Annotated in this window: 111 protein-coding genes and 3 pseudogenes (1 of these 114 only partly in view); 69 read left to right on the forward strand and 45 right to left on the reverse strand. The window is 68.8% G+C overall.

Annotation, left to right across the window (positions count from 1 at the left end; all coding sequences use genetic code 11):
* The 3 genes from ACH46_RS08785 to ACH46_RS08795 form a co-directional block, all read left to right on the forward strand.
* Positions 1–260: the 3' portion of a VOC family protein gene (locus tag ACH46_RS08785; RefSeq protein WP_062392565.1), read on the forward strand. The gene continues 205 nt to the left of window position 1, outside the view; 260 of the gene's 465 nt are visible here — the last part of the coding sequence; the start codon falls outside the window, past its left edge; the stop codon is at positions 258–260.
* A gap of 313 nt (positions 261–573) precedes the next feature.
* A complete protein-coding gene (locus ACH46_RS08790) occupies positions 574–2,817 on the forward strand; it encodes a polyribonucleotide nucleotidyltransferase (protein ID WP_062392566.1) in 2,244 nt (747 codons plus the stop codon).
* 94 nt (positions 2,818–2,911) lie between these two features.
* Entirely contained in the window at positions 2,912–4,396 is a 1,485-nt protein-coding gene (locus ACH46_RS08795; RefSeq protein WP_062392567.1) for an amidase, read from the forward strand.
* Here ACH46_RS08795 and ACH46_RS08800 read toward each other — a convergent pair.
* Positions 4,393–5,121, reverse strand: coding sequence for a hypothetical protein (locus ACH46_RS08800; protein ID WP_062392568.1), 729 nt, complete (start codon positions 5,119–5,121; stop codon positions 4,393–4,395). The two genes, ACH46_RS08795 and ACH46_RS08800, sit on opposite strands and share 4 nt — an antisense overlap.
* Before the next feature lie 101 nt (positions 5,122–5,222).
* On the reverse strand, positions 5,223–7,277 hold the full coding sequence (locus tag ACH46_RS08805) for a neutral/alkaline non-lysosomal ceramidase N-terminal domain-containing protein (protein WP_062392569.1): 2,055 nt from the start codon (positions 7,275–7,277) through the stop codon (positions 5,223–5,225).
* 157 nt (positions 7,278–7,434) lie between these two features.
* Between ACH46_RS08805 and dapB the strand changes: the two genes are divergently transcribed.
* From dapB to ACH46_RS08835, 6 genes are all read left to right on the forward strand, one after another.
* Positions 7,435–8,187 (forward strand): 4-hydroxy-tetrahydrodipicolinate reductase, encoded by a 753-nt coding sequence (dapB, locus tag ACH46_RS08810; protein WP_062392570.1) that lies wholly within the window; start codon positions 7,435–7,437, stop codon positions 8,185–8,187.
* 5 nt (positions 8,188–8,192) lie between these two features.
* Entirely contained in the window at positions 8,193–8,672 is a 480-nt protein-coding gene (locus ACH46_RS08815; protein WP_062392571.1) for a hypothetical protein, read from the forward strand.
* 1 nt (position 8,673) lies between these two features.
* Entirely contained in the window at positions 8,674–9,273 is a 600-nt protein-coding gene (locus tag ACH46_RS08820) for a GNAT family N-acetyltransferase (RefSeq protein WP_062392572.1), read from the forward strand.
* 7 nt (positions 9,274–9,280) lie between these two features.
* The gene (locus tag ACH46_RS08825; RefSeq protein ID WP_062392573.1) at positions 9,281–9,733 is read left to right on the forward strand and encodes a flavodoxin family protein; all 453 of its coding nucleotides are present in this window, start codon (positions 9,281–9,283) and stop codon (positions 9,731–9,733) included.
* Positions 9,734–9,815: 82 nt separating this feature from the next.
* Positions 9,816–10,640, forward strand: a complete 825-nt coding sequence (locus tag ACH46_RS08830) for a LuxR C-terminal-related transcriptional regulator (RefSeq protein ID WP_062392574.1) — start codon at positions 9,816–9,818, stop codon at positions 10,638–10,640.
* A gap of 195 nt (positions 10,641–10,835) precedes the next feature.
* Complete coding sequence (locus ACH46_RS08835; protein ID WP_120298709.1) at positions 10,836–12,176, forward strand: MFS transporter; 1,341 nt, start codon at positions 10,836–10,838, stop codon at positions 12,174–12,176.
* 74 nt (positions 12,177–12,250) lie between these two features.
* On the opposite strand, the gene ACH46_RS08840 is transcribed toward ACH46_RS08835, so the two are convergent.
* The 6 genes from ACH46_RS08840 to ACH46_RS08865 form a co-directional block, all read right to left on the reverse strand.
* Positions 12,251–13,159: an alpha/beta fold hydrolase gene (locus tag ACH46_RS08840; protein WP_226995818.1), complete on the reverse strand. Its 909-nt coding sequence runs from the start codon at positions 13,157–13,159 to the stop codon at positions 12,251–12,253.
* Complete coding sequence (locus ACH46_RS08845) at positions 13,156–13,608, reverse strand: MaoC family dehydratase (protein WP_062392576.1); 453 nt, start codon at positions 13,606–13,608, stop codon at positions 13,156–13,158. Before ACH46_RS08845 ends, ACH46_RS08840 begins: the two co-directional genes overlap by 4 nt.
* 32 nt (positions 13,609–13,640) lie before the next feature.
* Positions 13,641–15,341, reverse strand: coding sequence for a PHA/PHB synthase family protein (locus ACH46_RS08850; RefSeq protein WP_062392577.1), 1,701 nt, complete (start codon positions 15,339–15,341; stop codon positions 13,641–13,643).
* A gap of 4 nt (positions 15,342–15,345) precedes the next feature.
* Entirely contained in the window at positions 15,346–16,848 is a 1,503-nt protein-coding gene (locus tag ACH46_RS08855) for a long-chain-fatty-acid--CoA ligase (RefSeq protein ID WP_062392578.1), read from the reverse strand.
* A gap of 143 nt (positions 16,849–16,991) precedes the next feature.
* On the reverse strand, positions 16,992–18,209 hold the full coding sequence (locus ACH46_RS08860) for a PucR family transcriptional regulator (RefSeq protein WP_120298710.1): 1,218 nt from the start codon (positions 18,207–18,209) through the stop codon (positions 16,992–16,994).
* Between the two features lie 61 nt (positions 18,210–18,270).
* Positions 18,271–18,882, reverse strand: a complete 612-nt coding sequence (locus tag ACH46_RS08865; protein WP_062392579.1) for a maleylpyruvate isomerase family mycothiol-dependent enzyme — start codon at positions 18,880–18,882, stop codon at positions 18,271–18,273.
* Between the two features lie 102 nt (positions 18,883–18,984).
* Here ACH46_RS08865 and ACH46_RS08870 point away from each other — a divergent pair, with 102 nt between their 5' ends.
* Both ACH46_RS08870 and ACH46_RS08880 read left to right on the forward strand, forming a co-directional pair.
* Entirely contained in the window at positions 18,985–19,389 is a 405-nt protein-coding gene (locus tag ACH46_RS08870; RefSeq protein WP_226995819.1) for a MarR family winged helix-turn-helix transcriptional regulator, read from the forward strand.
* A 561-nt stretch (positions 19,390–19,950) separates the two neighbouring features.
* Positions 19,951–20,691 (forward strand): glycosyltransferase, encoded by a 741-nt coding sequence (locus ACH46_RS08880; protein WP_157851029.1) that lies wholly within the window; start codon positions 19,951–19,953, stop codon positions 20,689–20,691.
* On the opposite strand, the gene ACH46_RS21270 is transcribed toward ACH46_RS08880, so the two are convergent.
* The gene (locus ACH46_RS21270; protein WP_157851030.1) at positions 20,669–20,956 is read right to left on the reverse strand and encodes a hypothetical protein; all 288 of its coding nucleotides are present in this window, start codon (positions 20,954–20,956) and stop codon (positions 20,669–20,671) included. The two genes, ACH46_RS08880 and ACH46_RS21270, sit on opposite strands and share 23 nt — an antisense overlap.
* 269 nt (positions 20,957–21,225) lie before the next feature.
* Between ACH46_RS21270 and ACH46_RS08890 the strand changes: the two genes are divergently transcribed.
* The 10 genes from ACH46_RS08890 to ACH46_RS08935 all read left to right on the forward strand — a co-directional run bounded on the left by ACH46_RS08890 (position 21,226) and on the right by ACH46_RS08935 (position 28,378).
* Positions 21,226–21,984: a thymidylate synthase gene (locus ACH46_RS08890; RefSeq protein WP_236995130.1), complete on the forward strand. Its 759-nt coding sequence runs from the start codon at positions 21,226–21,228 to the stop codon at positions 21,982–21,984.
* 2 nt (positions 21,985–21,986) lie between these two features.
* Positions 21,987–22,475 (forward strand): dihydrofolate reductase, encoded by a 489-nt coding sequence (locus ACH46_RS08895; protein ID WP_082399522.1) that lies wholly within the window; start codon positions 21,987–21,989, stop codon positions 22,473–22,475.
* A gap of 58 nt (positions 22,476–22,533) precedes the next feature.
* Positions 22,534–22,959, forward strand: coding sequence for a hypothetical protein (locus ACH46_RS08900; RefSeq protein ID WP_062392584.1), 426 nt, complete (start codon positions 22,534–22,536; stop codon positions 22,957–22,959).
* A gap of 26 nt (positions 22,960–22,985) precedes the next feature.
* Positions 22,986–23,711 (forward strand): class I SAM-dependent methyltransferase, encoded by a 726-nt coding sequence (locus ACH46_RS08905; protein WP_062395187.1) that lies wholly within the window; start codon positions 22,986–22,988, stop codon positions 23,709–23,711.
* Between the two features lie 53 nt (positions 23,712–23,764).
* Positions 23,765–24,112: a helix-turn-helix domain-containing protein gene (locus ACH46_RS08910; protein WP_062392585.1), complete on the forward strand. Its 348-nt coding sequence runs from the start codon at positions 23,765–23,767 to the stop codon at positions 24,110–24,112.
* A 71-nt stretch (positions 24,113–24,183) separates the two neighbouring features.
* Complete coding sequence (locus ACH46_RS08915) at positions 24,184–24,591, forward strand: VOC family protein (protein WP_062392586.1); 408 nt, start codon at positions 24,184–24,186, stop codon at positions 24,589–24,591.
* Between the two features lie 50 nt (positions 24,592–24,641).
* Positions 24,642–24,989, forward strand: coding sequence for a nitroreductase/quinone reductase family protein (locus ACH46_RS08920; protein WP_062392587.1), 348 nt, complete (start codon positions 24,642–24,644; stop codon positions 24,987–24,989).
* Positions 24,989–26,227, forward strand: coding sequence for a winged helix-turn-helix domain-containing protein (locus ACH46_RS08925; RefSeq protein ID WP_062392588.1), 1,239 nt, complete (start codon positions 24,989–24,991; stop codon positions 26,225–26,227). Before ACH46_RS08920 ends, ACH46_RS08925 begins: the two co-directional genes overlap by 1 nt.
* Positions 26,228–26,249: 22 nt before the next feature.
* A complete protein-coding gene (locus tag ACH46_RS08930; RefSeq protein ID WP_062392589.1) occupies positions 26,250–27,461 on the forward strand; it encodes a CaiB/BaiF CoA transferase family protein in 1,212 nt (403 codons plus the stop codon).
* Positions 27,458–28,378 (forward strand): beta/alpha barrel domain-containing protein, encoded by a 921-nt coding sequence (locus ACH46_RS08935; protein ID WP_062392590.1) that lies wholly within the window; start codon positions 27,458–27,460, stop codon positions 28,376–28,378. Before ACH46_RS08930 ends, ACH46_RS08935 begins: the two co-directional genes overlap by 4 nt.
* 10 nt (positions 28,379–28,388) lie before the next feature.
* Here ACH46_RS08935 and ACH46_RS08940 read toward each other — a convergent pair whose 3' ends face one another.
* The gene (locus ACH46_RS08940) at positions 28,389–29,903 is read right to left on the reverse strand and encodes a DUF222 domain-containing protein (protein ID WP_062392591.1); all 1,515 of its coding nucleotides are present in this window, start codon (positions 29,901–29,903) and stop codon (positions 28,389–28,391) included.
* 187 nt (positions 29,904–30,090) lie between these two features.
* On the opposite strand from ACH46_RS08940, the gene ACH46_RS08945 reads away from it, so the two are divergent.
* Positions 30,091–30,855, forward strand: coding sequence for an HAD-IIB family hydrolase (locus ACH46_RS08945; protein WP_062392592.1), 765 nt, complete (start codon positions 30,091–30,093; stop codon positions 30,853–30,855).
* 31 nt (positions 30,856–30,886) lie between these two features.
* A complete protein-coding gene (locus tag ACH46_RS08950; RefSeq protein WP_062392593.1) occupies positions 30,887–32,101 on the forward strand; it encodes a lipase family alpha/beta hydrolase in 1,215 nt (404 codons plus the stop codon).
* 19 nt (positions 32,102–32,120) lie between these two features.
* Here ACH46_RS08950 and ACH46_RS20785 read toward each other — a convergent pair whose 3' ends face one another.
* Positions 32,121–32,780, reverse strand: a complete 660-nt coding sequence (locus ACH46_RS20785) for a tyrosine-protein phosphatase (protein WP_082399526.1) — start codon at positions 32,778–32,780, stop codon at positions 32,121–32,123.
* 54 nt (positions 32,781–32,834) lie between these two features.
* On the opposite strand from ACH46_RS20785, the gene thyX reads away from it, so the two are divergent.
* The 6 genes from thyX to ACH46_RS08985 all read left to right on the forward strand — a co-directional run bounded on the left by thyX (position 32,835) and on the right by ACH46_RS08985 (position 41,059).
* Positions 32,835–33,584, forward strand: coding sequence for an FAD-dependent thymidylate synthase (gene thyX / locus ACH46_RS08960; protein ID WP_062392595.1), 750 nt, complete (start codon positions 32,835–32,837; stop codon positions 33,582–33,584).
* A gap of 38 nt (positions 33,585–33,622) precedes the next feature.
* Complete coding sequence (dapA, locus tag ACH46_RS08965; protein WP_062392596.1) at positions 33,623–34,528, forward strand: 4-hydroxy-tetrahydrodipicolinate synthase; 906 nt, start codon at positions 33,623–33,625, stop codon at positions 34,526–34,528.
* Positions 34,528–36,369, forward strand: coding sequence for a ribonuclease J (locus ACH46_RS08970; protein ID WP_062392597.1), 1,842 nt, complete (start codon positions 34,528–34,530; stop codon positions 36,367–36,369). Before dapA ends, ACH46_RS08970 begins: the two co-directional genes overlap by 1 nt.
* Complete coding sequence (locus tag ACH46_RS08975) at positions 36,366–36,998, forward strand: TIGR03085 family metal-binding protein (protein ID WP_062392598.1); 633 nt, start codon at positions 36,366–36,368, stop codon at positions 36,996–36,998. The genes ACH46_RS08970 and ACH46_RS08975 overlap by 4 nt, the downstream gene beginning before the upstream one ends.
* A gap of 269 nt (positions 36,999–37,267) precedes the next feature.
* On the forward strand, positions 37,268–39,853 hold the full coding sequence (locus ACH46_RS08980; protein ID WP_062395189.1) for an FtsK/SpoIIIE family DNA translocase: 2,586 nt from the start codon (positions 37,268–37,270) through the stop codon (positions 39,851–39,853).
* 198 nt (positions 39,854–40,051) lie between these two features.
* Positions 40,052–41,059, forward strand: coding sequence for a TerC family protein (locus ACH46_RS08985; RefSeq protein ID WP_062392599.1), 1,008 nt, complete (start codon positions 40,052–40,054; stop codon positions 41,057–41,059).
* A gap of 55 nt (positions 41,060–41,114) precedes the next feature.
* Here the strand turns inward: ACH46_RS08985 and ACH46_RS08990 are convergent, their stop codons facing one another.
* Together ACH46_RS08990 and ACH46_RS08995 are read right to left on the reverse strand one after the other, a co-directional pair.
* Positions 41,115–41,393, reverse strand: a complete 279-nt coding sequence (locus tag ACH46_RS08990) for a YciI family protein (protein WP_062392600.1) — start codon at positions 41,391–41,393, stop codon at positions 41,115–41,117.
* Between the two features lie 29 nt (positions 41,394–41,422).
* A complete protein-coding gene (locus ACH46_RS08995) occupies positions 41,423–41,956 on the reverse strand; it encodes an amino-acid N-acetyltransferase (protein WP_062392601.1) in 534 nt (177 codons plus the stop codon).
* A gap of 74 nt (positions 41,957–42,030) precedes the next feature.
* Here ACH46_RS08995 and pgsA point away from each other — a divergent pair, with 74 nt between their 5' ends.
* The 7 genes from pgsA (at position 42,031) to ACH46_RS09030 (ending at position 47,037) form a co-directional block, all read left to right on the forward strand.
* Entirely contained in the window at positions 42,031–42,627 is a 597-nt protein-coding gene (gene pgsA, locus ACH46_RS09000) for a CDP-diacylglycerol--glycerol-3-phosphate 3-phosphatidyltransferase (protein ID WP_062392602.1), read from the forward strand.
* A 112-nt stretch (positions 42,628–42,739) separates the two neighbouring features.
* Complete coding sequence (locus ACH46_RS09005) at positions 42,740–43,075, forward strand: helix-turn-helix domain-containing protein (protein ID WP_062392603.1); 336 nt, start codon at positions 42,740–42,742, stop codon at positions 43,073–43,075.
* 45 nt (positions 43,076–43,120) lie between these two features.
* Positions 43,121–43,936: a PspA/IM30 family protein gene (locus ACH46_RS09010; protein ID WP_062392604.1), complete on the forward strand. Its 816-nt coding sequence runs from the start codon at positions 43,121–43,123 to the stop codon at positions 43,934–43,936.
* A gap of 32 nt (positions 43,937–43,968) precedes the next feature.
* Positions 43,969–45,129 carry a glycosyltransferase gene (locus ACH46_RS09015; RefSeq protein WP_082399534.1) on the forward strand — a complete coding sequence of 387 codons (1,161 nt, stop codon included), beginning with the start codon at positions 43,969–43,971 and terminating at the stop codon, positions 45,127–45,129.
* Positions 45,120–45,314 (forward strand): DUF3046 domain-containing protein, encoded by a 195-nt coding sequence (locus tag ACH46_RS09020; protein WP_062392606.1) that lies wholly within the window; start codon positions 45,120–45,122, stop codon positions 45,312–45,314. Before ACH46_RS09015 ends, ACH46_RS09020 begins: the two co-directional genes overlap by 10 nt.
* 188 nt (positions 45,315–45,502) lie before the next feature.
* The gene (gene recA / locus ACH46_RS09025) at positions 45,503–46,543 is read left to right on the forward strand and encodes a recombinase RecA (RefSeq protein ID WP_062392607.1); all 1,041 of its coding nucleotides are present in this window, start codon (positions 45,503–45,505) and stop codon (positions 46,541–46,543) included.
* Positions 46,543–47,037, forward strand: a complete 495-nt coding sequence (locus ACH46_RS09030; protein ID WP_062392608.1) for a regulatory protein RecX — start codon at positions 46,543–46,545, stop codon at positions 47,035–47,037. Before recA ends, ACH46_RS09030 begins: the two co-directional genes overlap by 1 nt.
* On the opposite strand, the gene ACH46_RS09035 is transcribed toward ACH46_RS09030, so the two are convergent.
* From ACH46_RS09035 to ACH46_RS09050, 4 genes are all read right to left on the reverse strand, one after another.
* Positions 47,021–47,917 (reverse strand): amino acid ABC transporter permease, encoded by an 897-nt coding sequence (locus ACH46_RS09035; RefSeq protein ID WP_062392609.1) that lies wholly within the window; start codon positions 47,915–47,917, stop codon positions 47,021–47,023. The two genes, ACH46_RS09030 and ACH46_RS09035, sit on opposite strands and share 17 nt — an antisense overlap.
* Positions 47,914–48,597, reverse strand: coding sequence for an amino acid ABC transporter permease (locus ACH46_RS09040; protein ID WP_062392610.1), 684 nt, complete (start codon positions 48,595–48,597; stop codon positions 47,914–47,916). The genes ACH46_RS09035 and ACH46_RS09040 overlap by 4 nt, the downstream gene beginning before the upstream one ends.
* Positions 48,598–49,545 carry a glutamate ABC transporter substrate-binding protein gene (locus tag ACH46_RS09045; protein ID WP_062395190.1) on the reverse strand — a complete coding sequence of 316 codons (948 nt, stop codon included), beginning with the start codon at positions 49,543–49,545 and terminating at the stop codon, positions 48,598–48,600. It abuts the gene before it with no gap.
* A gap of 73 nt (positions 49,546–49,618) precedes the next feature.
* Entirely contained in the window at positions 49,619–50,347 is a 729-nt protein-coding gene (locus ACH46_RS09050; protein WP_193392978.1) for an amino acid ABC transporter ATP-binding protein, read from the reverse strand.
* Positions 50,348–50,474: 127 nt separating this feature from the next.
* Here ACH46_RS09050 and miaB point away from each other — a divergent pair, with 127 nt between their 5' ends.
* Both miaB and ACH46_RS09060 read left to right on the forward strand, forming a co-directional pair.
* A complete protein-coding gene (miaB, locus tag ACH46_RS09055) occupies positions 50,475–51,983 on the forward strand; it encodes a tRNA (N6-isopentenyl adenosine(37)-C2)-methylthiotransferase MiaB (RefSeq protein WP_120298711.1) in 1,509 nt (502 codons plus the stop codon).
* Positions 51,980–52,639: an Rv2732c family membrane protein gene (locus tag ACH46_RS09060; protein WP_062392613.1), complete on the forward strand. Its 660-nt coding sequence runs from the start codon at positions 51,980–51,982 to the stop codon at positions 52,637–52,639. Before miaB ends, ACH46_RS09060 begins: the two co-directional genes overlap by 4 nt.
* Positions 52,640–52,660: 21 nt before the next feature.
* Here the strand turns inward: ACH46_RS09060 and ACH46_RS21275 are convergent, their stop codons facing one another.
* From ACH46_RS21275 to ACH46_RS09075, 4 genes and pseudogenes are all read right to left on the reverse strand, one after another.
* Positions 52,661–52,810: a hypothetical protein gene (locus ACH46_RS21275; RefSeq protein ID WP_157851032.1), complete on the reverse strand. Its 150-nt coding sequence runs from the start codon at positions 52,808–52,810 to the stop codon at positions 52,661–52,663.
* A 142-nt stretch (positions 52,811–52,952) separates the two neighbouring features.
* Positions 52,953–53,530, reverse strand: a pseudogene (locus ACH46_RS21940) (carboxyl transferase domain-containing protein); the annotation flags it as partial.
* Positions 53,421–54,040, reverse strand: a pseudogene (locus ACH46_RS21945) (carboxyl transferase domain-containing protein); the annotation flags it as partial. The pseudogenes ACH46_RS21945 and ACH46_RS21940, both read right to left, overlap by 110 nt.
* A gap of 159 nt (positions 54,041–54,199) precedes the next feature.
* Positions 54,200–55,528 (reverse strand): DUF349 domain-containing protein, encoded by a 1,329-nt coding sequence (locus ACH46_RS09075; RefSeq protein WP_062392616.1) that lies wholly within the window; start codon positions 55,526–55,528, stop codon positions 54,200–54,202.
* Positions 55,529–55,678: 150 nt separating this feature from the next.
* On the opposite strand from ACH46_RS09075, the gene ACH46_RS09080 reads away from it, so the two are divergent.
* Genes ACH46_RS09080 through hflX form a run of 4 tightly spaced genes read left to right on the forward strand, consistent with a single transcriptional unit; the run spans position 55,679 to position 59,697 of the window.
* Complete coding sequence (locus ACH46_RS09080; protein ID WP_062392617.1) at positions 55,679–56,413, forward strand: class III extradiol ring-cleavage dioxygenase family protein; 735 nt, start codon at positions 55,679–55,681, stop codon at positions 56,411–56,413.
* On the forward strand, positions 56,407–57,315 hold the full coding sequence (gene miaA, locus ACH46_RS09085) for a tRNA (adenosine(37)-N6)-dimethylallyltransferase MiaA (protein WP_062395192.1): 909 nt from the start codon (positions 56,407–56,409) through the stop codon (positions 57,313–57,315). Before ACH46_RS09080 ends, miaA begins: the two co-directional genes overlap by 7 nt.
* Before the next feature lie 26 nt (positions 57,316–57,341).
* Positions 57,342–58,241, forward strand: coding sequence for a diaminopimelate epimerase (gene dapF, locus ACH46_RS09090; protein ID WP_062392618.1), 900 nt, complete (start codon positions 57,342–57,344; stop codon positions 58,239–58,241).
* Positions 58,242–58,296: 55 nt separating this feature from the next.
* Positions 58,297–59,697 (forward strand): GTPase HflX, encoded by a 1,401-nt coding sequence (hflX, locus tag ACH46_RS09095; protein ID WP_062392619.1) that lies wholly within the window; start codon positions 58,297–58,299, stop codon positions 59,695–59,697.
* Between the two features lie 38 nt (positions 59,698–59,735).
* On the opposite strand, the gene ACH46_RS09100 is transcribed toward hflX, so the two are convergent.
* Genes ACH46_RS09100 through ACH46_RS09115 form a run of 4 tightly spaced genes read right to left on the reverse strand, consistent with a single transcriptional unit; the run spans position 59,736 to position 63,791 of the window.
* A complete protein-coding gene (locus ACH46_RS09100) occupies positions 59,736–59,996 on the reverse strand; it encodes an HPr family phosphocarrier protein (RefSeq protein WP_062392620.1) in 261 nt (86 codons plus the stop codon).
* Positions 59,997–60,040: 44 nt separating this feature from the next.
* Positions 60,041–62,038: a PTS fructose transporter subunit IIABC gene (locus ACH46_RS09105; protein ID WP_062392621.1), complete on the reverse strand. Its 1,998-nt coding sequence runs from the start codon at positions 62,036–62,038 to the stop codon at positions 60,041–60,043.
* 38 nt (positions 62,039–62,076) lie between these two features.
* Positions 62,077–63,024: a 1-phosphofructokinase family hexose kinase gene (locus tag ACH46_RS09110; protein WP_062392622.1), complete on the reverse strand. Its 948-nt coding sequence runs from the start codon at positions 63,022–63,024 to the stop codon at positions 62,077–62,079.
* Complete coding sequence (locus ACH46_RS09115; RefSeq protein WP_062392623.1) at positions 63,021–63,791, reverse strand: DeoR/GlpR family DNA-binding transcription regulator; 771 nt, start codon at positions 63,789–63,791, stop codon at positions 63,021–63,023. The genes ACH46_RS09110 and ACH46_RS09115 overlap by 4 nt, the downstream gene beginning before the upstream one ends.
* A 135-nt stretch (positions 63,792–63,926) precedes the next feature.
* On the opposite strand from ACH46_RS09115, the gene ACH46_RS09120 reads away from it, so the two are divergent.
* Complete coding sequence (locus tag ACH46_RS09120; protein WP_062392624.1) at positions 63,927–65,639, forward strand: phosphoenolpyruvate--protein phosphotransferase; 1,713 nt, start codon at positions 63,927–63,929, stop codon at positions 65,637–65,639.
* Between the two features lie 7 nt (positions 65,640–65,646).
* On the opposite strand, the gene lexA is transcribed toward ACH46_RS09120, so the two are convergent.
* Entirely contained in the window at positions 65,647–66,306 is a 660-nt protein-coding gene (gene lexA / locus ACH46_RS09125; protein WP_226995863.1) for a transcriptional repressor LexA, read from the reverse strand.
* Between the two features lie 184 nt (positions 66,307–66,490).
* Between lexA and ACH46_RS21595 the strand changes: the two genes are divergently transcribed.
* Positions 66,491–66,991 carry a LysM peptidoglycan-binding domain-containing protein gene (locus ACH46_RS21595; RefSeq protein ID WP_226995820.1) on the forward strand — a complete coding sequence of 167 codons (501 nt, stop codon included), beginning with the start codon at positions 66,491–66,493 and terminating at the stop codon, positions 66,989–66,991.
* 45 nt (positions 66,992–67,036) lie between these two features.
* Positions 67,037–67,486, forward strand: coding sequence for a transcriptional regulator NrdR (gene nrdR / locus ACH46_RS09135; RefSeq protein WP_062392626.1), 450 nt, complete (start codon positions 67,037–67,039; stop codon positions 67,484–67,486).
* Positions 67,487–67,490: 4 nt separating this feature from the next.
* Here the strand turns inward: nrdR and hrpA are convergent, their stop codons facing one another.
* Positions 67,491–71,195: an ATP-dependent RNA helicase HrpA gene (gene hrpA / locus ACH46_RS09140; RefSeq protein WP_062392627.1), complete on the reverse strand. Its 3,705-nt coding sequence runs from the start codon at positions 71,193–71,195 to the stop codon at positions 67,491–67,493.
* A 37-nt stretch (positions 71,196–71,232) separates the two neighbouring features.
* Here hrpA and ACH46_RS21600 point away from each other — a divergent pair.
* The 3 genes and pseudogenes from ACH46_RS21600 to ACH46_RS09150 form a co-directional block, all read left to right on the forward strand.
* Positions 71,233–71,625 (forward strand): annotated as a pseudogene (locus tag ACH46_RS21600) (DUF1905 domain-containing protein); the annotation flags it as partial.
* A 36-nt stretch (positions 71,626–71,661) separates the two neighbouring features.
* Entirely contained in the window at positions 71,662–72,138 is a 477-nt protein-coding gene (locus ACH46_RS20795; protein WP_062395195.1) for an SRPBCC family protein, read from the forward strand.
* Entirely contained in the window at positions 72,135–73,394 is a 1,260-nt protein-coding gene (locus tag ACH46_RS09150; protein ID WP_062392628.1) for an alpha-hydroxy acid oxidase, read from the forward strand. Before ACH46_RS20795 ends, ACH46_RS09150 begins: the two co-directional genes overlap by 4 nt.
* Positions 73,395–73,959: 565 nt before the next feature.
* On the opposite strand, the gene ahpD is transcribed toward ACH46_RS09150, so the two are convergent.
* Together ahpD and ACH46_RS09165 are read right to left on the reverse strand one after the other, a co-directional pair.
* Positions 73,960–74,499 (reverse strand): alkylhydroperoxidase, AhpD family, encoded by a 540-nt coding sequence (gene ahpD / locus ACH46_RS09160; protein WP_062392630.1) that lies wholly within the window; start codon positions 74,497–74,499, stop codon positions 73,960–73,962.
* A gap of 3 nt (positions 74,500–74,502) precedes the next feature.
* Positions 74,503–75,090 carry a peroxiredoxin gene (locus tag ACH46_RS09165; RefSeq protein ID WP_062392631.1) on the reverse strand — a complete coding sequence of 196 codons (588 nt, stop codon included), beginning with the start codon at positions 75,088–75,090 and terminating at the stop codon, positions 74,503–74,505.
* A gap of 139 nt (positions 75,091–75,229) precedes the next feature.
* Here ACH46_RS09165 and ACH46_RS09170 point away from each other — a divergent pair, with 139 nt between their 5' ends.
* Positions 75,230–76,174 carry a hydrogen peroxide-inducible genes activator gene (locus ACH46_RS09170; protein ID WP_062392632.1) on the forward strand — a complete coding sequence of 315 codons (945 nt, stop codon included), beginning with the start codon at positions 75,230–75,232 and terminating at the stop codon, positions 76,172–76,174.
* Here ACH46_RS09170 and ACH46_RS09175 read toward each other — a convergent pair.
* Positions 76,162–78,324 (reverse strand): DEAD/DEAH box helicase, encoded by a 2,163-nt coding sequence (locus tag ACH46_RS09175; protein ID WP_193392980.1) that lies wholly within the window; start codon positions 78,322–78,324, stop codon positions 76,162–76,164. The two genes, ACH46_RS09170 and ACH46_RS09175, sit on opposite strands and share 13 nt — an antisense overlap.
* Entirely contained in the window at positions 78,321–79,331 is a 1,011-nt protein-coding gene (locus ACH46_RS09180) for a proteasome assembly chaperone family protein (protein WP_062392634.1), read from the reverse strand. The genes ACH46_RS09175 and ACH46_RS09180 overlap by 4 nt, the downstream gene beginning before the upstream one ends.
* A 113-nt stretch (positions 79,332–79,444) precedes the next feature.
* Between ACH46_RS09180 and ACH46_RS09185 the strand changes: the two genes are divergently transcribed.
* A complete protein-coding gene (locus ACH46_RS09185; protein ID WP_226995821.1) occupies positions 79,445–80,092 on the forward strand; it encodes a hypothetical protein in 648 nt (215 codons plus the stop codon).
* 91 nt (positions 80,093–80,183) lie between these two features.
* A complete protein-coding gene (locus tag ACH46_RS09190) occupies positions 80,184–81,296 on the forward strand; it encodes a DUF4192 domain-containing protein (protein WP_062392636.1) in 1,113 nt (370 codons plus the stop codon).
* A 21-nt stretch (positions 81,297–81,317) separates the two neighbouring features.
* On the opposite strand, the gene ACH46_RS09195 is transcribed toward ACH46_RS09190, so the two are convergent.
* Positions 81,318–81,998: an iron-dependent transcriptional repressor DtxR gene (locus ACH46_RS09195; protein ID WP_062392637.1), complete on the reverse strand. Its 681-nt coding sequence runs from the start codon at positions 81,996–81,998 to the stop codon at positions 81,318–81,320.
* Positions 81,999–82,127: 129 nt separating this feature from the next.
* Between ACH46_RS09195 and ACH46_RS09200 the strand changes: the two genes are divergently transcribed.
* Both ACH46_RS09200 and ACH46_RS09205 read left to right on the forward strand, forming a co-directional pair.
* The gene (locus ACH46_RS09200) at positions 82,128–83,372 is read left to right on the forward strand and encodes an acetoin utilization protein AcuC (protein WP_062392638.1); all 1,245 of its coding nucleotides are present in this window, start codon (positions 82,128–82,130) and stop codon (positions 83,370–83,372) included.
* Positions 83,365–86,172: a bifunctional acetate--CoA ligase family protein/GNAT family N-acetyltransferase gene (locus ACH46_RS09205; protein ID WP_062392639.1), complete on the forward strand. Its 2,808-nt coding sequence runs from the start codon at positions 83,365–83,367 to the stop codon at positions 86,170–86,172. Before ACH46_RS09200 ends, ACH46_RS09205 begins: the two co-directional genes overlap by 8 nt.
* 43 nt (positions 86,173–86,215) lie before the next feature.
* Here the strand turns inward: ACH46_RS09205 and ACH46_RS09210 are convergent, their stop codons facing one another.
* The 3 genes from ACH46_RS09210 to ACH46_RS09220 form a co-directional block, all read right to left on the reverse strand.
* The gene (locus ACH46_RS09210; RefSeq protein WP_062392640.1) at positions 86,216–87,214 is read right to left on the reverse strand and encodes a sigma-70 family RNA polymerase sigma factor; all 999 of its coding nucleotides are present in this window, start codon (positions 87,212–87,214) and stop codon (positions 86,216–86,218) included.
* A gap of 178 nt (positions 87,215–87,392) precedes the next feature.
* Positions 87,393–88,259 (reverse strand): type I methionyl aminopeptidase, encoded by an 867-nt coding sequence (map, locus tag ACH46_RS09215; RefSeq protein WP_082399544.1) that lies wholly within the window; start codon positions 88,257–88,259, stop codon positions 87,393–87,395.
* Positions 88,246–88,740, reverse strand: coding sequence for a DUF3099 domain-containing protein (locus ACH46_RS09220; RefSeq protein WP_062392641.1), 495 nt, complete (start codon positions 88,738–88,740; stop codon positions 88,246–88,248). The genes map and ACH46_RS09220 overlap by 14 nt, the downstream gene beginning before the upstream one ends.
* Positions 88,741–88,792: 52 nt before the next feature.
* Between ACH46_RS09220 and ACH46_RS09225 the strand changes: the two genes are divergently transcribed.
* Positions 88,793–89,023 (forward strand): DUF3039 domain-containing protein, encoded by a 231-nt coding sequence (locus tag ACH46_RS09225; RefSeq protein ID WP_062395198.1) that lies wholly within the window; start codon positions 88,793–88,795, stop codon positions 89,021–89,023.
* Positions 89,024–89,026: 3 nt separating this feature from the next.
* Here the strand turns inward: ACH46_RS09225 and ACH46_RS09230 are convergent, their stop codons facing one another.
* The gene (locus ACH46_RS09230) at positions 89,027–90,094 is read right to left on the reverse strand and encodes a YihY/virulence factor BrkB family protein (protein ID WP_082399546.1); all 1,068 of its coding nucleotides are present in this window, start codon (positions 90,092–90,094) and stop codon (positions 89,027–89,029) included.
* Between the two features lie 125 nt (positions 90,095–90,219).
* On the opposite strand from ACH46_RS09230, the gene ACH46_RS09235 reads away from it, so the two are divergent.
* Positions 90,220–91,968, forward strand: coding sequence for a DEAD/DEAH box helicase (locus tag ACH46_RS09235; RefSeq protein ID WP_062392642.1), 1,749 nt, complete (start codon positions 90,220–90,222; stop codon positions 91,966–91,968).
* A gap of 48 nt (positions 91,969–92,016) precedes the next feature.
* Here ACH46_RS09235 and ACH46_RS09240 read toward each other — a convergent pair whose 3' ends face one another.
* Both ACH46_RS09240 and ACH46_RS09245 read right to left on the reverse strand, forming a co-directional pair.
* Complete coding sequence (locus ACH46_RS09240; RefSeq protein WP_062392643.1) at positions 92,017–92,202, reverse strand: DUF7455 domain-containing protein; 186 nt, start codon at positions 92,200–92,202, stop codon at positions 92,017–92,019.
* A gap of 116 nt (positions 92,203–92,318) precedes the next feature.
* Entirely contained in the window at positions 92,319–92,945 is a 627-nt protein-coding gene (locus ACH46_RS09245; RefSeq protein WP_120298835.1) for a TetR/AcrR family transcriptional regulator, read from the reverse strand.
* Positions 92,946–93,085: 140 nt separating this feature from the next.
* On the opposite strand from ACH46_RS09245, the gene ACH46_RS09250 reads away from it, so the two are divergent.
* The 9 genes from ACH46_RS09250 (at position 93,086) to ACH46_RS09290 (ending at position 103,526) form a co-directional block, all read left to right on the forward strand.
* Positions 93,086–93,853 carry an SDR family oxidoreductase gene (locus ACH46_RS09250; protein WP_062392644.1) on the forward strand — a complete coding sequence of 256 codons (768 nt, stop codon included), beginning with the start codon at positions 93,086–93,088 and terminating at the stop codon, positions 93,851–93,853.
* Entirely contained in the window at positions 93,853–94,683 is an 831-nt protein-coding gene (locus ACH46_RS09255) for an SDR family oxidoreductase (RefSeq protein WP_062392645.1), read from the forward strand. Before ACH46_RS09250 ends, ACH46_RS09255 begins: the two co-directional genes overlap by 1 nt.
* Before the next feature lie 127 nt (positions 94,684–94,810).
* Complete coding sequence (gene fabG, locus ACH46_RS09260) at positions 94,811–95,566, forward strand: 3-oxoacyl-ACP reductase FabG (RefSeq protein WP_062392646.1); 756 nt, start codon at positions 94,811–94,813, stop codon at positions 95,564–95,566.
* A gap of 5 nt (positions 95,567–95,571) precedes the next feature.
* The gene (locus ACH46_RS09265) at positions 95,572–96,039 is read left to right on the forward strand and encodes a MaoC family dehydratase (protein ID WP_062392647.1); all 468 of its coding nucleotides are present in this window, start codon (positions 95,572–95,574) and stop codon (positions 96,037–96,039) included.
* The gene (locus ACH46_RS09270; RefSeq protein ID WP_062392648.1) at positions 96,039–97,064 is read left to right on the forward strand and encodes a phosphotransferase family protein; all 1,026 of its coding nucleotides are present in this window, start codon (positions 96,039–96,041) and stop codon (positions 97,062–97,064) included. The genes ACH46_RS09265 and ACH46_RS09270 overlap by 1 nt, the downstream gene beginning before the upstream one ends.
* A gap of 1 nt (position 97,065) precedes the next feature.
* Positions 97,066–98,280, forward strand: a complete 1,215-nt coding sequence (locus ACH46_RS09275) for an acyl-CoA dehydrogenase family protein (protein WP_062392649.1) — start codon at positions 97,066–97,068, stop codon at positions 98,278–98,280.
* Positions 98,277–101,351 (forward strand): acetyl-CoA carboxylase family protein, encoded by a 3,075-nt coding sequence (locus ACH46_RS09280; RefSeq protein ID WP_062392650.1) that lies wholly within the window; start codon positions 98,277–98,279, stop codon positions 101,349–101,351. The genes ACH46_RS09275 and ACH46_RS09280 overlap by 4 nt, the downstream gene beginning before the upstream one ends.
* Positions 101,352–101,486: 135 nt before the next feature.
* Positions 101,487–102,467: an alpha/beta hydrolase gene (locus ACH46_RS09285; protein WP_062392651.1), complete on the forward strand. Its 981-nt coding sequence runs from the start codon at positions 101,487–101,489 to the stop codon at positions 102,465–102,467.
* Between the two features lie 45 nt (positions 102,468–102,512).
* Positions 102,513–103,526 (forward strand): GlxA family transcriptional regulator, encoded by a 1,014-nt coding sequence (locus ACH46_RS09290; protein ID WP_062392652.1) that lies wholly within the window; start codon positions 102,513–102,515, stop codon positions 103,524–103,526.
* A gap of 26 nt (positions 103,527–103,552) precedes the next feature.
* On the opposite strand, the gene ACH46_RS09295 is transcribed toward ACH46_RS09290, so the two are convergent.
* Both ACH46_RS09295 and ppgK read right to left on the reverse strand, forming a co-directional pair.
* Positions 103,553–104,983, reverse strand: a complete 1,431-nt coding sequence (locus ACH46_RS09295) for an RNA polymerase sigma factor (protein WP_062392653.1) — start codon at positions 104,981–104,983, stop codon at positions 103,553–103,555.
* Positions 104,984–105,171: 188 nt separating this feature from the next.
* Positions 105,172–105,978: a polyphosphate--glucose phosphotransferase gene (gene ppgK / locus ACH46_RS09300; protein ID WP_062392654.1), complete on the reverse strand. Its 807-nt coding sequence runs from the start codon at positions 105,976–105,978 to the stop codon at positions 105,172–105,174.
* A gap of 71 nt (positions 105,979–106,049) precedes the next feature.
* On the opposite strand from ppgK, the gene ACH46_RS09305 reads away from it, so the two are divergent.
* Positions 106,050–106,931 (forward strand): inositol monophosphatase family protein, encoded by an 882-nt coding sequence (locus ACH46_RS09305; protein ID WP_062392655.1) that lies wholly within the window; start codon positions 106,050–106,052, stop codon positions 106,929–106,931.
* Positions 106,932–106,954: 23 nt separating this feature from the next.
* Here ACH46_RS09305 and cei read toward each other — a convergent pair whose 3' ends face one another.
* Positions 106,955–107,635, reverse strand: a complete 681-nt coding sequence (cei, locus tag ACH46_RS09310) for an envelope integrity protein Cei (RefSeq protein WP_062392656.1) — start codon at positions 107,633–107,635, stop codon at positions 106,955–106,957.
* Positions 107,636–107,926: 291 nt separating this feature from the next.
* Between cei and ACH46_RS09315 the strand changes: the two genes are divergently transcribed.
* Positions 107,927–108,226, forward strand: a complete 300-nt coding sequence (locus ACH46_RS09315; protein WP_062392657.1) for a DUF4193 domain-containing protein — start codon at positions 107,927–107,929, stop codon at positions 108,224–108,226.
* Between the two features lie 45 nt (positions 108,227–108,271).
* Here the strand turns inward: ACH46_RS09315 and ACH46_RS09320 are convergent, their stop codons facing one another.
* On the reverse strand, positions 108,272–108,799 hold the full coding sequence (locus ACH46_RS09320) for a DUF3093 domain-containing protein (RefSeq protein WP_062392658.1): 528 nt from the start codon (positions 108,797–108,799) through the stop codon (positions 108,272–108,274).
* Positions 108,800–108,840: 41 nt separating this feature from the next.
* On the opposite strand from ACH46_RS09320, the gene dut reads away from it, so the two are divergent.
* Together dut and ACH46_RS09330 are read left to right on the forward strand one after the other, a co-directional pair.
* Positions 108,841–109,320: a dUTP diphosphatase gene (gene dut, locus ACH46_RS09325; protein WP_062392659.1), complete on the forward strand. Its 480-nt coding sequence runs from the start codon at positions 108,841–108,843 to the stop codon at positions 109,318–109,320.
* A gap of 15 nt (positions 109,321–109,335) precedes the next feature.
* The gene (locus ACH46_RS09330; protein WP_062392660.1) at positions 109,336–110,214 is read left to right on the forward strand and encodes a DUF3710 domain-containing protein; all 879 of its coding nucleotides are present in this window, start codon (positions 109,336–109,338) and stop codon (positions 110,212–110,214) included.
* Here the strand turns inward: ACH46_RS09330 and ACH46_RS09335 are convergent.
* Positions 110,188–110,901 carry an alpha/beta hydrolase gene (locus ACH46_RS09335; RefSeq protein WP_062392661.1) on the reverse strand — a complete coding sequence of 238 codons (714 nt, stop codon included), beginning with the start codon at positions 110,899–110,901 and terminating at the stop codon, positions 110,188–110,190. The two genes, ACH46_RS09330 and ACH46_RS09335, sit on opposite strands and share 27 nt — an antisense overlap.
* Positions 110,902–110,972: 71 nt before the next feature.
* Here ACH46_RS09335 and ACH46_RS09340 point away from each other — a divergent pair, with 71 nt between their 5' ends.
* Positions 110,973–111,347, forward strand: coding sequence for an OB-fold nucleic acid binding domain-containing protein (locus ACH46_RS09340; RefSeq protein WP_062392662.1), 375 nt, complete (start codon positions 110,973–110,975; stop codon positions 111,345–111,347).
* A 15-nt stretch (positions 111,348–111,362) separates the two neighbouring features.
* On the opposite strand, the gene ACH46_RS09345 is transcribed toward ACH46_RS09340, so the two are convergent.
* Complete coding sequence (locus ACH46_RS09345) at positions 111,363–112,526, reverse strand: globin domain-containing protein (RefSeq protein WP_062392663.1); 1,164 nt, start codon at positions 112,524–112,526, stop codon at positions 111,363–111,365.
* A 23-nt stretch (positions 112,527–112,549) separates the two neighbouring features.
* On the reverse strand, positions 112,550–113,062 hold the full coding sequence (locus tag ACH46_RS09350) for an RrF2 family transcriptional regulator (protein ID WP_062392664.1): 513 nt from the start codon (positions 113,060–113,062) through the stop codon (positions 112,550–112,552).
* Positions 113,063–113,141: the final 79 nt, after the last annotated feature.

A 113,141-nucleotide genomic window follows, 5' to 3' on the forward strand; every position in this document is an offset into this window, starting at 1 on the left:
CCGCGGATGTGGACGGCGCCAACACCCAGGCCGTCCACGTCCGGCTCGCCGCGAACCTCGACGAGCACTGCGCGACGGCGCGAGCGGCGGGTGCGCAGATAGAGGCGGAACCCGCTGACCAGTTCTTCGGCGACCGCACCTACCGTGCCGCCGATCTGGAAGGGCACGTGTGGACGTTCGCGGTTCACGTCCGGGACGTGAGCCGCGCCGAGGCGGAGGAGATCATCGGGATCCGGATCGACTCTCCGGAGTGGGAGTGAGTACCCGGCGCTCAACTGGGAAAATGTTAGACTCGTCTACGGACGATCGCTGTCAGGCAGCGGATCGGGTGTGATTGTCGGATCGGTCCTCGGTAGTGGCCGCCGGAGTGTCGGTGAAACAGAGTTCATCGCGACGTTCCGGCCGCTTCGATCGAAGGCCGTCTGCTCACAGCGCAGGTGCGCTGTTCATGTCCGGCGCGAGTCTCGCGCCGATCGCCCGCCGGTTCTGCGCGTCTTGCGCGAGCCGGCTGCTGCATAAGGTCGCGGCCCCCGGACCGGGAGATGCTGCGACCGCAACGAAAGGGAATACCTCTTGACTGATGTCAACGCCGACTTCGATGATTCGGTCACCGAAGTCTCCGCCGTCATCGACAACGGATCGTTCGGCACCCGCACCATCACCTTCGAGACCGGCCGCCTGGCGCTGCAGGCCGCAGGCTCGGTCGTCGCGTACCTCGACGAGGGCACCATGCTCCTGTCGACCACCACGGCGTCCAAGTCGCCGAAGGAGCACTTCGACTTCTTCCCGCTGACCGTCGACGTCGAAGAGCGCATGTACGCCGCCGGCCGCATCCCGGGATCGTTCTTCCGCCGCGAGGGCCGTCCGTCCACCGACGCGATCCTGACCTGCCGCCTGATCGACCGCCCGCTGCGTCCGTCGTTCGTCACCGGACTGCGCAACGAGATCCAGATCGTCGAGACCGTGCTCTCGCTGGATCCGAAGGACCTGTACGACGTCGTCGCGATCAACGCGGCGTCGGCGTCCACCCAGATCTCCGGTCTGCCCTTCTCCGGTCCGATCGGCGGCGTCCGTGTCGCGCTGATCCCGACCGAGGAGAACAAGGCCGGACAGTGGGTCGCGTTCCCGACCGTCGAGCAGCTCGAGGGCGCCGTGTTCAACATGGTCGTCGCGGGCCGCATCGTCGAGGGCGACGTCGCGATCATGATGGTCGAGGCCGAGGCCACCCACAACGTGCTCGAGCACCTGGCGAACGGTGCGCAGGCACCGAACGAGGCCGTCGTCGCCGAGGGCCTGGAGGCCGCCAAGCCGTTCATCGCCACCCTCTGCGAGGCGCAGAAGCAGCTGGCCGACGCCGCCGCCAAGGAGACCCGCGAGTTCCCGCTGTTCCCGGCCTACCAGGACGACGCCTACGAGGCCGTCGCCGAGTTCGCCACCGCCCGCCTCGGCGAGGCCATGTCGATCGCCGACAAGCAGGAGCGAGACGCCGCCACCGACGCCCTCAAGGGCGACGTCCTGGAGGCGCTCGGCGAGCGCTTCGAGGGCCGCGAGGGCGAGCTGGGCGCCGCCTACCGCTCGGTCACCAAGCAGGTCGTGCGTCAGCGCATCCTGACCGACCACTTCCGCATCGACGGCCGCGGCATCACCGACATCCGCGCCCTGTCGGCCGAGATCGCGATCGTCCCGCGTGCTCACGGCAGCGCCCTGTTCGAGCGCGGCGAGACCCAGATCATGGGTGTCACCACGCTCGACATGGTCAAGATGGCCCAGCAGATCGATTCGCTCGGGCCCGAGACCAGCAAGCGCTACATGCACCACTACAACTTCCCGCCGTACTCGACCGGTGAGACCGGTCGCGTCGGTTCGCCGAAGCGTCGCGAGATCGGTCACGGCGCTCTCGCCGAGCGCGCTCTGGTGCCGGTGCTCCCGAGCGTCGAGGAGTTCCCGTACGCGATCCGCCAGGTGTCCGAGGCTCTCGGCTCCAACGGCTCCACCTCGATGGGCTCGGTCTGCGCGTCGACCATCTCGCTGCTGAACGCGGGTGTCCCGCTGAAGGCTCCGGTCGCCGGCATCGCCATGGGCCTGGTCTCCGACGAGGTCACCATCGACGGCAAGACCGAGACCCGCTACGTCGCCCTCACCGACATCCTCGGTGCCGAGGACGCGTTCGGCGACATGGACTTCAAGGTCGCCGGCACCAAGGACTTCGTGACGGCCCTGCAGCTCGACACCAAGCTCGACGGCATCCCCTCGAAGGTCCTCGCCGGCGCGCTGAGCCAGGCCAAGCAGGCCCGCCTCACAATCCTGGACGTCCTGGCCGAGGCCATCGACGAGCCGGACGAGATGAGCCCGTTCGCTCCGCGGATCACCACCGTCAAGATCCCGATGGACAAGATCGGCGAGCTGATCGGCCCCAAGGGCAAGACGATCAACGGCATCACCGAGGAGACCGGCGCCAACATCTCGATCGAGGACGACGGCACCGTGTTCATCGGCGCCGCCGACGGCGCGTCCGCGCAGGCCGCGATCGACAAGGTCAACGCCATCGCCAACCCGCAGCTCCCGAAGGTGGGCGAGCGTTTCCTGGGCACCGTCGTCAAGACGGCCGCCTTCGGCGCCTTCGTCTCGCTCCTCCCGGGCCGCGACGGCCTGGTCCACATCAGCAAGCTGGGCAACGGCAAGCGGATCGGCAAGGTCGAGGACGTCGTGAAGGTGGGCGACAAGCTCCAGGTGGAGATCGCCGACATCGACGAGCGCGGCAAGATCAGCCTCGTCCCGGTGCGCGACGACGCCGACGAGGCCAAGGCCGACGCCTGATCCTCTGAGCCACCACTTCGGCCCGCGACGGTTCTCCGTCGCGGGCCGAAGTGGTTCTTTGACAGCGGAACGGCCGATGTGCCACGTTGAGCTCATGAACCTCGACGAGTACATGGGCCACGACGCGACGGGTCTGGCGGAACTGGTCGCGGCGGGGGAGGTGACGTCGGCCGAACTCCTCGACCTCGCACGGCAACGGATGCGGCAGGTGAATCCGACGCTCAACGCCGTCGTCATCGAAACCGAGGCGGAGGCGGACGTCCGTGTGCAGCAGCCGCTGCCGGGCCCCTTCGCCGGCGTGCCGTTCCTGATCAAGGATCTGGCGCAGGAGTATCGCGGCTATCCCACCACGAGCGGGTGTCGGGCGCTGCGGTCCGCGGCGGAGACGCAGAACGCGGTGGTGACCGACCGCTTCCTGGAGGCGGGGCTGGTGATCTTCGGCAAGACGAACACTCCGGAGCTGGGCGCCAAGGGGATCACCGAATCGGACCTGTGGGGACCGTGTCGGAACCCGTGGGACACGACGCGGACGCCGGGCGGCTCGTCGGGCGGTTCGGCGGCTGCGGTGGCGGCGGGCATCGTTCCCGCTGCGGGCGCCAACGACGGCGGCGGCTCGATCCGCATCCCGGCGGCGACCACCGGTCTCGTCGGCCTCAAGCCGAGCCGCGGTCTGGCGCCGTACGGGCCGCAGACCGGCGAACCGATGTTCGGCATGGCGGTGCAGGGTGTGGTGGCGCGCACCGTGCGCGACAGCGCGGGCTTGATGGACGCGATCGTCGGACCGAACCAGTTCGCCGATTACCAGGCGGCACAACCGGATCGGCGTTTCGCGGAGGCGATCGCCGACCGACCGGAAGGGTTGCGGATCGGGTTCACCGGCCGATCCGCGATCCGCGGCGAGCCGACCGCCGAGGCGACGGCGGCGCTGGAGACCACCGCGCAACTGCTGACCGATCTCGGTCACCACGTTGAGGAGGTGGCGCCGCCGTACGACGACAAGGCGCTCGCCGAGACGTTCTTGACGATCTGGTTCGCTCAGGTCGCCGGCCAGGTCGACGAGATCAAGCAGCGGACCGGAGCCGGTGACCGCGATTTCGAAGCCGACACCCTGGCCATGGTCGAGGTGGGGCGCGCCAACGGTGCGGTGGGCCTGATCCGGGCGCTGGGCGAGATCACCACGTACACGCGGGCGATGGAGCAGTTCTACCAGTCGTACGACTTCTTCCTGACCCCGACGCTCGCGGAGGCGCCGATCCGGATCGGGGCACTCGACACGCCCAAGCCGATGCAGGCGGTCGCGCGGCTGGCACACCGGGTGCACGGTGGTGCAGCGATGCTGCGGACCGGGTTGATCGACCAGATGATCGAAGCCAATCTCGGTTGGGTGCCGTACACCCAGATGGCGAACCTGACCGGTCGGCCGGCGATCAGCGTGCCCGTGCACTGGACGCCGCAGGGGCTGCCGCTCGGCGTCTCGTTCAACGGCAGGCTCGGCGCGGACGCGGATCTCCTGCGGCTGGCCGCGCAGCTCGAAGAGGCTGCGCCGTGGATCCAGCGCTTCCCGGCGATGGGCGGTTAGGCGGGTTCCGCGATCGGCAACCCCATGATCTGGCGGAAGCAGTGGACCTGGACTAGGGCGGCCAGCGGGCCTGCGACGATCAGACCGACGAAGCAGATCAGATAGCCGATGACCATCAGCCCGATGCAGACGACGAGCGTCAGCAGCGAGGCGACGACACGCCTGGTGGTGATGCGGTACGACGCCTTCACCGAGTTGATCGGTCCGGTCTCGGTGCCGATGGTGATCAGGACCGAGAACTGCCAGAGGTAGAGGACCACCACCGCGGGCACCACGAACAGGACGAAGCCCAGGACCAGGGCGACACAGGCGATGGTCACCGTGCGAACCGTGTTCCGGAAGTGCATGGGCACCAGGAAGGCCTTGGGGCCGATCCGCTCGCCGCGCGCCACCCGGATCGCCCCGGAGACGGTGCTGTTCTGGAAGTACAGCGTGACGTTGACCGACAGCAGATACAGAATGATCGCGATGATGATGGTCCGCGCATCGAGCGTCGGTGGATCGAAGACGTCCGAGAACGTGAACTCCCGATTCAGATCGTTCACATGGATCTTCGGCTCGTCGACCGCGAGCGTCCGACTGATCGCGGTGACCACGAACGCGCCGAGCGCCGACATCACGCCGGGCACGATCATCGACAGCGGATGGGCTCGGAACTGCGCCCACGCCCACCGCAGTGCCGCCGCGATGCTGATCGGTTGATCAGGGATGGGGAAGTCGCCCACGAGGGGCGACGGTGCCGGATGCGGCAGAGGGGGCGTCGTACTACCGGATGTTATACGGTCATCACCGTCGTTCACGACCAAGGTCTCGTCTGCGACACGGGTCAGTCGACCTTGATCCGCCCGGTGGTCCCGATGATCTCCCGAAGTCTGCCGGACGGCGACTTCACGTCGCCGTAGTAGCGGACGCGGTAGTCGCCGGCGGGCGCGTTCCGCGGGACGCGCCAGGTGACGGTCACCTTCGACGCCGTCGCGCTGCCGCCGGGGCGGGTCCAGGTCATCTCGGTGGACTCGTGGTCGTCGTCGTAGGCCACGGTCCAGCCGGTGCCGGTGAATCGTTCGACGGCGAAGTAGCCCTTGGTGCCACGCCCGCGGCGGATCCGATTGGCGGGATGCGCGCCGGAGAACGAGACGGCGACGGTGGTCCCGGACGCGGCCGAGGCCGGAACGGTGGACACCACCTGGCCGAACCGTCGGCCGGGCATCGGCGTGTCGGCGGGCGGGGCGCCGAGGAGGTCCGGCTGCAGGGTGTCGCGGTCGGCGGGGCGGGGACCGGCGGCCTTGCGGGCGCCGCGCGCCATCGACTTCGCCATCGCGTGGAACTCCTGCATGTAGGCGCACAGGGTCCAGCGGCCGAAGAGGGTCTCGCCGCCCTCGTACTGTTGCGCCACGTACTCCTCCGGAGTCACCGTGTACTGGCTGTAGCCGTTCGCGTACCCCTGCAGCAGCACGTTCTCCAGCGGCATGCCGAGGGCGTCGGCGACGAGTCGTCGGATGCGCAGGCCTGCGACGATCGTCGTCTCCGACGGCATGGCGGCCAGCGCCAGATCGCCGATGCGGATCAGCTGGATCGGCAGGCGCTCCTCGATCCACGAGCGCGGCGGCAGCAGCCCCAGCGGGAACAGGTCGGCCTTGGGTGCCTGGACGGCGACCATCCAGGGCGCGGGCGTCGGCGTGGCTCCGGCGCCCAACGCCATGGTCAGCTCGTTCCGCATGCCCTCCTGCAGGATGGCCAGCTGGCTGCGCGTGTTGTCCTCCATACTGGTGGCCGCCGCGGCCATGCCCATCATCGCCGGAGCCGTCCGCGTCGCCTTGCCGTTGGGCGTGTACTCACCCGAGATGCGCACGTCGTTGAGGTTCAGGTAGCGGGTGGCGGTCGCCACCCCGGTGCGGCTCATCGGCCGCGCGCCGCGCAGGGCCCGCTGGCCCGCATCGTCCTGTCGTCGGCCGATCAGAATGCGGTTGGTGCGGTGGTCCGCCGTCGGGCCGCCGGGATTCATCTTGCGCAGCCAGAGGTTCGGCGTCATGTCGCCGGCGTTGGTCTGGGCGTGTGCGGCGATCAGGCCGTCGGTGCGCTGCTCGGCGAGGTACGACGCGTACCCCTTGTTGTCGGGGCCGATCTGGAAGTTCGCGTCGGTGAGCGACGTGCCGTGGGTGGCGAACCAGGTGATCTCGCCGATCGTCCGACCGCCCTGCCGCAGACGCAGGCCCGTGACCTGCGGGTCGATGTGCTCGGGGAAGTGGCGGCGGTCGTCCGTGGGATTGAGCCTGAAGGCGGGCATGGACCGGTTGGCGCTGGCGTCGTGGAGCTCGTCCATGCCGAGTTCGACGGTGCCGGGCGCCAGGCTGCGGTGCGCCTCGTCGACGGCGTCGAGCAGGCCGGCCAGCTCGGCCTCGAACGAGTTGTGGCGGTGGCCCATCGCGGCGAGCGTGTACGCGTAGTCCCACGACGTGCCGCCGCACGAGTTGTGGTTGTGCGTGGCGTTGATGTTGACGTTGTGCACGGTGTACGTGTTGCCGTACCGCTTCGCGAGCTCGGTGAGGAGCCGGTTGTGGTGCGAGGTGAACACGCACGCGATGTCGGCGGTGATGAACAGGACGCGCTGGCCGCTGCCGGCGTCCGCGATGATGAACGCGCGCGCCCACGTGCGCTGGATCAGGCCCTTGGCGACCTGCTCGGCGTCGGAGTAGCCCATCATGCCCTGCCCGGCGATGGCGCCGGTCATGTCGCCCTTGCCCGCGCCGACCAGGTAGCCGCCCGCGGCGTTCGCCTGACCGGGCCGGGCCGTCGACACCCCGCCGAACGCGGCGCCCGCCGCCGTGGCCGTGGCGCCGATGGCCGCGGCGTGCAGGAGGGAACGGCGTGAGATCTCGGACATGGAGCTCCTTGGGAGGTGAGGTGCGCGCTGACGATCGGTTCGATGTGACCCTAACCTCAGTTGATCGACTGATCAAGAATGACGGCTCGGCCGTCGTGCGACGTCGCTCGACGCGGCACTAGACTGTTGGCCGACTCTCCAGACGAAAGGTTCCCTCATGGGCAACGGCATCCGCGTGGGTGTGCTCGGCAGCAACGGCAAGGTCGGCAAGGCGATCGTGGAGGGCGTCGAAGCATCCGCCGACACCGACTTCACCGTCGGTGTCGACAAGGGCGACGCGCTCACCGACTTCGTCGACTCGAAGACCTCGGTGGTCGTGGACTTCACCCACCCCGACGTCGTGATGGACAACCTGAAGTTCTTGATCGAGAACGGGATCCACGCGGTCGTCGGCACCACCGGCTTCACGCAGGAGCGCCTCGACACCGTCCGCGGCTGGCTCGACGCCAACCCCGGTGTCGGCGTGCTGATCGCCCCGAACTTCGCCATCGGCGCGGTCCTGTCGATGCATTTCGCGCAGCAGGCGGCGCGCTTCTTCGAATCCGCCGAGGTGGTGGAGCTGCATCACCCGCACAAGGCCGACGCGCCGTCGGGCACCGCGGGCCGCACCGCGCAGCTGATCGCGGATGCGCGCGCCGAGGCCGGACTGGGCGCGAGTCCCGACGCGACGTCGACCGGACTGAAGGGAGCGCGCGGCGCCGACGTCGACGGCGTGCGCGTGCACTCGGTGCGCCTGGCCGGTCTGGTGGCCCACCAGGAGGTGCTGTTCGGCACGCAGGGCGAGACGCTGACCATCCGCCACGATTCGATGGACCGCAACTCGTTCGTCCCCGGCGTGCTGCTGGGCGTGCGCGAGATCGCCGGACGTCCGGGCCTCACGGTGGGGCTCGAGTCCTTCATGGACCTGTAGTCGAGGTGGCTGCTCAGAAGAAGGCGGACGCTCGGCCGATCATCGCGGTGATCGCCTTCCTGGTCGTCGCGCTGTGCGTGTACTTCGTGCTGCTGGGGCGCAGTGCCGTCCAGCTGATCGGGCAGGGGACCGCAGTCTCCGTCGGTCTCGGGATCGGGGTCTTCGTGCTGCCCCTGCTCGGCGTCTGGATGGTGGCCTCCACGCTGCGGTCCGGCATCGAACACCAGCGGATGGTCGCCGCGGCACAGGACCTCGGCCGCGACCTGGACGCCGACGCACTGCCGCGGCGACCGTCCGGGCGCATCGAGAAGGACGCGGCGATGGAGCTGTTCGAGGAGGTCAAGGTGGAGTGGGAGGCCGACCCGTCGGACTGGGTCAGCACCTACCGGATCGCCCGCGCCTACGACTACGCCGGCGACCGGGCGCGCGCCCGGCAGATGATGAAGCGGGCGAGCGAGCAGTACCGGGCCGCGCAGGAGAAGTAACGTGGCCGCTCCGATGCCCGAGACCATCACCACCGCGCGGCTCGTGCTGTCTCGGCCGTCCGCGGCCGACCTGCCGCGCATCACCGAGTGCTGCCGGGAGGCGCAGGTCCAGGAATGGACCACCGTGCCGTCGCCGTACACGGCGGAGTCGGCGGCCTACTTCCTCGGCGAGGTGATCGATCCGGGCTGGGCCGGCGGATCGGCGTACACGTGGGCGGTTCGACTGGCGGATCGCCTGATCGGCATGGTCGGCGTCGACGTGGAGGAGGCCGGGGGCGCCGAAGTCGGCTTTTGGCTGGCGCCCGAGGCACGCGGTCGGGGACTGATGACGGAGGCGACGACCGCCGCGGTCCACGCGGCCTTCGAAAGCCTCGACCTGCAGCGGATCTCCTGGTCGGCGTTCGCGGGCAATGTCGGCTCGGCGCGTGTCGCGCAGGCGTGCGGCTTCCGGTTCGAAGGCGTCCGGGCGCTGGGCGCCGTCCAGCGCGGCGTGCGCCGCGACGAGTGGCTCGGCGGATTGACCGTGGGGGACTCGGGTGTGGGGGACTCGGGCGCGGCATCCTCGTGGCCCGCCCACGTCGTCGGCGCCGCCGAGGCATGATGGCGACATGGCTCGTCTACTGATCGTCCACCACACGCCGTCGCCGCACTGCCAGGAGATGTTCGAGGCGGTCCTGGCCGGCGCCACCGATCCCGAGATCGAGGGTGTCGAGGTGGTGCGCCGCGCGGCGCTGTCCGTCTCGGCCGCCGAGATGCTCGACGCCGACGGCTATCTGCTCGGGACACCGGCGAATCTCGGGTACATGAGCGGTGCGCTGAAGCACGCCTTCGACACCTGCTACTACCCGATCCTCGACTCCACGACCGGCCGTCCCTACGGGCTGTTCATGCACGGCAACGTCGGGACCGAGGGCGCCGAGAAGAGCGTGCACTCCATCGCGGGCGGCCTCGGCTGGGTGCGGGCGGCCGCCGATGTGGTGGTCTCCGGAAAGCCGACCAAGCAGCAGTTGGAGGCCTGCTGGGAGCTGGGCGCGACGGTGGCCGCCGGCCTGATGGCGTAGGCCTGGGCTGTGATGTGACACGCTCCGCGTGCATCCCGGTATGATCGGTCACGTTTGCCGAAGGATGAACAGGCGGTGGCGAATGGGCGAGCGTTCTCTGGTGGTTCCGGTCACCGAGTCGCTGCGGCGGATTCGACGTTCCAGCGGGGTGCCGCTCGCGTTCGCCGGCATGGTCGAAGGCAACGCGCGGGTGAGCCTGGATCACTTCGTCGGTGACGTGACGGGCGCGTTGGACGGGCTCGCCGTGGAAGTGGGGCACGGGCTCGGCGGCAAGGTGCTCAACCACAACCGTCCGATGGCGGTCAACGACTACCTCGACACCCCGCACATCACCCATCGCTACAACGATGCGATCGCGACGGAAGGACTGCGTGCGGTGGCCGCGGCGCCGGTCATCGTCGACAGCCGCATGATCGCCGTCCTGTACGGTGCACTGCGCTGCGACACCCGGATCGACGGCCGCCTCCTCGACGTCCTCACCGCGCAGGCGCGGTCGCTGGAACAGGAGATCGCCGTCTCGCGGGCGCTGATCGCAGCCGATGCCCGGCTGACCCCGGAGGCGGATGTGCTGCGCGATCGCATGACGATCGCCTACGCCCGACTCCGGGCGTTGGCGCGCGAGCTCGACGACGGTGCGATGGCCGACGAGATCGCCCGCATCACCGACGTGCTGCTCGACGGCGCCGCCGGCGACGCGGAGCCGCCGCCCGTGCAGTTGACCGGCCGTGAACAGGACGTCCTGGCGCTGGCCGCGCTCGGATACAGCAATCCGCGGATCGCCGACGAACTCGGCGTCGCCGTCGACACCGTCAAGGGCTACATGAAGACGACGATGAGCAAGCTCGATGCGGGAACCCGACTCGAAGCCGTCGTCGTGGCGCGGCGCCTCGGGATCCTGCCGCACTGAGTCGGGACGGCCGTTTCGGCGCATCACCCACTTCGGGGGGTGCCACGTCTCACACCGCTCGTCCTACTGTGATCGAGCCCACGACACGGGTCGTCGGGCTGACACATCCATCGAGCCCGAGACGAGGACCGAACCGTGACAACGGACCCACCGCGCATCCCGCCCGCAGAACCCGCCCGCCGGAAGGCCACCAGCATGACGCGGGTGGCCGCGGCCAGCTCGATCGGCACCACCATCGAGTTCTACGACTTCTTCATCTACGGCACGGCGGCCGCGCTCGCCTTCCCGACGGTGTTCTTCCCCGAGGTCGACGCCACCACCGCAACGCTCGCGTCGTTCGCGACGTTCGCCGTCGCGTTCTTCGCCCGCCCCGTGGGCGCCATCGTCTTCGGACACTTCGGCGACCGCATCGGCCGTAAACGGACCCTGGTCTGGACCCTGCTGATCATGGGTGTCTCCACGGTGCTCATCGGCCTGCTGCCCGGCTACGAGGTCGGCGCGTTCGGACTGTTCCAGAACGGCATCGGCATCGCCGCGCCGATCATCCTGGTGATCCTGCGCTTCCTGCAGGGCTTCGCGGTCGGCGGTGAATGGGCGGGGGCCACGTTGCTCACCGCCGAATACGCACCCGCGGGCAAACGCGGTCTGTACGCGATGTTCCCGCAGCTGGGACCGGCGTTCGCGTTCTTCCTGTCGAGCCTGACCTTCCTCGTCGCGAGCATCACCGTCGGCACCGCCAGCGACGCCTTCCTCACCTACGGGTGGCGCGTCCCGTTCATCCTGTCGATGGTGCTGGTCCTGGTGGGACTGTGGGTGCGTCTCGCCGTCGCCGAGACCCCCGTCTTCCAGGAGACGCAGGCCAAGCGCGCCGTCGAACCCGTCGCGACCGAGAACAAGCTGCCCTTCCTGGACGCGGTGCGCCACCAGTGGAAGGAGATCATGATCGCCGGCGGTGCGCTGGCCAGCCTGTTCTCGCTGTTCTACATGGGCACGGCGTTCCTCACCAGCTACGCGACCAAGCCCACCCAGATGGGGCTGGACCGCAACTTCGTCCTCGTCGCCGGCATGATCGCCGCCGTCTTCTTCGGGCTGTCGACCGCGGTGTCGGCCGTCTACTCCGACCGGCTCGGTCGCCGTCGCGTGATCATGACGTCCGTGGTCGTGGCGGTGCCGTGGGTGCTGATCCTGTTCCCGATCCTGGAGGTCGGCGGTGAGTTCGCCTTCCTGATCGGACTGATCGGCACGCTGCTGATCTTCGGCATCGCCTACGGGCCGGCGGGCGCACTGCTGCCGGAGCTGTTCCAGGCGCGGTACCGCTACACCGGTGCGGGCATGGGCTACAACCTGGCGGGCATCCTCGGCGGCGCGATTCCGCCGCTGTTCGCCGCACCGCTCATCGCGGGGCCGGGCTCGATCTGGGTCGGCATCATGCTGGCGGTCCTCTCGTCGATCAGCGTGCTGTGCACCTACTTCATCGTCGAGACCAAGGACACCGCGATCAACGACGACGCGGCGGCGCTCGAAGGCGCCGCCTGATCCGACTGTTCGACCCCTGCCCGAGGCTGTCCTCGGGCAGGGGTCGAATGCTGGAGTGGGCCGCCGGCCCAGGGCTAACCGCCCGGCGTGAACTTCACGTCGGCCGTCTTGCTCCACTTGCGTCGGTACGGCTTGGTGGGGCCGAGGAAGTCGTCCACCACGGGACCGAAGGTCGCGGCGTCGACCAGCAGGTCGAGGTGACCGCCGCCGTGCGCATGCAGGGTGGCGCGCGGCATCAGGGCGTTCATGACGCGGGCGTTGATCATCGGGACGATCGGATCGTCCGTGCCGGCGATGATCAGCGTCTTCTGCCGGATGATCGGCAGGGCGAACAGCGACGTCCACACCGATCCGGCCATCAGCTGGTGCATGTAGCCCTTGAACGATCCCGCGTGCAGCTGCCGGATGAACAGGTCGGCGATCTGCTCGCTCTTCTCGCGGACCACGCCGCCGTACAGCTGCGCCGCGATGGTCGCACCGTACGACGGGTTGCTGAACCGCTTGGGCGTCACCATCTTCGACAGCACCTTGGGGTTGCCGGGCACCATGATCGCGCCGGTTCCGGTGCCGACGAGGATCAGGCGACGGCACCGACGGGGGTTCTGGAATGCGAACTGCTGCGCCAGGGCCCCACCCCACGAGAGGCCGAGGACGTCCACAACCTCGATCTCGAGCCGGTCCAGGATCCGCCCCAGCACCCATGCCAGGTACGGGAAGCCGTACGGAAGCGGGGAGGTCGGAGATTCGCCGGTGCCGGGGGCGTCGAACCGGAGGACGGGCCGAGTGGGATCGAGGTTCTCGACCAGGGGGTCGAGGACCTCCAGGCTCGCACCGATTCCGTTGCACAGGACCAGCGGGATCCCGACGCCCTCGCGGTACCGAACGCGAACGCGCTGGCCGCCGACGGCGAGGTAGTAGTCGTTGGTCTCGGATTCCACGTGCTCGATCTCCGGATTCTGTGTGGCGTCTGTCGGGGTGCTCACCGGTAGAGGACCACGCTTTCCGCGATGCATGCGGGGCGGTCGGAGCCCTCCACCTCGACGGCGACGGTGAACACGGTCTCGATTCCGGCCGGCTTGGCGGTCGCGCCCGACAGGGTGACGGTCGCGCGGACGCGGCTGCCGACCTTCACCGGGCTCGGGAAGCGGACCTTGTTGAGACCGTAGTTCAGGGCGGCGGTGACGTCCTGGACGTCGACCGTCTCCTCGAGGAACAGCGGGATGAGCGACAGGGTCAGGAAGCCGTGGGCGATGGTGCCGCCGAACGGTCCGGCCGCGGCCTTCTCGACGTCGACGTGGATCCACTGGTGGTCGCCGGTGGCGTCCGCGAACTGGTTGACGCGGTCCTGCTCGATCGCGATCCAGTCGGTGGTGCCGAGCGCCTGGCCGACGTGGTCGGGCAGGGCTGCGGGGCTGGCGATGGTGGTGGCCATGGGGTCACCCTTTCTGAAGAGGAGGGGAGCGGTCAGCTCTCGAGGACGTAGGTGCCGGGGGCGGGGGCGAGCGGCTCGAAGCCTGCGGCGCCGAGGTTGACGGGCGCGTCGATCTCGGTGTTGCCGTGCTCGGTCAGCCACTCGAGGTGGTCGGGCCACCAGGAGCCGGGCTTCTTCTCCGAGGTCTCGAGCCAGGTGTCGGCGTCGCCCTCGTGGGAGACCTGCGCGGTGCGGAACGAGGCCTTCGGGTTGCCCGGAGGGTTCACCAGCGAGGCGATGTGACCGCTGGTCGAGAGCACGTAGCGGTTGTTCTTGCTGCCGAGGAGGGCCGCGCTGCGGTAGGTGGCCTGCCAGGGGCAGATGTGGTCGGCGATGCCGCCGATCACGTAGGTGTCGCACTCGATGTTGCCGAGGTCGACGGGCGTGCCGAGCATGGTCGGCTTGCCGGGGGTGACGAGGTCGTTGCCGACGCCCATCATGACCATGTCCTTGTGCAGGGCGGCCGTCATCCGGGTGGTGTCGGCGTTCCAGAACAGGACGTCGAAGGCGGCGGGGCTGCGGCCCTGGATGTAGTTGTTGACCCAGTAGCGCCACACGAGGTCGGTGGGACGCAGCCAGGCGAACATCTCGGCCATCGCCCGACCGTCGAGGTAGCCCTTGCTGGACGACTCGCGGATCGCGGCGTGGGCGGCGCGCTCGCTGGTGAGCGACGACGCGAAGCCGGCCTGGTTCTGGTCGAGGACGGTGACGGCGAGCGTCATCGACTTCACCTTGTCGCCCTGACCGGTCGCCGACAGGTGCGACAGGACCATGGCGGCCAGGATGCCGCCGGAGCAGGTGCCGAAGATATTGGTCGCGTCGGCGCCGGTGATGGTGCGGGTGGCGTCGATGGCCTCGATGATGGCCTTGCCGTACTCGTCGAAGCCCCAGTCGCGGTGACGGGCCTTCGGGTTGCGCCAGGAGATCGCGAAAACCTGCTGGCCGCCCTTGACGTAGTTCTCCACCATGCTGCGGCCGGGCGCGATGTCCATGATGTAGTACTTGTTGATCACCGGCGGGATCATCAGCAGCGGCACGTCGCTGACCTGCTTGGTCTGCGGTGCATACTGGATGAGCTCGAACATCCGGGTCTTGAGGACCACGGTGCCCTTGGTGGTGGCGACGGTCTCGCCGACGCTGAACGCGTCGGGCTCCACCATGGCGGGGACGCGCGGCTTGGACGCCATGTCGCGGACGAAGGCCTTGAAGCCGCGGTACGCGGAGACGCCGCCGGTGTCGATGAGAGCCTTCCAGCCGAGGGGGTTCAGCAGGAGGTTGTTGGTGGGGGCCAGACCCTCGATGATGTTGTCGAGCGCGAAGCGGACCTTCTCGGCGTCCTTCCAGTTCAGGTCGGCGGCCGAGTACAGCTTCTCTGCGGTGTCCGACGCGGCCAGGTAGGCCTGCTCCACGCGGTGCAGCAGCGGGTTCTGGGTCCACGCCGGGTCCGAGAAGCGCTTGTCGGAGCGGGCCGGGGTGCGGTTGGAGCGCCCGACGGCGATGTCACCGAGCTCCTTGACCAGTCCGACGCCGTGCTCGGCGATGGTGATCGGCTGCTTGGCCAGGGAGAGCCCGAAGCGGGCCGTGGCGGCGTCCGGAGCCATCCGGCTGGCGAACGACTTGGTGGAGTTGACGAGGAGGAGGTCGAGCGGCGCGGCGATCTCGCCGGCGGCGGCCTGGTTCTGTGCGATGGTCATGCGATCAGTGCTCCGAGATGGTGGTGGGGACGACGATGTCGCGTTTCTGGATCTTGCCGGTGGCGCCGGTGGGCAGGGCCTCGACGAACCAGACCTGGCGGGGGTACTTGTAGGCGGCGACGCGCTCCTTGACGTAGGTGCGGATCTCGTCTTCGGTGCTCTCCGAGCCCGGCTTCAGCTGGACGGCGGCACCGACGTCCTCGCCGAGGGTCTCGTGGGGAACGCCCACGACGGCGGCTGCGGCGACGTCGGGGTGCTCGTACAGCACTTCCTCCACCTCGCGCGGGTAGATGTTCATGCCGCCGCGGATGATCATGTCCTTGGTGCGGTCGACGATGCGGTAGTAGCCGTCGGCGTCCTTGGTGCCCACGTCGCCCGTCGAGAACCAGCCGTCGGCGTCGATCGCCTCGGCGGTCTTCTCCGGGAGCTGCCAGTAGCCCTTCATGATGTTGTGGCCCTTGATCTGGATCTCACCGGGCTCACCTACAGCGGCTTCGTTGCCGTTGACGTCGACGGTGCGCATCTGCACGCCCTCGATCGGGGTGCCGATGGTGCCGGGGCGACGCTCCTTGTCCGGGTGGTTGAAGCAGGCGACCGGCGAGGTCTCGGACAGGCCGTAGCCCTCGAGGATGACGGCGTTGAAGTTCGCTTCGAAGTCGGTGATGACCTGGGCCGGGAGGGCCGCACCGCCGGAGACGCAGGTGCGCAGCGAGCTGGTGTCGTCGGTCGGGCGCTGGGCTGCGATGAGGGCCGAGTACATGGTCGGCACGCCGAGGAAGACGGTGACCTTGTCGGCGGCGATCGCGTCGAGGACGACGATCGGGTCGAAGCGCGGGATGAGGGTGAGGCTGGCCTGGGCGATGACCGCGGAGTTGAGGCCGCAGGTGAGGCCGAAGACGTGGAACAGCGGCAGGCAGCCCATGAGGACGTCGTCGGTGTTCGCGCCGATCAGGGTGCGGACGGTGATCTCGGCGTTGCGATGCAGACCGATGTGGGTGAGCTCGGCGCCCTTCGGCTTGCCGGTGGTGCCCGACGTGTGCAGGATGACGGCGGTGTCGAAGTCGTCCCGGGCGATCGGGGCGGCCTGCGGTGCGGCGGCGGCGATCGCGGCCTTGAGCTCCTCGTCGACGACCAGGCAGTCGGCGCCGGAGGCTTCGGCGCCGCCCTTGGCCTCATCGGCGAAGGTCGAGACCGCGAAGATCGCCTTGGCGGAGGTGTTGCCGAGGTAGAAGGCGATCTCACGCGACTTCAGCAGCGGGTTCATCGGGACGGCGATGGCACCGGCTCGGAGGATGCCGTAGAACAGGATCGCGAACTCCGGGACGTTCGGGAGCATCAGGCCCACGCGATCGCCGGGGGCGATGCCGCGCTCGGCGAGCAGGGTGGCGACCTTGGCGGCGGCCTGGTCGAACTCCGCGTACGAGTACGTCGCGTCGCCGCACTTGAGGGCGAGGTGGTCCGGGCGGGCTGCGGCCGCGTCGACGAGGTTCTGACTGAGGTTCGCCATGATGTCTGCTTTCGTGGGGGAGCAATTCCTATCACTCAAGAATGCGGTGCATCACCCTGGGATGCGATGGTTAAGCGGCTAACGTATTCACGGGTACAGTGTGCACGCGCACAATGGGCCGCCGACCAACGTGATCTGTGCCTCTAACTGCGGATATCCAAGCGCGCATCCACCTCGAATGCCAGGCACAGCTCGGCGGATTCCCTCGGCGACGTCGTGGATCGACCCGTCAGTTCCTCGATGCGACGCAGGCGATGCCGAACCGTGTTGCGGTGCACGAACAGTTCGTCGGCGGTGGCCGTGATGCTCCCGTCCGCGCGCACCCACGCGTGGAAGGTCTCGATCAGCGGCCCGCGGTCGTCGGCGGGGAGGTCGTAGAGGCGATGCAGCACCGATTGCGCGAGCCCGGTGCTGACCTCAGGAGTGGCCACGGCCGCGATGCCGAGGACGGAGTCGTCGAACTGGGTGACGCCGACACCGGGGCCGGCCAGGGAGACGCGGGCGTATTTCAGCGCGCGCCCGATGTGCGAGAGCTCGGTGAATGATGCGCTCACTCCGACGCGGCCGGTGGCGAGGCGGCCGATCAGATTGAGGGCGGCGTCGACGGACGTGGGGTTCGGGAGGTGGATGAGGCCGATCTGTTGGTCGGGGAGCAGGCGCCACACCGAGCGGAGGTCGAGCACGCGGAGTTTGTTCTCGACGCCGTGCAACGGCTGCTTGCCGACCACGTCGGTGGCGGCCGCCACTGCGATGTACGGCCCGGTCGTCGGCATGCGCAGCAGAGCAGCCGTCTCCCACAGGTTGGTCTTGGTGGTGATCCGACCTTCGAGAAGGTGCTCGGTGAGGGCGGCGCGTTCGGCGGCGTCGTCGAGGATCTGCTCGTTGGTCGCCTCCCGGTGAGCCTCGGCCACCTCGCTCGCGAAGATGTCGTACCCACTCCAGATCCGCTCGGTCGCGGCAAGCACCGCGCGTCGCGACAGGGAGCTGTCCGACTCGGCGATCGCCCGGAACTCGCGCCACACCATCTGAAAGGCGATCCGATAGGCGTGCATCAGGGCGGGCAGGGGGACGCCGAGAGCGGCTCGCGTGGCGCCGGTGTGACGGGCCGTCGCGGTCTGGAAGTCGGCGTCCGCCGTGATCGCTCCGACCATCTCGGTGAAGTTGGCGCGGACGACGGCGGTGGTCCGTTCGCGGGGGACCACGTCGGACGTCGCGTAGTAGCCGATGTCGCTGTGGATGGCATCGGTGACGCGTTCGGCGAGGTCGTCGACGCGCTCGGACAGCACGGCGCCGATCCGAACGAGCTCGGCGGCGATCTCGGGTGGTTCGGGCTGGGCGGGGGTGTTGGCAGCGGGCGTCACCGTGTCATTGTCGTGGGTGGCGGGCCGATGTGCGGAGGGTTGGTGCACATGTGGCGAGGGTCTAGGACGGACGGCGTCGTCCGGACAGGGTGAGGATCAGATCAGTCGTCGTCGCCTCGACGGTAGCGCCGGATCCCCACGACCAGCACAGGTCGTTCGCCACGAAGCGACTCCCGGAGACGTGGACGTCGTGGAACACCGCAGTCTTTCCGCGGCGGTGATAGTCGGCGAGTCGGTCGAGCACTGCGAGGGCGGTGCGTTCCGGCAGATCGACCGTGATGCCGAGCGGTTCGGTCGCGTCGAACGTGTGAACGACGGCGTCGACGAGGGTGTCGTCGACGGTGGTGAAGGGATTCGCCCGGTGGACCCCCACGAGGAGCCCGAGCCGATCGACGATCTCGCGGGTCGTCAGGCCTGCGGCCTCCGCCCGCGCACTGGCATCGATGACGTGGTTGATCGAGCCTGGATGGCGCAACGCGAGTCGTACGGTTCGGCCGAGTCCCATGCTCTGCAAGGTGAGGTGCGCGCCGACCTCTCGGACGCTCCAACCGTCGCACAGGGAGGTGACCGACCATTGGTCGTCGGTGAGCGATGCGAAGATCTCGGCGGCCGACGCCCGCTGAGTGTCGATCAGGCCCCACATCTCGGTGTGGTTCAAATCGGAGTGGTTCACGGCGATCCTTGATTTAGTTCGTTGTGCGAACTAGATTAGTTCGTACAACGAATCAGATCAAGGAGTTCTGACATGAGCCGGGCGTTGCCGACCAGCCTGTTGATGTCGATCGCGAGCAGGCATGCCGAGACGCGGATCATTGAGGCCGTGCGTGCTGCGGGGTTCGACGGCCTGACGGTGGCCCAGGCCCGTTTGATGGCGGGGATGGAGGAGGGCGGGTCGCGGATCTCGACGTTGGCAGACCGTGCCCAGATCACGAAGCAGACCGCGACGGTCCTGGTCGACCGGCTCGAAGACGCGGGGTATGTGGTGCGCGCCGCCGATCCGCAGGACGGCCGAGTGCGGTTGGTGAAGTTCACCGACAAGGCGCTTGTAATGATCCCAGCGGCACGAGCCGAGGAAGAGCGGATCGAGTGTGAATGGTCCGAGTGCTTGGGCGACGGAGAGTTCGCCGCGCTGAAAACGGCCCTCGAGAAACTGCGAACGATCACCGATCGTTCGGCGTGACCGTCCAGACGGAGGAATTCGACATGTCCACGCTATTGATGATCGCGAATGTGGCACCCGGCCGTGTGAATCCGATGCTCGCCGCGGCGGCAGGGCTTCGAGAACGGGGGCATCGGATCCGGTTCATCACCGGCCGACGTTTCGCGGACGCCGTCGAGCGCACGGGCGCCGAGTTCGTGCCGCTCCGTCCGGACGCCGACTTCGATCACGAGACCCTTGCAGCGGAACTGCGTGCCGAGGGGATCCCGCAGGCTGGGCCACGGGCCATGAGGGCGAGTGTCATGAAGGTGTTCATCGATCCATGTCCGGGGCAGTACGCGACCCTGCGGACGGCGCTCGCCGACGAACCCGCCGACGTGGTGCTGACCGAGTTCACGGTGACCGGAGCCGCGGCCCTCTGCATCCAGGACGACCCGCGACCGCCGGTCATCGCCTGCGGCATCATGCCGATGCCGTTCAGTGGGCCCGACGCACCGCCGTGGGGACCGGGTCTCGCGTTCCGGGGCGACGCTCGGGCGGCTCCGCAATCGGGTCCTCAACCAGGTGATTCAGAAGGTGGCCATGCGCCCGGCGCAGCGGGCCTTCGAAGAAACGCTTCGCCGAGAGACCGGTCACATCACCGGCGGCTTCTTCATGGACTGGGCCCGTCACGCCGACGGATTCGCCCAGTTCAGCGTCGCCGGATTCGAGTACCCGCGCAACGACCTGCCGGCGAACGTACAGTTCGTCGGGCCGATGTCGGGTCCGCCGGTGGCGACGGCACTGCCTGATTGGTGGTCGGACCTCGACGACCCGCGCCCGGTCATTCATGTCTCCCAGGGGACCGTCGGCAACGCAGACCTCGGTGAATTGGTCATCCCGACGATCCGTGCGTTGGCCGACTCCGATGTCCTGGTCGTCGCAACGACCGGCGGTCCGGATGTCGCGTCGCTCGGCCCGCTACCTGCCAATGCGCGCGCTGCCGAGTTCATTCCGCACGACGCGGTGCTGCCGCGGACCAGTGCGTTCGTCACCAACGGCGGGTGCGGCGGCCTCAATCGGGCACTGCGGCACGGGGTCCCCATCGTCGTCGCGGGCATGACCGAGGACAAGTTGGAGACCTCGCGTCGGGTCGGTTGGTCGGGTGTCGGCATCGACCTCCGAACGTCGAATCCAGCCGATGGCGCGTTGCGCGACGCGGTGCACGAGGTGCTCGCGGAGCCGCGCTATCGTCGCCGCGCGGAGGACTTGGCGCGCCAGGTGGCGGACTCGTCGGGCATCGACGGCCTCGATCGCATGATCAGTGCGGTAGCGCGGGGGTGAGTGCCGACTCGGAGTCGCGCTCCGGTCGCCCGTCGACGACGAGCCATGTGAGCCAGTGCGCGACGGTGACGAGGGTTGCCGAGGCCCCCATCCACACGCCGGCGAGCAGTGCACCCCAGACTTCGTCGCCCCAGTTCATGAGGCCGAGCGCCGACAGGACGGCATAGGCGCCGAGCGCGGCGAACGATGCGCGTCGGCGCAGGACGAGGCCGGCGACGACCGCAGGCGTCGCGAGGATCAGGTACGGATACACGGCAGGCCACATGCCGATCAGGTGATGAACGCTATCGTCACACGTGAGGGGACAGTAGAAACCGGTCGACGGTTCCGTCCGGCACCGCATCGAGACCGTGCTGATCGGCGCAACCGCACGGCGATACCCAGCGAACAGGGCGAGCCCTGCCAGCAGGAACCACGCGACGCGGACGAACCTCACGCGGTTCAGCCTAGCGGCAGTGCTCCTCGTGAATCGCTACACTCGTCGACGTGAGCGCGCCCATCCCGACCCCGTACGAGGACCTGCTGCGCCTGGTCATGGAGACCGGCACCCCGAAGTCCGACCGGACCGGCACCGGGACCCGCAGCGTCTTCGGTCATCAGCTGCGATTCGACCTGTCTGAGGGCTTCCCTCTGATCACCACGAAGAAGGTGCACCTGAAGTCGATCGTCTACGAGCTGCTGTGGTTCTTGCGCGGCGACTCGAACGTGCGCTGGCTCCAGGAGCGCGGCGTCACGATCTGGGACGAGTGGGCCTCGCCCGAGGGCGAGCTGGGTCCGGTCTACGGCGTCCAGTGGCGGAACTGGCCGACACCGTCCGGCGAGCACATCGATCAGATCGCCGCCGCGCTGACGACGCTCAAGGAGAACCCGGACTCGCGGCGGAACATCGTGTCCGCGTGGAACGTCGGCGAGATCCCGCAGATGGCGCTGCCGCCGTGCCACGCCCTCTTCCAGTTCTACGTCGCCGACGGAAAGCTCAGCTGCCAGCTGTACCAGCGCAGCGCGGACCTGTTCCTCGGCGTGCCGTTCAACATCGCGTCGTACGCGCTGCTGACGCACATGATGGCGCAGCAGGCCGGCCTCGAGGTCGGCGACTTTGTCTGGACCGGCGGCGACTGTCACGTCTACGACAACCACGTGGAGCAGGTGACCGAGCAGCTCTCGCGCGAGGCGCTCCCGTACCCGACGTTGAAACTGCGCAAGGCCGACTCGATCTTCGACTACGACTTCGACGACATCGAGATCGTCGGCTATCAGTCGCACCCGGCGATCAAGGCTCCGGTGGCGGTCTGAGCATGCGCATCGAACTCGTCTGGGCCCAGGACCGTGTCGGCGCCATCGGCAAGGCCGGCACCATCCCGTGGCGGGTGCCGGAGGACATGAAGCGGTTCAAGGAGCTCACCGGCACCGGTGTGGTCATCATGGGGCGCAAGACCTGGGAATCGCTGCCGACATCGTTCCGCCCGCTGCCGGGTCGTCGCAACATCGTCATCACCCGCGCCACCGACTACATGGCCGACGGAGCCGAGGTCACTGACGGGTTCGACGCCGCCCTCGCGCTCGCAGGCGGAACCGCGGTCGTGATCGGCGGCGGCGAGATCTACCTGCTGGCCATGGAGCGGGCGACCCATCTGCGGGTCACGGAGATCGACGTCCTGGTGGAGGGTGCCGACGCCTTCGCACCCGAGGTCGACCTCGAGCGCTGGGTCGCCGAATCCGAAGGGGAGTGGCGGTACTCGTCGACGGGAACCCTGTACCGGTTCGTCGACTACGTCCGTCGATAGTCCCCGCTGTCCGTTTCCTCGGCTATGGTCGGCTCTAAACGGCTGCAGTGGAGGCGACATGCTGAATTTGGAACTGGAGATGGGCGACTGGGCCACGTGGGTGGGTTCGATCGGAACGATCGGCGCGTTCGCGGTCGCCTTCTGGCAGATCCATCGCGAGCGGACCGCGCGGAGGACCAGGGACAAGCACGAGAGGTGGATGCGCCGGCGGGAGCACGTCGACCGGGTGTCGGCCTGGATTCACGACTCGGTGCTGCACATCAACAACGATTCCGGACATCCCATCCACGAGGTGCTCGTAAGCGACGGCGACCGCGAACTCATGAACTGGACGCAGATCCCACCCGGCACGCATCGTGACGAGACGATCGACGAAGTCGACCACGGCACAGTCCATCTGGAGTTCACCGACATCCGGGGAGACCGGTGGAGTCGAGCCCCGGGCAACGAACCGGAGTTGATCGACCAGACGACGCCGGCCTGACCGGTGACGTGTGTTTGGATGAGTCCGTGACCTGGTTCACCAGCGGCGGCGAGTACGCAGCCCACCGACCCACCTATCCGGCCGAGATCGTCGACGTGCTGCGCGCTGCCGCACCCGACGGGGAGGCAGCGGTCGACATCGGCTGCGGCACCGGGCAGTTGACAGTACTGCTGGCGCAGGAGTTCGAGCAGGTGATCGGCCTCGATCCGTCCGAGGACCAGATCGCCAACGCGACCGCCGCCGCGAAAGTCGCCTATCGCGTGTCCTCCGCCGAGGCGCTCGACGTTCCCGACGCGTCGGCGTCGCTCATCACCGTTGCGCAGGCCGCGCACTGGTTCGACCTCGCAGCGTTCTACCGCGAGGTCCGACGGATCGCCGTCCCCGGAGCGGCGCTGGCGCTGATCACGTACGGCGTCGTCGAACTCGACGACGACCTGTCCGAGCGCTTCGACGTCTTCTACCGCGACGAGATCGGACCGTACTGGCCCGCCGAGCGCCGTCACGTCGACAACCGCTACGCCGACCTGGACTTCCCGTTCGAGCCGATCGACGCGCCCGCCGTGACGATCGAGCGGTCGTGGACACTGCAGCAGTTCGCCGGGTACCTCGGAACGTGGTCGGCCGCGCGTCGTGCCCGCGAAGCCGGACAGGGGCGGATCCTGGAACAGATTGCCGACGACCTCGCACCGATGTGGGGCGACGGTCGCCGCACGGTCCGCTGGCCGGTCACCATCCTGCTCGGGCGGGTGTAGCCGTGCCGCAGTCGCCGGAGACGCTCGCACACCTGCGTCGGGCCCGAGACCTGATGGATCGTCGCTACGCCGAACCGCTCGACGTTCCCACGATGGCGCAACGTGCGCTGATGTCGACCGCGCACTTCAGCCGCGAGTTCAAGATCGCGTACGGGGAGACGCCCTACGGCTATCTCGTGACCCGTCGCGTGGAACGCGCGATGTCACTGCTGCGCGCAGGTACCAGCGTCACCGATGCCTGCGTCGAGGTGGGCTTCACGTCGCTCGGTTCGTTCAGCAGCACCTTCCGGCGTCTGACCGGCGAGACGCCGAGCGCGTACCGAGCGCGCTCGCACGAGAGCCTGGAGGGGTTGCCGTCGTGCATGACGAAGATCCTCGCGCGGCCCATGCCGTTCGGGTGATCGAGACGATCGGCTGAGACAGAGCAGTTTTGGAGAAGCATCCGGCCGTCGTCGCCTCTAGATTCAATGACATGACCAACATCGAGATCACGTACTGCCCGATCACCGTCGACGACATCGACGCCGCCCTCGGTTTCTACCGGGACGCCCTCGGACTGGAGGTGATCCGCGACGTCGCCAACGGCGATCATCACTGGGTCACCCTCGCCATGCCCGATCAGAGCGGCGTCGAGATCGTCCTCTCCGAGCCCGGCGGGGGTCGTTCGCCCGAAGACGCCGACGCGCTGCACCGGCTCGTCGCCAAGGGCATGATGCCGCCGATCGTCTTCCGCTCCACCGACCTCGACGCGATGTTCGAGAAGGTGTCGGCCGCCGGCGCCGAGGTGCTGCAGGAGCCGATCAAGCAGCCGTGGGGTCCGCGCGACTGCGCTTTCCGCGACCCGGCGGGCAACATGGTCCGCATCAACGACGCGAGCTGAAGGCGATCAGCAGGCGGCGGCTGTCGGAGGCCGCCGTTACGCTGGGGTCCGTGAATACCTTTCAGTCGAGCGCTCGCGTCGTGAACATGATCATGGAGCCGCTGCTGCGTCTTCCATTCTTGAAGGACACCGTGTTCAAGTCGATGACGGAGATCACCTACACGGGACGACGGAGCGGCAAGCAGGTCACCCTGCCGGTGGCTTTTCAACGCCGGGGCGACGACCAGGTGATCGTCGGCGTCGCCATGGCCGAGCGCAAGACGTGGTGGCGCAACTTCGATTCCGGACCCCACCCGATCGGCATTCGGCTCGACGGCGTGGACCGCGCCGGAACGGGTGTCGCGAAGACGGGCGACAAGGGCACCGCGGTGATCATCACGCTGGATCCGCTCACCTGATGGTCGCGCCGTCGAGCAGGCTCTCGGTCGCGCAGGCGCGGCGGATCGCCCTCGCGGCGCAGGGGTTCACCGATCGGATGCCGGCGGGTGCGCCGACGCGGGCGCACTTCACCCGGGTGATCGGCCGGACCAGACTGCTGCAGATGGACTCTGTGAACATCCTGGCCCGCGCGCACTACCTGCCGACCTTCAGCCGGATCGGCCCGTACGACGACGCGCTGCTCGACCGTGCTGCGTGGCGGCCGACCGGACGTGCGCCGCGCCTGCTGGCCGAGTACTGGGCGCACGAGGCGGCGCTGATTCCGGTCGACGACTGGCCGCTGTTCGGCTGGCGAATGGCCGAGTACCGGGACGGTCGCTACCGGCACACGCGGGAGGTCTTGAAGCGCAACAGGTCTCAGGCCGCGGATGTGCTCGCGGTGATCGCCGAGCGCGGCCCGGTGATTCCCCGCGAGATCGAGGAGGCCCTCGGCATCACCCGACAGCCGGGGGAGAAGGGCTCGTGGTGGATTCGCGGCGAGGTGAAGCACCTCTGCGAGGCGATGTTCGCCGCGGGCACCCTGTCCGCGGTCCGCAGCGAACACTTCCACCGGCACTACGACCTCGCCGAACGCGTCATCGGTGCGGATCGCGTCGGCGTGACGATCGGCCGCCGCGACGCACACCGCGAACTCGTCGCCCGCGCCGCGTCGGCGCACGGCATCGCGATCGTCGCTGACGTCGCCGACTACTACCGACTCAAGACCGCCGAGGTCCGGGACGTGCTGCCCGATCTCCTCGATGAAGGCGTGGTCAGCGCGGTCCAGGTCGACGGATGGAACGAGCCCGCCTACCTGCACCGGGACGCACGGCTGCCGCGACGCATCGATCGGTCGACGCTGCTGTCCCCGTTTGATCCGCTCGTGTTCTTCCGGCCGAGGACCGAGCGGCTCTTCGACTTCCACTACCGCATCGAGATCTACGTCCCCGAGCACAAACGCGTCCACGGCTACTACGTCCTTCCGTACCTGATGGGCGACGAGATCGTCGCGCGCGTCGACCTCAAGGCCGACCGGTCCGCGAGCGTGCTGCGGGTCGTGGCCTCCCATGTCGAACCGGGGCGTGATCACGGTGCGGTCGCGGAGTCGCTCGCCCGGGACCTGCGGCGGTTGGCGCAGTGGCGCGGTCTGGACGACGTGGAGATCGTGGCGCGGGGCGAGCTCGCTCCGACACTGAGAACGGCCTGCGCCGGAGCGTAGGGCCGGAGAATAGGGTGGAGGCGTGACCAACGCCTCATCATCGCGACGACTTCCGCTCGCCGGAGTCCGTGTCCTGGAACTCGGCAACTACATCGCCGCGCCGACTGCGGGACGCATGCTCGCCGACTTCGGCGCCGAGGTCATCAAGATCGAACGCGAGACCGGAGACGAACTTCGCAACTGGCGTCTGTACGACGGTGAGACGTCGATGTTGTTCCGCACCATCAACCGCAACAAGAAGTCGGTGGTGCTCGACCTGCGGACCGACGAGGGCCGCGACGATGTGGAGACCCTCGCGGCGCACTGCGACGTGGTGCTGGAGAACTTCCGACCGGGAACCCTGGAGAAGTGGGGGATCGGACCGGAGCAGCTCAGCGCAGTGAACCCGAACCTGATCTTCGTTCGCATCTCCGCGTTCGGTCAGACGGGCCCGTACTCGGAACGGCCGGGTTTCGCCGCCGTCGCCGAGGCCTACGGCGGCTTCCGCGAACTGGTGGGCGACCCCGACCGGCCGCCGGTGCGCGTCGGCGTCTCGATCGGCGACTCCATCGCAGGCCTGTACGGGGCGTTCGGGGCGGTGATGTCGCTGTACGAGGGCCTCCGTCGACGGGAAGAGAGCGATGAGCCGCTCCCGCTGTCGGACCGCATCGTCGACGTCGCCTTGAACGAGGCCATCTTCTCGATGATGGAGTCCCTGGTCCCCGACCTCGGCGCGTACGGCGTCACCCGGCAACGGACGGGCGGTCGGATGGAGGGCATCGCACCGTCGAACGGCTACCTGTGCGAGGACGGCAGTTCGGTGGTGATCTCCGGCAACGCCGACGCGATCTTCCCGCGGTACATGCGCGCGATCGGGCGCGACGACCTCGCCGACGACCCCGACCTCGCGAACAACGATGGCCGCTGGCAGCGTCGCGACGAGATCGACGCCGCCATCGGCGCCTGGACCGGCGCGCGGTCACGCGACGAGGTGCTCGCGGTGCTCGACGCCGCGCAGGTCCCCGCCGGCCCGATCTACACCGCCGCGGACATCGTCGCCGACGAGCAGTACCGGGCGCGGAACATGGTGCAGGAGTTCGATGTCGACGCGGGCGGGACCGAACCGCGACGTGTGGGCTTCCCCGGCATCGTGCCGGTCCTCGGCGAGGCGTCCCTGCCGATCCGCTCGGTGGGACCGGAACTCGGGGAGCACACCGCGGAGATCCGCGAACGATTCCTTGGAGGCGACCGATGACCGACTACTCACAGGTGGCACTGCGTGATGTCACCCTGCGTGACGGGCTCCAGCTGACCGGCAAGGTCCTCGACGTCGACGTCCGAGTGAAGCTTGTGCGCACGCTGCTCGCCGCGGGGATCCCCGAGTTGGAGATCGGTTCGATGGCGCGGCCCGACCTGGTTCCGCCGATGGCCGGTTCCCTCGACATCGTCGCGCAGCTGACCCCCGAGGAACTGGAACGGTGCTGGGTGTGGGTGGCGACACCCCGGCACGTCGTGAAGGCCGCGGCGGCGGGCGTGCGGAATTTCCAGTACTGCCTGTCGGCGTCCGACGCGCACAACAAAGCCAATATCGGCCGCCTCACCGAAGACAGCGTCGCCGCCATGCCCGAGGCGATCGCGGCGGCGAAGGACGTGGGCGGACGCATCCAGCTGTGTCTTGCGACCGCGTTCACCTGCCCGTTCGACGGCCCCGTCGATCCCGAGCGGGTGCGCGGGATCGTCGCCGACCCGCGGACGGCCGACGCCGACGACATCGTCTTGGCCGACACGCTCGGTCAGGCGCATCCCGGCGAGGTCCGCGACCTGTTCTCGTCGGTCGAGGCGCACGGTCGCCGCCTGGTGTTCCACGGGCACGACACCTGGGGGATGGGCGTCGCGAACTCCCTCGCCGCGGCAGACGGCGGTGCGACCCTGGTCGACGGCGCGCTCGGCGGACTGGGCGGCTGCCCGTTCGCACCGGGCGCCAGTGGGAACACCGCGAGCGAGGACCTCCTGTTCGCGACGCGGCCCGACTATCTGACGCCGACCGTCCTGGCGGATCTGGTGCGGGCAGGGGAGAGCGTCCTCGCCGACGTCGACGAGCAGTCGCGGTCGAGGACGGCGCAGGGCGCGAGGTCGAAGGCCGAGGCCTTCGCGTGGGTGATCGGCGACTGACGCCGACCGATCAGAAGGGCGGCTCGCCGTCGCTGTCCAGGACGGCGGTGTCGGCCTTCGCCGCGGCGGCGCACTCGCGTGCGTAACGCCGCTGCGACCGGAGTCGCATGCGGTAGTCGTGCTTCGCCTGAAGGCGCGTCCGACTCCGCTCCGGCTGGGCGGCCGAATCCGCAACACCGGGGGCGACGGGTTCGCCGTGCCGGCAGGGGATGAGCCCGAGTTCGGGCAGCAGCCAGTGGTTCCTCGCCTTGGCGCGGACCGTGTACCCGGAGGGAGTGGTGGTCTCCGTCCAGAAGACGCCGTTGGCGTCGACCACCTGGTCGTCGAGCCAGCCCTCGGCGAACGTCTTGATCAGGTGGTGGATTCGGCATTTCGGATTGAGGTTGCACGGGCAGGTGGCGCCGCCGGCGGCCGGCGAGTCGTGGTTGTACTCGGTGACGTGGTCGAGGTCGCACGACCACGCGGCTCGGTTGCAGCCCGGAGTGGAGCAGGTGCCGTGGACGGCGCGGACGGCGGTGTCGCAGGCTGCGGTGGGACGGTGGCCGTCGGCGGTCTGGGCGGTGCGGTCGGCGAGACCGGCGAGGTCGAGCGGGCGGACGAGGGCGTCTGCGCGGGAGGCGATCTCGCGCGCATGGTGGGCGTCGATGACGCCGAAGCCGTCGAGGTAGGCGGCCTTGTCGCTGCTGCCGTTCAGCGTGGAGGCGTCCGCCACCACGTGGACGACGATCTGCGCGAACTGCGCGTCGACCTCCTGCGCGGATGCGTCGGCGGGACAGTCGGGGCGTCCGCAGTCACATCCGAACGGGGTGCCGAGTTGGGCGGCGACGAACGCGTCGGCGCGACGCTTCCCGAACGCTCGCGAGTCGTGCTGGCAGACCTGGCCGGCGCGGGCCCGGTTGGCCTTGTCCATCAGGGCGACGTCCTCGGGGCTGGTCGCGATGGTGAGCGTCGACTGGTCGACGTCGTTGGCGATGCTGACGCCGGGCGTGTTGGCCTTGCGCTTCTCTCGAAGTCCGTCGGGGTCGTACTCGGCGATGAACCGACGGGCCGCGTCCTCGGCGACGCCCTGGCTGACGGCGCCGAACTCGCGGAGTTCCTGGGCGATCTCGGCGTCGATCGCCGCGATGAGATCCTCGTCGTCGACGGCGGCGCACTGGAACGCGATGGCGGCGAAGATCCGTTCGCTGATGACGCCGTCGCGGAGCAGGCGGGCGGTCTGGATCAGGCGCTCATTGGCGTCGATGGCGAGGCCGACCTTGCGCATGCCCGTCTCGCGGCAGACCGTGAGGACCACGGCCACCTCGGCGGCGACGACGCCGATCGTGTCGACCAGGAGCCGGTCGCGGTCGACGCCGTCTGCGGAGTCGGTGGCCAGTCGGCGCTGAACGAGCGAGTAGATGAGGCGGAACCGCTCCCAGGCGAGACGGGATTCGTCACGCGCGGTGGCGACGATCGCCCGAACCTCGGAGAGGTCGTCGGTGGGCGACGCGGGACGGTGGGTCAGAGTCGTCATCGTGGTGGTCATCGTGCCCCTCAGTTGATACTTGTGGTGTCGAACTGTTGTTCTAATGATACTTCCTGAAACGGGCATCCGCAATGCTCTATCGAAAGTTTGTTCGTGGTCGACGTCGGAGTGATGTCCGGCTGAAATCGTCGGACTCCGTTGACGCGGGCTAGACTTCGGGCCGCACAACTAACGGAAGGGTGGGCAATTGTCCGTCACGCACAATGGCAAGACCTATCAGCTCGTCATGTTCGACCTCGACGACACGCTGGCGCCGTCGAAGACCGCGATGAGCGACGAGATGGTCGCGCTGTTCCGTGAACTGCTGTCGGGCAGCCTCGGCTGCATCATCTCGGGCGGACAGTACGGCCAGTTCCAGTCGCAGGTCCTCGACCGGCTCGGCGACTTCCCCGACAAGGCCAACCTGCACCTCATGCCGACCAACGGCACCCGTTACATCCGCTGGGGTGGCGACTCGTGGGACACGGTGTACGCCGAAGACCTCTCCGGCGATCAGAAGTCGCGCGCGATGGCCGTCGTCGAAGAGGGTGCTCGTGAGCTCGGGCTCTGGGAGGAGAAGACCTGGGGGCCGATCCTCGAGGATCGCGGCAGTCAGGTCACGTTCTCCGCGCTGGGGCAGGCGGCTCCGGTCGACGCGAAGGCCGCCTGGGATCCCGACGGCCGCAAGAAGGAGTCGCTTCGTGCGTACGCCGCCGAGCGACTGACCGACCTCGAGGTCCGCAGTGGCGGCTCCACCTCGGTCGACATCACCGCGAAGGGCATCGACAAGGCGTACGGCGCTCGTCGACTGATGGAGATCCTCGGCCTCGGTATCGACGACATCCTCTTCTTCGGCGACCGCCTGGACGAGGGTGGCAACGACCGTCCCGTCGCCGATCTCGGGATCGATGCGATCGCCGTGCACGGGTGGGAGGACACCTACGCCAAGCTCGGGACCGTTGTCCGAGGCTGATTTTTAAGAGTACGGATGTACACTCAATTGCATGGAAGCAGCCGAACAACGTCGCGATGAGGTGCGTGAGCTGGTCGGGCTCGCGTTGCGGGAGACCAGCCGGGCAGCCGGCGGCATCCACCGCACACACCGCGGCATCTCCGATCGCGTCTTCAGGACGGTCGGGCTCTTCACCGGGCGCGCCGCGACGCCGGTGAAGGTGGTCCACGATGCGATCACCGACGGCGTCTATAGCACCGTCCAGGCCACGACGACCACCGCGGCCACCGTGGGGGAGGCGGTCGCCGACCTTCCGCTCGCAGCGCCGCCGTCACAGACGCGGTTCGGCTCCGAGGTCATCGCCGCGGTCACCGGACTCATCGGCGACGACCTCGTGAAGCAACGCTCACTCCTCGCCGAACAGGGCATGAGCCTGCGGGTAGACGGTGCACCGGTCGCCCCGGCCGACGTCGCCGACGCCTACCCCGATGCGACGGGGTCGATCGCGGTCTTCGTGCACGGGCTGATGGAGACCGAGCACGCCTTCCGGCTCGGCGAGGCGCCGCACTACGGCGATGTGGTCGCCGCGCAGGGATTCACTCCCGTTTACCTTCGCTACAACACCGGCCGCCACATCTCCGTGAACGGTCGCGCGCTGTCTGCGCTTCTCGAACGCCTGGTGGAGCGCTGGCCCGTGCCGGTGGATCGGATCGTCCTGATCGGACACTCGATGGGCGGGCTGGTTCTGCGGAGCGCCGCCGACTGGGCTCGGCGCAACGATCACTACTGGGTCGGCGGAGTCACCGCCACGGTCAGTCTCGGAACGCCGCATCTCGGCGCACCGCTGGAGACCCTGGCCCACTACGGCAGCGCCGCGCTCGCGCGCTTTCCGGAGACCGCAGCGTTCGGATCACTCCTCCGACGTCGCAGCGCGGGCATCCGCGACCTCCGCGGCGGCAGCCTGGTCGACGAGGACTGGTCGGGGCGCGACCCCGACGCCCTCGGTGCGGCCGTTGCGGCCGAGGTGCCGCTGCTCGACGGCGTCGACCACTACTTTGTCTCGGCGACGGTCACCCGCTCGCCGCGGAACCCCGTCGGCCGCGTGGTGGGCGACGGCCTCGTCCTGTACTCCAGCGCCCGCGGCGAGCAGCGAGCCCGCCGGATCGGCTTCGATCCGTCCAACGGACTGCATCTCGGGCGCGCACATCATTTCACCCTGCTGCACGATCCGGCGGTCGCCGAGAAGTTGGCCGCCTGGCTCGCGTGACCGAATCGGGCGGACGAATTCAGGACGTGAGCGCGGCGCGCAGACGCTGCTGCTTGGCGGGGGAGAAGCCCAGCCCCTTGGTGAGGTAGTTGTCGAAGCCGCCGTACAGCGCGGTCGCGTGAGCGAAGGCGCCGCGCAGCCAACGAACGTCGACGCCCATGTTCCCGGCCGTGAAGTCCGCCTCGATCACGGTCATGTCCACATCGAGCATCCGCAGGATCACCGCGGCGGCCCACCCGGTCCGATCGCGGCCCGCGCTGCAGTTGATCAGCGTGGTGTGACCGGCCTCTGCAGTGGTCAGGACGGCGTCGAGCATCTTCTTGTAGGCCTGACGGGCGCCCGGGTTGTCGACGAACGTCTCCGGTACATCCCGGGCAAGTCCGCCGAGCCGGCGAGCGGCGCCAACGCCATCACGTCGGCGACGACGGTGGTGGCACCGGGCACGGGACGGTCGGCCTTCAGCGTCCGCTCGACATTCGTGCCGGAACGGCCTGCCGAGTGGTGCCCGGCACGGCATCTGCGACGCCGGTCGTGGCGGGTACCACGGCAACGGTTCCCGCAGTGACGGCCGGCGCAGCGGCGAGGACGGCGACACGGCGACGTGCGCAAGTGCCAGCAGGCATTGGGGCTCTTCTCCTCGGTTCGACTCCCTGAGAGACAATGACCAGGGAGAATCCATTGGCTCGGCAGTCTACCGACTGAAACCGGGCAGATCGAAAGAAGCGGAGGACGAATGTCCGAACTGGTGCCCCTCAAGGTCCAACTCGTCGCGGCGACGCAGTTCACGGCCCCCGAGGTCGACTGGGACACCGATGCCGACGGTGGTGAGGCGCTCATCGAGTTCGCCGGTCGGGCCTGCTATGAGAGCTGGGACAAGCCGAATCCGCGGACCGCGACCAACGCCGGATATCTCCGCCACGTGCTCGAGGTGGGACACACTTCGCTGTTCGAACACGCGACGTGCACCTTCTACATCACCGGCATCTCGCGATCGTGCACGCACGAGCTGATCCGCCACCGTCACTTCTCGTACTCGCAGCTGTCGCAGCGGTTCGTCCCCGAACACGACTCCAACGTGGTCGCGCCGCCCGCGATCCGCGGGGACGCGCACCTGGAGGACCTCTTCATCAAGGCCACCGACGCCTCGCGTGAGGCGTACAGCGAACTCCTCACCGAACTCGAGGCCAAGTTCGCCGACGTGCCGAATGCGATCCTCCGACACAAGCAGGCACGACAGGCGGCTCGCTCGGTTCTGCCGAACGCCACCGAGACCCGCATCGTCGTCACCGGCAACTATCGCGCGTGGCGGCACTTCATCGGAATGCGTGCCACCGAGCACGCCGACGTCGAAATCCGGCAACTGGCCGTCGAATGCCTCCGTCACCTCCGAGATGCCGCACCAACGGCGTTCGGAGACTTCGAAATCGGCGTCCTCTCCGACGGAACCGAAGTCGCGACATCGCCTTTCGTATTCGAGGGCTGACCGCGTTGATCACGGCGTGAGGCGGTAGCCTGAGCGGCATGGACTCGGCTGACGCGACAAGTGTGGAACACCCGTTCGGGACGGTTTCGGTAGCAATGGTGACCCCCTTCACTAAGGAGGGCGCCATCGATCTCGACAAGGCCGCCGAACTCGCCGTCCACCTCGTCGACAAGGGGTGCGACGCCCTGGTCGTCAACGGAACCACCGGCGAGTCGCCGACCACCACCGTTCCCGAGAAGAACGACCTCCTGCGCGCCACGCTCGAGGCCGTCGGAGACCGCGCCAAGGTGATCCACGGGGCAGGCAGTTACGACACCGCCGAGTCCGCACGACGCGTCCGCGAAGCCGAGGAGATCGGTGCCGACGGCGTCCTCATCGTCAGCCCGTACTACAGTAAGCCCCCGCAGTCGGGCGTGCTCGCGCACTTCCGCACCATCGCCGACGCGTCGAGCCTCCCGGTGATGCTGTACGACATTCCGCCGCGCTCGGTGATCCAGGTGGAGACCGACACCATCCTGCGCCTCGCCGAGCACCCCAACATCAAGGCGGTCAAGGACGCGAAGGGCGACCTCCACGCGGCCGCCAAGATCATGGCCGCCACCGACCTGGAGTACCTGTCCGGCGAGGACGCCCTGAACCTGCCGTGGCTCGCAGTGGGTGCCACCGGGTTCGTCAGCGTCATCGGTCACGTCGCCGCCGACCGCCTGCGCGACATGCGCAACGCGGTCCTCGCCGGCGACCTGGAGACCGCTCGACGGATCTCCGACTCGATGTCGCCCCTGGTCGACGCCATGGGACGCCTCGGCGGCGTCTGCATGAGCAAGACCGCACTCCGCATTCTGGGCATCGAGGTCGGCGACCCTCGACTGCCCCAAGTCCCTGCCGAACCCGACCAGATCGAAGCGCTCATCGCCGACCTGCGCGCTGCCGAGGTGATCTCCTGATGACAGACAAGAACAGCCAGCAGAGCGGTAAGAGCAGCGGCCGCCGTCGCGCCTCGCGCAAGGCCGGCCCGCCCGAGAAGAGTCAGGCGGCGGCGAAGAAGAAGTCGAACACCGTCACCGCGGCCACCGGATCCTCGGTGACCGGCGACGTGATCGATCGCCTGGGTGCGCCGCCGAAGCTGCCCAAGGGCGGGCTGCGGGTGGTCGCGCTCGGTGGCATCAGCGAGATCGGCCGCAACATGACCGTCTTCGAGTACGACGGCAAGCTGCTGATCGTCGACTGCGGCGTGCTGTTCCCCGAAGACGCGCAGCCCGGCGTCGACCTGATCCTTCCCGACTTCGGCTACATCGAGGATCGCGTCAAGGACATCGAGGCCGTCGTCCTGACACACGGTCACGAGGACCACATCGGTGCGGTGCCGTTCCTCCTCAAACTCCGCAACGACATTCCGATCGTCGGCTCCCGCTTCACACTCGCGCTGGTGGCCGCCAAGTGCCGCGAGCACCGCCTGCGCCCCAAGCTGATCCAGGTGATGGAGGGCGACCGCCAGAACTACGGCGACTTCGACTGCGAGTTCTTCGCCGTCAACCACTCCATCCCCGACGCGCTCGCCGTCGCCATGCGCACCCCGGCGGGCCTGGTCCTGCACACCGGCGACATCAAGCTCGACCAGCTGCCGCTCGACAACCGCCTCACCGACCTCGCGGGCTTCAGCCGCCTCGGCGACGAGGGCGTCGACCTGTTTCTGGTGGACTCCACCAACGCCGAGGTCCCCGGCTTCGTGATGCCCGAACGTGAGATCGGCGGCGTCCTCGACACCGTCATCGGCAAGGCCAAACAGCGCGTCATCGTCGCGTCGTTCGCCAGCCACGTCCACCGCATCCAGCAGATCGTCGACGTGGCGTACCGCCACGGTCGCCGTGTGACGTTCGTGGGTCGCTCGATGGTCCGCAACATGCAGATCGCTCAGGAACTCGGCTACCTGACCGTTCCCGAGGGCGTCGTCGTCGACATGGACACCGCGGCAACCCTGCCCGATCATCGCCTCGTTCTGATCTCGACCGGATCCCAGGGTGAGCCGCTGTCGGCGCTCTCGCGCATGGCGCGCGGTGAGCATCGGCAGATCAACATCCGCGCCGACGACCTCGTCGTCCTGGCCTCATCGCTGATCCCGGGCAATGAGAACTCGGTCTTCGCGGTCGTGAACGGGCTCGCCAAGCGCGGTGCCACCGTCATCACCCAGGCCAACGCCAAGGTCCACGTCTCCGGACACGCCTCCGCCGGTGAGCTGCTCTACCTCTACAACGCAGTCCGTCCCTCCAACGCGATGCCGGTCCACGGCGAATGGCGCCACCTCCGTGCCAATGCCGCGCTCGCCGAGGCCACGGGTGTCCCGGCCGACCGCATCGTGCTGGCCGAGGACGGCGTGGTCGTCGACCTGGTCGACGGCCGCGCGCAGATCACCGGACGCGTCCCGGTCGGCCACGTGTACGTCGACGGACTGTCCGTCGGCGACGTCGGCGAGTCGACTCTGTCCGACCGCCTGGTCCTCGGCGAAGGCGGCTTCATCTCCATCAGCGTCGCCATCGACGCCGCCACCGGCGCCGCGGTCAGCAAGCCGACCGTCTCCGGACGTGGCTTCTCCGACGACCCGGGCGCGCTGTCCGAGGCTGCCGAACTGGTGAACAAGGCGCTCGTGGAACTCGCGAACGAGGGCGTCACCGACACCCACCGGATCGCGCAGGGTGTGCGCCGAGCCGTCGGTCGCTGGGTCGGCGAGAAGTACCGTCGTCGTCCGATGATCGTCCCGACGGTCATCGCAGTGGGGGACCGGGGGTGAACCTCGCCCGGTTGGAGCGTGCGGCGCTGGTCGCAACCATGCGGGAGACGGGCCCCGACGCTCCGACACTGTGCGCGGGGTGGAACAACCGCGACCTCGCGGTCCATCTGATTCTGCGGGAGCGTCGGCTCGACGCCACCGCGGGCATCTTCGTCGGCGCCCTCGCCGGCCACACCGCCGCCGTCTCCGAGAGCTACGCCGACCGACCGTGGGACGAACTCCTGGTCCTGCTGACCGAGGGACCGCCCTGGTATTCGCCGTTCCGGGCGGGCGACCGCTTCCTCAACCTCGCCGAGATGTTCGTCCACCACGAGGACGTCCTGCGCGGGGGAGCGGACCCCGAGCAGTCCTTCGACGCACGAGAGGTGTCGCCCGAACTGCTGCGCGCGCTCGAGACGCCGCTGCGCACCGTGGGCCGACGCATCATGTCGTCGTCGCCGGTCCGCGCGACCATGGTGGCTCTGGACGGTCGCGAGCTCATGCGGGCCGGACGCGGTGAGCCCGTCACCGTCACCGGTTCCGTCGGAGAACTGCTGCTGTTCGCGTTCGGCCGGGCACCGGTGAACGTCGAGTTCTCCGGCAGTCCGATCGCCATCGCGAGCCTGAGAAGTGCGAAACGCGCCCTCTAGAGGGTTACGAAATCGACACGACCGTGACCTTTCCGGTGTTGCCAGTGTGACTGCTGTGAATGGTGGGCACTAGGCTGGGAGCCATGGCTTCCCATGCATCTACGCGCAGCCGCACGTCCGCGACCTCTTCTCGGAAGTCGTCGGGCGGCGGTGGACGTTCTCGCAGCGGCAGCGCGCGACCACCCGCACGCCGTGCTGCGCCGCGCCGCGCGGCACAGTCTCAGGACCTGCGACGACCGCCCGCACAGCGCCCCTCTGCGGGGCGCGTGGTGGTCGCCACCTGGAACCTCGCGGCCCGGGGCCTCGGCAGCGTGGCCCGCGTCGGCGCTCCGCGTGAGGAGAAGCCCGCGCAGGGGCGCGACGGCATCGGCCTGGCACTGACCCTTCTCGCGGCGCTGATCGCGCTCGGCGTCTGGTTCCGGGCGTTCGGTCCGGTCGGTGCCGTGATCGACTCGCTGGTCCGCGCGGGATTCGGTTCACTGGCGTATGCGGTCCCGGTCCTCCTGCTCGGCATCGCGATCCTGGTGATGCGGTTTCCCGCCAATCCAAGTCGGCGACTCCGCAACATCGCGGGCGTCCTCCTCCTCTCCGTGCCGGTCCTCGGACTGGTGCACCTCGCGGCTGGGGCGCCCGCCGACTACGACTCGCGAGCACAGGCCGCGGGATTCCTCGGATACGCCCTGGCCTCGCCGCTGACGAACGCGGTGACCGTGTGGATCACCGTTCCGCTGTTCCTGGCCCTGGGCGCCTTCGGTCTGTTGGCGCTCAGCGGACGAACCGTCGGGGACGTCGCCGCCGCAGTCTCCGACTACCTGGGTCTCGGCGTCTATGACGACTACGACGAGTACGACGACGCCGACTACGAGGACTGGGACGACGACGCCGAGTACGACGACTACGAGCCGGAACCGGAGCCCGAGCCCGAACCTGAACCGGCTCCCGCCCCGCGTCGCCGGCGCAGCGCCGACCCGTACGACAACTACCCGCCGGACACCCGCAGGCGGCCCCGCCCGAGTTCGTCGTCGCGCCGCACTCGCGGCACGGCGGGGGAACGACGCGATGAGGGCATGCCGGATCTGGTCACGGAGCCGCTGATTCCGGACGCGCCCTTCGACGACGTCCCGGTCGACGACAATCCGACCGTCGCGCTCGAGAACACGGGCCTCGACGACGGCTACGACAGCTATCTGGACGAGAACCTCGACGACGACGGGTTCCCGGTCTACGAGCCGGAGTCCGAACCCGAGCCTGCTCCGGCACCGCGGGCACGGCGTCGTCCGGCACCGATCGTCAAGCCGGTGTCGGTTCCCGAGCAGCCGGTCGCCGCACCGCGCGGCGGAACGTTCGTCGACCCGTCCGGCGACTCGGACTACGTCCTCCCGCCCGCCGATCTGCTGATGCAGGGCGAGCCGGCCAAGAAGGGCACGTCGGCCAACGACGAGATGATCGACCGGATCAACAGCGTCCTCGAGCAGTTCAAGGTCGACGCCGCCGTCACCGGTTACACGCGCGGTCCGACGGTCACCCGCTACGAGGTGGAGCTCGGCCCCGCCGTGAAGGTCGAGAAGATCACGCACCTGCAGCGCAACATCGCGTACGCGGTGGCGACCGACAACGTCCGCCTGCTGGCACCGATCCCCGGCAAGTCGGCCGTCGGCATCGAGGTGCCGAACTCCGATCGCGAGATGGTGCGCCTGTCGGACGTTCTCGCGGCGCCGTCGACCCGCAAGGAGAGCCACCCGCTGGTCATCGGTCTGGGCAAGGACATCGAGGGCGACTTCGTGCACGCGAATCTCGCGAAGATGCCGCACCTGTTGGTCGCCGGCTCGACCGGTTCCGGTAAGTCGAGCTTCGTGAACTCGATGCTCGTCTCGCTGCTCACCCGGGCGACGCCGGACGAGGTCCGGATGATCCTGATCGACCCGAAGATGGTGGAGCTGACCCCCTACGAGGGGATTCCGCACCTGATCACGCCGATCATCACCGAGCCGAAGAAGGCGGCCGCCGCGTTGTCGTGGCTGGTGGATGAGATGGAGCAGCGCTACCAGGACATGAAGGCCTCCCGCGTGCGCCACATCAACGACTTCAACGCCAAGGTGCGGTCCGGCGAGATCACAGCGCCGCTGGGGTCCGAGCGCGTGTACAAGCCGTACCCGTACATCGTCGCCATCGTCGACGAGCTCGCCGACCTGATGATGACGGCGCCGAAGGACGTCGAGGGCGCCATCGTCCGCATCACGCAGAAGGCGCGTGCCGCAGGCATCCACCTGGTCCTCGCCACGCAGCGCCCGTCGGTCGACGTCGTCACCGGTCTCATCAAGACCAACGTGCCGAGCCGTCTGGCGTTCGCGACCAGCTCGCTGACCGACTCGCGCGTCATCCTGGACCAGCCGGGCGCCGAGAAGCTGATCGGCATGGGCGACGGGCTGTTCCTCCCGATGGGGGCCAACAAGCCCATCCGCATGCAGGGCGCCTTCATCACCGACGAGGAGATCGCGTCGGTCGTCGAGTTCACGCGCACCCAGTCCGAGCCGGAGTACGAGGAGGGCGTCACCACCGCGAAGGCCGGTGACAAGAAGGAGATCGACGGCGACATCGGCAACGACCTCGACGACCTGCTGCAGGCGATCGAACTGGTGGTGTCGAGTCAGTTCGGCTCCACGTCGATGCTGCAGCGCAAGCTGCGCGTCGGTTTCGCGAAGGCCGGGCGTCTGATGGACCTCATGGAGACCCGCGAGATCGTGGGACCCAGCGAGGGATCCAAGGCGCGTGACGTGCTGGTGAAGCCGGAGGATCTGGCCGGCGTGATCGCGTCGATCACCGGCGGTTCGGCTGGCGGCGAGGACGAGTTCTGAGGTAGAATCGGCGACGATCAACGAGGGGAGTATCCCCGACTCGTGGCGTCTCCGTCAGTACGGTGGCGGCCTGGATCACCGCCGATCGGTGGTCCAGCCGACCTCCCGGAGCGCCGCCGCCGGACGCACGACGGTTCCCGGCGGTGGGAGAGACCTCCGGCATCGCCATTCAGTGCTGCACGGAGGAATTGACTCATCATGCATGTCTCCTTGACGACCTGGCTGATCACCGGCGCGGTGATCCTGGGGTTGTTCGTCTTCGACTTCTTCGCTCACGTCCGGACTCCGCACGAGCCGACGCTCCGCGAGTCGGGATTCTGGTCGACGGTCTACATCGGCATCGCCGTGCTGTTCGGCGGTTTCGTCTGGTGGCAGTGGGGCAGTCAGTACGGCGGCGAGTACTTCGCCGGGTACGTGACCGAGAAGGCGCTGTCGGTCGACAACCTGTTCGTCTTCGTCGTCATCATGACGAAGTTCGCGGTCCCGCGGGTGTACCAGCAGAAGGTGCTCCTGTTGGGCATCGTGATGGCGCTCGTGATGCGCGGCGGCTTCATCGCCGTCGGTGCCGCTGCGATCAACGCCTACAGCTGGGTGTTCTACATCTTCGGTCTGTTCCTGCTGTTCACCGCGGTGAAGCTGCTGAACGAGAGCGATGAGCCCGCCGCCGAGGAGCGGGAGCGGCAGGGCCGCGTCGAGCGGATCGTGAAGAAGTGGTTCCGCGCCACCGACGTCTACGACGGCGACAAGCTGACGACGAGGATCGACGGCAAGCGGATGATCACCCCGCTGATGGTGGTGCTGATCGTCATCGGCTTCACCGACGTCCTGTTCGCCCTGGACTCGATCCCGGCGATCTACGGCCTCACTCAGGAGCCGTACCTGGTCTTCACCGCGAACGCGTTCGCGCTGATGGGTCTGCGCCAGCTGTACTTCCTGCTGGGCGGTCTGCTGAACAAGCTGATCTACCTGTCGTACGGCCTGTCGCTGATCCTGGCCTTCATCGGTGTGAAGCTGGTCCTGCACGCCCTGCACGAGAACACGCTGAGCTTCATCAACGGCGGCAACCACGTCCCCGTTCCGGAGATCAGCACCGCGCTGTCGCTGGGCGTCATCGGCGGCACCCTCGTGGTGACGACCGTCCTCAGCCTCATCGTCTCCAAGCGCCGTGCGAACAAGGCGCTGGCAGATTCGACCAGCAACGACTGACAGCCCGAACTCGATCACGCGCGGGCCGCGACGTCAGTTCAATACGGTCCGAAACTCAGTAAGGCCCGAACACCTGGACCAATTCCTTGATCGCAACGGCAGCGATCAATTTCTCGCGGGCGAACGGATCATTCGCCAGGAAATCCTTGGCCGCGTCGAGGTCGTCGGCGGTGATCATCAGGAGCGCTCCGCTGCCGTCGGTGTAGGGGCCGACGAACTGGAGGTCGCCCGCTTCGTGTCGGGCGCCGAGCCAGGCTCGGTGTTCGGGGCGGAACTGGTCTCGTGCGGCGGCGGCGTCGGGGGCGTAGGTGTAGTCGACGGCGAAGAGTGCCATGAGTGTGCAGTTCCTTTCGGGGATTGCGATCAGAGGTGGGCGAGCATGCGGGTGTTGCCCAGGGTGTTGGGTTTGACGGCCGACAGGTCGAGGAACTCGGCGACGCCGGTGTCGTAGGAGCGGCACATCTCGGCGTAGACCTCGCGGGACACGGGGGTGCCTGCGATCTCGGCGAAGCCGTGGCGGGAGAAGAAGGCGGTCTCGAAGGTGAGGACGAAGACGCGTTCGAGTTCCAGTTCGCGCGCCACGTCCATGAGTCGGCCGACGATCTGGTGTCCGATGCCGCGTCCGGCGTAGGCGGTGTCGACGGCGACGGTGCGGACTTCGCCCAGGTCCGACCAGAGGACGTGGAGGGCGCCGCAGCCGACTACGTGGCCGTCGACTTCGCCGACCCAGAACTCCTGGACGGCCTCGTAGAGGGTGACGAGGTTCTTCTCGAGGAGGATCTTGCCTGCGTAGATGTCGATGAGGGCTTTGATGCGGGGAACGTCCGACGTCCGGGCACGGCGCACGAGCACCGTGGAGGGCTCGTCGGGGTGCACTTCGGTGTGTTCGCTCAGCATGGGACTCAGAATAGTCGCAGGTCTGCGCGCGCCCTTCGAGAGTCCGTGATTCGGGTGACGTTAGTCTTGACGTCGTGACTGAGCCTGTGCGCCGAACGATCGGCGATGACGTGGCCGTCGTGCCGGTGGTGAACATCGCGAATGCATTGACGGTCTTCCGCATCGTGCTTGTTCCGGTGTTTGTGGTGCTGCTGTTCGTCGGTGGCGGCGACGAGACCGCGTGGCGGGTCTCGGCGTTCGTGGTGTTCGTGGTGGCGGCGTTGACCGACCAGCTGGACGGGAAGCTGGCGCGTCAGCTGAATCTGGTGACGGATTTCGGGAAGATGGCCGATCCGATCGCCGACAAGGCGTTGATCGGTGCGGCATTGATCGGGCTGTCGATTCTCGGGGACCTGCCGTGGTGGGTGACCGTGGTGATCCTGGCCCGCGAGGTCGGGGTGACGCTGCTGCGTTTCTGGGTGTTGCGGTACGGGGTGATTCCGGCGAGTCGCGGAGGCAAGCTGAAGACCCTGCTGCAGTCGATGGCGATCGGCCTGTTCGTGCTGCCGCTGTCGGGCGGCTGGCACACGGCCGCGTGGGTGCTGATGATCGCGGCGCTGGTGGCGACGGTGGCGACCGGCGTCGACTACGTGTGGCGGGCGTTGGCGTTGCGGCGCAGGAATGTCGTGTGAGCGGTATACGTTGCATGGATGCGAGCGGCGTTCGGTGGCGAATTCCGCTAGGGTCGACGGCACAGGCTTTGACGATGATTGGCTTGATGATGACAGGCAGGGAGGACCGCGCGTGACACTGCTCTTGCGTGAGGCGATCGGCGATGAACTGCGCCGAGTTCGGACCGGGCAGGGACGCACTCTCCGTGAGGTCTCGACCAACGCGAGGGTGTCGCTCGGCTATCTTTCGGAGGTCGAGCGCGGCCAGAAGGAGGCGTCGAGCGAGTTGTTGGCGTCGATCTGCGAGGCCCTTGACGTTCAGATCGGCGACATGCTGTTTCAGGTCGCGGGTGTGCTGCGCCCGGCCGACGTCGCCGCGAACGCTACCGACACTCTCGTCGAAGTCATTGCCCCCCAGGAAGATTCGGTGGACGGCGCGGGTGTTGCTACGGCACTGGCCGCCGCGTGATCACGAGACCGACGCGACCCGCGTAACGAGGAGTTTGGAAGACCGATGGCCAACCCATTTGTGAAGTTCTGGAATTACATGATGGCGCTGGGGAATGCGAAGATCGACGAGCACGCAGACCCCAAGGTGCAGATCCAGCAGGCGATCGAGGACGCGCAGCGTCAGCATCAGGCACTGTCGCAGCAGGCGGCCGCCGTCATCGGCAATCAGCGCCAGTTGGAGATGCGGCTGAACCGTCAGCTCGAGGAGATCGAGAAGCTGCAGGGCAACACCCGGCAGGCGCTGACGCTCGCCGATCAGGCCGCGGCCGCGGGCGACGCCGCGAAGTCGACCGAGTACACCAACGCCGCCGAGGCGTTCGCCGCGCAGCTGGTGACAGCGGAGCAGAACGTCGAAGACCTGAAGGTTCTGCACGACCAGTCGTTGCAGGCCGCAGCGCAGGCCAAGCAGGCGGTGGAGCGCAACGCGATGTCGCTGCAGCAGAAGCTGGCCGAGCGCTCCAAGCTGCTGAGCCAGCTGGAGCAGGCGAAGATGCAGGAGCAGGTCTCCAAGTCGCTGAACCAGATGAGCGAGCTGGCGGCTCCCGGCAACACGCCGAACCTGGAGCAGGTCCGCGACAAGATCGAACGCCGCTACGCCAATGCGCTCGGATCCGCCGAACTCGCGAAGGGCAGCGTCGCCGGCCGGATGGCCGAGGTCGAGGCAGCCGGTGTGCAGATGGCCGGTCACGCTCGGCTGGAGCAGATCCGCGCCAGCATGGGCGGCGGCGCCCTGAACCCGGGCCAGTCGGCGGGGGCCGCGGCCCCGGCGCCGCAGGTGCCGCAGGCTCCGACCCAGGCGCAGACGCCGGAGTCGAACTGACGCTGAGCGTCGCCACCCCGACCGTTGCGATCGTGGCCGGGTCCGACGCCGGGCATGCATTCCCGGCGCTGGGCCTGGCCACTGCGCTTCGCGAGGCCGGCGACCGGGTGATCGTCTACACCGGTGAACGGTGGACCGCGATCGCGCAGCAGCGCGGCCTCGACGTCCGCCCGTTGCCGGGGCTCGCCGCGCGTCCGGGGGAGGACGACGACGATGCCGGTGCCAAACTGAGTGTCCGCGCCGCGCGGATGGCTCTCGAGCTCGCACCCGAGCTGGCACTGCAGGATGTCGATCTGGTGATCAGCGACGTCATCACGATCGCCGGCGGCTGGGCCGCCGAACTGGCAGGGCTTCCGTGGATCGAGCTGTCGCCGCACCCGTTGTACGAGCAGTCGCGCGGACTCCCGCCGATCGGCGCGGGCATGGCGGCCGGAACCGGGCCGGTGGGCCGTTTGCGGGATGTGATGCTGCGCGCCGGGGCGGACCGCGCGGTCGCCAAGGGACGCCGCCAACGTCGTGCGGCGCGGTCGGGCATCGAACTGCACGACGACGCGCAGCCGATCGCTAGGCTCGTCGCGACCCTGCCCGGTCTGGAGGTGCCGCGCCCGGACTGGCCGGAGCGCACGCACATCGTCGGGCCGCTGCTGTTCGAACCGACGGATGCGATCTTCGATCGACCGGTCGGCGACGGCCCGCTGATCGTGGTGGCGCCGTCGACGGCGGCGACCGGAGCCGGCGACATGGGAGCGCTGACGTTGGCCGCCCTGGCCGACCTGCAACGGACCCGTCCGGTGCGGGTGGTGTACTCGGCCCTGGTGCCGCCGGTGGGCGACCGGGTGCCCGACGGGATGGTCGCGGCCACTGCACGGCAGGACGAGATCCTGGACGAGGCGGATCTGGTGGTCTGCGGTGCCGGCCACGGCATGCTCGCGAAGGCGCTGCGGGCGTCGGTTCCCGTGGTGACGGTGCCGGGCGGGGGGGACCAGTGGGAGCTCGCGAACCGCGTTCAGCGGATCGGCTGCGGGCGCCTGGTCCGGCCGGCCACCGTGGAATCGCTGTCCGAGGCGATCATCGCGGTCCTCGACGATCCCGCCTACGCGGCGGCGGCCCGGCGTGTCGCGAAAACCTCTTCATCGACGGTCGACCCGGTGACCGTCGTGCACCGATCGTGGAGAATGGCTGCATGCGTTTGACGGAGTTCACCGAGCTCACCGAGTTGGAGTTCGGCCGCCGCCGAGCCGACGGACTGCTGAAAGACCTGGTCCTGGTCGAATTGGGCAGTCGGACCGGCCTGGAGGCGATCGATGACGGCGTGGATCCGAAGCTCGTCTGGCGGGCTCTGTGCCGCGAACTCGACGTCCCCGCGGAACGCTGGTGACGCGCCGTTCCGCGTGTCGAATTGAACTCGAACATCTGTTCGCTATCCTGTGATGGAACCGGAGCGTGCTCTGGTGCGTCTAATCAATGACCGCGCGAAGCAGAATTGTCAGACCCTGCTCCTAATGTGTGGTCACGACAGCAGAGAACGTTCTGGCCCACGGCTAGAGACATCCGGAGGAGAGACCGATGGCAGGCACTGATCGGCAGAAGGCACTGGATCTTGCGCTCGCGCAGATCGACAAGAATTTCGGCAAGGGCTCGGTGATGCGCCTCGGTGAGGACGCCCGCGCGCCGATGGAGGTGATTCCGACCGGTTCGGTGGCACTCGACATCGCACTCGGCATCGGCGGACTGCCTCGCGGCCGCGTCGTCGAGATCTACGGTCCGGAGTCCTCGGGTAAGACCACCGTCGCACTCCACGCGGTCGCGAACGCTCAGGCAGCGGGCGGCATCGCCGCCTTCATCGACGCCGAGCACGCCCTCGACCCGGAGTACGCCGCCAAACTCGGCGTCGACATCGACGCCCTGCTGGTGTCGCAGCCCGACACCGGTGAGCAGGCGCTGGAGATCGCGGACATGCTGATCCGCTCGGGTGCTCTCGACATCCTGGTCGTCGACTCGGTGGCCGCACTGGTTCCGAAGGCCGAGATCGAGGGCGAGATGGGCGACAGTCACGTCGGCTTGCAGGCCCGCCTCATGAGCCAGGCGCTGCGCAAGATGACCTCGGGTCTCAACAACTCGAACACCACCGCCATCTTCATCAACCAGCTGCGTGAGAAGATCGGCGTCATGTTCGGCTCGCCGGAGACCACGACCGGCGGCAAGGCGCTGAAGTTCTACTCGTCGGTCCGCCTGGACGTTCGTCGCATCGAGACCCTGAAGGACGGCACCGAGGCCGTCGGCAACCGCACCCGCGTCAAGGTCGTCAAGAACAAGGTGGCCCCGCCCTTCAAGCAGGCCGAGTTCGACATCCTCTACGGCCACGGCATCAGCCGCGAGGGCTCGCTGATCGACCTCGGCGTGGCCGAGGGCTTCATCCGCAAGTCCGGTTCGTGGTTCACCTACGAGGGCGACCAGCTGGGACAGGGCAAGGAGAACGCCCGCAAGTTCCTGCTGGCCAACCCGGACATCGCCGACGAGATCGAAGGCAAGATCAAGGACAAGCTCGGCATCGGCCGTCCGAAGGACGACGCCGACGCCATCGCACCCGAGCCCGTCGACTTCTGATGACCGCCCCCGGACCGTCTCCCTGGGACGCCGCCTTGCGGCTCCTGGGGACCCGGGCCCGGAGTCGGGCCGAGATGCGCGAGCGCCTCGAGAAGCGTGAGTTCACCGCCGACGAGGTGGAGACCACGCTGACGCGCCTCGACAAGGCCGGCCTGCTCGACGACGCCGAGTTCGCCGACGAGTGGGTGCGGTCGCGTCACCTGTACTCCGGCCGGGGTCGCGTGGCGCTCAAACGTGAACTGCGGGTCAAGGGCATCGACGAGGAGGTCGCCGCGCAGGCGCTCGCCCAGATCGATCCGGAGGACGAGCGTGCCAACGCAGTCCGGCTCGCGGAGAAGAAGCTGCGGGTGTCTGGCGAGGAGCTCGCCGACCGCGAGGTCCGGGCCAAGGCCTATCGCAGGCTGGCCGGAGCTCTCGGTCGACGAGGCTTCCCGCCCGACATCGTCGGATCGGTCGTCAAGGAAGTGCTCGACAACGCTAGCCGATCTTGTTGAACCCCGGAACGTTCTCCATGGTCTCCAGCTCGGCGACGTCGGGGTCCGGCGCATTGGTCTTGCGTCGGCCTCGACGGAGCCGGCGTTCCAGGTAGTTGGCGAATCCGGTGAGGCAGAAGTTGATGACGATCATGATGATCGCCACGACCACCAGGGACGGTAGATAGTTGCCCCAGTACGACGCCGAGACGATGCCGGACCGGACCACCTCGATGTAGCCGAAGGCGTAGCCCAGTGCGCTGTCCTTCAAGGCGATGACCATCTGTGAGATCAACGCGGGCAGCATGGCGGTGACCGCCTGGGGGAGCAGGATCATCCGCATCATCTGCGACTTCCGCAGACCGATCGACTGAGCGGCTTCACTCTGTCCGCGCGGAACGGCTTGGATGCCTGCGCGGAGGATCTCCGCGATCACCGAACCGTTGTACAGGGTCAGACCGAAGACGACCGCGGCGAACGACAGCTGCGACGACGGCACCACCGCGTACTTGGCGAACAGGAAGTACGCGAAGAACATCAGGATCAGCACCGGGAGTGCGCGGAAGACCTCCACGATGAACCCGGAGACCATGCGAACCCACTTGTGGTCGGACATGCGCCCGATACCGAGGAACGCTCCGATGATCAATGCCAGGACGATCGAGACGAACGCGGCCTTCAGTGTTCCCCACAGTCCGGGAAGAATCCAGGTGGTCCAGGTGCCGCCGACGGTGAACGGGTCCCACTTCTCGGCGGCGAACTGACCGTTGTCGGCCAACACGGAGACCATGTACCCGAGCGCCGCCACCACGATGACGACGAAGACGACGGCGGTGATCCGATTGCGTGCCCGGGCCCGTGGGCCGGGAGCGTCGTACAGAACAGTCGACTGGTTGCTCATCGCTTGACCGCCCATCGCTTGGCCGCCCAGCCGAAGAAGGCTCCCTCGGAGAGCGTGATGATCATGAAGCCCACGGCGATGATCGCGAAGATCACCAGGATCTGGTCGCCGTTGGTCTCCAACTCCGACTTCATCAGCAACGCGGCCTCACTGACGCCGATCACCGAGGCGATCGTCGTGTTCTTGGTGAGGGCGATCAGGACCGAGCCGAGCGGTGCGATCACCGTGCGCAACGCCTGCGGCAGGACGATGAGTCCGAACACCTGCGGGAACGACAGCCCGAGTGAGCGGGCGGCCTCCGCCTGACCGATCGGCACGGTATTGAAACCGGCTCGGAGCGTCTCGCACACGAACGTCGAGGTGTAGAGGATGAAGCCGAGCACGGCGAGCCGGAAGTTGTTGCTCTCGATGAACGTCGCATTGTCCGGAGCCAAGGCCAGTCCGAGATTCTGATACAGGCCGATGGAGCAGAAGATGATGATCAGCGTGAGCGGGGTGTTGCGGACGACGTTGACGTAGACCGTCGCGAAGCCGCGCATCACCGGGACGGGGGACACCTTCATGCCGGCGAGGAGCACGCCCCAGATCAGGGAGCCGATCGCCGAGTAGAAGGTCAGTTTGATGGTGATCCAGAACGCGGGCCACAGTGCCGGGCCCATGCTCTCCCACAGTGTGGACATCTAGGAGTCTCCTTCGCAGGGGGTGCCGGGCGAGGTCAGGAAGTCCAGGTCGCCGACGGTCGGGAGGAGCTTGTATCCCGACTCGGGGGCGTCGGCCCGGGCGATCCATTCGTCGACGATGCTGTCGCCGAGGGACGAGCGGAGGGCGGTGCTCCACGGTGACTCGGTGGAACCGGCCTTCGGCTGAAGCATGGCGGTGACGGCCTCATTCGCCTCGGTGACGGCGGCCGGGTAGTCCTTCGCCATACCGATGCCGTAGCGCTCGGTGGAGAAGGGGGCGCCCTTCTTCTTCAGCTTGCCCTTGACGCAGGCGTTCTTCGGATACGTCATCGACACGAGCTTGAACTCGCCCGGGTACTTGTTCGCGTAGCCGGCCAGGATGGTCTCGTCGGTGGTGAGGGCGTCGACCTTGCCGCGCCGCAGTGCTTCCACGCACGACGAGTAGGAGTCGTACTCCTGCAACTGCACGCCCGAGAGCTGGGCCTTCACATTCTGCGCCGACGTGGAACCGCTCACCGAGCAGAGCTTCTTGCCCTTGTCCAGATCGGTCAGCGAGGTCAGCGACGTGTCGTCCGCGCGCACCAGCAGGCCCTGGTAGGTCACCAGGTACGGTCCGGCGAACGCCACCTTCTTCGAGCGAGCCTCGTTGATCGAGTAGGTCGCGGAGATCATGTCGACCTCGCCGTTGCCGATCAACGTCTCGCGCTGCGCGGACGGCGTCTCACGCCAGGTGATCTCCGGATGGGCGACACCGAGCTTGTCGGCGATGTGATTCACCACGAACTCCGACACCGTGGGGTCGAAGCCCACCACCGAGCCGTCGGGGTTCTGCTGTCCCATTCCCGGCTGGTCGTACTTGGTGCCGAGCACCACGTGTCCGCTCTTGATGGATTCGATCAGGTTGCGGGGATCGGAGCTGCCACACCCTGCGATCAGGGCCGCGATCATTGCGACGACCGCGCCGACGGCGATCAGCCGACGGCTTCGTGACAGTCGCGTGGTCCGTTGCACGTTCACGGCCTCAGCCTCCCAGGATCTTGGAGAGGAAGTCCTTGGCGCGGTCGGACTTCGGTGCCGTGAAGAAGCTCTCCGGATCGGTGTCCTCGACGATCTGACCGTCCGCCATGAAGATCACGCGGTCGGCGGCCTTCCGGGCGAAGCCCATCTCGTGGGTCACCACCACCATCGTCATGCCCTCCTTGGCGAGGGACACCATCACGTCGAGCACCTCGGAGACCATCTCGGGGTCCAGCGCCGAGGTCGGCTCGTCAAAGAGGAGGACCTTCGGCGACATGGCGAGCGACCGCGCGATCGCGACGCGCTGCTGCTGACCGCCGGACAGCTGGGCGGGGTACTTGTCGCGCTGGGTACCGACACCGACCCGGTCGAGCAGTTCGCCCGCACGCTTCTCCGCATCCGACTTGGCCGCCTTGCGGACCTTGATGGGGCCCAGCGTGACGTTCTCCAGGATCGTCTTGTGCGAGAACAGGTTGAACGACTGGAAGACCATGCCGACGTCGGCGCGGAGCTTCGCGAGGTCCTTGCCCTCGTCGGGCAGCAGCGACCCTTCGATGCGGATCTCGCCGCTGTCGATCGGCTCCAACCGGTTGATGGTGCGGCACAGTGTGGACTTGCCCGAGCCCGACGGGCCGAGGACGACCACCACCTGGCCCTTCGGTACCTCCAAGTCGATATCGCGAAGAACGTGCAGATCTCCGAAATGCTTCTGCACGTTCTTCATTGAGATCATGGGTGTGACATTCGAGTCGGCCATGGGTACAACGTAGTGTCCCGACAAGTGTGACGTGGGCGGATTTGCATCGGCACGTAATCTTAGAGGTGTGAGTGTTGAGGCCCCCCGCCATCAGGCGACCGACATGTCGGTTCCTGCCGTACGTTCCTACTCGGTCCGAACGTACGGATGTCAGATGAACGTCCATGACTCCGAACGGATCGCGGGTCTCCTGGAGGACGCCGGTTACGTCGCCGCGGCCGACGGCGACGACGCGGACCTCGTGGTCTTCAACACGTGCGCCGTGCGCGAGAACGCCGACAACAAGCTGTACGGCAACCTGTCGCACCTGGCGCCGGTGAAAGAGGCGCGGCCCGGCATGCAGATCGCCGTCGGCGGCTGCCTGGCGCAGAAGGACAAGGACGTCGTCCTCAAGCGAGCGCCCTGGGTCGACGTGGTGTTCGGCACCCACAACATCGGATCGCTTCCGGTGCTGCTGGAGCGCGCCCGCCACAATGAGGAGGCCCAGGTCGAAATCCTCGACTCCCTCGATCGCTTCCCGTCGACGCTGCCCGCGCGACGTGACTCGGCGTACTCGGGATGGGTGTCGATCTCCGTCGGCTGCAACAACACCTGCACCTTCTGCATCGTTCCGTCACTGCGCGGCAAAGAGGTGGACCGTCGCCCCGGCGACATCCTCGCCGAGGTTCAGGCGCTCGTCGACCAGGGCGTCCTGGAGGTGACCCTCCTCGGCCAGAACGTGAACGCCTACGGCATGTCGTTCGCCGACCCGGCCGTCCCACGTGATCGGGGCGCCTTCGCCGACCTGCTGCGCGCGTGCGGCACCATCGAGGGCCTGGAGCGCGTGCGTTTCACCTCGCCGCATCCCGCCGAGTTCACCGACGACGTGATCGAGGCGATGGCGCAGACCCCGAACATCTGCCCACAGCTGCACATGCCGCTCCAGTCCGGTTCCGACCGCGTGCTGCGCGCGATGCGCCGCAGCTACCGGCAGTCGAAGTACCTCGGCATCCTGGACCGGGTGCGGGAGGCGATGCCGCATGCGGCCATCACCACCGACATCATCGTCGGCTTCCCCGGCGAGACCGAGGAGGACTTCGCCGAGACCCTGTCCGTCGTCGAGAAGGCGCGCTTCTCCAGTGCGTTCACCTTCCAGTACTCGCCGCGACCGGGCACCCCGGCCGCCACCATGGCCGACCAGGTCCCGCCCGAGGTCGTCACCGAGCGCTACCAGCGGCTGATCGCCCTGCAGGAGCGGATCTGCCTGGAGGCCAACACGGAGCTCGTGGGCTCCGACGCCGAACTGCTGGTCTCGGCGGGCGAGGGCCGGAAGAACTCCGAGACCGGACGCATGACCGGTCGTGCCCGCGACGGCCGCCTGGTCCACTTCCGCGGCGCCCCCGACATCCGTCCCGGCGACGTCGTGACCGTGACGATCACGGACGCCGCACCCCATCACCTGATCGCCGACTCCGGAGTGCACAGTCACCGTCGCACCCGGGCGGGCGACGCACACGAAGCGGGCACCAAGCCCACCACGCCACCGGTCGGCGTGGGACTCGGCATGCCGACCATCGGAGCCACAGCAGTCGACGCGCCGGTCAGCGCCTGCGGAATGGGAGACCTGACATGAACAAGCAAGAAGCCGGAACCTTCAACGAGTACGAGAAGGAACTGCGCAAGGCCGAGAAGAAGGTCGCCGGCGAGATCGACCCGGGCGCCCGCGCGCTCGTCGTCGCCGTCGGCGTGCTCGTCGCGATGGTGTCCCTGGTGCTCCCGCACGCGGGCGAGGCCACCGGGCTCGACGTTCTGACGATGTCGAGCAAGGCGCAGGCCGAGGCCATCAAGCTCCCGTCGACGATCTTCGTGTACCTCCTGGTGATCTTCGCGATCGGCTTCTCCGGCCTCGCGCTGGTGACCCGCCGCTGGGTGCTCGCGCTGGTCGCCCTCGCGGGCACGTGTATCTCCTCGGTGGCCGGTCTGTTGGCGGTCTGGACGCGCAACACCGTCGGTGTCCACGACATCGACACCCCCACCGGGGCGGGCATCGGCCTGTACCTGGGCTGGTTCGTCGCGATGGCGCTCGTCTTCCACTGGGGTCGAGTCGTGTGGAACCGCAGCACCTACCACCTGCAGGTCGCCGAGGACCGTCGCGCCGAGGCCGCCCGCCGCGAGGCGTTCGGCATGTCGCTGCAGCACCCGGTGGCGCCGAAGAGCGCACCGGCGAGCGGTGCCGATGCCGAGAAGAGTGACGAGGACCAGACTCCCGGCGAGACGCCGGAGGCCTGACTCCTCGCCTGCGGCACCGGGTCAGATCGGCGAGATCGACCGCCGCTTGGTCGGCACGCGGGGCGGGCGGCGTTTCACCCGCCGCAGCGCCTCCGCCAGCATCGGCCGGGTGTCGGAGGGGAGCACCACGTCGTCGATGCCGAATCCGTCCGCCGCGAGCAGCGGGTCCACGTTGGCCTTGAACAGCGTGATCAGGTCGGCGCGCGCGCGGAGGCCGGGTCGGGCGCCGACTCGTACTGCGACCGGAAGGCCAGATCTCCGCTGTGGGCCACGCGAGCGACAGGTCGGCGTGGATGCTGCGTCCGCCGCCCATCGCGATGTAGGCGGCGCCGTACGCCTTGCGGGTGACGATCACGAACCTCGGCACCGTCGCGCTGCCCAGTTCGTAGCCGAGTCGGGCACTGCGTCGGACCAGGTTCGACTCCTCCGCGCCGGCCCCGACGAGGAAGCCGGGAAGGTCGATGAGGACCAGGATCGGCAGCCCGAACGCGTCACAGACCGCGACGAAGTGCGCCGCCTTCTCGCAGGCGTGGGCGTCGAGGGCGCCGGCGTGGACGCGCGGCTGATTCGCGACCACGCCCAGGGGCGGCCGTTCACACGCAACGGCGCGGTGACCACGTTCGGGGCGTGGGTGCGCTTGAGTTCGAAGACGGTGTCCACGTCGGCGATCGCCTCGATGACCTCGACGACGTCGTACGCCTGCCGCATGGATGCGGGAATCATGGTGTCGATCGCGTCGGCACCGTCGCCCGGCCGGTGCGGCCCGGGCGTGACCAGCGGTTCACCGCCGGCCGACGGCGGCAGATAACTGAGGTACGCGCGAATCGCGTCGAGCGCTTTCCTGCTCGTCGTCGGCGACCACGTCGACGACGCCTCGCTCCGCCTGCAGATCGGCGCCGCCGATCTCCTCGTTGGTCATGGTCTCGCCGGTCGCGGCCTGGACCAGGGGAGCGGACGAGAGGCCGATCGTCCCGGTACCGCGCACGATCGTCACGAAGTCACAGCTCGCGGAGATGTTGGCGGGCGCGCCGAAGCCGGGCCCCATCATCGCGGCGACCAACGGCACGTGTCCGGACAGGTCCGTCAAACGCAGGAGGAGCTGCGACCCGGGTGCCGCGAGGCGCAAGTCGAGCGCCTCCTGCATCCGGTGCCCGCCGCCGTCCATCAGCATGACGAGGGGATCTCGTCGAGCAGAGCGCGTTCGGCGCACCGGTCGAGTTTGGCCATCCCCGTCGCACCGTTGCTGCCGCCGAGCACGGTGAAGTCGAACGCGGCGATCGCCGCCGGACGTCCGTCGATGTAGCCGATGCCCGTCACGACCCCGTCGCCCGGCGCGACGAGGGGAGCGGCGCCCTGCTGTGCGGGGCCCGGCCCGGCCAGCGCGCCGAACTCGTGGAAGCCGCCGTTCGCGAGGAACGCGACGCGTCCCCGCGCCGTCTGCTTCCCTCGGCCGTGTTGCTTCGCGACCTTCTCGGCGCGTGCCTCATCGGAAACGGCGTGGTAGGCGGCCCGGACCCGGGCGTTGAGGGCGGCTTCGGGGAGACTCGTTCGACGGCCGCACTAGCGGTCCGACAGAGCCGAGTGCGCCGCGGTGGCCCACTCGCGCCACTGCGCGGCCTGCTTCCGCAGGTCCGCGGCGTCGCGGTCCTTACCGGAGTCCTGCGCCTTCTGCGCCTGCTCCTCCAGCTTGTCGGCGCGTTCGGTGAACTGAGCGGCCCGCGCCTGCGCTTCGGGGTCGGTGCGCGCCCAGTCGGCGTCCTCCTCGGCCCGCAGACGCTTCTCCAGCGCGCGGACGCGGCCCTCCAACTTGCTCATCTGCTCGCGGGGGACCTTCCCGATCTCGTCCCACTTCTCGCGGAAGGTGCGGAAGTCGCGGCGAGCGGCCTCGAGGTCCTTGGCAGGATCGATCTGCTTCTCGGCCTCGTCCAGGAGTGCGATCTTCGCTTTCGCGTTCTCCGCGAACTCGGCGTCGCGCTCGGAGTTGACGGCGTTGCGGGCCTGGAAGAACACGTCCTGCGCGGCCTTGAACCGGACCCACAGCGCCTCGTCGGAATCGCGCGGAGCGCGACCGGCGGCCTTCCACTCGGCCAGGAGTTCGCGGAACCTGCCCGCGGTGGCACCCCAGTCGGTGGAGTTCGACAGCGCTTCCGCTTCGGCGATCAACTCCTCCTTGCGGACCTTCGCGCCCGCCCGTTCACGATCGAGGTCGGCGAAGTGGGCGCCGCGTCGTCGGTTGAACGCGTCCCGGGCCTTCGAGTAGCGACGCCACAGGGCGTCGTCGGTCTTGCGGTCGATGCCGCGGATCGTCTTCCACTCCTCCAGGATGGCGCGCAGGCGGTCACCGCCGGCCTTCCACGAGGTGCCCTCCGCGCCGATCTTCTCGGCTTCGGCGGCGAGCTTCTCCTTGCGTGCGATGGCCGACGCGCGCGCGGACTCGCGTTCCTCGCGGACCTCCTGCGCCACATCGTCCGCGCCGGCGACGATCGCGGTCAGCCGGGCGGCGAGGCCGTCGACGTCGCCGATCACCTGCGCGTCGGGGAGTTCGGCGAGGAGGTGTGCCGCGGTGGCCTGAGTCTTCTTGGGGTCGCCGGATCGAGCGGTGAGACGTTCCTCGAGGATCTCGACCTCGGTGGCCATGTCGGCGAACTTGCGAGCGAAGTGCGCGAGCCCCTCCTCGACGGTGCCAGCCTGCCACGATCCGATCTGGCGCTCACCGTTCGCGGTCTTGAGCCACACGCCGCCGTTCTCATCGATGCGCCCGAAGACGTCGGGGGCGGAGACCGGGACGGGATGGACGGGAACCGCGGGTCGCGGTCCGGGACCCGGACGTGGGCCGGGCTTGGGGCCGGGCTTCGGGGTGGATGCGTTCGGGTCGGTCGGGTTAGTCATGCCTCATCCTCATACTCGTCTTCGCCGCGCGGCACGGCTGCCCATCACTACGTGCTTCATTCAAGCAGGGCGGGCGCGCGTCATGGGCCGTGGCCGCAACATTCACCCCGAGAGATTCGGATTCGCCTGCGCCCCGGTAGCGTCGGTGCCGTGCTTGCCCTGCTTGCGATTGTCCCCAGCGCGCCGCTGCTGGTTCCCGAACTGGCCGGTCCGGCCGCCGTCGACACCGCGCCCGTTCGCGACGCCGTCCGGGCGGTCGGCGATCGGCTCGGGCAGGCGGCGACGCGCTGGATCGCGGTCGGGGCCGCCGACGGCGCGAGCGCTCCGGCAGCTGCTGCCGACTATCGGCGCTTCGGCGACTTCGGCGCCTACGGCGTGCCGGTTCGCGTCGAGTTGGGCGGCGAGGCCGGCGCGGGCACCGTGCCGCTGCCGCTGTCCATGCTGATCGCCGGATGGGTCCGCGGGCAGTCGGGCGGTGACACGACGGTGACACCGGTCGTGGTCGACGCCGCGGCGACGGCGCAGGAGTGCCGGGCGATCGGGGCCCGACTGGCAGCCGAGATCGAGGCGTCGCCCGAACCGATCGGAGTTCTCGTGGTCGCGGACGGGGCCACCGCCCTCTCTCGGACCGCACCGGGCGGAGGGGAGCGCGCGAGCGCCGTGGCGCTCCAGGCTCGGATCGACGCGGCGCTGGGTGCTGCGGACTGTGCGGCCCTGACCGGTCTGGGTGCCGAGGAATGCGTCGCCGACGGCGTCGGCGGTCGTGCCGCATGGCAGGTCCTCGCTGCCCTGTGCGCAGACGTCGCCTGCGACTCGTCGGTCCGGTATTCGGGAGCGCCGTTCGGCGTCGGCTACTCCGTCGCACTGTGGGTGCCGCAATCGTGACCGCGCCGGTGGCGGTGATCGGTCCGACGGCGAGCGGCAAGTCCGACCTCGCCCTCGACCTCGCCGAACGACTCGACGGGGAGATCGTCAACGTCGACGCGATGCAGCAGTACCGCGGCATGGACATCGGCACCGCGAAACTCTCGATCGCCGAGCGGCGCGGCATCCCGCACCACCAGCTCGACGTCCTCGACGTGACCGAGACGGCGACCGTCGCCGGGTACAAGGCCGCCGCCACCGCCGACGTCGAACGACTGCTGGCCGCCGGGCGCACGCCGATCATCGTCGGCGGCTCGATGATGTACATCCAAGGCCTCCTCGACGACTGGGAGTTCCCGGCCACCGACCCCGACGTCCGCGCCCGCTACGAAGCGCAGCTCGCGGAGATCGGGCCCCTCGCGCTGCACACGCGACTGGCGGAGGTCGACGCCGCCGCGGCCGCCACGATCCTCGACTCGGACGGCCGCCGTATCGTGCGCGCCCTGGAGGTCGTCGAGATCACCGGGCGGCCGTTCGCGGCCTCCGCGCCGACGATCGGCGAACCGCGCTGGGGAACCAGGATCCTGACCCTCGACCGGGACCGGGACGCCCTCGACGAGCGGATTCGGCTGCGGACGGCCGCGATGTTCGAGGCCGGCCTGGTCGAGGAGGTGGAGGCGCTCTGCGCGTGCGGCCTCCGCGAGGGACGGACCGCGTCGCGCGCCATCGGCTACGCGCAGGTGCTGGCCTTCCTGGACGGCGAGTACGGACTCGACGAGGCGGAGGAGCGGACCTTCTTCGGCACCCGGCGCTACGTGCGCAGGCAACGGTCGTGGTTCCGTCGAGACCCCCGTGCCGTGTGGCTCGACGCCGCGGCGCCCGCGCTGCTCGGCGACGCGTTGCGGGCGCTCGACGCGGACTGACGTCGGGCCCCGCGTAACATGGCCTGGTGACTACACTTCCGGCGCTGACCTATGTGAAGGGTCACGGAACGCAGAACGACTTCGTGATTCTGCCCGACACGTACGCCCAGATCGAATTCACCGCGGAACTGACCGCGGCGCTCTGCGACCGGCAGCGGGGGATCGGCGCTGACGGCGTCCTCCGCGTGGCGACCGCGGGAGCACTCGTGGCCGAAGGCGTTCTGGACCGCCTCCCCGACGGGGTGTCCGGCGTCGACTGGTTCATGGACTACCGCAATGCCGACGGCTCCATCGCCGAGATGTGCGGCAACGGAGTGCGGGTGTTCGCCCACTTCTGCCGCAGCGCCGAACTCGTCGACAGCGACCACTTCACCGTCGGCTCACGCGCGGGCGGACGCCCGGTCACCATCCACCGCGCGGACGGCGTCGACGCCGAGGTCAGCGTCGCGATGGGCGACGTGGTCCTCGGCGGACCGTCGAAGACCGCCGTCGCCGGGCTGCACCTGGTGGGCGAGATGGTCGACGTCGGCAACCCGCATCTCGCGTGCGTCGTCGACGGACTGACCCCCGACGCGCTCCGCGCGCTCGACCTGACGGCGGCTCCCGACATCGACCGGACGGCGTTCCCGAACGGCGCCAACGTGGAACTCGTGACCCCGCTGCAGCCGTCCGACGTGGACGGAGTGGACTTCCACGCCTGGATGCGCGTCTACGAACGCGGTGTCGGAGAGACCCGATCGTGCGGCACCGGTCTCGTCGCGGCCGCCGCCGCTGCGCTGGCGAGCGTCGACCGCACCGAGGGCACCGTCGGACTGACGGTGCCGGGCGGTGACGTCACGGTGTCGCTCGCCGACGGCCGCGCGGTCCTCCGCGGTCCGTCGAAGCTCGTCGCCCGCGGCGAGCTCCTGGCCGGCTGGGCGGACTGACCGCGGAAAACTCGGGTGCGTTCGCTGCGTCCGGCGGGGCACAATGGTCGTACCTATGACTGAACTGACCAATGAGACACCGACCACGGGCGAACTCCAACTCGACGAGCGTGCGTCCCTCCAGCGCGTCGTCGGCCTGTCGACCGAACTGCAGGACATCACGGAGGTCGAACAACGACAACTCCGCCTGGAGCAGGTGGTCCTCGTCGGCGTGTGGCTCTCCGGCAGCGCGGCCGCGGCCGAGGCCAGCATGGCCGAGCTCGCAGCCCTCGCCGAGACCGCCGGATCCACCGTTCTCGACGCACTGATCCAACGACGGAGCAAACCCGACCCCGCCACGTACATCGGCTCCGGCAAGGCCGACGAACTGCGGCAGGTGGTGGTCGCGACCGGTGCCGACACCGTCATCTGCGACGGTGAACTGACCCCGGCACAGCTGACCGCGCTCGAGAAGGTCGTGAAGGTGAAGGTCGTCGACCGCACCGCGCTGATCCTCGACATCTTCGCCCAGCACGCCACCTCCAGGGAGGGCAAGGCGCAGGTGGCGCTCGCGCAGATGGAGTACATGATGCCGAGGCTGCGCGGCTGGGGCGAGTCCATGTCGCGCCAGGCCGGCGGTCGTGCGGGCAGCAACGGCGGTGTGGGCCTGCGCGGTCCCGGTGAGACCAAGATCGAGACCGACCGCCGCCGGATCCGTGAGCGGATGGCCAAGATCCGCAAGGAGATCCGGGGGATGAAGACCGCGCGCACGGTGAAGCGCGCCGCCCGGCGCCGCGGCGGCGTGCCCGGCCTCACGGTGGTCGGCTACACCAACGCGGGCAAGTCGAGCCTGGTCAACGCGATGACCGGCGCCGGTGTGCTGGTCCAGGACGCCCTGTTCGCGACCCTGGACCCCACCACACGCCGCGCCGAGCTCGCGGACGGCCACGAGGTGGTCTTCACCGACACCGTCGGCTTCGTGCGACACCTGCCGACCCAGCTCGTCGAGGCGTTCCGCTCGACGTTGGAGGAGGCGATGGAGGCCGACCTGCTGGTGCACGTCGTCGACGGCGCGGATCCCTTCCCGGGCAACCAGATCTCGGCCGTGCGGCAGGTCCTCAGCGACGTGCTCGCCGAGGAGAAGCTGCCCGCGCCGCCGGAGATGCTCGTCATCAACAAGATCGACGCCGTCGACGGGATCACCATGGCCGCGTTGCGTGCGGAGTACCCCGACGCGCAGTTCGTGTCCGCCCGCACCGGCGAGGGCCTCGACGACCTGTTCCGGGCCATCACCGAGTTCCTGCAGCGCGACGACGTCGACGCCGTCCTGCAGATTCCGTTCGCGCGCGGCGAGGTGATCGCCCGCCTGCATCAGCAGGCGCACGTGCTGGACACCGACCACAACGCCGAAGGCACCCGCGTTCATGTGCGGATGCCTTCGGCGTTGGCTGCGGAGCTGAGCGACCTGGTGGTCTGAGTGCTGAGCGACCTCGTGGTCTGAACTCAGCGACCCGACTACTCGGCGTCGAGGTCCTGAGCGACGAGGGCGGCGATCTGGTCGACGGCGGCCTGATCCTCGCTCTCGACGGTGATCGACGCGCCCTTCTCGGCGCCCAGGGTCATGATCATCAGAGCGCTGCCCGCGTCCACCGGCTCGCCGCCGTCGGCGGCGAGCGTGACCGGGACGCCGAGCGCGGTGGCCGCCTCGGAGATGACGGTGGCCGGACGGGCGTGCAGTCCGACTGCGGAGCCGACGGTGACGGTGGTGCTGGGCATGATGCGCCTTTCTCAGGGGTGGTGGGTGAAGCTCAGTCGAGAGACTACTTCGTGCTGGGTTTGATCTGCTTCGCGGCCAGGACGGCGATGGCGGAGACGATCACACCCGCCACGATAGCGATCAGGAACTTCCACCACGTGCCGTTCATCGCGAAGAGGACGAAGACGCCGCCGTGCGGGGCGCGGAGCTGAACGCTCATCGCCATCGACAGGGCGCCGGTCACGGCGCCGCCGAGCATCATCGACGGGATCACGCGGAGGGGATCGGCGGCCGCGAACGGGATCGCGCCCTCGGAGATGAACGACGCGCCGAGCAGCCAGGCGGCCTTGCCGTTCTCGCGTTCGGGCTCGGTGAACGTCGACGGCCGCAGCGCCGTCGCCAGGGCGAGGGCGAGCGGCGGGACCATGCCCGAGCCCATGACGGCCGCCATGATCTCCCACTGGGGCACGCCTGCGCCGGCGACGCCCAGACCCGCGACGCCGAAGGCGTACGCGGCCTTGTTGACCGGGCCTCCGAGGTCGAGGCACATCATCAGGCCGATGACGATGCCGAGGATGATCTTGGAACTGCCGGACATCGAGTTGAGCTGGTCCTCGAGGGCGGTGTTGACCCACGACAGCGGCCGAGCGAGCAGCGCGAACATCACGAAGCCGGTGACGAGCGTGGCGACGAGCGGGATGATGACGACCGGCTGAAGGCCGCGTGCCCACTGCGGCAACGGGAGCCGCGAGAGCCACAGGGCGACGACGCCGGCGAGCAGACCGCCGACCAGGCCGCCGATGAAGCCCGAACCGACCGCGACGGCGATCAGGCCGGCGGTGAAGCCGGGTGCGAGGCCGGGTCGGTCGGCGATCGCGTAGGCGATGTAACCGGCCAGGACCGCGACCATCAGGCCGATCGCGAGGTTGCCGACCGCGAAGCTCAGAGCGCCGAGGTACTGGAGGAGGCCCCCGGGCGGCAGTTCCCACAGACTGTTGTGCAGCGCGTAGTACGCGGCGTCGGACGTGCCGTCCTCGATGGTGCTCTTGGCGATCTCGTAGCCGCCGAGCAGGAAGCCCAGGGCCATCAGGAGGCCGCCCGCGGCGACGAACGGGATCATGTAGCTGACGCCGGTCAGCAGCGCCTGCTTCAACTGGCCGCCGATGCCGACGCTCGACGCCGCGGAGGACTCGGCGGCCGCATGCGCGTCGCCGGCGACCGTCGCGGCGTTCGGATCGCGGCCCGCGGCGACGGCCTCGGCGATCATCGTGTCGGGTTCGTTGATGGCGCGTTTGACGCCGGAGGCGACCACCGGCTTCCCGACGAAGCGGTCGCGGTTCTTGACGCCGACGTCGGTCGCGAAGATGACGGCGTCCGCGTCGGCGATGGTGGTCGGGGAGAAGGGCGTCGACCCGGTGGATCCCTGGGTCTCGACCTCGAAGTCGACGTCCGCGCGTTCGGCGGCGAGTTTCAGCGCGTCCGCCGCCATGTAGGTGTGAGCGATGCCGGTGGGGCAGGCGGTGATCGCGATGATCTTCGGGCGGGTGGTGGCGGTCGGTGCCGAGGCGGCGGCCGGAACGGCGGCGGGGGTCTTCGCGGGAGCCTTCTTGTCGGCGGTGACGTCGAGGACCAACTCGACGATCGCGTCGGCGTCCGGGGCGTCGCGCAGCGCCTGGACGAACTCGGGACGCACCAGGGCGCGGGCGAGAGAGCTGAGGACCTTCATGTGCTCGCTCGCGGCACCCGCGGGGGCCGCGATGAGGAAGACGATGTCGGCGGGGCCGTCCGGAGCGCCGAAGTCCGCCTTGCGGGCCAGGCGAGCCATCGCGAGCGAGGCGGCGGACACCGACTCGGCGCGCGCGTGGGGGATCGCGATGCCGCCCGGCAGGCCGGTGGGCGACTTCGTCTCGCGGGCGAGTGCGGCGGCGGCGAGCTCGGACGGGTCGGAGGAGCGTCCGGCCGTCGAGACGAGCTCGGCGAGGGTGCCGATGACGGACTCTGCGTCGGGGCCTGCATCGCCGTCGAGCAGGACCAGCTCGGGCGTGATGATCGGTTGGGACATGGTGGTGCCTTCGGGTCGTGGCGGGTGCGGGAGGGGATTCAGGAGAGACGGGTGACGGTGACGCCGTCCTCGTCGAGGACGTCGGGGGTCGGCGGCGTCGTTCCGGGCAGGGAGGCTGCGGCGGAACCGTGCGCGACGGCGCTGCGGAGCAGGTCGGCGGCGGATGCGAGACGGAGGTGGGCGATCAGGTAGCCGGCGAGCGAGGCGTCGCCGGCGCCGACCGTGCTGCGAACGGTGACGGCGGGCGCGGTGGCGAACCAGGTGCCCTCGGGCGTGGTGAGCAGCGCCCCCGACCCGCCGAGGGTGGTGAGGACCGATCCGCCGGTCCGGTCGGCGACGATCCGGGCGACGTCGGCGACCGAGCTCGGGTCGCCCTGCGCCGCGGCGGCCTCCATCGCGTCGCCGTCGCCGCCGGCGATCTCCGCGAGTTCGTGGGCGTTGGGCTTGAGCAGGTCGACGTCGGTCGTGGCGACCGCCGACAGGGGTGCGCCGGAGGTGTCGACGGCCACGCGGCAGCGACGGTCGCCGAGATCGCGGACCAGGTCGGCGTACCAGGTGTCGGGCAGACCCGGGGGCAGCGAGCCGCACAGCGACAGCCAGTCGGCGGTCTCGGCGCGCGCCAGGATCACCGACCGCAGCTCGGCGGCCGCGGCCTCGCCGAGCGCGGCGCCGGCCTCGTTGATCTTGGTGGTGGTGCCGTCGGCCTCGGCGATCGTGATGTTGGTGCGGACCGGAGCGTCGACGGCCACCGCCAGGTGCGGCAGCGACACCGCGGTCAGCGACGCCGGGTAGGGGTCGTCGGCGCGGGCGGGCAGCACCGCGAGCGTCGACGCACCCGCCGCCTGGACCACGCGGGAGACGTTGACGCCCTTGCCTCCCGGCTGATCGATGACGCGGACGGCGCGGTGGACGCCGCCGCGTTCAAGGGTGCCGGGCAGCTCGATGGTGCGGTCCGTGCTGGGGTTGGCGGTGACGGTGAGGATCATGCGATCACGACCTCGATCTGGTGGTCGCGTAGATCCTCCGCGAAGTCGGGGTCGATGCCGCTGTCGGTGACGAGGACGTCGAAGTCCTCCAGGGTTCCGAAGCTCACGAGTTCCTCTCGGTTGATCTTGGTGGAGTCGGCCACGACGACGGTGGTGGCGCAGGCGGCGATCATGGCGCGCTTGGTGGCGGCCTCGTCGGAGTCGGGTGTGGACAGCCCGTGGGCGATCGACAGCGCGTTGGTGCCGACGAAGCCGATCGACGCGCGGACGCGGGAGAGCATCGCGATCGCCTCCGCACCGACCGCAGCTCCGGTCTTCGGGCGCAGTCGACCGCCGGTCAGCAGGACCGTCGCCGAACTGAGCTCGGCGACGATGCCGCCGATCTGCACGCTGTTGGTGATGTACGTGAGGCGGGTGTCGCCGTGGATGGCGAGTGCGAGTTGAAGTGTGGTGGTGCCGGCGTCGATGAGGACTGATCCGCCGTCGGCCGGGAGGAGTCGGGCTGCGGCGGCACCGATCGCAGCCTTCTCCACGCGGCGGGTCTCCTCGCGGACGATCAGGTCGGGCTCGTCGATCACCGCGGCGACGTCGGGACGGACGGCGCCTCCGTGCACGCGGACCAGGTACCCGTTGCGCTGCAGAATCGCCAGGTCGCGGCGCACGGTCTCGCCGGTCACCGCGAACCGGGCGGCGAGGTCGGCGACCGAGACGCGACCGCGCGAACGCACTTCGTTCGCGATCGCGGACTGCCGTTCTTCGGCGTACATCGCGACTCCTTCGAGGCCCGGATCCGGAGGTGTGGATCACAGCGAATGTTGATTTCTGTTGATTTGTTTGGATCTACATCTTTGTTTACATGGGTCCGTGTTGCCACGTCAAGAGGTTCTTGTAATCTGTCTCACATGACCCAGGTGACTTCCGACTTGCAGGCCGACAACCCGTTCGCAGCGCAGACCATCGTCTCCGGCACTCCCGTCGTCGGGGGCCTCGCCTACGGACCCGTGATCCGACCGGGCGAGCGCCCGAGCTTCGACGGCATCGACGCCACGACGATCGCCGAGGACCTCCGCGAGGCGGAGATGGAACGCTTCACCGCCGCTGCCGCCGTCGTCGGTGACCGGCTCGCCGACCGGGCGTCGCACAGCACCGGTGTCGCCGCCGAAGTCCTCACGGCCACCGCGGGTCTGGCGCGCGACCGCGGATGGGCGAGCACGGCGGGCAAGTCCATCAAGGCGGGGGTTCCCGCGCCGCTGGCCGCCATCGCCGCGACCGATCAGTTCGCCGAGATGTTCACCAAGCTGGGCGGCCTGATGGCCGAGCGGGTGACCGACTTGAAGGACGTCCGCGACCGCGTCGTCGCGGAACTCCTCGGTCTTCCGGAGCCCGGCATCCCGAACCCGGAGGTCCCCTCGATCCTGCTCGCCGACGACCTCGCGCCCGCGGACACCGCGGGATTGGATCCGACGCGGGTGATCGGGCTCGGCATGCGGCTCGGCGGGCCGAGCAGCCACACCGCGATCATCGCTCGCCAGCTCGCCATTCCGTGCGTGGTCGCCGCCGCCGACCTCGATGAGATCCCCACGGGGGCACTGGGATACGTCGACGGCGACCGAGGAACAGTCGGAACCGAGCCCGACGCGGACGCCATCGCCGCCGCCGTCGAGCATGCGCGGGAGAAGGCCGAACAGATCGCGGCGTGGCGGGGGCCGGGCCGCACCGCCGACGGGCACGAGGTGCTGATTCTCGCGAACGTCGCCGACGGCGTCTCGGCGCGGGCCGGTGCCGAGGCCCCGGTGCAGGGCGTCGGACTGTTCCGCACCGAACTCGCCTTCCTCGACCGGTCGAACGAGCCGACCGTCGAGGAGCAGGTGGCGCTCTACCGCGAGGTGATCGACGCGTTCCCCGGCCAGAAGGTGGTGATCCGCACCCTGGACGCCGGCTCGGACAAGCCCCTGAAGTTCGTCGCCCACGCCGACGAGCCGAACCCCGCCATGGGTGTCCGTGGCAACCGGATCGTGCAGACCCATCCCGAGATCCGCGACAAGCAGCTCGACGCGCTCGCCGCCGCGGCGCAGGGCGATGGCCGCGCCACGCCGTGGGTCATGGCGCCGATGATCGCGACCGTCGACGAGGCGCGCGAGTTCGCCGGGCAGATCCGCGATCGCGGCCTGATCCCGGGAGTCATGGTGGAGGTGCCGTCGGCGGCCATCATGGCCGACGCGATCCTCGCGGAGGTCGACTTCGTCTCGATCGGCACCAACGACCTCACGCAGTACACGATGGCCGCCGACCGGATGTCGCCCGACCTCGCCACGCTGACCGATCCGTGGCAGCCCGCGGTCCTCGCGCTGATCGCGCGCGTCGGTGACGCCGGACAGCGTCAGGGGAAGCAGGTCGGCGTGTGCGGTGAAGCGGCCGCCGACCCGCTGCTGGCCTGCGTGCTGGTGGGGCTGGGCGTCACGTCGCTGTCGTCGGCACCCGCGGCGTCGGCCGCCGTCGGTCTCAAGCTGAGCGGGGTGACCCTGGAACAGTGCAGGGCCGCGGGTGCGGCGGCGGTTGCCGCCGCGAGTCCCGCGGCCGCTCGAGACGCCGCTCGCGCGGCGCTCGGGGAGTGATGCTCGGTTAGATTCGCCGCATCACGGTGACGACCTTGCCGAGAATGGCGGCGTCGTCACCGGGGATGGGGTCGAAGTGCTCGTTGTGCGGCATCAGCCACACGTGGCCGTCGGTCCGCTTGAACGTCTTGACGGTGGCTTCACCGTCGATCATGGCGGCGACGATGTCGCCGTTGTCGGCGACGTTCTGCTGACGCACCACCACCCAGTCGCCATCGCAGATCGCGGCATCGACCATCGACTCGCCGACGACGCGCAGCATGAACAGTGATCCCTCGCCGACCAGTTCGCGCGGCAGCGGGAAGACCTCCTCCACGGCCTGCTCGGCGAGGATCGGCCCGCCGGCGGCGATCCGACCGAGGACGGGGACGAAGGTCGGGGTGGGCAGGGCGTCACCGTCGACGGCCGCGCCGCCCGACGGGGGCGTGCGCGAGTCGTCGCGCACGTTGACCGCGCGGGGGCGGTGGGGATCGCGCTTGAGAAGGCCTCGGCGCTCCAGGGTGCGGAGTTGATGCGCCACCGACGATGTGGACGTGAGGCCCACCGCCTCGCCGATCTCGCGGATGCTCGGCGGGTAGCCGCGTTCGCGGACGGACTTGCGGATGACCTCCAGAACGTCGCGCTGACGCTGGGTGAGCGACGCCTCGAGCGTGGCGGTCGAGAGCATCGGATCGGGCGTGTCAGTCACCGGTGTGGCCTTTCGTCAGCTGTGTTCGATCGATGACCTGAAGGCTAGTTGAGTAGGTCACAAAACTCAAACAATTGTTCGATGCGTGTCGGCGATTGTCAGACCCATCGTGTTAACTATCGAACAAGAGTTCTTCGAACACTCGATCGAATGGAGACGAGCGATGAGTACCCCCACCGTCACGGCGCCCGCGCCGCGCCGTTTCGTCCGCGAGATGACCATGACCTGCGACCTTCCGGTCGTCGAGACCTCCCGGGTCTGCCGTCCCACCGGTCGTCCCGAACGCCGCGACATCGGCGTTCGTCGGTCATCGATCGCCCATTCGGGGGGCAGGGTCGTTCGAACGGAGGAACGGAGCCGAACGGTTGTTCGTCCGTTCGAACATCGGTGGGTCAGCGTCCTCCTCGTCGCCGGCGTGCTCGCCGCGATGGCCTGGCTGGTGCTCATGATCGACGGCGGGGCGCAGGACGGTGCCGCTCCGGTCACGCCGGCCGCCACGTCCGTGGTCTACGTGCGGTCCGGGGAGTCGCTCACATCGCTGGCCGAGCGGATCGCCCCCGACCTGCCCGTCGACGGGGTGATAGCTCAGGTGCGCGAGCTGAACGGACTCGAGACCTCCGGCCTGGTGGTCGGCCAGCCGTTGATCGTGCCGGACTACCGATAGTCCCTGGCTCCACGGCCGTGTCGGGCTGCCGGGTATTCTCGACCCATGCGCTGCCCGTTCTGCAAGAACGACGACACCAGAGTGGTCGATTCCCGAGTCACCGACGACGGTCAGGCGATTCGTCGCCGCCGGTCGTGCAGTGCGTGCGGGCGTCGCTTCAGTACCGTCGAGTCCGCCGTCCTGACCGTCGTGAAACGCAACGGCCTCACCGAGCCCTTCAGCCGGGAGAAGGTCATGAAGGGCGTGCGGCGTGCGAGCCAGGGGCGGCACGTCGACGAGGACTCGCTGGCGAAACTCGCCTCCCAGGTCGAGGACGCCGTGCGCTCGTCCGGGTCCGCCGAGATCTCCAGCAACGAGGTGGCGATGGCCATCCTCGGTCCGCTGCGCGACCTCGACGAGGTGGCCTACCTCCGGTTCGCGTCGGTGTACCGATCGTTCGAGTCGGCCGACGACTTCCAGCGCGAGATCGACGAACTGCGTCGCGACCGGCGCTGACCGCTCAGAACTTGTCGATCGCCTTGATGATGCGCTGTTCGGACACCGAACCGCTGGTGCCGAGCTGCTGAGCGAACAGGCTGACGCGCAGTTCTTCGAGGCGCCACTGGACCAGTTCGGCCAGATCCGCGTGTCGCGACGCGGGCAACTGGGCTTCGCGACGGTTCCACGCCGCGACCACGCGGTCGATGGAAGCGAGGGCTTCGTTGTCCCGAGCACCCGCGGTGGCCAGTCCTTCCAGACGCAGTCGGGCGGCGGTGAGGTAGCGGGGCAGCGACCGCAGGTGCACCAGCGCGGTGGCACCGATGAACCCGTCGAACACCAGATTCGATGTCTGGTCGGCCACGTCGTCTGCGGCGAGGGTGCCGCTGCGGGCGTCGATCGCCCTGCGCACGGGTGAGTACTCGGCGAGCGCGGCGACGGCGGCGACGAAGTACTCGGGGGCGCGCGACCGGATCACGGGGGAGACCCGGGCGGACAGTTCGGCGAAATCGGTGGGCGTTCGCAGATCGGCCAGGTGCTTCTCGGCGGCGAGCGTGTCGGTGATGGCGCGCGCCGTGCAGTCGGCCAGCAGGGCGTCGATGTCGCGGTACGGGTTCTGACTGAGGGCGAGCTTCGAGGCCGGCGGAAGAGAGTTGGCGAGTCGACGGCTCGGCGGCTGCACTGACCGGCGGAGCAGTTCCGCTGCGGCGGCACGGATTCCCGCGTCGCGCTCGGCGGTGGAGGCGGCCACCGCGGTGCGGACGCCCTGGCCCGGTACGGCGAGGAGCGTCGGGTAGCGGGTGATCTGCTGCCCGGCGACGGTCGCGGTCTCCGACTCGGCGAGGGTGCCGAGACCGTCGGCGGACCAGGTGCGGTGGATCGGGGTCGCCGGGGTGTTTCCGCTGCCGCCGTCGAGGTCGTCGCGGATGGCGGCGAGGCGGTCGCCGCGGGCGATGATCGCACCCTTCGCGTCCACGACTGCGAAATGCATGCGCAGGTGCGCAGGCAGATTGTCGGGTCGGAAGTCGCGCGGCGAGAGGGTGACGCCCGAGATCGTCGACAGTTCGCGCGCGAGACCGGTGAGCAGCGGTTCGGCGCGGGCGGTGAGGCGGCTGAGAGCGAGGTCGGCGTACCGCGCGGCCGGTGACATGGACTTGCGGAGTCCCTTGGGCAGCGATTTCACCAGGGCCGTCGCGAGCTCGGCGCGCATGCCAGGCACCAGCCAGTCGAAGCCGCTGTCGCGGACGTGCTGCAGGAGCGGTCGCGGGATCACGACGGTCACGCCGTCGTCGGGAGCGCCCGGCTCGAAGTGGTAGCGCAGTTCCAGTCGGGTCTCGCCCTGCTGCCAGGCGGCGGGGAAGTCGGCGGCGGAGGGGGCGTCGTCGTCGAGGAACTCCTCGGGTCGCAGATTCAGCAGGGTCGGGTCGGTGCGACCGGCCTTCTTCCACCAGGAGTCGAAGTGGCGGGTGGAGACGACGTTCGCGGGGATCCGCGCGGCGTAGAACTCGAACAGATCGTCGTCGGAGATCCGCAGGTTGCGGCGGCGTGCACGCTGTTCCGTCTCCTCGGCCTCGGCGATCAGCTCGGCGTTGTGCTTGGTGAAGGCGTGACGATTGCGCCATCGGCCCGCGACGAGTGCCTCCTGGATGAAGATCTCCCGCGAGGTCTTGGGATCGATCGGTCCGTAGTTCACGCGGCGCTGCGCGACGAGCGGCACGCCGTACAGGCTCACCTTCTCGTGTGCCATCACGGCGCCGCGGCGCGTCGACCAGTGCGGTTCGGAGTATGTGCGGGTGACGAGGTCGCCGGCGATCTCCTCCACCCACAGCGGATCCACCGAGGCGACGGTGTGCGCGAACAGGCGGGAGGTCTCCATCAACTCGGCGGCGACCACGAAGTTCGGCGGCTTGTTCGCGAGGAACGAGCCGGGGAAGATCGAGAACTTGGTGCCGCGGGTGCCGAGGAACTCGCGGGTGTCACCCTGCTTGACGCCGACATTGGTGAGCAGGCCGGACAGCACGCTGCGGTGGATGGCGGCGGGGTCCACCGCGGTCGTGGGTGTCTGCCAGCGGAGGTCGCGCACGGTGCGGGAGAGCTGTCGATGGAGGTCCAGCCACTCCCGGATACGCAGGTAGTGCAGGAACTCGCGACCGCACATCTTGCGGAACTGGTTGCCGGACAGGGCCTTCCGCTGCTCGGCGAGGTACTCCCAGAGCTTCACCTGGCCCAGGAACTCCGATCCGGGGACGGCGTGCCTGCGGTGGGCGGCGGTCGCGGCGTCGCGCTTGTCGGTGGGGAACTCGCGCACGTCCGGCAGGGCGAGCGCGGCGGCGATGACGAGCATGTGGTCCAGGCAGCCGTTGTCGTGCCCGGCCACCAGCATCCGGCCGAGCCGCGGCTCGACGGGCAGGCGCGCCAGTTCCTTGCCGACCTTCGTGAGCCTCGCCGTCGCGGAGTCGGTGTCGGTGACCGCACCCAGCTCGGACAGCAGCATCATGCCGTCGCGGATCGCGCGCGGGTCCGGCGGCTGGACGAACGGGAAGTCGGTCACGTCGCCCAGCCGCAGCGACAGCATCGACAGGATCACCGCGGCGAGGTTGCTGCGCAGGATCTCGGGATCGGTGTACTCGGGGCGGGCGTCGAAATCGTCCTCGGAGTACAGGCGGATGCAGATGCCGGGAGCGACGCGACCGCAGCGACCGGCGCGCTGGCGGGCACTGGCCTGCGACACCCGTTCCACCGGCAGGCGCGTGACCTTGGTGCGCGTGGAGTACCGGGAGATGCGCGCCGTGCCGGTGTCGATCACGTAGCGGATCCCGGGCACGGTCAGCGACGTCTCGGCGACGTTGGTCGCGAGGACGATCCGGCGGCCGTTCGAGGGCGAGAACACCTTCTGCTGCTCGGCGACCGACAGACGCGCGAACAGCGGCACGATGTCGGCGTCGGACCGGCGCTTCAGGGCGTCGGCGGTGTCGCGGATGTCGCGCTCGGTCGGCAGGAAGACCAGGATGTCGCCGCGACCGTGAGACCACAGCTCGCCGACGGCGGCGTCGATCGCCGCGATCTGATCGAGGTCGTCGTGGTCGGAGTCGTCGGTCTCCCGGGGACGGTAGCGGACCTCCACCGGATAGGTGCGTCCCGAGACCTCCAGGATCGGCACGGTCTCGTCGGCCTGGGCGAAGTGCTTCGCGAAGCGGTCGGGCTCGATCGTCGCAGACGTGATGATGAGTTTCAGGTCGGGTCGCCGGGGCAGCAGGCGCTTGAGGTAACCGAGCAGGAAGTCGATGTTGAGGCTGCGTTCGTGCGCCTCGTCGATGATGATCGTGTCGTAGCCGCGGAGCTGCGGATCCCGGCCGATCTCGCGGAGCAGGATGCCGTCGGTCATCACCTTGATCCGGGTGTCCTTGCCGACCTTGTCGGAGAAGCGGACCTGGTAGCCGACGGCGGCACCGAGTTCGGTGCCGAGCTCGTCGGCGATTCGCTTGGCGACCGACGTGGCCGCGATGCGGCGCGGCTGCGTGTGACCGATCGACGTGCGGCCCAGCTCCAGGCAGATCTTCGGCAGCTGGGTGGTCTTGCCCGAGCCCGTCTCACCCGCGATGACCACCACCTGATGTGCGGAGATCGCCGCCGCGATCTCGTCGCGACACTCGCTGACGGGAAGTTCTGGGGGATAGGTGATGGTCAGGGTCGAGATCGACTCGGCCGCGAGAATCGGTTCAGACATGATGACAGTGATTCTACGTCCGGGGAAGAATGGCCTCATGACACCCGAGCCCGAGAACCGTGCGCCCCTACGCCTGTCGACCGTGCTGGAGCCGGTCGGCCCGGCGACCGCCGTCGAACTGTCCGACGACCAGGTGGATCAGCTCGGCGGTGGTCGGCGCGCGGCAGTCGTGGTGACGATCGGGGACCGCAGTGCGCGACTGCGGTTGGCCCGGATGGGCGGAGCCAACCTGATCGGGTTGTCGAAGGCGGCGCGGGCGGAACTCGGTGTGCAGATCGGCGATCGGATCGACGCCGTGATCGCCCTCGACACCGCGGAGCGGTCCGTCGACGTTCCCGCGCAGCTCACGGCTGCGCTCGACGAGGCAGGCGTGCGTCCCGCGTTCGACGGGCTGTCGTACACGCGGCGTAAGGAGCTCGCGAAGGGCGTCGCCGATGCGAAGCGCGCGGACACGGTGGAGCGCCGCATCCGTGCGGCCGTCGAGGAGGCAGGGGCGGCGGCGCGCATCGTGTCGGCCGAGCGGGTGGTCGCGGCACCGCGGTCGACGATCTTCGAGTTGATCGCCGACCCGGCACGACAGCCCGAGTGGGACGGCAACGACAACCTGGCGTCCGCCGACGCCGGCCAGCGGGTGCACGCCGTCGGGGACGTCTTCACCATGCACCTCACCAAGACCGGGGCCGTGCGGGAGAACCGGATCGTCGAGTTCGACGAGGGACGGCTGATCGCCTGGAACCCTTCCGAGGTCGGCGGCGTGCCGCCCGGGCACCTCTGGCGGTGGGAGCTCGTCGACGACGCCGCAGGCACCCGCGTGGTCCACACCTACGACTGGTCCGAGCTGCACGATCCCAAACGCGAGGTCCGGGCGCGGGCGACGACCGCGGACAAGCTGCGGGCGTCGATCGACCGGCTCGCGGCGCTCGCCGAAGGAGGGGCGCGATGACCGCGGACGACGATCGCCCCGAACTGCGCCCGCGGGACCGGATCCGCCGACGGTTGCCGCGCCCCGCGGAGGTCGCGCCGCTGCTGAAGTTCCGCACCCCCGAACTGAACGCTCGGCGCCGTCGACTCGCGTCGGCGCACACGATCGACGATCTCCGGACGATCGCTCGTCGGCGCACCCCGCGAGCCGTGTTCGACTACGTCGACGGCGGCGCCGAGCAGGAGATCAGCATGGCGCGGGCGCGCCGAGCCTTCGACGACCTCGAATTCCATCCGCGCGTGCTCCGCGACGTGAAGGAGGTCGACACGTCGACGACCGTGCTCGACGGTCCGTCGGCGCTGCCGCTGGTCTTCGCGCCCACCGGTTTCACCCGCATGATGAATCACGAGGGCGAGGTGGCGGTGGCCCGCGCCGCGGCCCGCGCAGGCATCCCGTACACGCTGTCGACGATGGGCACCACCGACATGGAGGAGGTGCGCGCTGCTGCGCCGTCGGCACGACACTGGTTCCAGCTGTACCTGTGGAAGGACCGGGCCGCAGGGGAGCAGTTGATCGGCCGGGCGAGTGCGGCCGGCTACGAGGCCCTCATGCTGACCGTCGACACCCCGATCGGCGGCGCTCGCATGCGGGACGTGCGGAACGGTCTGACGATCCCGCCGACGCTCACGGCGAAGTCGTTCGCAGGCATGGTGATCCACCCCGCCTGGTGGATCAGCGTCCTGACCACCGAGCCCCTCGAGTTCGCGGCGCTCAGCACCTTCAGCGGCACCGTCGAGGAGCTCATCGGCAGGATGTTCGATCCGACGGTCACCGTCGACGACCTCGACTGGCTGCGCGACGAATGGCCCCGCAAGCTCGTCGTCAAGGGCATCCAGAGCGTCGAGGACGCGCGGATGGTCGTCGAGCACGGCGCCGACGCGATCGTCCTGTCGAACCACGGCGGACGTCAGCTCGACCGCGCACCGACGCCGCTGGAGCTGCTTCCGCGCGTCGTCGACGAAGTCGGCGATCGCTGCGAGGTCCTCATCGACACCGGTGTCCGCACCGGAGCCGACCTCGTCGCGGCGCGCGCCCTCGGTGCGACGGCCGCGATGGTCGGACGGCCGTACCTCTACGGCCTGATGGCCGCGGGGGAGCCCGGCGTCGACCGGACCCTGGAGATCCTCCGCGTCGAGTACGAGCGCACCCTGCGTCTGCTGGGCCTGCCGTCGACCGCCGCGATCGGCCGGGAACAGGCGTCGCTCCGGTCTCGCTGAATCCGTTCCCGTTAAATCCGTTGCAGGCCGCTGACGTGCGGCGTAGCGTTCGAGTCGTCAACGGGAAGGAGGTGGTCCGAGTAATGGTTTCATTCAGGACTGAGGAGGTGGCCGCCGGCTGACTGACAGATTCTGTCAGGCGACGGTCGCCCACCTGAAGTAGCGGCAGGCCCCGGAATCGGTGACGTTCACCGACCGGGGCCTGTTCGCGTTCTCAGCGAGGGGGAGACGTCTTGACGTCGGGAACCTCGCCGGGCCGGCATCGCCGTCGGACTGCGCAGCGACCTGGACTGCGGTGACCGAGGCGTCCGTCACCGGTAGGACGGAGCCGACAGCCAGTCGTACCGTCGGTGCCGCGTTCGCGTCGAGACGCCACAGCGCAGCCCGGCGAAATGCCGTATCCGCGTAACTCCCCGTCAGAAGCTGTATTCAGAACACCGCTTCTGACGGGGAGTTACGCGGATCCTGTACGAAGCGGCGAGCGCAGCCGAATGCAGAGTGCCCCACCGGAATACCGGTGGGGCACTTGACCTCTGGGCTGCAGAGCTCTCAGGCGCTGGAGCTGCTAGACGCCCGCGGTGGCGAGGGCCTCGGCGGCGGTGATCGCCTGGCCGACGCCGGCGACGATCGACGCGACCTTGAGGGCCTCGAAGACCACCTCGCGCGACTGGCCGCCCTCGCGGACGACGTTCTCGTGCGCGCCGACGCAGTGCTCACAACCGTTGATGGCGGAGACGGCGAGCGACCACAGCTCGAAGTCGACCTTGTCGACGCCGGGGTTGCCGATGATGTTCATCCGCAGGCCCGGACGCAGGTCGTCGTACTTGCCGTCGAGGAAGCCGCGACCGCGGTAGAACACGTTGTTCATGCCCATGATCGACGCGGCGCCGAGAGCGGCGTTGTAGGCCTCGGCCGACAGGGTGTCGGCGGCCTCGTCGGCGATCTCACGCAGCACCGTGGCGTTGCGGGTCGCTGCGGCGGTGGCCAGCAGGGTGCCCCACAGCTGCTGCTCGTTCAGCACGGTGGTGCGGCTGATCGAACCGAGGTTCAGCTTCAGGTCCTTGGCGTACTCGGGAAGAGCGTTCTTCAGGTTGTCGATGCTCATCGATCAGACACCCGCGCTCATGAGCTCGCCGGCGTTGATGGTCGGGTCGCCCTTCTTCCAGTTGCACGCGCACAGCTCATCCGACTGCAGGGCGTCGAGGACGCGCAGGACCTCGTCGACGTTGCGGCCGACCGAACCGGCGGTGACCGACACGAACTGGATCTCGTTGTTCGGGTCGATGATGAAGGTCGCGCGGTCGGCGACACCGTCGGCGTTGAGGACGCCGGTGGCCTCGACGAGCTCACGCTTGAGGTCCGAGAGCATCGGGAAGGGGAGGGCCTTGAGGTCCTCGTGCTGGGCGCGCCACTGGAAGTGGACGAACTCCGAGTCGATCGAGGCGCCCAGGACCTGGGTGTCGCGGTCGGCGAACTCGTCGTTCAGGTTGCCGAAGGCGGCGATCTCGGTGGGGCACACGAAGGTGAAGTCCTTCGGCCAGAAGAAGACGACGCGCCACTTGCCCGCGTAGTCGTCGCTGGTGACCGTGGTGAAGTAGTCCTCCGGCTGCTGCGCGTCGACCTTCGAGAGGTCGCCGCCGATGACAGCGGTGAGGTTGTACGCCGGGAACTGGTCGCCGATGGTCAGAAGAGCCATGGAATTACTCCTTCATAGCGGAATTGTGTTGCGGAAAAGGAAGTTTCGATGCGGAGACGGTCGGTCTCGCGCTGCACAAACCATTCTGCCTGAAACCCAGTGAAAAGCAAATGTGATAGCAGTCGCTATATTGATAGGCATGACCGATCAAAGTTATCAGCCGTCGATCACCGCGCTGCGTGCCTTCGTCGCCATCGCCAAGCACCTGCACTTCGGCTCGGCGGCCGCCGAGCTCGGGGTCAGTCAGCCGTCGCTGTCGCAGGCGCTGTCCGGGCTGGAGTCCGGACTGGGCCTGAAGCTGGTGGAACGCACCACGCGGCGGGTGATGCTCACCGCGGAGGGCCGGCGACTTCTGGGGTCGGCGATCGCCGCGTGCGACGCCGTCGACGACTTCCTGCTCGACGCCGCGGGCGATCTGGACCCGCTGTCGGGCACCGTGCGGCTCGGCTTCATCCCGACGGTCGCGCCGTACATCCTGCCGCGCGTGCTGCGGGGCCTGGGAGAGCAGCGGCCCGATTTGGAACTGCTCGTGGTGGAGGACCAGACCGACCGGCTGCTCGGCCAGCTCCGGGAGGGGACCATCGACGCGGCGATCCTGGCGTTGCCCGCGGGCGCCCCCGGCATCGGCGAGATCCCGATGTACTTCGTGGACTTCGTCCTCGCGGTGCCGACGGGTCACCCGCTCGCGGACAAGACCCGCCTGGCACCGAAGCTGCTCGAGGATCTGCCGCTGCTGCTCCTCGACGAGGGGCACTGCCTGCGCGATCAGGCGCTCGACGTCTGCCAGGCGGCGGGGGTCTCGCCCAATGTTCGACCCACCCGTGCGGCATCCCTGACGACCGCGGTGCAGTGCGTGGAGGGCGGGCTCGGCGTCACCCTGATCCCGCGGACGGCGGTCGCCGTCGAGACCGCGTCCGGGGGCCTCGCGACCGCCGAGTTCGCCCAGCCGCGACCGGGCCGACGGATCGGCCTGGTCTACCGCGAGTCGTCGGGTCGGGGCGAGGCCTACCGTCAGCTGGCGAGCGAGATCGCCGCCCTGGTCGCCGAGAGCGGCGACGTGGAACCGGTGATTCAGACCTCCTGAGAGGTCGCTTCCTGGGAGGTCAGGGCTTCCCACTCGTCGATCAGGCTGGAGTCCACGCCGCGGATCAGATCGCCGAGCTCATCGGTGATGTCCTCGATCTCGTCGGTGACGGCGGACATCGGCAGGCCGCTGTTCAGGGCGCGGTAGCAGTCGGTGAGGTAGCGGAGCACCACGCCCTCGCTGCGGGCCAGACCGAACTCGGAGATGAAGTCGGCGAAGGTCAACGACCGTTCGCGCATGTGCCGCAGCACCGACTTCGGGGACGGCGGGGTGTTGGCCAGCCACGGGTGGCCGCGACGGTAGGTCTCGTAGGCGAAGCCGATCTCCTCGGCCAGCGGCTGCGGCCAGGTGATCTCCTCGAGGCGCTCCATCCGCTCCTCGTACTCGATGCCGTCGGCCTTCATCTCGCCGATCGCCTTGTCGCGCGCCTGTTTCCGCTGCGCCATCAGCACCTGGCGGGGGTCGTCGAGGGTGCATTCGAGGATCGAGATGACGTCGAGCGCGTAGGTGCTCGAGTCGGTGTCGAGGAGCTCGAACGCCGCGACCGCGAACGCCGACAGCGGATTGGTGAGCGCGAAGTTCTCCGGCAGATCGATCGAGAGTTCGACGTGCTTGCCATCGGGGGCGGGTGCGTCGAGTTTGGTGACGATGCCCGTCTCGCGGAGGTCGCGGTACAGCGCGATGGTGTGCTTGATGTGCCGCAGCTGCCGTGACCGCGGTTCGTGGTTGCACTCGAGGAGGTGGCGGAGGGCCGCGAAGCAGTCGCCCGGCCGTTCCAGGACGCTCATCAGCATCGACGTCGTCATCCGGAAGTGCGACTTCAGCTCTTCGTCCGGGGCGTCGACCAGCGCCGTGAAGGTCTGCTCGCCCCAGCTGACGAAACCTTCGGGAGGCTTGCGGCGCACCAGCTTTCGCAGTTTCTTGGGATCGTCGCCCGCCTTGGCGACGGCACGCGCGTTCTCGACGTCGTGTTCGGGTGCCTGGGCCACGACGTAGCCGACGGTGTCGTAGCCCGCCCGGCCGGCGCGGCCGGCGATCTGGTGGAACTCGCGGGCCCGGAGCCTGCGGACGCGATGGCCGTCGTACTTGGTGAGGCCGGCGAACAGCACGGTGCGGATCGGCACGTTGATGCCGACGCCGAGGGTGTCGGTGCCCGCGACCACCTTCAGCAGGCCGGCCTGCGCCAGCCGTTCGACGAGGCGACGGTAGCGGGGGAGCATGCCCGCGTGGTGCACGCCGATCCCCGAGCGCAGGAGCTTCGAGAGGGTGCTGCCGAAACCGGCGCGGAACGTGAAGTCGCCGATCGCCTCGGCGATCGCGGCCTTCTCCTCCTTGGTGCAGATCTTCACCGACAGCAGCGACTGTGCGCGTTCGACGGCCGACTGCTGGGTGAAGTGCACCACGTACACCGGTGCCTGACCGGCGGCGATCAACTCGGCGATCGTCTCGTGGATCGGTGTCATCGCGTACCGGTGCTCCAGCGGCACCGGTCGCTCGGCGCCCGTCACCGGAACCGTGGCGCGTCCAGTGCGACGCGTGAGGTCGTCGACGAAGAAGTCCATGCTGCCGAGCGTCGCCGACATCAGCAGGAACTGCGGCTGGTCGTCGGGATCGGCGTCGGGCGACGGGTCGGGGAGCTCGATCAGCGGGACCTGCCACGCCCAGCCCCGGTCGGACTCGCCGTAGTAGTGGAACTCGTCGGCGACGAGGACCCCGACGTCGGACGACGAACCGTCGCGCAGAGCGATGTTCGCGACGATCTCGGCCGTCGCGCAGATGATCGGCGCCTGAGCGTTGACGGACGCGTCACCGGTCAGCAGGCCGACGTTCTCGGCGCCGAACTGCCTGCACAGGTCGAAGAACTTCTCGCTGACCAGCGCCTTGATCGGCGCCGTGTAATACGAGCGCTTGCCGCGGCACAGGGCGAAGTAGATGGCGCCGGACGCGACGAGTGACTTCCCGGATCCGGTCGGCGTCGCCAGGATGACGTTGCTGCCGGAGACCAGTTCGAGGAGTGCCTCCTCCTGATGCGGATAGAGGTCGATTCCGCGGGACGCCCACCACGTCGTGAAGTTCTCGAAGGCGAGGTCTTCGTCGGTGGTGGGCGTCAGCGGAGCGAGATCGGAGTCGGTCTCCTCGGCGGTGCTCAGTTCAGATCACGTCCTTGATCCTGGTTGGGGTTCTGCTCGTCGGGCTGCTGCTCGTCGGGGCCCGCGTCGAAGCCGCCGAGATCGGCCGCGTGCTCGGCGAGGAACTTCTCGAACTCGGCGCCCAGCTCGTCGCCGGAGGGGACCTCCTGGTCGGCGGCCAGCAGCGAGGCCTGCTCGTTCTTGGCCCGCATGTAGGCGTCGTACTGGTTCTCCAGCGAGTGGACCACCGAGGCGACCTCGGCGTTCGACTCCACTTCGCCGTCGATCTGGGCGCGGACCTGTTCGGCGGCGTTCTCCAACGCGGCCGTCGGCAGGTCGAGCCCGGTGACCTTCGCCATCGTCGTCAGCAGAGCGGCGGACGCGCCGGGGTAATTGGACTGCGACAGGTAATGCGGGACGTGCGCGGAGAGACCCACGGTCCGGTATCCGGCCTCGCCGAGGCGCAGTTCCAGCAGCATCGACGCGCTGGCCGGAAGCTTCATCGGGTTGCCCCAGCGGTTGAGGTCGCCGAGGGCGTCGGTGTCGTTGCCGTGTGCGGTGATCGACGCCGGACGGGTGTGCGGGACGGCCATCGGGATCGAGTTCAGTCCCACCACCTGCGAGACGTGGAAGTGCTCGGCGAGCGCGGTGATCGCCGTGGTGAACTGCTCCCAGCGCAGATCGGGTTCGGGTCCGTCCAGCAGCAGGAACGGCACGCCCGCGTTGTCGCGGACCGCGTGCACGGTGAGCTTGTGCATCTCGATGCCGTCGAAGGTCTCACCGCTGAACGAGATCGTCGGGCGGCGCGAACGGTAGTCGATCAACTCGTCCGAGTTGAACGTCGCGACCAGCTCCGAGTCCAGGGCCTCGCGCAGATGTGTCGCCGCCAGCGCCACCGCGTGGCCCGCATCGGCGTAACCCTCCAGAGCGTGCACCAGCACCGGACCGTCGCCGTCTTCGTTGTGCACGGCCGGGACCGGGAATTCGAGATCGTAGAGCTCGCGTGGGTTCGGGAACCGCTCGTCCATGCTCTCTCCCTTCACTGTGACTGCCTATTGTCCCGCATGGGACTCTCCGGCTACAACACGGTGGCCCGGCGGGTCATTCCCGCACCACCGGTCCCAGATGGCACAGTGGAGACGTGCGTGTCGGTACTGGTGTGAAGAGCGTGGTGACGGTTGCGGCGATGCTGACTGCGGTGACCGCGTGCTCGGTGTCCGGCGACCCGGTCCGCACTCCGGACCTGTCGGCTCGGATCGTCCCGAGCGACGCGTTCCCGTACGGTCCCGGTCTGCCCGTTCAGGATCCGGGGATCGTGTCGGACATCACCTTCCGGCCGGTGCGGCAGAACAACCGACCGGACGACTGCACGCCAGTCGCGGTCGACGCGGCGACGGCCCAGGTCCGCGTGGGCCCCGGCGGTCCGGCAGGCGGCTCGCTGACCGTGCTGGTGGTCCGGGCGGCCGACAGCTTCGACGACTTCGTGGCGCAGGCGACCCGATGCGAGAAGTTCGCACTCGGCGGCACCGTCGGGACCACGGTCGTCACGGCCGTCGGCGACGACGCACCGGACGGTGCTCTCCGCCTCGAGCGGCAGATCATCATGGGCCCGCAGACCGCCGAGTCGACGCCGCCCACGTCGTCGATCACCGAATACGTCGCACAGCGCGGCGACATCCGGGTCTACGTCCAGAACCGCAGGCGGGGGACCGAGGCGCTCAGCGACGCCGAGCTCGCCGCCACCCGAACCCTCTTCGTGACCGCTCGGAAGGCCGCCTTCCGCGCATAGGGCCAGGTGGATCTGTGGATGACGGAGTCCGTCATCCACATCGGCGTCGAGGGGCTTTCCGACCGCTCGCCACGGGTCGACCGTGGTGGCCATGACGAATTCACTGAGCATCCCAGCAGGCGGTCACACCCGAGGCCCCCGTGACCCCGACACCCTTCTCGCCGCCGTCCCGGGCCTCCTCGGCTTCGTGCCCGAACGATCCATCGTCCTCCTGGTCTTCCGGGACGACCGCGCGGTGGCGGCCACCATGCGCCACGACCTCGAACTCACCCGCGCCGGCCTTCCGACGAGCGGCATGAAGCAGCTCTTCGAACGACTCGGCTCGCTCGCCGCCACCTACGACGCCGTCGGCACCGTCGCCGTCATCATCGACGACCGATTCCCGGCCGACGATCCCCGTCATGCCAAGACGGCGGCCGCTGTGAACCGCGCCTTCACGCAGGCGGGTGGACTGTCGGCGGCGTTCGCGATGACGGAGGCGACGGTCGACGCCCGGTGGCACACGGTGTGGCGGCCGACGGGGAAGCGGACGCCCCCGCCGCCGTTCGTCGGCGACGTCCTGGACACCGGAGCGCTCAGCGATCCGAACACGTCGCCGACGGCGCTGGAACGTGCGGTGAGTTCCGGCCGCCGGATCCTGGCGCGCCGGTCGGAGATGGAGACGCTGCTGACGGCGGAGCCGCACTGCGCGGAGCCGGGATGCACGGGGGCGTCGCCGCAGCCGTACGTGCACTCGCCGGACGCCGCCGATGCACGCGGACTGCGACTGACGCTCGCCGTCGTGGATCGATTCGCGGTCGGCGACACGGAACTGACCTGTCAGGAACTGAACGACATCGCCGCGGCGTTGGTCTCGGTGCACGTCCGGGACGCGCTGCTCGGACTGTCGTTGACGGGGATCCGACCTGCCGTCGAAGACCTGTGGCGGATGCTGACGCGACGACTGCGCGGTCCGGCCCGTGCCGCGGCCGCCACTCTGCTCGGTCACCTGCACTACATGGCCGGGGAGGGTGCCTATGCGGGCGTCGCGTTCCGGGTGGCGCACGAGGCGGATCCGGACTACAACCTGGCGAATCTGCTCGACACCGCGCTGATCAACGGGATGCGACCCCGCGACCTGGGCGGGCTCGCCGAGCTGGCCTACGACGTCTCGCGGCGGCTGGGGGCGCAGTTGCCGCCCGCCGTCTACGAGGCCGCAGGCTGATGTCGGCGAGCCCGGTCGGAATCAGCTCTTGCGAACGAAGATCGCGTGCGAGATCTCCGACGAGAGGGTCAGGCCGTCGTGGCCCGGGGTGGTGATGATGACGGCGCGGGGCGCGACGTTCACCGAGATGCGGGCGTTGGGCACCACGCCGGCCTGGCGCAGTTCGGCGATCAGCTCGGGGTCGGACTGCGCGTGTTCGGACATGCGCACGACGACGACGGTGCTGTCGCCCTGGGGCAGGTCCACCAGGCGGACGGCCTCGTCCGAGCCGGCGACCAGGTCCAGACCGAGGAGATCCAGTCCCGGGATCGGGTTGCCGTACGGCGAGGTGGTCGGATTGTCGAGGACCTCGACGATCCGGCGCTCGACGTTCTCGCTCATCACGTGCTCCCACCGGCAGGCCTCATCGTGCACCTGATCCCAGGGCAGTCCGATGACGTCCACCAGCAGGCGCTCGGCGAGGCGGTGCTTGCGCATCACCGAGACGGCCAGCTCGCGGCCCTTCTCGGTGAGTTCGAGATGACGGTCGCCTGCCACCCTCAGCAGGCCGTCACGTTCCATGCGGGCGACGGTCTGCGAAACGGTCGGCCCACTCTGTTCGAGGCGCTCGGCGATGCGAGCACGCAGCGGAATGATCCCCTCCTCTTCGAGGTCGTAGATCGTCCGCAGATACATCTCTGTGGTGTCGACAAGATCGTTCACGGAAGCTTGTGTCCTTTCGTTGCCACCCAGGTTACCTGGAATCGATCCAAGTGGGGGCATGCGATGTCGCGCCCGAGCGGCGTGAAACCGTTAGCGTTGCAGGAAATAACGGCAGACGAAGGCGAGACGATGAGCGCGGCGATCATCTGGAGTGAGCACTTCATGGACTACAAGTGGGCTTACACCCACCCGATGAGTCCGGTTCGACTGGCGTTGACCATGTCGTTGGCGCGGAGTCTCGGCGTCCTCGACGACGTCGAGACGGCCGAACCACTGCCCGTCGACGACACCGTCCTGACCACCGTGCACTCGCAGGGCTACATCGACGCGGTCCGTGCCGTCAGTACCGGTGCCACGTCCATGAACGCACCGGTCCTGGAGCGACTGTTCGGGCTCGGCAGCGCCGACAACCCGATCTTCCAGGGCATGCACGACGCAGGCTCCATGCTCGTCGGCGGCTCCCTCGCCGCGGCACAGGCCATCGCGTCCGGCAGGGTCCGCCGAGCGGTGAACATCGGCGGCGGCATGCACCACGCCATGAAGGGGCACGCGGCCGGCTTCTGCATCTACAACGACTGCTCCATCGCCATCAAATGGCTGCTGGAGAACGGCTACGACCGGATCGCCTACATCGACGTCGACGCCCACCACGGCGACGGGGTGCAGGCCCAGTTCATCGGTGACCCGCGGGTCATGACGATCTCGCTGCACCAGCACCCGGCCACACTGTGGCCGGGAACCGGGTGGGCCACCGAGGTCGGGGAGGGCGATGCGGCGGGCACCGCGGTCAACGTCGGACTCATGCCGGGCCTGGCCGACGGCCTGTGGCTGCGGGCCTTCAACGCCGTGGTGCCGTCGATGATCGCCGCCTTCAAGCCGCAGATCCTGGTGACGCAGATCGGCGTCGACAGCCACCGCGACGACCCGCTGACCGACCTCGCCTTGACCGTCGACGGACACGCCGCAGCGATTCGAGCGCTGCGCGATCTCGCCGACCGCTACTGCGAAGGTCGCTGGCTGTCGGTCGGCGGCGGCGGATACGGCGTGGTCAACGTGGTACCGCGCAGTTGGACGCATCTGATCGCGGCGGCGCTCGACCGCGATGTGGATCCGACGACCGCCGTCGGCGCCGACTGGTTGGCGGGCGCGCAGGACCTGGCGGCCACGGTCCACCCCGACTATCGGCGACCGCCGGAGGCCACTATGGGCGACGGCGGCACCACCGACTTCGTGCCGTGGGACGGGAACAGCGGCGCCGAACCCCCGCCCGGCGTGTCGGAGGCCGCCCAGCGCCAGACGGACAAAGCCATCATCGCCACTCGTCGTGCGGTCTTCCCGCTGCACGGACTGGATCCGGAGGACCCGCGTGACTGAGAACCCCGAGAGCACCGTGAACCCCGAGAGCACCGTGAACCCCGAGAGCACCGAGCAGCAGGCACTGCCGCGCGAGTACCCGCGGCAGTGGACGGCCGACGTCCTGGCCTCCGACGGCGGCGTGGTGCACCTCCGGCCGATCGTGCCCGCCGACGCCGATCTGCTGGTGGCGTTCCACAACGGTCTGAGCGAACGCACCCGGTACATGCGGTACTTCGGTCCGACGCCCACCCTTCCGCCCCGCGAAGTGGTCCGGATGACCACCGTCGACTACCGCAATCGCGTTGCGCTGCTGGCCTTCCTGGGCGACGAGGTGATCGCGATGGGCCTGTACGAGGGTCTGGCCGCGGACGGCAAGCCGGATTCGGCGGAGGTCGCCTTCGTCGTCGCCGACGACCATCAGGGGCGCGGTCTGGGTCCGGTCCTCCTGGAGCACCTGGCCGGGGCCGCGGCGGAGAACGGGTTCACTCGGTTCGAGGCCGAGGTCCTCTCGGAGAACCCGAACATGGTCGCGGTGTTCCGTGACGCCGGCTATCAGATCAACCGTGCCTTCGACGGCAGCACCGTGCACGTGGAGTTCCTGATCGACCCGACCGAGGCGCTGACCTCGGTGCGCAACGCGCGCGAGCGCGCCTCCGAGGCGCGCAGCGTCGCCAACCTGCTGCGTCCGCAGGCGGTCGCAGTGATCGGTGCGTCGACCGACTCCAAGAAGGTCGGCAACGTGATCCTGGCGAACATCCTCGCCGCAGGCTTCACCGGGCCGGTGTTCCCGGTCAACGGTGCGGGCGTCGTTCCGGCGGAGGAGCCCGAACGGGCGGTTCCCGGCCGGAGCGCGCGGCAGCCGCGCAGCAAGAAGCGCGAGGCGCCGCCGTCGGTGCGCGGCATCCGGTCCTACCCGACGGTGCGTGACATCCCCGACCCCGTCGACCTCGCCGTGATCGCGGTGCCCGCCGCGGGGATCGACCAGGTGCTCGACGACTGTCTCGCCAAGGGCGTCCGCACCCTGGTGGTGGTGTCCGCGGGCTTCGGCGAACGCGGGACGGCCGGCCTGGAGAACGAGAAGAGGCTCGCCGAGCAGGTGCGTCAGCACGGGATGCGACTGGTGGGGCCGAACGCGCTCGGCGTGGTGAACAACCATCACGAGATCGCACTCAACGCATCCCTCGCCCCGCGGATCCCCGGCGCCGGACGCGTCGGCTTCTTCTGCCAGTCGGGCGCCCTCGGCATCGCGATCCTCGACACCGCCGCGCATCGCCAGCTCGGCCTCTCGACCTTCGTCTCGGCGGGCAACCGCGCCGACGTCTCCGGCAACGACGTGCTCCAGTACTGGGACACCGATGACGACACCGACGTGGTCCTCCTGTATCTGGAGAGCTTCGGCAACCCCCGCAAGTTCGGTCGCATCGCGCGCCGCGTGGCGTCGAAGAAGCCGATCGTGGCGATCAAGTCGGGCAGCGGCGCCATGTCGCCGACACACGTGCAGCGCACCGGTCCGGTCCGCGACGACCGGATCGCGCAGATGGTGCTGGAACAGGCCGGGGTGATCCAGGTCGAGACCATCGCCGAACTCTTCGACTGCGCGACCGTGCTGGCCTACCAGCCGCTGCCGACGGGTCCGCGCACCGCGATCGTCGGGAACTCGTCGGTGATCGCCTCCCTCGCCGCCAACACGGCGCGCACATCGGGCCTGACCGTCGTGTCGTCGGTGGACCTCGGTCCGGCGGTGAGCCGACAGGAGCTGACCGCGGCCGTCGCCGCGGTGATGACCGATGACGAGATCGACGCGGTGATCGTGGTCTTCGTTCCGCCGGTCGCCGTCGACTCCGCCGACTACGCCCTCGGCCTCATGGAGGCGACCCGCCCGGCCGCCGGCGGTGACGTCCCGGTGAAGCCCGTCGTCACGACCTTCCTCGCGGTGGAGGGCGTCCCCGACGGGCTGTCCAGGACGGGTGCCGACGGCCTACCGGTCCGCGGGTCGATCCCGTCGTACCCGACGCCGGAACGAGCGGCCAGCGCCCTGGCTCAGGCGTGGCGTTACGCGCAGTGGCGTGCGCGCCCGGACTCGCAGCCCGCAGCGATCCCGAACGTGCACCCCGAGGACGTCCGCAGCTTCGTCCGCGAAGTGATGGTGGAGGGGGAGAACCGGGTGCTCAGTGCTCGCGAGGGCGCGTACGTGCTCGAGCAGTACGGCATCGGCGTGGTGCCCTTCCGCGACGTCAACACCATGCACGAGGCGTCGGCCGCGGCCCGCGAGCTGGGGTTCCCGGTGGTCGTGAAGTCGACGTCGCCCGACTGGGTCGGCCGCGTGGACCGCGAGGGCGCCCGACTCGACCTGTCCGATGCGACGGCCGTGATCAACGCCTTCAACGAGTTGCAGGCGCTCACCGGCGAGTCCGCGCTGCAGGTGCAGCGGATGGCGGCGAAGGGCGTCGGGCTGTACATCGGCGTCACGGACACGCCGTCGTACGGTCCGCTGATCTCGTTCGGGCTGTCGGGCCGGTTGTTCGAGGCGCTCGGCGACCGCAGTCACCGCTCCATCCCGCTCACCGAGCACGATGCCCGTGAGCTCGTCGACGAACCCAGCGTGCAGGTGCTGCTCGGGGAGGACGGTACCGACCCGGCACGGCTGGTGGATCTGCTGCAGCGGGTGTCGGCGTTGATCGACGACGTCCCGGAGATCCGCGAACTGCGCCTGGACCCGATCCTGACCTCGCCGGAGGGAATCGCGGTGCTCGGGTCGCAGATAGAAGTGGGCCCGGTGCCTACTCTCGCAGACACCGGGCCCCGGCGGTTGGGCTGATCTGGAGGGGGATCGTTCAGCCCGACCGCCCAGCTCTCAGCGGTCAGCTGGCATAGGCGCGCAGCTTCTCGGCGCGATCACCCTGCCGCAGCTTGCCCATCACCTCGCGCTCGATCTGACGCACGCGCTCGCGCGACAGACCGAATGCCCGGCCGATCTGGTCGAGCGTCCGCGGCTGGCCGTCGTCGAGGCCGTAGCGCATCGTGATGACCTGCATCTCGCGCTCGTCGAGCGTCGAGAGCACCGTCCGGATGTCCGAGTGCAGCAGGTTCGCGATGACGACGGTCTCGGCCGAGGTGGCCTCGGCGTCCTCGATGAAGTCGCCGAGCGGCGCCTCCTCGTCGTTGCCGACCGGCATGTCCAGGCTCACCGGGTCGCGGCTATGATCCATCAGATCGGCGATCTTGGCGGCCGGGATGCCCGACTCCAGCGAGATCTCCTCGTCGGTGGCCTCGCGGCCCAACTGCTGGTGCAGCTCGCGGCGGATGCGGGCGATCTTGTTGACCTGCTCCACGAGGTGGACGGGGAGTCGGATGGTCCGGCTCTGGTCGGCCATGCCGCGGCTGATCGCCTGGCGGATCCACCAGGTGGCATAGGTCGAGAACTTGTATCCCTTGGCGTAGTCGAACTTCTCGACCGCGCGGATCAAGCCGAGGTTGCCCTCCTGGATCAGATCGAGCAGCGGCATGCCGCGGCCCGTGTACCGCTTCGCGAGCGACACGACCAGACGCAGGTTGGCCTCGAGGAGGTGAGCGCGGGCCTGCTCGCCCTGGCGGACCAGAATCGCGTAGTCGCGCTTCTTGGCAGGCGACAGACGCTTCTTGGTGGCCAGGAGGTGTTTCGCATAGAGCCCGGCCTCGATGGCCTTGGAGAGGTCCACCTCCTGCTCGGCGTTCAGCAGCGCGGTGCGGCCGATCCCGTTGAGATACACGCGAACGAGGTCGGCGGACGGCGACTGAGCATCAAGATCCGCCTCGGTCAGCGCGGGGCGAGTACGGGTGGATCGTGCTTCGGACGGGCGGGCAATCGTCGAGTGAGCCATGCGACCTCCTGGAGATGCGATTCATCGTGCGTTCACCAGGTCCAACGCCGTCGGTTCCGGAAAGGTTCCCGAAGTTGCTGAGAAGTCGCTAAGGATACCGGATCTTCGGCGTCAGGCCAGATGACTGTGACAACGTCACAGCGCGCGGATCTGTTCCCGACGGTCCCGGACGGTGCACTCAGGCGGTGGTCGGTCTCGGGGTCAGGACCACCGGGCCGTCGTCGGTGATCGCGATGGTGTGCTCCGAGTGCGCGGTGTTGCTGCCGTCGGCCGAGCGGATGGTCCAGCCGTCGGGGTCGTAGACGATCTCGTCGGTCCCGATGGCCCACCAGGGTTCCAACGCCAGCACCAGCCCGGGCTTCAGCACGAGCCCCTGACCGCGACGACCGAGGTTCGGCACGTGCGGATCCTCGTGCATGGTGCGCCCGAGTCCGTGGCCGCCGAAACCGGTGTTGACGCGGTAGCCGTCGGAGAGCGCGACGGCGCCGATCGCGAAGCCGATGTCGCCGAGCGTTCCGCCCGGGACGGCGGCGGCGATGCCGGCGTCGAGGGCTCGACGAGTCGAGTCGATGAGGCGGGCATCGGGATCGCCGGGACGGGAGGCGACGTCGTCGTCGAAGCCCACCTGCACGGTGGTCGCCGAGTCGGCGACCCAGCCGTCGATCGAGACCGCGAAGTCGAGCGTCAGGACGTCGCCCTTCGCGAGCGTGTGGGGACGCGGGAGTCCGTGCAGCACACCGTCGTTCACCGACAGGCAGATCACGTTCCGGAACGGTCCGTCGCCGAACGACGGGGCGTAGTCCCAGTAGCAGCTCTCGGCGCCGCGGGCCTTCACCATCGCGCGGGCCCGGTGCTCCAGATCCATCACGTTCACGCCCGGCTCCGCCATCGCCGAGAGTTCGGTGAGCACGTCGGCGACGAAGCGTCCGGTGACGGCGATCTGCTCGATCTGGGCGGGTGTCTTGAGTTCGATGGCGGATCCTCTGCGTCGTGGGCTTCCTGATCGACGGGCGAAGGCGCGGTCGAAGGCGCTACGCAGTCCCATCGTCGTCCTTCTGTTCGTCGTTCCTCGGGTCGGCGTCGTTCTTCGCGTCGGTGCGGGGCTCGGTGGGGATCTCCTCATCCGTGCTGTCCTCCACGTCCAGATCCAGGACGGGGTGGTCGGAGTCGTCGTCGAACCCCGGCGTCCGCGGCGTCTCGGGCTCGACGGTCAGCGACGGCTGCACCGGGTGGGCGCTGCCGTAGTGGTACAGCGGAACCTCGCCGCGCGGACGCGGGGCTCGGTCGTTGGCCTTCAGGACCGCGATCCACGGAATCGGAATGGAGGCGACGATGATGGCGACCGCGATCCATCCGTTCTGGGTGACCCCGTAGACGATCGACGCGATGATCAACGCGGGGATGCGAATGCTCATCATGATGAAGTAGCGGCGTTTTCGGGCGCGGAACGCGGCGTCACGGTCGGGTTCGGCGCTGGTGATCAGAAATTCGTCGGCGTCCCCGTCGTGTTCTCGTCGCTCGTCCATGCCTTCGATTCTGGCACGCTGGGTGGCGATGGCTTCTGTCACAATGGTCGTCATGGCTACACAGACGATCGAACGTCCGGACATCGACGAACGGACACAGAAGGACGACGACGCCCCGAAGTTCTTCCACTACGTGAAGAAGGACAAGATGGCCGAGAGCGCCGTCATGGGCACGCACGTCGTCGCGCTCTGCGGTGAGGTCTTCCCGGTCACCAAGGCGGCCAAGCCCGGTTCGCCGGTGTGCCCCAAGTGCAAGAAGATCTACGAGAAGCTGAAGAAGTAGTCGCTACGACCGCGGGTCGTCGCTGTGCGACGCCCCGTGGCCGTTCAGCGCCCGATTCCGGAGCGTGTCGGTGAGTTCGATGGTCTGCGTCGAGACCCAGTTCCGGACCACTCCGCCCTGCCCGTGCGACGGCCACAGCTCCTCGGCCGCGGCGTTGAACTCGGCGCCGAGGACGATCGCGAAGCCGAGGAAGTACGTGAACAGCAGGAACGCGATCGGGGTCGCCAGCGCGCCGTAGGTGTAGCCGGCGTTGGTGAGCGCCGTCAGATAGAACCGCAGGACGTACGTGGCGAGCCAGAAGAACACGCCCGCGAGCAGTGCTCCGGGCATCAGGCGGTGCCAGGGGAGCGGGTACGGCAGCGCGAACCGGTACAGGGCCACCAGGGCACCGATCAGCAGCACCCCGACGAATGGGAAGTATCCCCAGTCCACGAGGTCGGAGATCGCCGGATCCCAGGCGTCGGGCAGGACCCGCCGCAGGTAGGTGGGTCCCAGCGCCACCAGGGGCAGCACCAGCACGCACGCGATCAGGAAGAACAGGTAGATGATCAGCGCGAAGATGCGCTGCCAGACGGGGTTGCGGATCTGGTGCTGACCGTGTGCGTGGACGATCGACGACACGAAGCACGACATCGCCGACGAGCCCGCCCACAGCGACAGCACGAAGCCCAGGGAGATGACGGCGACGCGTCCGCGACCCAGCACGTTGTCGACCGTCGGGACGATCAGGTCGTCGACCACGTTCGGCGTGAACGCGCGCTCGGAGAACGAGATGATCCGGTGCGTGATGATGTCGACGGTGTCCGGCCCGAACCAGCCACCGATGTAGCCGAGGCTGCCGAGCACTCCGAGGAGCAGCGGCGGCAGTGACAGGGCCTGCCAGAACGCGGCCTGGGCCGCCCACCCGATGATCGAGTCGTCCCACGCCTTGACGATGGTGCGCCACGCGAGTCGCGGCACGCCGTGGATCACCTCACGCGGGCTCGGCCTGCCGTGCGGCAGGCCGTCCCGGTCATGGTCCGCGGCATCCTCGGGCGCGGTCGGCTCATCGGTGTCGATGGGTACCAGCATGGCCGATGAGCCGCCGAGGCCGTGCGCTGGGCCGTTGTCCGGCGTGGCGCAGGGGGTAGACTCGGGGAGGTTTTTCTTCAGGAGGGTGCACGTACGCGGTGACCAGCACGCAGATCGATAACGGGGTGGGAACGGTCGATGACGAGACCGCGAAGCGAGTCGGAACCGGTGCGCCGCTGCGCGCCTGGCAGCGCCGCGCACTCACCAAATACCTGACCCGCAGGCCCACCGACTTCCTCGCGGTGGCGACGCCGGGAGCAGGCAAGACGACGTTCGGGCTGCGGGTGGCCTCCGAACTGCTCTCCGATCGCACGGTGGAGCGCATCACCGTGGTCGCGCCGACCGAGCACCTCAAGCACCAGTGGGCGCAGGCGGCCGCACGCACCGGCATCGCGCTGGACTCCAACTTCTCGAATTCGACGGGCGCCACGAGCTCGGACTTCGACGGCGTCGTCCTGACCTACGCGCAGGTGGCGGCTCATCCGTCACGGCACCGCGTGCGCACCGAGAACTACCGCACGCTGGTGATCCTCGACGAGATCCATCACGGTGGCGACGCGAAGTCCTGGGGTGACGGCATCCGCGAGGCCTTCAGCGACGCCACGCGGCGCCTGTCCCTGACCGGTACGCCGTTCCGGTCCGACGACTCGCCGATTCCGTTCGTCACCTACGAGCCGGAGCCCGGCGGAGGTCAGCGGTCCAAGGCCGATCACTCCTACGGCTACGCCGACGCCCTGCGCGACGGCGTCGTCCGGCCGGTCGTGTTCCTGGCCTACTCGGGCGAGGCCAGCTGGCGCACCAGCGCCGGCGAGGAGTTCACCGCGCGGTTGGGCGAACCGCTGTCGGCGGAGCAGACCTCCCGAGCCTGGCGCACGGCCCTCGACCCGCACGGCGACTGGATCCCCGCGGTCCTCAGCGCCGCCCACCGGCGCCTGCTGAAGCTGCGGGACTCCGGCGTCCCGGACGCCGGCGGCCTGGTGATCGCCACCGATCAGCAGACCGCTCGCGACTACGCCGAGCTGTTGCAGGCGATGACCGGCAAGAAACCGACCCTGGTCCTGTCCGACGACCCCAAGTCGTCGTCGCGCATCGCGGAGTTCTCCGCGAGCGACGACGAGTGGATGGTGGCGGTCCGCATGGTGTCGGAGGGCGTCGACGTGCCGCGCCTGTCGGTCGGCGTGTACGCGACCAACGCATCGACCCCGCTGTACTTCGCGCAGGCGATCGGACGCTTCGTGCGATCGCGTCGCCCGGGGGAGACCGCCAGCGTCTTCCTCCCCTCGGTGCCGGTGCTCCTGGATCTGGCCAGCAAGCTGGAAGCGCAGCGCGACCACGTCCTGGGCAAGCCGCACCGCGAATCCGAGGGCTTGGAGGACGGTCTGCTGGCCGATGCGAACAAGCGCAAGGACGAGCCGGGTGAGGATGAGAAGGCCTTCGAGTCGCTGCACGCGGACGCCGAACTCGACCAGGTGATCTACGACGGCGCCTCGTTCGGCACCACCACCTTCGTGGGATCCGACGAGGAGTCCGACTACCTCGGGCTGCCCGGCCTGCTGGACGCCGACCAGGTTCGGACGCTCCTGCAGCAGCGTCAGGCCGATCAGGTGACGCGTCGGACGGCCGCGGCGAAGGCGCGTCCGGCCGACGATGAGCAGGCCAAGGCCGCGCCGAACGCCGCCGAACGGCAGACCGGCGAGGACCTGCACGCCCTCCGCAAGGAGCTCAACACCCTCGTCGCACTGCACCACCATCGGACGGGCAAGCCGCACGGTCAGGTCCACAACGAACTGCGCACCCGTCTCGGCGGTCCGCCGACCGCGATGGCGACCGCCGACCAGCTCCGCGAACGGATCAAAGCCCTGCGGACCTGGTGAGGTCGGCAGGGCTTCGGATCGCTCGTCGTGTGCGTGGGGGTCGGAGGATTACCCGATCACGGCACCGATCTCGGCGAGGCGCGCCTCGTGATCGTTGTAGTGGTGGCGGCAGAACAGTAGTTCTCCACCAGCCGGGAGTGTAGCTCGCACCTGTGCGGCAGCGCTGCAGCGGTCGCAACGATCAGCGGCGGTCAGCGGTGTCCGTTCGGGTGCGGTCGTGGCGGTGTTGCTCATGTCGTCCTCCGTCCCATTGCCGGCGAACCGTGAATCGGTTCGTCGTCCTTCACTCTGTCAGACGTTTATCGGCCCTGAAATGTTCCCGCGCCGATACCGTGTGTCGCAAATCAATTTCATTCGGACGGCCGAACGCGTGCTCCGACCACCCGCAATGCCAACATCGCGTAGAAGTCCGCGATCTCGTCGGGACTGAGCGGACCGCTGAGGGAGTACCAGCGGGCGATGTCGATGCCCATCGACAACAGTGCCGTGGTGGTGGTGTGCGGATCGTCGATGTCGAAGTCGCCGGAGGCGATGCCCGCGTCGACGACGGCGCGGACCCGACGGGTGATCTCGGTGCGCAGCAATCCGATCTCCCGGCGGTGCTCGGGCTCCAGGGCCGCCAGTTCGTAGTTCACGATCCGAGCGGTGGTGTGCCCACGGGCGTGCCATTCGGCGAAGCCGCGCATCACGGCGCTCAGTCGGTCGACGGGGGAGGCGTCCGGATCGTCGTTGACGTCGAGGTTGCCGATGGTCTTCAGGTGGCCGGCGCGGGAGAGCTCGAACAGGAGCTCCTCCTTCGACCGGTAGTGGACGTAGACGGCGGCGGGGCTCATCCCGGCGGCGCCCGCGATGTCGCGCGTCGTCGTGCCGTGGAAGCCGCGGTCGGCGAAGGCCTGCGCCGCGGCGTCGAGCAGGCGACGGCGGGTCTCCGCCGACCGCTCGGTGGCCGATCCGGTCTTCCGCGGCTCTATGCTCACAGTGACGCCCTTCTCATTCACCCCGAAGGGTTGACGTAGGTCTCGATGTCGTGCAATGTGGATCGTAACAGCTAAGCAAGCGCTTAGTCATCATAACGCTGGGTCATGTGCAGCGCCGAGTCACAGTACGAGGAGATTCCGTGGTAGAGATCGATCCCCGCCGTTTCCAGGGCCAGACGGCCATCGTCACGGGCGCCAGCCGCGGCATCGGCTTCGCCATCGCCGAACGCCTCGTCGCCGAGGGCGCCAAGGTCACCATCACCGCACGCAAGCAGGAGGCGCTCGACGACGCCGTCGAGAAGCTCGGCGGAAGCGATGTGGCGCTCGCCGTCGCGGGACGCGCCGACGATCCCGAGCACCAGGCCGACGCCGTCGCCAAGACGATCGAAGCGTTCGGCAGCGCCGACCTCCTGGTCAACAACACCGGCATCAACCCGGTGTACGGGCCGCTGATGGAGATGGACCCCGAGGCCGCGCGCAAGATCATGGACGTCAACGTGGTGTCCGCGCTGCGCTGGGCGCAGGCCGTCCACGCGGCGTGGCAGGCCGAGCACGGCGGCGCCATCGTCAACGTCGCGTCCATCGCAGGCCTGCGCCCCGCGCCGGGCATCGCGTTCTACGGCGTCTCGAAGGCCGCGGTCATTCACCTCACCGAGGAGCTCGCCTGGGAACTGGGGCCGAACATCCGGGTCAACGCCGTCGCCCCCGCCGTGGTGAAGACCCGCTTCGCGACCGCCCTCTATGAGGGCCGCGAAGAGCAGGTCTCGGCCGCCTACCCGCTCAAGCGCCTCGGCGAGCCCGACGACATCGGCTCGGTGGTGGCCTTCCTGCTGTCGCAGGACGCGGGCTGGATGACCGGACAGACCCTCGTAGTCGACGGCGGCGTCCTCCTGGGCGGTGGCGTCTAGTGGGCGCGCACCAGCCCGTCGCCTTCGATCCCGCGGGTAAGTTCGATCCCGCGGGCAAGACGGTCGTCGTCACCGGTGCAGGTAACGGCATCGGGGCCGGACTCGCCGCGGCGATGGCGGCCCGCGGCGCGCGCGTCGTCGTCGCCGACCTCGACGCCGAGGGAGTGACCCGCACCGTCGCGACCATCGTCGACGCGGGCGGAACCGCTCATCCGGCTCCCGGTGACGCCGCATCTCAGGAGGGCGTCGACGTCCTCATCGCCACCGCGCGTGAGGCCTATGGACCGATCGACGCCTGGTTCGCGAATGCGGGTGTCGATCGCGGTCGCGGCCTGGAGGCCACCGACGCCGACTGGGATCTGTCCTGGAACGTCAACGTCCTGGCTCACGTCCATGCGGCCCGACGTCTGATCCCCGAGTGGATCGAACGCGGCGGCGGCCGGTTCGTCGTCACCGCGTCGGCCGCGGGGCTGCTGACCATGCTCGGTGCTCCGGCCTATTCGGTCACCAAGCACGGTGCCGTCGCCTTCGCCGAATGGCTGTCGGCCACCTACCGGCACCGGGGGATCGTCGTGCAGGCCATCTGCCCGCAGGGCGTCCAGACGCGCATGCTGCAGCAGTCCGGGCCGCTCGAAGAACTCCTCAGTCACGACGTCGCCCTCACCGTCGAGGACGTCGCGGCCACCGTCGAGAAGGCGCTCGACGGCGACGACTTCCTGATCCTCCCGCATCCCGAGGTGGCCGGCTACTACCAGACGCGCGCCGCGCAGACCGACCGCTGGCTCGCGGGCATGAACAAGCTGCAGCAGCGGCTCGACGCCGCCGACTGACGACGCACCCCGGATATCCCAGACGGCCTGCAGTCGTCGCCGCCCCGCAATACGGTCGGAGGCGGACTGCGGCACACCGACCCCACCACCGAGAAGACCTCTCGAATCCCTTGAAGGAGAACACCTTATGACCACTCAGCGCGTTGCGATCGTCACCGGAGCCGCCCGCGGCATCGGCGCCCAGGTCGCCCACCGGCTCGCCGACGACGGCCACGCCGTCGCCGTCTTCGATCTCGACGAGGCGGCCTGCCAGGCCGTCGCCGACGACATCAACGCCAAGGGCGGCAAGGCGATCGGCGTCGGCGTCGACGTCTCCGACGAGGTGAAGGTGGAGGCCGGTGTCAGTCGCGTCGCCGCAGAACTGGGCGCCCCGACCATCCTGGTGAACAACGCGGGCATCATCCGCGACAACCTCATCTTCAAGATGACGGTCGCCGACTGGGACGCCGTCATGGCCGTCCACCTGCGCGGGGCCTTCCTGATGTCGCGCGAGGTGCAGCAGTACCAGACCAAGGAGAACTGGGGCCGCATCGTGAACCTGTCGAGCACCTCGGCGCTCGGCAACCGCGGCCAGGCCAACTACTCGGCCGCCAAGGCAGGCATGCAGGGCTTCACCAAGACCCTCGCGCTGGAGCTGGGCCGTTACGGCGTCACCGCCAACGCGATCGCCCCCGGGTTCATCGCCACCGACATGACGGCCGCCACCGCCGAGCGAATGGGCGTCACCTTCGACGACTTCAAGGCCGCCGTCGCCAAGGAGACCCCGGTCCGTCGTGTCGGCGAGCCCGCCGACATCGCCCACGCGGTCAGCTTCTTCGCCAGCGAGGGCGCGGGCTACGTGTCCGGCCAGGTCCTGTACGTCGCCGGCGGACCGAAGGACTAGCACCGATGAGCGAGGTCAACGGCAAGCAGCTCACGGGCGCCGACGAACTCATCGCGGCGGTCGGAACACATCTCGGCTACTCGGACTGGGTGGAGGTGACCCAGGAGAAGGTGAACCTCTTCGCCGACGCCACCGGCGACCACCAGTGGATCCACGTGGATCCCGAGCGGGCGGCGGCGGGACCGTACGGCGGCACCATCGCCCACGGCTACCTGACGCTCTCGCTGATCCCGGTCCTCCGGCACTCGGCGTGGACGCCGGGCCCGGTGCAGATGGGCATCAACTACGGCGCCAACAAGGTCCGCTTCCCGGCACCGGTGCCGGTCGGATCCAGGGTCCGGGCAGGCTTCGAACTCGCCGCGGTCAACGTCGGCGCGTCCGGCCACCAGGTGATCGAGACCGTGACGATCGAGGTGGAGGGCGGACAGAAGCCCGTCTGCATCGCCGAGACCGTGACCGTCCTGGTGTTCTGATGGCTGCCGAGAACTCACCGCGACAGCATCCCGGCCTCGACCTCGACGTGTTGACGCCGTGGTTCACCGAGCACGTCGGCCCGATCACGGGACAGTTGAACGCCGAACTGATCGCGGGCGGCAAGTCGAATCTGACGTATCGCCTGTCGGACGACGCGAATCGGTGGATCCTGCGTCGACCGCCGGTCGGGAAGCTGCTCGCGACCGCGCACGACATGGGTCGCGAGTACACGATGATGTCGGCGCTGGCCGACACCGACGTGCCGGTCCCGACCATGTACGCGAAGGGTGACGCCGATCTGCTCGGCGCTCCGTTCTACGTGATGGAGGCCGTCGAGGGCACGCCTTACCGGAAGGCCTCCGAGCTGGCCCCGCTCGGCGCCGACCGCACCCGCGTCATCGCGGAGCGACTGGTCGACACCCTCGCCGTGCTGCACAGCGTGGAGCCGACTGCGGTGGGTCTCGGCGACTTCGGACACCCCGAGGGCTTCCTCGCCCGCCAGGTGGCGCGGTGGCGCAAGCAGTTCGACGCTGCGCACACGCGCGACCTGCCCGCGATGGAACTCCTCCACGCCCAGCTCGCCGACAGCGTGCCGCCGGAGTCGGCGGCAGGCATCGTGCACGGCGATTACCGGCTCGACAACGTGCTCGTCGACGGTGACGGCCAGCCGCGAGCCGTCCTCGACTGGGAGCTCTCGACGATCGGCGACTCGCTCACCGACCTCGCCCTGATGTGCGTCTACCACCGCATGGGCGCGATGGGCGGCGGCGTCACCGACGTCGCTCTGGCCCCCGGCTTCCCGTCCGAGGACGAGGTCATCGCCCGCTACGCGAAGGCGTCCGGCCGCGACCTGTCGAACTTCGGCTTCTACGTCGGCTACAGCTGCTTCAAGCTGGCAGGCATCGTCGAGGGTATCCACTACCGCTACGTCAACGGGCAGACCGTCGGAGACGGCTTCGCCACCATCGGACAGGCCGTCGAGCCGCTGCTGCAGGCCGGACTCGCCGCTGTAAAGGAGAACTGAGATGGAATTCGAATTCGACGCCAAGACCCTCGAGCTCCGGGACAACCTGCTGGAGTTCATGGACCAGTACGTCTACCCGGCCGAGGCGGTCTTCGACGAGCAGCTCGCCGCACTCGACGACCCGTGGGACTGGGACTCCACCCCGGTGCTCGGCGAACTCCGTGCGGAGGCGCGTCGTCGCGGCCTGTGGAACCTGTTCCTGCCCGGTGAGCACGGCGCCGGCCTCACCAACCTCCAGTACGCGCCCCTCGCGGAGATCACCGGCCGCAGCGGCAACCTGGCGCCCGCCGCGCTCAACTGCTCGGCTCCGGACACCGGGAACATGGAGGTGCTCTCGGCCTTCGCGAACGCCGACCAGCAGGCGAAGTGGTTGACGCCGCTGCTGAACGGCGAGATCCGGTCGTCGTTCGCGATGACCGAACCCGATGTGGCGAGCTCGGACGCCACCAACATCGAACTGTCGATCGTCCGCGACGGCGACGACTACGTCATCAACGGGCGCAAGTGGTGGATCACCGGCGCGATGAGTCCCAACGCCAAGATCTTCATCGTGATGGGCAAGACTGATCCCTCGCAGGAACGGCACCGCCAGCAGTCGATGATCCTCGTCGAACGCGACACCCCCGGCCTCGAGGTGGTCCGCGGGATGCACGTCTTCGGCTACGACGACCACGAGCACGGCGGCCACGCCGAACTCCGGTTCACCGACGTCCGTGTCCCGGCCACCAACCTGATCGGCAACGAGGGCGACGGCTTCGCCATCGCGCAGGGTCGACTCGGCCCCGGTCGCATCCACCACTGCATGCGGTCCATCGGCATGGCCGAGCGCGCCCTGGAGCTGATGTGTGCGCGCGCCGCGAGCCGCGTGGCCTTCGGTAAGCCGCTGTCGGATCAGGGCGTCATCCGCGACTGGATCGCGGAGTCGCGCGTCCGAATCGAACAGCTCCGACTGCTGGTGCTCAAGACCGCGTGGCTGATGGACACCAAGGGCAACAGGGGAGCGCACACCGAGATCCAGGCCATCAAGATCGCGACCCCGGCGACCGTCGAATGGATCCTCGACAAGGCGATCCAGACGCACGGTGCGGGCGGTCTGTCGCAGGACTTCCCGCTCGCGCAGTTCCAGGCCGGCATCCGCACCCTGCGGTTCGCCGACGGTCCGGACGAGGTGCACAAGAACTCCCTCGCGCGCGCCGAACTGCGTCGCCGCGCGTGAAACTGCTGGTCGCGGGCCGCGGCGAGATCGCGCTGCGGATCATCCGAACCGCACGCGAGATCGGCGTCGCGACCGTCGCGGTCTACGCGTCCGATGACGCGGCGACGGCGCCGGTCCGCGCCGCTGACGAGACCGTCGCCCTCCCGGGCGACGGTCCAGCGGCGTATCTGGACATCGCAGCGGTGATCGACGCGGCCCGTCGCACCGGGGCCGACGCGATCCACCCCGGCTACGGCTTCCTGTCGGAGAACGCCGACTTCGCGGAGGCCTGCGCCGCCGCGGGCATCGTGTTCGCAGGGCCGTCGCCGGCGGTCCTGCGGCGGTTCGGCGACAAGCAGGCGGCCCGGTTCGCGGCGGTCGCCGGCGGACTCGACGTGCTCGCGTCGACCGACGGCCCCGCGGACCTCGCGTCGATCGAGACTTTCGCGTCCGAGTGCCCCGAGGGCGTGATGCTCAAGGCCGTCGCCGGGGGCGGCGGCCGGGGGATCCGCCCGGTGCGAGCCGGGGAGGACCTCGCGGCGGCCCATCGTTCCGCGGTCGCCGAGGCCGAGCTCGGATTCGGCGACGGCCGGGTGTTCGCCGAGGAGCTCTTCACCCGCGGGCGGCACATCGAAGTCCAGGTGATCGGCGACGGCGTCGACGCCGTCGCGATCGGCGATCGGGACTGCAGCGTGCAGCGGCGACGCCAGAAGATGATCGAGATCGCCCCGGCACCGGACCTCTCCGACGAGGTGCGATCCCGGCTCCGCGCCGGTGCCGCACGACTGTGCGCCGCCTCGGGATACCGCGGCCTCGCCACCGTCGAGTTCCTGGTGCGCGACGACCGCGCGGTGTTTCTGGAGGTGAACCCGCGGATCCAGGTGGAGCACACCGTCACCGAGGAGGTGACCGGCGTCGACCTGGTCGCGGTCTCGCTGATCCTCGCCGACGGTGGAAGCCTCGCCGACTGCGACCTGCCCGCGGCCGACGCGAACCCCGCGGGGTTCGCCGTCCAGGCGCGTGTGACCCTCCGGACGGCGGGCCGACTGACGGCCTTCGTTCCGCCGACCGGCCCCGGCGTCCGCGTCGACACGTTCGGGGAACCGGATCTGGAGACCTCGCTGCGGTACGACCCGCTGCTCGCGAAGGTGATCGTCCGTGCGCCGCGCCTGACCGCCGCGCTCGCGAAGGCGGATCGGGCGCTGAGCGACTTCGTGATCGAGGGCGTCGACACCGATGCTCCGCTGCTGCGGGCGATCCTCGCCGACGACGAGTTCCTCGCCGGCCCCGTCGACACCGGTTTCCTGGATCGGCGCGTCGGAGACCTGGAACCGGCGGCCGTCCTGAACGAAGCCGCCGCGGGCGACGTGCTCGCGCCGCTCACCGCGACGGTCGTGGAGATCGCCGCCGAGGGTGCGGTGATCCCGGCCGGTGCACCGCTGGCTGTCCTCGAGGCGATGAAGATGCAGCACGAGGTGCTCGCCGAGACCGCGATGCACGTCGACCGCGTCCTCGTCGCCGCCGGACGCACCGTGACCGCGGGCGGTCTGCTGATGACCTGTCGTCCGGCCGGTTCCGACGAGACCGTCGACGCAGCGCACACGGTCGACCTGGACCGCCTCCGCGACGACCTCGCCGAGGTCGACGAGCGGCACCGCCTCACCCGCGACGAAGCGCGCCCGGACGCCGTCGCCAAACGGCGCCGAATCGGTCGGCGGACGGCGCGGGAGAACATCGACGACCTCGTCGACGACGGCAGCTTCGTCGAATACGGGTCGCTGGTGATCGCCGCGCAGAAGGCCCGTCGCCCGCTGGACGACCTGATCGCGCGGACGCCAGCGGACGGCCTGGTCGGGGGAGTGGCAACGGTCCGCGGTGCAGCGGCGGTCGTGATGTCGTACGACTACACCGTCCTCGCCGGTACCCAGGGCTGGCGCAACCACGCCAAGACCGACCGGATGCTGGAGATCGCGCTCCGCAGGGAACTGCCGGTGGTCTTCTTCACCGAGGGCGGCGGCGGTCGTCCCGGCGACACCGACCTCGACATCATCGCCGGTCTCGACGTCCCGACCTTCCGTGCGATGGCCCGCATCCGCGACCACGCACCGTCGATCGCCGTCGTCTCCGGACGCTGCTTCGCCGGAAACGCCGCCCTCGCCGGCGCGTGCGACCTCATCGTCGCGACCCCCGACGCCAACATCGGCATGGGCGGCCCCGCGATGATCTCCGGCGGCGGCCTCGGCGAGTTCCCACCCGAGGCGATCGGTCCGATCGACGTCCAACGCGCCAACGGCGTCGTCGACCTGGTGGCCGACGACGAGGCGCACGCGGTCGACCTGGTGCGGAGGCTCCTCGGGTACTTCCAGGGCCCGGCGGCCGACTGGACGGCTCCGGACCCGCGCCTCGCACGGCACGCGGTGCCCGAGAACCGGCTGCGCGCTTACGATGTGCGCGCCGCGATCGACGCCGTCGCCGATGTCGACTCGGTGCTGGAACTCCGCCCGGACTACGCGCCGGGCATCGTCACCGGCTTCCTCCGCGTGGAGGGGCGGCCGTTCGGCTTCGTCGCCAACAGCGGCCTGCACCTCGGAGGCGCCATCGACGCCGCGGGCGCCGACAAGCTCGGTGACTTCCTGGAGCTCTGCCAGCTGCGCGGTGTGCCGGTCGTGTCCTTCTGCGACACCCCGGGTTTCATGGTGGGGCCGGACGCCGAGGAGCAGGCGACGGTGCGCCGGTTCTCCCGGCTGTTCTCGATCGGCGCTCGACTGACGGTCCCGCTGGGCGCGGTGGTCCTCCGCAAGGGCTACGGTCTCGGCGCGATGGCGATGACCGGCGGCAGCTTCCGGGCCCCGCAATTCACCGTCGCCTGGCCGACCGGCGAGATCGGCGGCATGGGTCTCGAAGGCGCCGTCCGGCTCGGGTTCTCCAAGGAACTGGCGGCCGCTCCGGACGACGACGCGCGCGCCGAGCTCTACGACCAGCTGGTCGCGTCGATGTACGAGCGCGGCCGCGGTCTGTCCGCAGCGATGACCTTCGAGCTCGACGACGTCATCGACCCCGCGGACACCCGGAGGTGGATCGCGACGCTGTGACCCCCGGGCCGAGCGGGTCGGCATCGATGGCGCGATCACCTCGAAAGGTGGCGGATACGCCTATTGTTCGTCGTGTCGGGCACTCAGACCGTTGGTCAGGTCAGAGCAACTGGCACAACCGACTTGGAGGATCCGATGTCCAATCAGTCCGCACCGATCACGCCCTATCTGGAACCCGCCGCACAGCAACTGGTCGAGGCCACCGACCCGCATCCACGCATCTACGAACTCCCGCCGGAGGAGGGACGAGCGCTCCTTCAGGATCTGCAGAGCGACGCGTCGGTCGCGCGGCCCGAGGTCGACGAGGAGTGGGTGGACGTCGACACCGGTGAGTGGGGCGTGGTCCGGACACGGATCGTCAAGCCGAAGGGTGCTACCGGGACGTTGCCCGTGGTCTTTTACATCCATGGCGCCGGGTGGGTCTTCGGCGACGAGAACACCCATGATCGGCTGTTCCGCGAACTGACCGTCGGGGCGGACGCTGCCGGCGTCTTTCCCGTGTACCACCTCGCTCCGGAGAACCGCTATCCGACGCAGGTCGAGCAGAACTACGCGGTCGGCCGGTGGCTGCTGGAGCACGGTGCCGAGTACGGCCTCGACACCTCGCGAGTCGCGGTCGTCGGCGAGTCGGTCGGCGGTTGCATGTCGACGGTGTTCGCGTTGATGAACGCCGAGCGCGGTGGTCTGGATCTCAAGGCCCAGATCCTGCTGTACCCCGTGACCGGCCCGGACTTCGACACCCCGTCGTACCAGCAGTTCGCCGAACACTACTACCTGACACGCGACGGCATGAAGTGGTTCTGGGACGCCTACACGACTGACGAGCGTGAGCGGGCCGAGCCCTATGCGTCACCGCTCCGTGCGACGCTCGACCAGCTGCGGCAGCTGCCGCCCGCGCTCGTCATCACCGCGGAGGCCGATGTGCTGCGGGACGGCGGCGAACTCTACGCCAACCGGCTCCGCGAAGCCGGTGTCGAGGTCACCGCTCTCCGCGTGAGCGGAACGGTCCACGATTTCCTTCTGCTCGACAGTCTCCGCGACACGCAGGCCGCGAACTTCGCCCGCGCGGTCTCGGTGGACGCGCTTCGTGCCGCCCTCCACGGCGATCAGCGGTAAGCGCAGCCGACGTACAGTCGGGGGACGGCGAGCGAAGGAGAACTGATGGCGCGCAACGGCTCAGCGCAGGATCGCGGCTCCGGCGCCGTCGTCCCTCGGACTGTCGGTGAGATCGGCCTCGTGCAGTACCGCGACTGCCAGGAGTCGGCGATCCACGGTCTCGCCGACATCTTCCGCGTGGCGTCCGACTATGCCTCAGCGATCGAGAACCCGGCCTCGATCCGCGTCAGCACCTGGAGCATCGCCGACGCGGCCTCGGGCCCCGCGGTGGTCTGCACCTCTGACACACAGCCGGAGAGCGAGCACCGGATCGATCACGTGATCCTGCCGCCGAGTCTGCGCGTCCCCGAGCTCATGGAAGCGGATGAGCGGCTCAGCGCCTGGATCCGCGACCAGCGAGCCGGGGGCACCGTGCCGTGCGCCGTCTGTGCCGGCGTCTTCGTCCTGGCCGAGACGGGCCTGCTGGACGGCAGATCGGCGACGACGCACTGGGCATTCGCCGACGAACTCGCCGCGAAGTTCCCCGCGATCTCCGTGGACGCCGACCGCATGGTGATCGACGACGTGGACATCGTCACCGCCGCGGGCATCCTCGCGTGGGTGGACCTGGGCCTGACGCTGGTGGAACGGTATCTGGGACCCGCCATCATGCTTCGGACCGCGCGGTTCATCCTTGCCGACCCTCCGCGTCGAACACAGGCGACGTACCGAGAGTTCAACCCGAACCTCCGCCACGGCGACACCGAGGTGCTCGTCGCGCAGCACCACGTCCACACCCACTACGCGGAACCGATGCCGCTCAACCGGCTCGCCGAGCTCGCCGGAATCGCTCCCAGGACCCTGCAGCGTCGATTCAAGAGCGCGACGACGATGGCACCGACCGAATACATTCAGGCGGTGCGCCTGGCGAAGGCACGCGAAGAACTCGAACTGACCACGCGATCCGTGGAGCAGATCGCCCGTGGCGTCGGCTACGAGGACGTGTCGACGTTCCGGCGGATCTTCAAGCGGACGACGAACCTCACACCCGGGCAGTATCGGGAGAAGTTCGGCGTCTGACGAAGGACCTGGTCCGAACCTCGTTCCTAGTCCAGGTAGTCGCGGAGCACCTGGGAGCGGCTCGGGTGGCGGAGCTTGCTCATCGTCTTCGACTCGATCTGCCGGATGCGCTCGCGCGTCACGCCGTAGACCTGACCGATCTCGTCCAGGGTGCGCGGCTGCCCGTCGGTGAGGCCGAAGCGCAGGCGCACGACGCCCGCCTCACGCTCGGAGAGCGTGTCGAGCACGTCCTGCAGCTGATCCTGCAGCAGCGTGAAGCTGACGGCGTCGACGGCCACGACGGCCTCGGAGTCCTCGATGAAGTCGCCGAGCTGGCTGTCGCCCTCGTCGCCGATGGTCTGGTCCAGGGAGATCGGCTCACGGGCGTACTGCTGGATCTCCAGTACCTTCTCCGGCGTGATGTCCATCTCCTTGGCGAGCTCTTCCGGAGTCGGCTCGCGGCCGAGGTCCTGGAGCAGTTCGCGCTGGATGCGGCCGAGCTTGTTGATGACCTCCACCATGTGCACCGGGATGCGGATGGTGCGAGCCTGGTCGGCCATCGCGCGGGTGATGGCCTGGCGGATCCACCACGTGGCGTAGGTCGAGAACTTGTAGCCCTTGGTGTAGTCGAACTTCTCGACGGCGCGGATCAGACCCAGGTTGCCCTCCTGGATCAGATCGAGGAACGCCATGCCGCGGCCGGTGTAGCGCTTGGCCAGCGAGACGACCAGTCGGAGGTTCGCTTCGAGGAGGTGGTTCTTGGCGCGGTTGCCGTCGCGGGAGATCCACGACAGATCGCGACGCTGAGCGACCGACAGCTTCTCGCCGGACTCCATCACGCGACGCAGGCGCTCAGTGGCGAACAGGCCGGCCTCGATGCGCTTGGCGAGCTCGACCTCCTCCTCGGCATTCAGGAGGGCGACCTTACCGATCTGCTTGAGGTAGGCGCGGACCGAGTCGGCCGAGGCCGTGAGCTCGGCGTCCTTGCGGGCCTGCCGGAGCGCCTCGGACTCCTCTTCGTCCCAGACGAAGTCGGGCTTGCTCTCGGCGTCCTTCTTCTTGGTGGTGCGCGTCGACTTGGTGGCCTTGCGTGCGGTCTTCTTGGCCGCAGGCTTCACATCGTCGTCATCATCGTCATCGTCTTCGATGACCAGATCCTCGTCGGCGAGATCGATCTGCGAATCGTCGACGTCGTCGAGGCCCTCGCCCTGCTCGTTCTCGTCGACGTCGACCGACGGATCGGCGGCCTTGGTTCCCGCACGCTTGGCCGCGGTCTTCTTCGCTGCCGTCTTCTTGGCCGCGGTCTTCTTCGCAGCGGTCTTCTTGGCTGCCGTCTTCTTGGCCGCGGTCTTCTTCGCTGCAGCCTTCTTAGCGGGTGCCTTCTTGGCCGGCGCCTTCTTGGCGGGGGCCTTCTTGGCTGCTACCGGCTCATCTCCGGTGGCTTCAACTGCTGCGTCGGTGGACTTGGTGGTTGCCACTTACAACCTTTCGACAGAATCACGGGCGGCACGGCGAGGCACGTCCCGAGGGGACGCGTCGGCGTGGGCGAAGGGGCTTGAGGGCTTCGGTGCGGGGACCGATAGGCACCATTGTAACGACAAGGTTGCCGAGAACACATGCACCTACCGCTTCTCGACGCGCAGAAGTGCCCCGAATCCAGCGGAAATCAGAACGACAGGCCCTCGTCGACCGCGATCGCCGCCCCCACGATTCCGGCGGTGTTGCGCAGTTTCGCGGCGACGACCGGCGTCTCGTTGGTCAAGAGCGGGATCCACTGATCGCCCTTGCGGCTGATGCCGCCGCCGACGATGAAGAGTGCGGGGGAGAAGATCGCCTCGTAGTGCGTCAGCACCTTCGAGACCTTCTTGGTCCACTTGGCAAGCGACCAGCCCTTGTCCTCCCGGACTTTCGCGGACGCCTGATGTTCGGCCTCCTTGCCGTCGACCTCCAGGTGGCCGAACTCCGTGTTCGGCACCAGGGTGCCGTTGTAGATCAGGGCCGAACCGATCCCGGTGCCGAAGGTGAGCAGGATGACGGTGCCCTCGGTGATCTCCGCGCCGCCGCCGAACCGCTGCTCGGCGATGCCTGCCGCGTCGGCGTCGTTCAGCACCGACACCCGGCGGCCGCCGAGACGCTCGCTGAACAACGTGTTCAGGTCGGTTCCCTTCCACGTGCCGTCGATGTTCGCTGCCGACCGCATGACGCCGTCGCGCACCACGCCGGGGACGGTGAGACCGACGGGACCGGTCCACCCGAAGTGGTCGACGATCTGGGCGGCGGTGTCGGCGACCGCGGCGGGTGTCGCCGGCTGCGGGGTGGGGATCCGGTGACGATCACCGACGAACTCGCCGGTGCGGAGGTCGACGATCGCGCCCTTGACTCCGGAACCGCCGATGTCGATGCCGAAGCCGAGATGTGATGAAGGACTGGGGGAATGGTCGGAGGCCAACACAGTGACCTGTGCGTTGGGCATCGGTCCGCCTTTCTCGGCAGGTGGAAGCGCTGACGACGATCCGGGGTGGACGGTCACACTAGACTCTAGGCGTGAGGTCTCCCGGATATTCTGTTGTGCCCACCGAACTCGCCGACATCGCCCGTCGCGTCGCCGAACGCGCCGCCGAGCACGTTCGCGGTCGACGCGGTGAACTGTTCGCCCCCACCGGCACCCGTGCGGTCGACGACGCGGTCTCGGCCAAATCGACGCCGACCGACCCGGTGACGGTCGCGGACACCGAGACCGAGGCCCTGGTCCGCGAACTGCTGCGTCAGGAGCGCCCGGACGACGAGATCCTCGGGGAGGAGGCCGGCGGCTCGGTCGCGGTGCCGAACGGGGTGCGCTGGGTGGTGGACCCGATCGACGGGACCGTCAACTTCCTGTACGGCATCCCCGCCTATGCGGTGTCCGTCGCCGCCCAGGTGGACGGCCGCTCGGTGGCCGGCGCGGTGGTCGACGTCGCGCGCGGGGTCACGTACTGGGCGGCGGTCGGCGAGGGCGCGTGGGCGGCGGGACTCGGTGCCGCGGACGCCGACCCCGTGCGGTTGTCGTGCAATCCGATCACCGATGTCGGTCTCGCGCTCGTCGCCACCGGCTTCGCGTACTCCCGCGAGCGTCGCGTCCGACAGGGCGCACTGATCGGTCGGCTGCTGCCGGAGGTCCGCGACATCCGGCGCGTCGGCGCCGCCGCCATCGACCTGTGCATGGTGGCCTCGGGCGCGGTGGACGCGCACGTGGAGCACGGGCTGAGCCCGTGGGACTGGGCGGCCGGCGGACTGATCGCGGCCGAGGCCGGTGCGCGCGTGGTCCTGCCCCCGGCCGACTCCCGGTCGGCGGACGGACACGCCACCATCGCGGCGGCTCCGGGCATCGCCGACCAGTTCATCGCGACGCTGGACCGGATCGGCGCCTGCGCGGCCCTGCCGGACTAGGCGGTAACGCGACCGATGCCCGGCTAGCAGGGCTGGTTGTGCACGGACTCGATCAGGGACCGGTCGATCGCGGTCTTCGGGTTCTTCGGGTCCACCGAGCGGAGTGCTTCGAGCGCGGCCTGCGTGTCCTGGCTCGGGCGGGTGCTGGTGTGGTACTCGCCGAGGACCAGGTCGACGTCGGTGCCCTTGCGGCCGTCGTTGACCAGCTGGGCGCAGGGAGCGGCGAGCCAGACGGCGGCCGCGGCGGCCTGCCCGGCCTGACCGAACCGGATCTGGGCGACGCAGTGCAGGTTGCGGTCGGTGTAGATCGTGTCGTCACCGTAGGCGGGTTCGCCGGGGACGAATCCCTCGGTCACCAGGTCGTCGCTGACGCTGCGGGCCGACCCGCGCTCGGCGGCGGCGTTCAACACGGAGACCCGGAAGGTCGTCAGGCCCGCGGGGGCCACGCTCAGCATGTCGGTCTCGCTGACCGGCTTCAGTTCGACGGGAGCCGGTGCACCGGGTTTCGCCGACGGCGATGCGACGGGCATGTTGCAGTCGGTCGGGCGGGCTTCGTCACCGCCGCCGGTCAGGACCACGGTCCAGGTGGTGATGGCGGCGACGGCCAAGACCGCGACGACGATCAGTGCGGGCACCATCCGGCGACGCCGGAACGGGCGGCCCTTCACATCGGTCGTGTAGCCGGTGGCGATCTTCGAGACCACGACGCGCAAGCACCTTCTTCCGGTTTCGGGAGTCTGAACCACGGGATCGGAACCACTGTAAACGTCGATCGACGACTGCGCCGGTAAGGTGCGCGGCGCGCCGACATAAGTCGAGTTCGGTGCCTCTGACCGGCGCAATCACGGTGGGGTTGACTTCTGGTATCGGTCCACCTAGAATTCGGGCGCCCAACATCATCACTTGGTGATGCGAGGGGTTGGAGACCTCCACCACAAGTGTGTTCTCCCATAGCAATCCGCAACGACACCTACAGAACCCAGGTTAGGCACATTATGGCAACCGATTACGACGCTCCGCGTCGCAGCAACGATGACGACATCGCCCCGGATTCGCTGGAGGAGCTGAAGGCTCGTCGCAATGAAGCGAAAGCCGCTGCGGTCGACGTCGACGAGGGCGATACCGCTGAATCGTTCGAGCTGCCGGGTGCGGATCTGTCGGGCGAAGAGCTCTCGGTCCGTGTGGTTCCGAAGCAGGACGACGAGTTCACGTGCTCGAGCTGCTTCCTCGTCTACCACCGCAATCGCCTGGCCGAACAGCACGGCAACCAGATGATCTGCGTCGACTGCGCTTAGGCCCGGTGTTCGCTGAGACTAGCCCTAAGGACGCCGCGCCGAGCCTCAGCTCTGCGCGGCGTTCTTCGTCTCCGCGTCACGGCCTGCGTCGCCCAGACCGAGGGCGGCGAGCACCTGTTCGGGGTGCCGAGTGGACAGCAGCCAGTACGGCGTCGGATCGTCGGGGTCGTCGAGGACCACCAGGACCATGGTCTTGACCCATGCGCGGTGGATGACATACGCCGCCGGGTCGAGCTGCCTGCCCATGGCCGCGCTGCGCTGACTGGCGGCGATGACGGCACCGCGCGAGATGACGTCCGCGGGGAGGGTGGCCTTGCCGGCGTGGAGATCGCCGTCGGCGTCGACGCGCAGGGGAGTGCGGCCCATCGAGTAGAGCAGCCACCCCAGGAGGAGTGCGAGAACCGGGTAGGCGCCGTAACTCCAGGTCTGACGGTAGGCGGCCAGGTTGACCTCGTAGCCGAGGAGTCCGACGACGACCAGGGAGGCGATCCACCACCACCACGGGACGGTGAGACGTTCATGGAAGCGGTCCGGTCGCGACGAGGACGAGGGCTGCGGGGCTGCTTGAGTCACGTCCTCAGCCTAGTGCGGACGCGGCCTAGTAGTCTGCGGGGGTGACCTCGCCTGTGACGCCTGATACGTATCCGCCGCTGCGGATTCGACGTTTGGATCCCGACCTGCCGCTCCCGGTGCGCGCGCACCCGGACGATGCCGGAATCGACCTGTACGCGGCCATCGATCTGGTCCTGGCCCCCGGCAGACGCCAGGTGGTCGGCACCGGAATCGCCATCGCGCTGCCGGTCGGCACCGTCGGCCTCATCCATCCGCGGTCCGGCCTCGCGGCGCGAGCGGGTCTGTCGATCGTCAACACACCCGGCACCATCGACGCCGGCTACCGCGGCGAGATCAAGATCTGTCTGATCAACCTGGATCCCGAGGCGCCGATCACCATCGCCCGCGGTGACCGGATCGCGCAGCTGCTGGTGCAGCGCGTGGAATTGTCACCGGTGGTGGAGGTGGACGAACTCGACGACACCGAGCGCGGCGCCGGCGGCTACGGGTCCAGCGGCGGCCATGCGAGCCTGAACTCTTAAAGGGGGACCACAGAGATGACTGCAGAGAAGTATTCGATCGGCGACAACGCCGGACCGTACGACATCGCCGATCTGGCGACGCCGCCCGCCGAACTCGCCAACTCGCACCTCGACCTCGGTTCCGTGCTGATGCCGGTCGTGGAGGGCGGACAGGTGACCGTCGAGATGTCGGCGACGCACGAGCCCGAGGCCGTCTACCTGGTGACACCGGTCGGCCGGATCGGCATGCACGCGTTCGCGGCTCCGCGGACCGGTGGCCAGTGGCGCGAGGTGGTTCGGGAACTGGCCGAGTCGCTCCGTGCGGACGGCGCGCAGACCTCCATCGAGGACGGCCACTGGGGGCGCGAGATCATCGCCCGGGTCCCCGGCGGCAGCCACCGCTTCATCGGCGTCGACGGACCCCGCTGGATGATCCGCTGCGTCGCCAGCGGCCCCGACGAGTCGGAGACGCAGTTGGCGCAGTTGGCGCGGGCCGTGCTGGCCGAGACCGTGGTGCGACGCGGCACCGAGCCGTTCCCGCCGCGGGACCTGCTGCCGATCGTGCTGCCGCAGGTGCTCGCCGAGCAGGTGTTGGCCGCCCAGCAGCAGATGGCGGCCGACACCGCCGCCGAGGCCGGGGTGGATGCCGAGACCGGTGCCTTCCCGTCCCAGCCGCTGTCGGAGGCTCCCGGCGCGGCCGCGGCGGACGAACCAGCGACCCCCGAGGACGTGATCCCGGGCGGTGCCGTCGCGCAGAGCGCGTCGGCCACCATCTACACCGATGACGTCGAACCGGAACCTGTTCCCGACGCCGAGGTCGAGCCGCACGTCGACGGCGCGCCGCAGGTGGAGGAGGAGAAGCCGGCCCCGTCGAAGGGATCGGCGATGTCACGCTTCCGCAGGCGTCGCCGCTGAGGCCTCGCGCCACGCGGTCAGGCAGGCCCCGCCGAGCAGGTGCTCGGCGGGGCCGAACTCGGTGAGCGGGACCTCGCGCAGGGCTCCGCGCGGAACGGCGGCGACCCACTCGCGGCCGACGTCGATCGGGTGCAGCGGATCGTCGGGTGCCGCGGCCACTCCGAGCGGAACCCGGAGTCCGGCGATGGCGTCGAGGGTCGGTGCCGTGTATGTCGAGGCAGTCCGCAACTGCGCCAGCAGTCCGTGATCGGCGAGCGAGCGCCACGAGCGGGACAGTTCCGCCGCCAACCACGGCGGACTGCTCGCGGTCATCTGTGCGATGGTCGGTTCCAGCCCGTCGCGCTCGACGGCGTCGGCGGTGATCCGGGCGGACAGGGCGGCCAGCGAGTCGCCCACCGGACCGCTCCACGGGGGGAGCGCGGCGAAGACGCCCGCGCACCGCGACGCGTACGCGGACCGCAGGGCCCAGTCCACGGCGATGGCCGCGCCGATCGAGACCCCGCCCACGAGGATCTCGTCCGCCTCGGCGGCGACGGCGTCGAGCCTGGTCCAGTAGCCGCTGACCAGGTCGGCGGTCGGCTCCAAGGCCACCAGCCGGGCGCCGTGTTCGGCGGCCGCAGGCCCGAAGGCGCGGGCCACGAAGTCGGCGTCGGAGCCTGTGCCGGGCATCACCACGAGGACGGTCATCCCTCGATCATGCCCCGGTAGTATGGTGGGCTTGCAAGTGAGTTCCTATAGCGATGCCCCGGAGGATTGGGATGGCTGACTCGGGTCTGCTCAAACGGCTCGGACGGATGCTGACCGAAGATCTCGATGAGATCGAAGACGATCGGATCCAACGGGAATGTCGTGCGCCCGGCGCACAACGTGCGGTCGACTGCGTCCGCGGTGACGAGGCGACGATGGTCGGCGAACTGCGCTCGGTTCAGACCTGTTCCCGCAGCACCAAGGCGGGCGTCTCCGCGGAGTTCTTCGACGGCACCGACACCGTCGTCCTGAAATGGATGGGACGCAATCGCATCCCGGGCATCGAGCCGGGCCGCCGGGTCACGGTCCGCGGCCGCGTCGCCGAAGTCGACGGCGCGAAGCTCATGTACAACCCGTACTACGAACTCCACGCCGCCGACGAGTGACCGCTGCCGGTCCCGCTACTTAGCGAGGACGCCGAACGTCTCGTAGTGGATGCGATCCTCGGGGACGTTCTTGTCGAGCAGCGCGCTGCGGATGGCGCCCAGGAATCCGGATGGTCCGCAGAGCAGCGCGACGGTGTCGGGAGCGATCTCCACCTGATCGATGTTCATCAACCCGATGTGGGTGGCGTCGTCGGTGGCCAGACCGCGCTCGTACCACTGCACCAGTTCCGCCGACGGCAGCTGGTCGACCAGGTCGGCCAGGTCACCGCGGTGCGGTTGACGGCTGCGCGAGCGATCGGCGTGCAGCACCGTGACCGGGCGGGTGTCACCCGTCGAGACCAGGTGGTTCAGCAGGCCGATGACCGGGGTGCAGCCGATGCCCGCCGAGGCGAGCAGCAGCGGGTCGTCGCCCTCGGGGAGCGTCAGGTCGCCGAACGGGGTGCTGACGCGGATCACGTCGCCCTCGAAGACGTTCTCGTGCAGGTGACTGGACACCTCGCCGTCGAGCTTCACGCTGATGTGCCATTCGGGATCCGCGGTGGAACCGGTGAGGCTGTACTGGCGGATCTGGTGGGCGCCGTCCTCCATCTCGGCCTGGATCGAGATGTACTGCCCCGGAACGAAGGCGCCGAGCGGTGCGCCGTCGACTCCGGTGAGGGTGAACGACACGGCATCCGGGGAGACCAGGGTCCGGGCGCTGACGCGGGCCTGCTGCCAGACGTCGCCGACATCGACGCCGGCGTCGGCGTACAGCTCGGCTTCGCGGTTGATCAGCACGTCGGCCATCTCCCAGTACAGTTCGTCCCAGGCGGCGGCGACCTCCGGGGTCACCGCCTCGCCGAGCACGTCGACGATCGCCGCGAACAGGTGCTCGTGCACGATCGGGTACTGGTCGGGGACGATGCCGAGCGAGGCGTGCTTGTGCGCGATCCGGTCGATGATGAAGCGCAACTGCTTCGGGTCGGCCTCCAACTGGAGTCGAGCGAACGCGGCGATCGCGCCCGCGAGCACCTGCGGCTGTCCGCCGGAGACCTGATTGGTCCGGTTGAACATGTCGCGGAGGAGTTCGGGCCGGGCGGTGAACATCCGGTCGTAGAACTTGGGTGTGATCTCCGGCAGCGCGCCTTCGACGACGGGAAGGGTGGCTGCGAGCACCTTCTTGGTGTCGGACGAGATCATCGACTTCTCCTCACTACTTCGTTTCACTGCTGATCATTACGGCCGCCGAAGGCGCACGACTGCGTCCGGCGGGGGATTGCGAGGTCGTCGTCTGCGGCGACCGGTGGGCCGGGCAGCAGCGTCAGGAGCTGCGCGCCCGTCGGATCGGCGATCAGGTCTTCGACCGTCAGCCGATCGAGGCTGGTGTAGAAGGCGTCCTGGGCGGCTGCCAGGGCGGTGCGCAGTCGGCACGCCGCACGCAGGGGGCACGGGGTGGCGCCCTCGCATTCGACGATCTCGTCGTCGCCCTCGAGGTGGCGGGCCAGCCAGCCGACACCGGCTTGCGGGCCCAGCTCGGTGATGACGAGGCCGCCGGAACGCCCGCGGCGGGAGTTGACCACACCGAGTTCGGCGAGCCTGCTGACGACCTTCGCCACGTGGGTGTAGCTCAGGTGGAGGTCGTCGGCGAGCTGCCGCGAGGTGTGGGTGTTCTCCGGGTCGGCCGCGAGTGCCATGACGATGCGGAGGCCGATGTCGGTGAACCGTGTCAACTGCATGAAACGATCACAGCATAATTGGAACTATGGATTCCAATTAATGTGTCAGACCTCTCATGACCTGCGAAAACAGGGAAAT

This window comes from Gordonia phthalatica (genome assembly GCF_001305675.1).
In the GTDB taxonomy this organism is placed as follows: Bacteria; Actinomycetota; Actinomycetes; order Mycobacteriales; family Mycobacteriaceae; genus Gordonia; species Gordonia phthalatica.

Excerpts from the sequence above, each read along its gene's own strand:
- ACH46_RS08795 (WP_062392567.1), top strand. The coding sequence starts at position 2,912 with ATGAACCTCGACGAGTACATGGGCCACGACGCGACGGGTCTGGCGGAA.
- ACH46_RS08805 (WP_062392569.1), bottom strand. The coding sequence starts at position 7,277 with ATGTCCGAGATCTCACGCCGTTCCCTCCTGCACGCCGCGGCCATCGGC.
- dapB (WP_062392570.1), top strand. The coding sequence starts at position 7,435 with ATGGGCAACGGCATCCGCGTGGGTGTGCTCGGCAGCAACGGCAAGGTC.
- ACH46_RS08825 (WP_062392573.1), top strand. The coding sequence starts at position 9,281 with ATGGCTCGTCTACTGATCGTCCACCACACGCCGTCGCCGCACTGCCAG.
- ACH46_RS08830 (WP_062392574.1), top strand. The coding sequence starts at position 9,816 with ATGGGCGAGCGTTCTCTGGTGGTTCCGGTCACCGAGTCGCTGCGGCGG.
- ACH46_RS08835 (WP_120298709.1), top strand. The coding sequence starts at position 10,836 with ATGACGCGGGTGGCCGCGGCCAGCTCGATCGGCACCACCATCGAGTTC.
- ACH46_RS08845 (WP_062392576.1), bottom strand. The coding sequence starts at position 13,608 with ATGGCCACCACCATCGCCAGCCCCGCAGCCCTGCCCGACCACGTCGGC.
- ACH46_RS08850 (WP_062392577.1), bottom strand. The coding sequence starts at position 15,341 with ATGACCATCGCACAGAACCAGGCCGCCGCCGGCGAGATCGCCGCGCCG.
- ACH46_RS08855 (WP_062392578.1), bottom strand. The coding sequence starts at position 16,848 with ATGGCGAACCTCAGTCAGAACCTCGTCGACGCGGCCGCAGCCCGCCCG.
- ACH46_RS08870 (WP_226995819.1), top strand. The coding sequence starts at position 18,985 with ATGTCGATCGCGAGCAGGCATGCCGAGACGCGGATCATTGAGGCCGTG.
- ACH46_RS08880 (WP_157851029.1), top strand. The coding sequence starts at position 19,951 with ATGCGCCCGGCGCAGCGGGCCTTCGAAGAAACGCTTCGCCGAGAGACC.
- ACH46_RS21270 (WP_157851030.1), bottom strand. The coding sequence starts at position 20,956 with ATGTGGCCTGCCGTGTATCCGTACCTGATCCTCGCGACGCCTGCGGTC.
- ACH46_RS08890 (WP_236995130.1), top strand. The coding sequence starts at position 21,226 with ATGGAGACCGGCACCCCGAAGTCCGACCGGACCGGCACCGGGACCCGC.
- ACH46_RS08895 (WP_082399522.1), top strand. The coding sequence starts at position 21,987 with ATGCGCATCGAACTCGTCTGGGCCCAGGACCGTGTCGGCGCCATCGGC.
- ACH46_RS08900 (WP_062392584.1), top strand. The coding sequence starts at position 22,534 with ATGCTGAATTTGGAACTGGAGATGGGCGACTGGGCCACGTGGGTGGGT.
- ACH46_RS08910 (WP_062392585.1), top strand. The coding sequence starts at position 23,765 with ATGGATCGTCGCTACGCCGAACCGCTCGACGTTCCCACGATGGCGCAA.
- ACH46_RS08915 (WP_062392586.1), top strand. The coding sequence starts at position 24,184 with ATGACCAACATCGAGATCACGTACTGCCCGATCACCGTCGACGACATC.
- ACH46_RS08925 (WP_062392588.1), top strand. The coding sequence starts at position 24,989 with ATGGTCGCGCCGTCGAGCAGGCTCTCGGTCGCGCAGGCGCGGCGGATC.
- ACH46_RS08935 (WP_062392590.1), top strand. The coding sequence starts at position 27,458 with ATGACCGACTACTCACAGGTGGCACTGCGTGATGTCACCCTGCGTGAC.
- ACH46_RS08940 (WP_062392591.1), bottom strand. The coding sequence starts at position 29,903 with ATGACCACCACGATGACGACTCTGACCCACCGTCCCGCGTCGCCCACC.
- ACH46_RS08950 (WP_062392593.1), top strand. The coding sequence starts at position 30,887 with ATGGAAGCAGCCGAACAACGTCGCGATGAGGTGCGTGAGCTGGTCGGG.
- ACH46_RS20785 (WP_082399526.1), bottom strand. The coding sequence starts at position 32,780 with ATGGATTCTCCCTGGTCATTGTCTCTCAGGGAGTCGAACCGAGGAGAA.
- thyX (WP_062392595.1), top strand. The coding sequence starts at position 32,835 with ATGTCCGAACTGGTGCCCCTCAAGGTCCAACTCGTCGCGGCGACGCAG.
- dapA (WP_062392596.1), top strand. The coding sequence starts at position 33,623 with ATGGACTCGGCTGACGCGACAAGTGTGGAACACCCGTTCGGGACGGTT.
- ACH46_RS08970 (WP_062392597.1), top strand. The coding sequence starts at position 34,528 with ATGACAGACAAGAACAGCCAGCAGAGCGGTAAGAGCAGCGGCCGCCGT.
- ACH46_RS08985 (WP_062392599.1), top strand. The coding sequence starts at position 40,052 with ATGCATGTCTCCTTGACGACCTGGCTGATCACCGGCGCGGTGATCCTG.
- ACH46_RS08990 (WP_062392600.1), bottom strand. The coding sequence starts at position 41,393 with ATGGCACTCTTCGCCGTCGACTACACCTACGCCCCCGACGCCGCCGCC.
- ACH46_RS08995 (WP_062392601.1), bottom strand. The coding sequence starts at position 41,956 with ATGCTGAGCGAACACACCGAAGTGCACCCCGACGAGCCCTCCACGGTG.
- ACH46_RS09010 (WP_062392604.1), top strand. The coding sequence starts at position 43,121 with ATGGCCAACCCATTTGTGAAGTTCTGGAATTACATGATGGCGCTGGGG.
- ACH46_RS09020 (WP_062392606.1), top strand. The coding sequence starts at position 45,120 with ATGCGTTTGACGGAGTTCACCGAGCTCACCGAGTTGGAGTTCGGCCGC.
- recA (WP_062392607.1), top strand. The coding sequence starts at position 45,503 with ATGGCAGGCACTGATCGGCAGAAGGCACTGGATCTTGCGCTCGCGCAG.
- ACH46_RS09030 (WP_062392608.1), top strand. The coding sequence starts at position 46,543 with ATGACCGCCCCCGGACCGTCTCCCTGGGACGCCGCCTTGCGGCTCCTG.
- ACH46_RS09035 (WP_062392609.1), bottom strand. The coding sequence starts at position 47,917 with ATGAGCAACCAGTCGACTGTTCTGTACGACGCTCCCGGCCCACGGGCC.
- ACH46_RS09040 (WP_062392610.1), bottom strand. The coding sequence starts at position 48,597 with ATGTCCACACTGTGGGAGAGCATGGGCCCGGCACTGTGGCCCGCGTTC.
- ACH46_RS09045 (WP_062395190.1), bottom strand. The coding sequence starts at position 49,545 with ATGATCGCGGCCCTGATCGCAGGGTGTGGCAGCTCCGATCCCCGCAAC.
- ACH46_RS09050 (WP_193392978.1), bottom strand. The coding sequence starts at position 50,347 with ATGATCTCAATGAAGAACGTGCAGAAGCATTTCGGAGATCTGCACGTT.
- miaB (WP_120298711.1), top strand. The coding sequence starts at position 50,475 with ATGTCGGTTCCTGCCGTACGTTCCTACTCGGTCCGAACGTACGGATGT.
- ACH46_RS09060 (WP_062392613.1), top strand. The coding sequence starts at position 51,980 with ATGAACAAGCAAGAAGCCGGAACCTTCAACGAGTACGAGAAGGAACTG.
- ACH46_RS09075 (WP_062392616.1), bottom strand. The coding sequence starts at position 55,528 with ATGACTAACCCGACCGACCCGAACGCATCCACCCCGAAGCCCGGCCCC.
- hflX (WP_062392619.1), top strand. The coding sequence starts at position 58,297 with ATGACTGAACTGACCAATGAGACACCGACCACGGGCGAACTCCAACTC.
- ACH46_RS09100 (WP_062392620.1), bottom strand. The coding sequence starts at position 59,996 with ATGCCCAGCACCACCGTCACCGTCGGCTCCGCAGTCGGACTGCACGCC.
- ACH46_RS09105 (WP_062392621.1), bottom strand. The coding sequence starts at position 62,038 with ATGTCCCAACCGATCATCACGCCCGAGCTGGTCCTGCTCGACGGCGAT.
- ACH46_RS09110 (WP_062392622.1), bottom strand. The coding sequence starts at position 63,024 with ATGATCCTCACCGTCACCGCCAACCCCAGCACGGACCGCACCATCGAG.
- ACH46_RS09115 (WP_062392623.1), bottom strand. The coding sequence starts at position 63,791 with ATGTACGCCGAAGAACGGCAGTCCGCGATCGCGAACGAAGTGCGTTCG.
- ACH46_RS09120 (WP_062392624.1), top strand. The coding sequence starts at position 63,927 with ATGACCCAGGTGACTTCCGACTTGCAGGCCGACAACCCGTTCGCAGCG.
- lexA (WP_226995863.1), bottom strand. The coding sequence starts at position 66,306 with ATGCTCTCGACCGCCACGCTCGAGGCGTCGCTCACCCAGCGTCAGCGC.
- ACH46_RS21595 (WP_226995820.1), top strand. The coding sequence starts at position 66,491 with ATGAGTACCCCCACCGTCACGGCGCCCGCGCCGCGCCGTTTCGTCCGC.
- nrdR (WP_062392626.1), top strand. The coding sequence starts at position 67,037 with ATGCGCTGCCCGTTCTGCAAGAACGACGACACCAGAGTGGTCGATTCC.
- hrpA (WP_062392627.1), bottom strand. The coding sequence starts at position 71,195 with ATGTCTGAACCGATTCTCGCGGCCGAGTCGATCTCGACCCTGACCATC.
- ACH46_RS09150 (WP_062392628.1), top strand. The coding sequence starts at position 72,135 with ATGACCGCGGACGACGATCGCCCCGAACTGCGCCCGCGGGACCGGATC.
- ahpD (WP_062392630.1), bottom strand. The coding sequence starts at position 74,499 with ATGAGCATCGACAACCTGAAGAACGCTCTTCCCGAGTACGCCAAGGAC.
- ACH46_RS09165 (WP_062392631.1), bottom strand. The coding sequence starts at position 75,090 with ATGGCTCTTCTGACCATCGGCGACCAGTTCCCGGCGTACAACCTCACC.
- ACH46_RS09170 (WP_062392632.1), top strand. The coding sequence starts at position 75,230 with ATGACCGATCAAAGTTATCAGCCGTCGATCACCGCGCTGCGTGCCTTC.
- ACH46_RS09180 (WP_062392634.1), bottom strand. The coding sequence starts at position 79,331 with ATGGACGAGCGGTTCCCGAACCCACGCGAGCTCTACGATCTCGAATTC.
- ACH46_RS09190 (WP_062392636.1), top strand. The coding sequence starts at position 80,184 with ATGACGAATTCACTGAGCATCCCAGCAGGCGGTCACACCCGAGGCCCC.
- ACH46_RS09200 (WP_062392638.1), top strand. The coding sequence starts at position 82,128 with ATGAGCGCGGCGATCATCTGGAGTGAGCACTTCATGGACTACAAGTGG.
- ACH46_RS09210 (WP_062392640.1), bottom strand. The coding sequence starts at position 87,214 with ATGGCTCACTCGACGATTGCCCGCCCGTCCGAAGCACGATCCACCCGT.
- map (WP_082399544.1), bottom strand. The coding sequence starts at position 88,259 with ATGGGACTGCGTAGCGCCTTCGACCGCGCCTTCGCCCGTCGATCAGGA.
- ACH46_RS09220 (WP_062392641.1), bottom strand. The coding sequence starts at position 88,740 with ATGGACGAGCGACGAGAACACGACGGGGACGCCGACGAATTTCTGATC.
- ACH46_RS09225 (WP_062395198.1), top strand. The coding sequence starts at position 88,793 with ATGGCTACACAGACGATCGAACGTCCGGACATCGACGAACGGACACAG.
- ACH46_RS09230 (WP_082399546.1), bottom strand. The coding sequence starts at position 90,094 with ATGCTGGTACCCATCGACACCGATGAGCCGACCGCGCCCGAGGATGCC.
- ACH46_RS09240 (WP_062392643.1), bottom strand. The coding sequence starts at position 92,202 with ATGAGCAACACCGCCACGACCGCACCCGAACGGACACCGCTGACCGCC.
- fabG (WP_062392646.1), top strand. The coding sequence starts at position 94,811 with ATGACCACTCAGCGCGTTGCGATCGTCACCGGAGCCGCCCGCGGCATC.
- ACH46_RS09265 (WP_062392647.1), top strand. The coding sequence starts at position 95,572 with ATGAGCGAGGTCAACGGCAAGCAGCTCACGGGCGCCGACGAACTCATC.
- ACH46_RS09270 (WP_062392648.1), top strand. The coding sequence starts at position 96,039 with ATGGCTGCCGAGAACTCACCGCGACAGCATCCCGGCCTCGACCTCGAC.
- ACH46_RS09275 (WP_062392649.1), top strand. The coding sequence starts at position 97,066 with ATGGAATTCGAATTCGACGCCAAGACCCTCGAGCTCCGGGACAACCTG.
- ACH46_RS09285 (WP_062392651.1), top strand. The coding sequence starts at position 101,487 with ATGTCCAATCAGTCCGCACCGATCACGCCCTATCTGGAACCCGCCGCA.
- ACH46_RS09290 (WP_062392652.1), top strand. The coding sequence starts at position 102,513 with ATGGCGCGCAACGGCTCAGCGCAGGATCGCGGCTCCGGCGCCGTCGTC.
- ppgK (WP_062392654.1), bottom strand. The coding sequence starts at position 105,978 with ATGCCCAACGCACAGGTCACTGTGTTGGCCTCCGACCATTCCCCCAGT.
- ACH46_RS09315 (WP_062392657.1), top strand. The coding sequence starts at position 107,927 with ATGGCAACCGATTACGACGCTCCGCGTCGCAGCAACGATGACGACATC.
- ACH46_RS09330 (WP_062392660.1), top strand. The coding sequence starts at position 109,336 with ATGACTGCAGAGAAGTATTCGATCGGCGACAACGCCGGACCGTACGAC.
- ACH46_RS09335 (WP_062392661.1), bottom strand. The coding sequence starts at position 110,901 with ATGACCGTCCTCGTGGTGATGCCCGGCACAGGCTCCGACGCCGACTTC.
- ACH46_RS09340 (WP_062392662.1), top strand. The coding sequence starts at position 110,973 with ATGGCTGACTCGGGTCTGCTCAAACGGCTCGGACGGATGCTGACCGAA.
- ACH46_RS09345 (WP_062392663.1), bottom strand. The coding sequence starts at position 112,526 with ATGATCTCGTCCGACACCAAGAAGGTGCTCGCAGCCACCCTTCCCGTC.
- ACH46_RS09350 (WP_062392664.1), bottom strand. The coding sequence starts at position 113,062 with ATGCAGTTGACACGGTTCACCGACATCGGCCTCCGCATCGTCATGGCA.